This is a genomic window from Fusibacter sp. QWL-12 (assembly GCF_058683495.1).
The window spans coordinates 3,225,832-3,341,174 of sequence record NZ_CM178745.1; the positions used below are offsets into that span (position 1 = coordinate 3,225,832).

Genomic DNA, 115,343 nt, shown 5'->3' on the forward strand with positions numbered 1-115,343 from the left:
ACTGGCGTTTGCAGTATATTACTCTGCAAAGCTCCTCAGTGCTTTTATTGAATACCTGTTCAATCGCTATAGAGAAAAAAAGACGGTGGATTCAAGCCAAAACATGGCCATCGTATGGCTCATCAAAATGTCAAAGTTCGTCGTGTGGACCATTGCACTACTTCTTCTGATCAGTAACATCGTTCCAGATGTAAGTGCACTTATAGCGGGTCTTGGTGTTGGTGGTATCGCCATTGCATTTGCTTCGCAAGCAATTATTGAGGACATCTTCAGCTACTTTACAATCTTCTTTGATCGACCATATGAGCTTGGGGATTTCGTCATAGTTGGTGATTTCTTAGGCACAGTTGAGCATATTGGTATCAGAACGACGCGTTTGAGAAGCCTTGGCGGTGAGCAATTGGTCTTTTCCAACAAGGACCTAACCTCAGCGAGACTAAAGAACTTTAAAACCATGCAGGAGAGAAGAGTGGTCTTTTCATTAGGGGTTACGTATGACACGCCACTTGAGACGCTTAAACAGCTACCAGGTGTGATCAAGGCAACCATAGAAGCGAGAGAACAGACGCGATTTGACAGAGCACATTTTCAGTCATATGGCGATTCAAGCCTTAAGTTTGAAGTGGTTTACTATGTATTGACGGGTGAATATAATATTTTTATGGACATCCAACAAGCCATTAATTTCGATATTAGAGAAAAATTTGATGCGCTCGGCGTTGCATTTGCCTTCCCATCACGTACGCTCTACATCGAGAACAATACTCCTAAAACAACCGTAATCAACAAACCCGTACCAGCTCCATCGGGAGAGAATATTTAAAAAAATAAGAGAGACTGCAAATTGATATTTGCGATCTCTCTTTTCATTTATAACAAATTCAGTCATTTCACAATATCAAATCTAAATAGCACGTAATAATAACTATTGTAGGAGGCTCCACAACGCAGTTAGGTTGCATAGGCGAGCAGTAATCGAAGATTGCGACCAGCCGAGGACCGGTCCTCCGGAGAGAGTTATTATTACGTGCTATTTAGATGGTGTGCAATATTGATTAAACTTTATAAACAATATCGAAAATGAAAATTAAGTCTCTCAACAAACTGGTGTCCAGCGATCTCTGAAGTGGTTACGGACTGACATAGGTGCTTAAACTCCGCGTAATCTAGCCCAGTGTCGTCTGAAAACGCCACTGCATTTTCACCGTAGTCCTCAGATAAAAAGGTGCAGACCTCTGAAGCTGAACCAAACAGATGTAATGTTAGCTTTCTCCTAGGTTCATCGTCAAAAAAGCGATTAAGTGCATGTAAGTGAAGGACGAGCTTCGCTTTTAAGTCACTTTCGCTAATCGACGATGCATTTGAAAGCGTTTCTATCAGGTTATCAAGATAGCGATGGGCTGACTGATCTATCGGACTGATGCGTCTTACTTTAGGGAGCTCAAATGTCTTTCTGTACGGCGTTCGCATAGAGGCATAAACCTCTGATTTCAAAACCTCATAGGAAGACATTGGCATATAAAAACCGTCGCTTAAATCGTCAATCCAGTTGTAATAAAGGGTAGGGACGAGAACGTAACGCAAATAATCCGCTAATTCGTGAACAGAGGCGTGACTGCTCCAGCCAAGCTTTGCGAATCCCTTTTCATGGTCAAAGTAACCCAGATAAAGGAACATCGTCTGTTCGGTAACTGCTTTGCCCGTAATTCGCCCAAAAAGTAAATCGTCGATGTCATATTGCTCAATTCTTTGAGCCCAGAAGCTGTCAGGTCGAATACTCATAGACAGCCTTATAGCATCTTAGCATAGAACTCAACGACGAGATGGTCATCGATTTGGATCGGAATCTCGTCTCTAAGTGGTAATCGTGATAAGGTTGCAGAGAACGCTTCAGGATCATAGGTAATATAAGGTAAAGTATAACCCACTTTTTCTGTCAAGTTCTCTTTAAAAGTAATGACATCTCTTGATTTTTCTCTCAGGGTAATTTGATCGCCTTCCTTAACAGCGAAAGAGGGAATATCCACTTTTTTGCCGTTAACGAGGATATGACCGTGAACTACCATTTGACGGGCTTGTCTGATAGAACTTGCAAAATTCATGCGATAGACGAGATTGTCTAGACGGGTTTCAAGATCCTTTATGAGCTTTTCACCTGTGAGTTCTGAGCTCTTTTTAGCGGACTTTACATATCTTCTAAACTGTTTTTCCATCACTTCATAATAGCCGCGAAGTCTTTGTTTTTCCAGTAGCTGTATACCATAAGCAGATAGCTTCTTCGCATCTCTTGCTTGTCCATTCCCTTGTCGGTTCATCGCTTTCGGATGACCCGTTACGTTTAAATTTAGTCTTCTACATTTTTTGAATCTTGGCTCTCTCATTCTTGCCAAATGACCACCTCCTAAATGAAAATAATTATCAATTAACGAGAAATATTTTAGCACTTTAACCCAGTAACGTCAATAAGTGCGGCAATTTGTTCACAGTTTATTAGCAGATTGTTTTGGAATCCATTATATTTTGTTTGTTGCGTGAATTTGTGGTGTGCGGAAGCATTGGAATGACGGTGTTCTGGGCACATGGAAAATTTGAGAAAAATGAAGGATACATTTCAAAAAATATTACAACAGCAAGAAATATTTCAGAAAATTCAAAAAAGAGGTTGACTTTTATTTTCAAGGTGTGTAATATCATCTTTAATAACTGAAATGCGCCGACTGAGAGAAACGTATTCAAGTGTTCTTCAAAGAGAGTCACGAATGGTGGGAAGTGACAGGAGCCGAATACTTAATAATCACTCAAGAGCAGCGAAGTCGAAAGGAACCGAGTAGACTGAGCCGGGTTGATCTTCGTTAAACGATCGAGGTTACACGTGTAAACGTAAGACCTTAATGAGAATGAACCTTCTATAGGTTTATTGAACGCAGGGTGGTACCGCGAAAAGATGATTCGCCCCTCGACAAAGCATATACTTTGTCGAGGGGTTTTTTTATATAGTAAAAAGACTTTTTTCAAAAATTATTAAAGGAGGGTGCTATGGCGGAGCATATTGTAAAGGCGACAATTGATGTTGATCCAGAGGCAATGATGCGCGTAACTGCGTTACTAAAAAGAAAAGGATACCAAATGAGACGAATTCTGCTGGAGTCGGATTCAAGTCAAGAGTTTGCTAGCTTAGAGATGGTGCTTTGGTCAGAAGCACATAGTGTTGAAACCACACGCAATGTTTTAGGACGCATCTACAGCGTTCACAATGTGGAAATTATATAAAGACTAAAAGGAGAAGAGGTATTCATATGGCGAAGATGTATTATGAAAACGAATGCGAATTAGGGGTTTTTGAAGGTAAAAAAGTGGCAGTGTTAGGCTTTGGTAGTCAAGGTCATGCACATGCCCTCAACTTAAAGGAAAGTGGCGTTAAAGTCTGTGTCGGTTTATACGAGGGGTCGAAAAGCTGGCAGAGAGCGGAAGCGAAAGGCTTGGAAGTTTATACTGTCGCTGAAGCGGTTAAACAATCAGACCTTGTGATGATGTTACTTCCCGATGAAAAGCAAGCAAAGGTTTATAAAGAGGACGTTGCACCTAATTTGGTTGATGGTCAAGCACTTGCTTTTGCACATGGCTTTAACATCCACTTCAGTCAAATCGTTCCACCAAAGGGCGTCGATGTTTTTATGGTTGCACCGAAAGGTCCTGGCCATTTGGTAAGACGTGTCTATACGGAAGGTGGTGGTGTACCCGCATTATTCGCAGTGTACCAAGATGCAACTGGAAAAGCGCGTGACTTTGCTATGGGCTATGCTAAAGGGATCGGCGCTGCGAGAGCAGGTATCCTAGAAACTACTTTTAAGGAAGAGACAGAAACCGATCTTTTCGGCGAACAAGCTGTACTCTGTGGGGGTGCAACTGAGCTGGTTAAGGCGGGATTTGATACATTAGTTGCCGCTGGCTATCAAGAAGAAATTGCATATTTTGAATGCTTACATGAGCTTAAACTCATCGTGGATTTGCTATATGAGGGTGGTCTTGAGCGCATGCGCTACTCGGTAAGTGATACTGCTGAATATGGTGATTACAGTGTGGGTAAGCGTATCGTTAATGAAAATACACGTGCTGAGATGAAAAAGGTATTGAGCGAAATCCAAAGTGGTGAGTTTGCAAAGAACTGGATCTTAGAAAATCAAGCAGGTAGACCAGGCTTTAACGCTAAGCGTCGTCAGGAGATGGCACACCCTATGGTAAATGTGGGCAAACAGCTTAGAGGAATGATGACTTGGTTGCCAAATCAAGGTGGGTTAGATGAGTAAATTAATAAATGTTGAGTTTAAAAGCCAAAGATTAACTGAAGGTGTGGAGAGAGCGCCGCATCGTTCGCTCTTAAAGGCGTTGGGACTTACGGATAGAGAAATGTCTCAGCCCTTTATCGGGGTGGTCAGTGCTTTTAGTGAGCTCGTTCCTGGACATGCGCATCTTAGGCAGGTTGCTGATGCCGTCAAATCTGGCGTGCGTCTGGCGGGCGGGACTCCATTTGAGTTCCCAGTCATCGGCGTCTGTGATGGGCTTGCGATGAATCATGAGGGGATGCGCTATTCCCTCGCCAGCCGCGAGCTGATCGCAGATAGTATCGAGACCATGGCCATGGCACATGCACTGGATGGGTTGGTGCTTGTACCCAACTGCGATAAGATCGTGCCCGCCATGCTAATGGCGGCCGCACGCCTAGATTTACCAGCCATAGTCATCAGTGGTGGCCCAATGCTCGCTGGACGCGTCGGAGACAAGGTCGTAGACCTAAGTGCCGTCTTTGAAGCGGTTGGCAGTGTCAAAGCAGGTAAATTCTCAGAGGCTGAGCTCAAACAGTACGAAGAAGAGGCATGTCCAACCTGTGGCTCTTGCTCTGGGATGTACACAGCAAACTCCATGAACTGTATGACAGAGGCGCTTGGTATGGCGCTACCGGGTAATGGTACGGTACCAGCTGTGTATTCGAAAAGAATGCGTCTGGCTAAAGAGACAGGCTACAGAGCGGTCGAACTGGTTAGAGAAGGACTCAAACCGTCAGATATACTTACGCCTCAGGCATTTCACAATGCACTTTCTGCCGATATGGCACTTGGCTGCTCGACGAACACCGTACTACACCTCACGGCAATTGCACATGAAGCTGGGGTTGAACTCAATCTAGAAACAATAGATACAGTAAGTCGTAAGACACCGAATCTATGTCGCCTCAGTCCTGCAGGTGCTGCACACATCGAGGATCTCGATCGCGTGGGTGGCATGAGTGCACTGCTTAAAGAGCTAAGCTCAGGCGAATTACTAGAAACCTCCGCACTGACCGTATCGGGAAGAACTTTAGAAGAGCAGTTAGATGCTGTATGTGCGTTCAATAGCTGGTCAAGTGATCAAAACGTTCTAAGGACACTGGAGAATGCTTATGCATCAGAGGGGGGCATCAAGGTTTTAAGAGGCAATCTTGCAAAAGATGGCGCTGTTGTAAAGCAGTCTGCTGTCAGTCCTAAAATGATGCAGCACAGTGGCCCTGCTAGAGTCTTTGATAGCGAATCAGAAGCGGTACATGCGATCCTAAACGGTCAAATCGTACAAGGGGATGTGGTCGTAATAAGGTATGAAGGTCCAAAAGGGGGACCGGGTATGCCAGAGATGCTAACTCCTACCTCGGCGCTCTCTGGTATGGGGCTTGATGAATGCGTGGCACTCATTACAGATGGTCGTTTCTCAGGTGCAACCAGAGGGGCAGCGATTGGTCATGTTTCACCAGAGGCGTTAGAGGGTGGTGATATCGGCTTTTTATTAGAGGGTGATATGATTGATATCGATATAAAAGCGGGTCTCTTAAATCACAGACTGGATGACGTCACTTTAGCCAAGAGAAGAGAAACACTTCAGCTAGTGGAGAAGCCTGTGAAGGGCTATCTAAAAAAATACCTATGTAAGGTGTCATCTGCATCTGCTGGTGCGGTTATAAAATAAAAAAACAAAATTAATATTAAAGAATTCAATCATTTTAATGAATAATTGTTTTTTAAGATTTCAATAAATAGATAGAATAATCATTATTGAAGTACTTAATAAAGTTTACGTAATAACCATTATTTAAGAATAGACAGTTGTAAAAAATAGTATTAAAGCACACAAAAATACGGAAATTAAAGGAAGTGAGTGGGATGCGTATAACCGGAGCGGATATCGTTTTGGAAACGCTTATAGCGAATGGTGTTGAGGATTTATTCGGATTTCCGGGGGGCGCAGTCATCCCAATTTACGATGCGATCTATCAACGTAAAGATAAAGTAAAGCATTATAGAACCTGTCACGAACAAGGTGCGGTGCATGCCGCGGACGGCTATGCGAGAGCAACCGGTAAGGTTGGCGTCTGTATCGTTACTTCCGGGCCAGGAGCGACCAATACCATAACGGGAATCGCGACAGCATTTATGGATTCATCTCCTGTCCTAATCCTATCTGGTCAGGTAAGTAGCGCCTTAATTGGACGTGATTCGTTTCAAGAAGTGGACATTACATCGATGACCATCACCATCACGAAGCATTGTGAAATGGTAAAAAAGACAGAAGAGATAGCAGCTGCCATAGAAAGAGGCATCAAAATTGCGCTTGAAGGCAGACCGGGTCCTGTTTTGATCGATATTCCAAAGGATTTATTGACCGCACAAATCCCACTTGAGGATTTTGAAAATTATCTAAAGGCAAGCAAAGAAAACAGCAACGCTTTAACCGCTGAGTTTGATGACGAAAAATCGAACCGATCTGAAAACGAAACCATTTTGAATCAGCTAAAGGACTACTTTAGAACAGCCAAATCCCCGGTTTTACTCGTGGGGGGTGGCGTTATCCATGCAGGCGTCAGTGAAAAACTAACCGAATGGGCAATTGAAAAGCGGTTTCCTGTTGCGAATACATTGATGGGCAGTGGTGCTTTTCCGCAATCGCATCCACTTTCTTTAGGCCTAATCGGTATGCACGGTCATGCACATGCCAATCATAAGCTACAATCAGCAGATCTGGTAATCGCACTAGGAGTTCGTTTTAGCGATCGCGTCGTTGGTGCCGAGAAGCATTTCCTACAAAATGCAACCATTGTTCAAATCGATTTGGATGCCAATGAACTAGGAAAAAATAAAGAGGTTACTTTCCCATGGCAGGAAAAGCTAGAAACTGCCTTATCCATTTTAATAGAAGCTTCAAAAGAATTTAAAAGGACGCCTGAATTGTTTGAAATAGTATCAATGAAAAATCAAGCTTCTATAGTAGAGAATGCGCTTCAAAACAAACCGTCTAACGAGAAATCTAATGAATCACACACATCAAAACTGAAAGCAAAAAGTGATCAAGAGGATCAAATCATTGCTGAAAAAGCCTTGAAGTTGATTCACACTGAAAGTCCAAAGTACATAACCGTCGTTACTGAAGTAGGACAGCATCAAATGTGGACGGCGCAGTTCTTTGGCTTTGATCAGCCAAGACAGTTCATCACATCAGGTGGACTTGGAACGATGGGATTTGGACTAGGGGCAGCAATAGGTGCTTCAATTGCACTAAAAAAACGCGTGCTTCATATTGCCGGTGATGGTAGCTTTAAGATGAATTTAAACGAGCTTGAAACCGTTAGTAAATACAAATTACCGATAACCACCATTATCGTGAACAATCATGCACTCGGTATGGTGAGACAGTGGCAGCATCTCTTTTGCGATAGCAGATACAGCGAAACCGATGCTGAACAAACCGTAGACTTTGTTAAATTGGCTAAAGCTTACGGGATTGTTGGATTTAGAGTAGAACATTTAAAGGATCTTGAAATCATACTGAAAGGCATAAAAGAAACGGAAGGGCCAGTATTAATCGAATGTGACTTTAACATCGATGAAGGCGTTTATCCGATTATTCCACCAGGTAAAGGGGTTCAAGATATGATAGAGGAGGCACCATGTCTACAATAGAAAATGATTTGAGTCACTCAAATTGGCAGGTGTTTGGACATGACTTTAACCCTTCGGCAGCGACTTTCAAAGGTGCTGAACAAAGTTTGAGTCAGAAAGTTTCACTTGCAGCAGAAACGCTGAAGGGTGTGATTGCCAAAACGCCTCTGATCTATAGCAATCATTTAAGCGAACAACACGATTTAGATGTTTGGCTAAAGCCTGAGAACTTTCAAAGGACTGGCGCATTCAAATTAAGAGGCGCTTTTTATAAATTAAGTCAGCTTTCTGAAGCTGAAAAAAAAGCGGGCGTAATCACTGCATCGGCAGGTAATCACGCTCAGGGCGTAGCACTTGCAGCTAAGGAAATGGGTATTAATGCAACGGTGGTCATGCCAGTAGCAACCCCCCTTATAAAAGTGAACGCAACAAAATCATATGGCGCTGAAGTGGTACTTTATGGCGATGTGTTTGATGAGAGCAGCCAGTATGCGATGCAGCTTGCAGATCAAACGAAAAAGTGCTTTATTCATCCATTTGATGATTTAGATGTGATCGCAGGACAAGGAACGATTGGCATGGAGATTTTAGAGGAGCTCCCTGATGCGGACATCGTATTGGTTCCTGTGGGTGGTGGTGGCTTAATTAGTGGCATCGCAACTTATATCAAGCATCGAAAACCCAATTGTAGAGTCATCGGCGTTGAACCTGAAGGCGCAGCTTCTATGAAGCTTGCACTGAGTAAAGGAGACGAGGCAAGACTGGACATCGTACAAACTGTAGCGGACGGTGTCGCGGTAAAAAAGGTGGGTAAGAACTGTTATAATTTGGCGAGAGATTATGTGGATGACATTATTACCGTGAGCGATTACGATATCATGGAAGGCTTTTTAACCTTATTTGAAAAGCACAAAATGGTGGTTGAAACCTCTGGTGCATTAACGGTTGCAGCACTTCGAAAGCTTGGAATAAAACACAAGCGCGTCGTCAGTGTGTTATCTGGCGGTAACATCGACGTGGTAACAGTTGCAGCAATGATCAATAAAGGTTTAACGAGACGGGGTAGAATTTTCTGTTTCTCGGTGGATCTACCGGATACACCAGGTCAACTTTTGAATATCTCCCAAATCTTATCGGATTATAAAGCCAACGTTATTAAACTGGATCATAACCAGTTTATGAATTTTGATCGCTTTAGCCACGTTCAGCTTCAGGTAACCGTTGAGACCAACGGTCATGAACACATCAGAGAGATCGTATCTGCATTAAATCAAATAGGATACGTCGTCAAGCAAGTTTATTAGGTTATTCAGGTACAGTTAATTTCCCCATTAATTTTACCAATTGAATAGATAGAAAAAGTTGTAGTAAAAGTCAAAGTACAAGAAGAAGTTACCCAAACGAGTATAAGGACGAAAATGTCTATCCTTTTAAATCCTCCCAGTTTAAACGGATAGGCATTTGGCCTTATGATACATATGTCTAGAAAGGGAATGTAGCAATCATGAATATAAAAAAAGAATATCCAATATTGGAGTTTGATCCAAATCCAAATGCCAAAATCAATCCTTCCACTTTAATATCAGAGATTGATGTACCTGAGTATTGTGTGATTACTTTTTTTGGTCCGATGATAAAAGAGATGCTTGAAGCGGGAAAATTAACGCAAATCAGTACATTTTACTCAGCCTCTATCAATCTCCCTGTATATGAAACTGAATACAATGGCAAAAAAGTTGGGTTGGTACAAGGCTTTTTAGGCGCAGCAGGTTCAGGTGCTTTGCTTGAGGAGTTAATTGCCAAGGGTTTTAAAAAGTTTGTCGTTTGTGGCGGGGCTGGGGTTTTACAGAAGGGCATACAAGTCGGTCATTTGGTTTTACCGGAATCTGCTGTAAGAGATGAAGGGCTTTCTTATCACTATGTCGAACCATCAAGAGAAATTGCATGTAACCCACATGCGCTCAAAACCATTGAAGAGCTGTTAGATCGGGAAAAGATTCCATATATAAAAGCAAAGACGTGGACGACCGATGCGTTTTATAGAGAAACAGAGGATAAGGTTGCCTTACGCGTTTCAGAAGGTTGTGTTACTGTAGAAATGGAAGCAGCGGCTTTTTATGCAGTTGCCAAGTTTCGAAATGTCATACTTGGTCAAATCCTTTTTGGGGGAGATGACCTAAGTGGCGTCGAATGGGATTCAAGAAGATGGGTGAGTCGTGAAGATATTATGAGAGGCTTAGTTGAAGTATCTTTAAAAGCTTGTATTAACTTATAAGTGATTAAAAGCTTCAGCGCTGATAATAAAATATGAGATAATGAAATTAAAAATACCAATGAATTAAAACAACGGAAGTTGCTTTAATTCATTGGTATTACTTATTCTCAACAATAACATAATCCATCTTCTTACACCCAATTACATCAGCAATCCGATCGCACTTGGCTCTAAACAAGAAGAAGATATCTTTATCGGTTTGACGATAGAGCGTCTCAAAATTTGCCATGCCTTTACTGATGATGAGATCAGACGCATTAAAAGCCTCCCAAAAGGCATCAGAGCAATACGCTTTGATCACACCTTGTGAGTTATGACCCGTATCTATGATGCGATGGACCAGATGCTGTAGACCTGCTGCCTCAGCATCGAATAGCGTTGCATCGTTGACAATAGGGCCGCCCTTAACCACAAGAGTTAGCTTCTCCTTATCGATCTGCTCTAATAAAAAACGGTCGAAAAATACCTCGCCAGCATTATCTAGGATGTACATGATTTTCTTACTTTCAGAAATTTTCTTTAATAAAGCCTTAGTGCTTACGCCATGAAGCTCAGCGGCCATGCTCTTCTTAACTGAAGTCATCACTGTATCGTGGTTAACGTCGATTCCAGCAGAATAATCGATGATATTTCCTGCAATAGCAAGTCGGCACGCAGTATCAAAATCATCAGCTTCTCGTTCAAAAGAAGAAGACTTAATCCATCCCTCTGATTCAATCTGATCAACTATTTTACTTGAAATCTCATTTGAATAAATTTTAAGTTGCTCATAGGGATCTGAAATCCCAGTGATGCTCTTCGCTTCAGTCTGCATCAGATAACTGATGGCAGGTGAGCTGGTCTTATAATCTGCATCACTTAAAACACGAAGGCAAGCGCGTAGGATTTTTTCGTTTGTTTCATAGGGACCACCAAATTCTTCAGCAATTTTTACAGCTTGCTTTGCCATGCAAGCGACACAATCGAATGTTGTTTCCAAAAGTTGACCTCCATAATGCATGTCTTTTTCGGTTTAGGGTATGTATGGTTCATAAAAAGTGCAAAAAAAAATTGACCAAAACCATTTTATCATGATAAAATGATATGTCAACACTTGAAATTTCAACGTTTGTATTATTATCCAATTTTATTATATCATGCCGTTGAATTTAAGTCAATACCTTCAGACAGTTTTTAGGAGGCAACAATGAATAAGAACTCAGAAACTTATCAATTAGAAAATCAATATTTAACACGTGTCTTAGATGAAGTTGAGCGTCAATACGACGAGGCGATGAAGCTTAAAGAACGTTTTAAAGAGATTGATTTGGAAACCAGAAGAGAACTGTGGGACTCTGTCGGGTCAGTTTCTATTGAAAATGGGCTCGATCAAATCACCGAGTTTATGAGTCAGATTCAGACCCTTAATACCAATGCCAACCGACAAGCAGTGACACAAAGATGGCTCGATCAGCATGATGCGATGAAAGCTAGACCTTATTTTGCACGCTTTGATTTTAAAGAGAAAGGCTATTCTCTTGAAAAATGCTACATTGGTCTTTTCAATCTTATCGATGCGGATTCAGATTTCCTCATCTACGATTGGCGTGCACCCATAGCAAGCCTCTATTATGACTTCGAGCTTGGTGATGCACAGTATCTATGCCCTGATGGTTGGGTAAATGGTGAAATACAGCTTAAAAGACAGTATAAAATCGATTCAGGAAAGCTCAATTATTTTTTTGACAGCTCTATTAATATAGAAGATGATCTATTACAGGAAGCGCTCAGTCAAAACACCAACGACAAGATGAAGGTCATCGTTACCTCTATTCAAAGAGAGCAAAACAGGATTATTAGAGATGAGGTATACAGACACTTGATCGTTCAAGGCGCTGCAGGAAGCGGCAAGACTTCAGTAGCGCTGCACCGAATCGCGTATCTATTATATAAATACAGCGACCGCGTCAAGTCAGATCAGATCGTTATTTTCTCGCCTAACTCACAGTTTGGGGACTACATTTCTGCAGTATTACCTGAGCTTGGTGAAGACAATGTCAAGCAGATGACCTACGCCACACTGCTCGAGGACACCCTTAAGAGTGGCAAGGGGAAGGAAGCTTACAAGCACAGTCTAAAGGTGCTTTACGAGGGTTCTGTCGATCCACTTCGCAACCAAAGCTTGGCACTTAAGACATCAGATGAATTTCTGGCTGCACTGGAAAGCTATGTGAACCGAATTAGCACTGAGGCGATAAAATTCAAAACGATTAAATTCGCTGGACAAACCGTCATTACAGAAGCTGAGATGCGCGCGTTTTTTGATGAAAGACATTATGGCCAGCCGATACTCAAACGTTTAAAAGGGGTGAGAGGCAGAATTGATTTCCTTCTTGAGCCGTTTTTAGAAAAGCGATCACAACAGTTAAAACAGGAACTGAAGAAAAAATATCCCGATAAGCTTGCGCTCAGTAAAGCAGTCCGTCAGCAGCTTAATAATGAAAAGAGTAATTTTTATCAGTTCGTTAACCGTATGCTACACTTAAACAGTGAACAGGCGTATTTGACTTTTCTTAAGTCACTGACAACCGTTGAAAACTCAAATATGCTCTCATTGACCATCAATCATCACTTTTACTTTTATGAGGATCAAATAGCGCTTTTGTATTTCAAACTGTTGATGGGAGAGGTCGAGCCAGAGACGGAGATTAAATATCTGGTAGTGGATGAGGCGCAGGATTACAGCACACTACAGGTAAAGCTGTTGCACGTCCTTTACCCAAACGCAAAAATGACACTTTTAGGGGATGCCAATCAGTCCATCAATGCGCATCACGGCTACAGAAAGCTGGCGAGCTTTGGTCCAGTTTTAACCGGCGGGAGTCATACGGTGATGACGCTTGAGAAGACGTATCGTTCAACCAAGGAAATCACGGATTTTGCAAACGCTTACTTACCTGGTGCGCCACTAGATAACGCCATCGGTAGACGGGGAGAAGCACCGAAGGTTTATATAGAAGATTCTTTTGAGGCTATGGTAAGTACGTTGAAATCTAAAGTGACTGCGATTCGCGACAAGCACTATCATTCCATCGGCATATTGACCAAAACTGAAGCCGAGGCAGAGCAAATTCATGCATGCTTAAAGTCGGATATTAAAACGCATCATATCACAAGTGATAGCCTTCTCAATATCAATCAAATCAATGTCCTACCAACGTATCTCGCCAAGGGGCTTGAATTTGATGCAGTGTTCGTCGTGGATTATAACAATCAAATTTCGTCTGGTGAGAAGTCTCTTGTGTTATATACAGCCTTCACTCGTGCATTGCATCATCTAGAGGTATTTAGCTATAATAAAAATATTCAGGCTAAATAAAAAACACTGATGAAAGCAGGACTTTCACCAGTGAGTATGATTATTCGAGTGGACCAATTTTAATTTTTGAGCCATTTGGAAGGGCTTTAAGAACTTTATAATATTCGGGTATAATAGTACCGATAACATTGACGCGAGGGTCTGACGGAAAGTCTGCCCTCGTTATTTGTATTTCTCCTGAATATCGAAGGTAATGAACGTTATCTATAGTAATGCTGCCCTTAGTTCTTTCAACGCAGTTTCTAGGTTCTATCCTTTCACCCTGTGTGGCGTATTCGCGTGATTCTTGAAGGCGCATCAATGTTTTCGGTGAATCAGGTCGGATGGTATAGATTGGACTAAAGCGTTTCGCAGTGTGAGCAGTATGCTCATAATCAGAGGGGAGGTAATAATAACCTGACTCAATCGCCTGTCTAATCCAGTGAACCTGATGATCGCTTATAAAACCGTCGCCGACGATGATCCAATCCAAACCATAGATTTCTGAAAGCTCTGTATAAGCCACGTAAGGTGGTACAGTCCTATGATGCTCTAAGGTCGGTAAGCCTTCATGAATAGGGCCTCTTAATGATAAATCACCAGCGATAAATGCCATTACAGTTATTCCAGCTGCTTTAAGATTTGAATTGCGTTCGAAAAACTGCTCTGTATCAAGCCCAGTTTCAGGTCGCGGGTAATAGTTGTGAAGTGCATAAACCGTATGTGCATTTTGGGATAAAGCATCAATCCATTCTTGATCGACCGTAGAGGCATTGATACAGATGGGCATCTCATGTGCTGCCTTTACCACTGCTTCAAGTGAAAAACCATAATCGATTCTTAAGACATCGATCTCCAGTCCCTCTCGAAGTTCTAAAAGTGTATTATAACCAAACTGGCCTAACGTTCTTGGTGATACATCTGCTAGTATTTTGTAACCTATTGATTTACACGTTTTTAGCATGTCGACACAATTTGCCACATAATCCGAAGAAAATTCTTCTGCGATATGAAGCGAAGTAAAAATCATGCTGCCTTCAATAAATTCAGATTCTAGACGAGATTTATTTTCAAGCCAAGTTGATGGAAATACTGAATATCCAAAATGTTTCATAGAAACCTCCAAGATTGTCTCGTGTGTGTAACAGATAGAACTTAGTGTGATTAAGGTGATTTTTTTGCCAAATACGGAATAATATATTATTTAAAACACCGTTTTAATGTAATAAAATATGCTATAACTTTATTATATCGTCAGGTTGCAATTTTGTGAATAGTATATTTAAGATTTTAGGTTGATAGACTGTAATCATTTGATTACAGAGGAATGGTTTATAAAAATGAGCGTAAACAAAAATATACACATATAAGAATTATAATGTATCAAAATGGATACAGATGCATAAAAATAAGCCAGTTAGAGTTAATTAGTGTAATTAAATGTTTACAAATTAAAGAAATACTGGCGTTCAGATAATTTTGAAATATATATTTATAATCTTGTATTTATAGTTATACAGTTTTGAGTCGTCTAGATCAAATTCTTTCAAATTAGAGGAGGTTAATACTATTTTAGTCCATTTTGTAGGATTAAATTGGTTGTAAAAGTTTGTTGATTAGCTCAAATTAGTAATTTTAATTTGAAAAACACAACTGATAAATGATATGAAATCGATCTTTGGCATATAAATTGCTTTATGATTAGATGGGTTAGGGGTAACCATATGGTTGATTTCAGCAATGCTGATTTCATAAAGCAATCATATTTATTTTAGGAGGGAATTATGTTTAAAAAAGTAACGAGAGCTTGTGTCAAGCTCGTGCAGAATTATCTGCCAGATCCATTTCTCTTTGCAGTTATCTTAACACTAATTGTATTTGTAGCTGGTATGATAACAACTGCAGCAGGTCCACTCGAGATGGTAAAAAACTGGGCAGGTGGATTTTGGGGATTATTGTCTTTCTCTATGCAAATGGCATTGGTACTTGTAACAGGACATACATTAGCAAGTACGCCAATCGTTAAAAAGTTACTTGAAAAGTTAGCAAAACCTTGTAAAACCCCTTTACAAGCCATCGTAGCAGTTACATTTGTGTCAACGATTGCTTGTTGGATTAACTGGGGATTTGGCTTAGTTGTTGGTGCATTATATGCAAAGCAATTGGCTAAAACTGTAAAAGGTGTGGATTACAGACTACTAATAGCTTCTGCTTACTCTGGCTTCTTAGTATGGCATGCAGGTATCTCTGGATCAATTCCTTTACAAATGGCTTCAGGTGGAGAGGCTTTATCAAAAGCAACTTCAGGAGCGGTTGTTGATCCAATCAGTACTTCACAAACGATCTTCTCAAGTTGGAACTTAATTATCGTAGCTGTTATTTTATTTACTTTACCACTTGTGAATAGAGCGATGCATCCAAATAAAGAAGATGTTATCGTCGTAGATCCTAAATTACTTGAAGATGATGAAGTAAAAGGTGAAGCGATCAAACACGGCGATACATTTGCAGATAAAATGGAAAATAGCATGATTCTTTCTATGCTAATTGGTGTAATGGGCTTAGTTTATATCGTTTATTACTTCTACACAGCAGGGTTTGAACTCAACCTTAACATCGTAAACTTTATCTTCTTATTCTTAGGGATTATTTTACACAAAACGCCTAGAAAGTTCTTAGACGCTGTAACTGCAGCCGCTAAGGGAACTGCTGGTATTATACTTCAATTTCCATTCTATGCAGGTATCATGGGAATGATGACAGGTGTTAGTATGGCTTCAGGAAATTCACTTGCAGGTGTAATTTCTCAAGCGTTTGTAAATATTTCAAACCAAACGACTTTCCCATTATTTACATTCTTAAGTGCAGGGATCGTTAACTTCTTTGTTCCTTCAGGTGGTGGACAATGGGCGGTTCAAGGTCCTATCATGATGCCAGCAAGTGTCGAGCTTGGTGTTAGTACTGCTAAAACCGCAATGGCAATCGCTTGGGGCGATGCATGGACAAATATGATCCAACCATTCTGGGCGTTACCAGCGCTTGGTATTGCCAATCTTGGTGCAAGAGACATTATGGGCTTTTGTCTAATCGATTTAATTTATGCAGGAGTCGTAATTGCACTTGGTTTAATCATCTTCTAGTTTACTAGTTAACCCAATATATAGCTCCTTATCAGAAGCAAAGAGCCTGTGAAAACACAGGCTCTTTGCTTTTTGATACTAAAATAAGTTATCTTATCTTATATCATTTTATCTTAGTTCATTCATTAAGTTTTTAGTTTGATTGCGAAAAAGTTAATCGGTCAACGCCGTATTATTCAGTTCTAAGTGCGACGACAGGATCTTTATTTGCTGCCATTTTTGCTGGAATAAGACCAGCGATTAATGTGAGAATCATGCTTCCGATGATAAGAATAATGGCATGCTGTGGTAATAATGTCGCAATAGTATCGATGTCCACTAATCTAGAGATAATTCGATTGATTGGTAATGTCAGTAGGAACGAAAGCCCAACGCCTATAACGCCAGCAGTAAAACCGATAATAATGGTTTCTGCATTGAATACACGTGAGATATCCTTCTTCCTTGCACCTACTGCACGCAAGATACCAATTTCCTTGGTGCGTTCAATCACGGAAACATAAGTGATGATACTGATCATAATGGTTGAAACCACAAGTGAAATTGCTGCAAAACCAACAAGAACATAGGTTATGGTATCTAATAAAGTTCCCGTCATATCGGTTATGGTCTCTGCAAGATCGGAATAAAGAATCTGATCTTCAGTTGGTAGATTTGAGTTGTAGTCTTCGAGGTACGCCTTAATCAATTCTTTGCTATCATAATCTGTTGGATATATATTGATGCCATATGGGGTAGTATCTGCACCAAGAGCAAGTAGCATTAATTCTTTAGTTTGCTGTTCGTTGAACTCAGTACCTAAAAGGACATTATAATCTGATGATTCCTGTGCTTTTGCAATCTCGCTATTTTGTGAATCCAATAATAACAAGTTGGTTAGATCATGTGTGTAGGCAATTCCTGAAGATAAAAACCCAGTGTCATCTTTAGGACGTAGGATGCCAACAATCGTAAGTGAAATGGAACCCTCATCATCATAAAGCTGTTCATAATCAAGTGGTGTCGCACCAGTAAAGAGTCCATCTGATTCAGTGTAATAAAGGTCATTTGGAATTACTTTTAAAATGGACTGACCAATCAAAGAATCGAAGCTAAAAGAACTTTCATCGGGATTTAAACCCAACTGACTAAAGAAGCTACTATCGATGCGGTTATAGGCATCCACTACGAGCACCACTTCATTTTCGTTTTGAGGCAAGCGGCTACTATCACCTAGAAGGTCGTAAAGTGAAAGTACGAAATCTTCACTATCAGGTAGTTCCTGCCAAAATCCTGTATTACCATTTAAAGTTGCCATTGCTGATGTTTTTCCCGAAGTCTCAAATTTAACAACTGCTTCGTCAGCTTTTGCTAGTACATTGCTCGATATCGCATACGTGTAGTTGATCGCATTGACTGCTTCAGGAAGCTCAGTTTTGAGCCCTTCAACATAGGCAACGTATTCGCTCGTGATCCTATTTTCATGTAACGTCGTGTTCTTTTCTCGATCATAGACATAAACCTCGTTTGTATCTGGATACTCTGTATACTGGGCTTGATCAGAGGTGTCGTTATTAAATCCTGGTCTTTCTGTAAAATCAACGCGCTGCATTCCAGAGGTTACTGTTATTGGAAAACCTGATAAGGTATCGGACTGCATTGAGTCTATATAGGATGAAAGACCAGAGGAAAGCGCTAAAACAAGTGCAACCCCTATGATGCCAATGCTACCAGCAAACGATGTGATAATTGTTCTACCACGCTTGGTTAACAGATTTTTTAGTGAAAGAGATAAAGCAGTACCCAGTGACATAGACGTCTTCTTGAATGCACTTTTTTTATTTTCACTGATGATTTCGATGGGTGCTTCAGCAGAGGTTATCGGTTTAGAGTCATCTAATAATGCACCATCCAATAGTTTAACAACTCTATCAGAGTACGCATCAGCAAGTTCAGCATTATGCGTCACCATAATTACCAGTTTTTCTTTAGCGATTTCCTTTAGGATATCCATAATCTGAACGCTGGTATGGCTATCAAGTGCACCGGTTGGTTCATCTGCCAAAATGATATCTGGATTATTTACGAGTGCTCTTGCTATAGCAACCCTTTGCATTTGACCACCTGAGAGCTGATTCGGTTTTTTGTGTAGTTGATCACCCAAACCCACATCTTGAAGCGCTTTGGTAGCGCGTTTCTTTCTTTCTGATTTTGATACACCAGATAGCGTCATGGCGATCTCGACGTTTTGTAGAACACTTTGATGACCTATTAGATTGTAGCTTTGGAAAACAAATCCTATCGATCGATTTCTGTAAGCATCCCAGTCACTTTGCTTGAATAATTTGGTTGAGATGCCATTGATAATGAGGTCGCCTTGATCGTATTGATCTAATCCACCAATAAGGTTTAGTAATGTTGTTTTACCACATCCTGATGGTCCAAGGATTGCGACAAATTCTTGAGCTCTAAAGCCAATGGATAAGTCCTTTAAAGCCACAACGGTTTCACCGCTTTTATAAGTTTTTCTTATATGTTTGAGTTGAAGTTTAATCATGTAATCCTCCTTAAGTACTCTCAGTATATAAAAGAAACATCAACTCAAAATAAACTAATCCTTAAAATTTGTTGATATTCAGTTGATAATTAAGACTTAAAATAGTCATATCCACTTAAATGGACAAGCGTTATAATGTAATAAAGTGTTCCTTGAAACTGAAAGGAGTAAAAAGTGTTTAGAATATTGGTAGTTGAAGATGACAGTAACACGAGAAAATTAATAAGTGCGGTCTTAAAGCAAGAAGGTTTCGAAGTTGTCTCGGCAGAAGATGGCCTTGCGGCTTTAGATATAATGGCACATGCACATATAGACTTAGTTGTGACCGATGTTATGATGCCCAATCTTGATGGCTTAGAGTTAACGCGTGAACTCAGAGTGGGTTGGCCATTATTGCCCATCCTCATGTTGACCGCAAAGCAAGAGCCATTGGATAAAAGACTTGGGTTTTTAGTTGGGACAGACGATTATTTGACAAAGCCGTTTGATGAGCAAGAACTGATTTTAAGAATTCGGGCGCTTCTCAGAAGGGCACAGATCGTCAATGATCAAAAGCTATCGTTTGGAGAAGTGACACTTGATTATAATGCACTCAGTGTTAGAATCGGTGAGGAATTGATTCAATTGCCACAAAAGGAGTTTTATCTCCTATTTAAGTTATTGGCAAATCCCAATCAAATCTTCACAAGATTACAGCTTATGGATGAAATCTGGGGGCTTGAATCCGATACCGATGACCATACTTTAAATGTACACATCAATCGATTGAGAGATCGGTTTAGAGGCTGCGCGGATTTTGAAATCGTCACAGTAAGAGGACTAGGGTATAAGGCGGTGAGACACTTATGATCAAATATTTAAAGAAGAAAATGAGTTTAACTGTGTCGCTGGTGTTGTTCGTTTTTTTCGTCTTATTGGGAACATTTATGATTTTGATGTTTGTCGTGATCTTACTTCATAAATTGGGTTATATCTCATTATCAGATATCAGAAATAGCTCTTCAGATGCACCTCTTAACATACCAACACGGTTCTTACTATCAAACTTTATTTTTTGTACCTTTATTGGAACTGCAATTTCAGGTTTTTTCAGCAGAAAACTGTTAAGACCCATTAGAAAAGTAATTGCTGCAACGCATCAAGTCGCGTCTGGTGATTTTGATGTTAAAGTAGATATTGGTGGTATCGACGAGCTTGAGGAGCTCTCTAACTCGTTCAATAAAATGACCGAGGAGCTGAGCAGTACAGAAACCTTGAGAAGAGATTTCATCAATAATTTCTCCCATGAGTTTAAAACACCTATCGTTTCCATAAAGGGATTTGCTAAGATTTTAAAGTCAGGGGATCTCACAGACACCGAACGCGAAGAGTATCTCGATATTATTATTTCTGAATCAGAACGATTGACACAATTATCCACTCAAATATTGAATTTATCCAAGTATGAGCATATGGAAATCGTCGGTGAGAAAACGCAATATCGGATCGATGAACAAATACGTAAGACCATTTTGTTATTAGAACCAAAGTGGACTGCCAAATCCCTTGTGTTTTCTTTGAATCTACCAGATACTCTGATGGAAGGGAACGAGGATCTCGTACAACAAGTACTTTTAAACATCATTGAAAATGCGATCAAGTTTTCTTACAATGGTGGACAGATAGAGATTGACCTACATCGAAATGAAAAGAATGAAGTTATCATTAAAGTTAAAGATGAAGGCTGTGGTATGAGCGCGGAAGCGCAAAATCACATTTTTGAGAAGTTTTATCAGGTTGATCAAAGCCATCAAATTGCTGGCAATGGAATTGGACTCGCAATTGTAAAACGCTTGATTGGACTTATGAACGGTACCATTTCTGTTGAAAGTCAGGTTGAGGTTGGATCTGTATTTACCATCACGCTAGTTTAAATCTACTTTAAAATAGCCTTAGTGATACAGTTAATATTAGTGATACAGTTAATGTTAGTGATTAATAAATTATCTTAAATTAAACCCTAATTGAAGGCATGCTAAATGCGATTCAATTGGGGTTTTCTTTATACTTTGTTTGATGAACAATTAGGAGAAAATTATTTTCAGAAGTTTTGAAGAAATATTGAACAATTTAATAGAGCGTGATACTATAAGAAAAGATACTTACATAATGTTACTAAGTAAGGAGGTTATATTTTGATTCTTCATTTAAAGCCTATAGAAGCAAACGAAATTTTATTTCAAATGCTTGAAAAAAGAGGTGTTATCAGACGACTTAAGCCAACTAGAGATAGAATTAAGGTTAACAAAGGTGATTCAGCGTATAAAGAAATTTATCACTCTGATGAGAAGTTTGGTGCGCATAAACTGATTGCTGTCACTACGAATAATCACATACCGACAAAATTCGTTTATCATAACGACCGAGAGGAGTTTTTAATTATAGATCATCATGAATCAGAAGCACTCGTATTGATCGTAGCAAATGATGAAGCAGCAGTTATGAATCAAAAAATTGAGACTAAAAGTTTGTCAGAAGCTGATTTTACTGCGGTGATACTACCTAAAAACCATCCAGAATACAGCTTTTTTACGATGAATCCGAAGTTTGCACATACTGAGGTTTGTTTGATTGAAAGCGATAATCCACCGAGCTTCTATGTAACGGAAGCATTGAACATTGATGAAATCCCTTTAAATTTAATGACGTACAAACTGAGAATAGACGGATGAGGAATTTAGCAATTTATTTACATTATTAATTAGGTGTGAATATTGATTAGGTGTGAATATAAATTAGGTGTTGTTATAAAAAATATGATGGAATGAGTTATGTGATAAAAAAAGTTGTAGATTCTATTATAAAGGAGAAAATTATGAGAAGATCAGAGATTAATCAATCGATAAATTGGGCAAAAGAGTTGTTAGAAAGGCATCAAGTTAAGCTACCCCCATTTGGCTATTGGACGATGGACGATTGGCAAGAAAACAAGGCGAAAGCAGATACGATAAAGCAAGTCATGCTTGGATGGGATATTACAGACTATGGTAAAGACCAATTTGATCAGTTAGGTGCTGTACTTTTTACGCTTAGAAACGGTTCTCTAACCGATAGCACAATAGGAACGCCGTATGCTGAAAAGCTGATCATACTTAAAGAGGGACAAAGACTCCCGATTCATCACCATGCCAGTAAGACTGAAGATATCATCAATCGCGCAGGGGGTATGTTAGCCATAAAACTCTACAACACATTGTCTAATGGTGACGTTGACTATGATACGGATGTAACGGTAGATCTAGATGCTGTAAAAGTAACGCTAAAAGCAGGGGAAGAACTCTTAATTCCACCGGGATGTAGTATTACTTTGAGACCTTATATGTATCATCTATTTTGGGCGAAAGAAGGCTATGGGCCATTGATTTGTGGTGAGGTTTCATCGATTAACGATGATTTAACGGACAATTATAATGCAGAAGATGTCAGTCGATTTTCAACGGTTGAAGAGGATGTACCTGTGTTGCATCCACTCTGTAATGAATACGCTCGAATTCTATAGTAACTAGGAGGTAAAAGTATGTTTGATATTTGTGCTGTGGGAGAACTACTCATTGACTTTACACCTACATCTGAAGGAAACTTTAAACCGAATCCTGGTGGTGCACCCTGTAACTTTTTAACCAGCGCTCAAAAAATGGGGGCAAAAACTGCCTTTATCGGTAAAGTGGGAAAAGATGCATTTGGAACACGTTTAAAAACAGTATTAGAGGAACAGAGTATCGATACCAAATATCTTAAATTAGATGAAAAATATGGTACGACGCTTGCCTTTGTTCATTTGTATCCAAATGGTGACCGAGATTTCAGCTTTTATAGAAAAGGGTGTGCGGATGTAATGCTTGAGCAAAATGATATTGATTTAGAGCTTTTAAATCAAACAAAGGCTTTTCATTTTGGCTCACTGTCTTTTACAGATGAACCAAGTCGTTCAACGGTTTTGACACTTCTAAAAGAAGCAAAGCACAAAGCACTTTTAATTACCTATGATCCGAACTATCGTGCACCGCTTTGGGATTCTAAAACTGAAGCCATAGACTATATGAAAAAAGGTTTAGCGTATGCGGATATCGTCAAGGTTTCGGATGAAGAACTAGAATTATTAACCGGTGAAAAAGATTATAATTTAGGAGCAAATGAGCTTATGTCCTTTGGTCCAAAGATGATTTGTGTGACATTAGGAGATAAAGGCTGTTTTTATAAAACTGCAACTGGCTTAGAGGGAACTGTGAGTGGTGTAAAAGCGAATCAAGTTGATACAACTGGTGCTGGAGACACTTTCTTTGGCGCATTAATCAGTCAGATCGTAACATCCGGTCAATCACTTGAAGAAATTGATCAAGCAACACTTGAAGCCATGATTTTGACTGCAAATACAGCAGCTGCAATCTGTATCGAAGGCTACGGCGGCATCCCCTCTATTCCAACAAAAGAAGTCGTGTTAAATCGTTTAGCTCAGTCTTAGAGTCTATTTTGATATAAGAAATTGATTTTTAAGCAGATATAAAGACGAAACAGATATAGCAAATAAAAAAAGTAGAGCTTCTAAATGAGGTATAACTTATAAACATGACAGAAAAAAGAGAGTTAAAAAATTAAACTTGTGATTGAAGGAGTTTTATGAAAAACAAGTTAAGCTCAGCTAAACCTGAGTTACTCAAAAAAATGAATCAGGAACAGATCCTGAGGCAAATCGTTAAGTCAGGTGAAATTTCTCGTGCAGAACTGTCACGTGTAACTGGACTTGCGTTACCCAGTGTGATGCGACTTGTCGAGCCATTGATAGAAAAAGGTGTCATCAAAGAAGTCCGCGAAGGCGAGTCTACTGGTGGGAGAAAGCCAAATTTGATTGCATTAAATGCACAATACAAGTGGATCATCGGAGTGGAAATTACCAGTAAAATCATCATCACCTTAGCAGATTTTTCAGGAAAAGTAGCAGAAGCTTTTTCATTTGGAATGAACTACGAGGATACCCCAGAAATGGTTCTCGATCAGATAATCAAAGAAATACGCACCTTACTATCACGACATGACATTTTACCGAGTCAGGTAGCTGCAATAGGTGTGGGCACGCCTGGAAGTGATTTTAAGCATAAGGAAGAGAAAAAAGGATTTATTTCTAAGGGCTGGGAGATTATTGACGTTAAGTCTGTATTAGAGCATGCACTTGAGATTCGAACCATAGTTGAAAACGTTTGTCGTACTAGAACCTTAAGTGAAATCTGGTTCGGACATGGGCGAAATGAATCGGATTTTTTATATGCGTTCATCGACTGGGGCGTTGGTATCGGTATCGTCAAACAGGGTACACTAGAGATCGGCTACAATCAAGTTGCAGGTGAGTTTGGCCATACCTCTATCGATCGTAACGGTAGACCCTGTTATTGTGGAAAAAAAGGGTGTATTGAAATGTACGCTTCAGTAGGGGCATTAGTGATCGAAACTAGCCAATTTTATACTGCAGATGAAGACGAAGATGCCAAACATATGACCGAGTCTGAGTACTTTGAATGGCTTGTATTGCATAAAGAGAGACCAGAAATTATGAGTGAAATAGCTGAACTTTCAAATGCGCTTGCTTTTGCACTTGCAAATGTGATCAATCTCATGAATCCAAAGATGGTGGTTCTAGGAGGCGTCCTTCCTAGACTAATACCAGAAATTGTCGATAACATTAAAGCGATCATACCAGAATATATATTTCATAACTTGGCAATTACAACTCCCATTTTACAAAGTGATGTCAACAATGAGAACGAATGCTTAGGCAGCATCGCATTGGTCATCCAAAACGAACTAATTGAACGTGATTAACTTGATTTAGTAGGAGGCAGCAGTGAGAATTCAGCGTACCTTGACCTTGTTACAGAGTAAAATGAGATCCGAAATACTGGAGATTAATTGTATTTGGTGGCTTGATGGCGATTTCAATACCTATTCAAGTATGAAACGTGAGATAGAAATAAATGAGTTGAATTATGGATTAGAATATAAAAAGCTACCTTATTTTATAGGCAAAAGCAATGAACGCTATGCTTTTGGTACGAATATTCAGTTACCGAAATTAGATAGTTCATATGACTATTACATTGAGTTATCAACAGGAAGAGAAGGCACTTGGGATGCGGTCAATCCGCAAATGTTAGCCTATATCAACGGAGAAGTCGTCTGCGGTCTTGACACCAACCATAGAAGAATTTATCTCAATAATAAATATTCTAATACAGAGATTGAACTTGCGATTCATCTGTATACTGGGATGGCTCAAGGCGATATTGTACTTAGGATGAAACTCATACAAATCAATAAAGCCATTAAGTCTACCTACTTTGATTTAAAGGTACTTGCTGATTCCATTGTCGCATTACAAAACGCTAAGCTACCGTACGAAACGCTTCAAAATAAGGTTTTAACGTCTATCTATAGCCAAACCTTCGGTAGTGATCTCAAACAGTTTGAAGCGTCGGCAAAAGTGTTATCGCAAAAACTTCATGAGACTTGCTACGGTTATGTAGGCGATGTAGGCGTTTCACAAAAAACAGTTCATGCAGTGGGTCATACACATATAGATGTTGCTTGGCTGTGGGATTTGAAGCAAACACATGAAAAAGTCACTAGAAGTTATGCAACGGCTCTTGACCTTCAAGAGCGTTTCGATAGCTACCGATTCATGGCGAGTCAACCCATCCTCTATGAATTTTTAAATGAAGCACATCCAGAGCTTTTAGAAAAAATCAAAATGCAGACGGACCGTGAAAAATGGGAATCAGAAGGTGCAATGTACCTTGAAGCAGACTGTAACTTATCAAGTGGCGAGTCGTTAATCAGACAGATAGAACACGGTCAGCGGTACTTTGAGACAACTTTTGGTAGAGAAAGTCATGGGCTTTGGTTGCCTGATGTGTTCGGCTATAGTGCCGCTTTACCGCAGATTCTCAACTCGTTTGAACTGGAGTGGTTTGTTACCTCGAAAATCTCATGGAACGATACCAATAAGCTCCCATATGATAGCTTTATGTGGGAAGGCATCGATGGCAGTCAAATTCCAACCCAGTTTATTACGACCATCAGCGTTGAAACACTTAACAAGGGTGAATTCAAAAGTATATATGAGGGCAATATGACGCCATCTGAGGTACTGGGAAGCGTGCTTAGGCATCAGCAAAAAGACATCATGCCACATTGTATCATGCCATTTGGCTATGGTGATGGTGGTGGCGGTGCAACAGAAGAGATGCTTGAGACCTTTGAAAGACTGCAAATGGGAATAGAGGGCATGCCGAAAGTTGAGTCTTCATCTATGAAATCCTTTTTTTCAACTTTTTTCAGTGTGCCAATTGAGCGACTCCCAATTTGGAAGGGAGAACTCTATTTGGAATACCATAGAGGCACCTATACCACAAATGGTAAGATCAAACAGCTTCACAGAACACTTGAGGATCGATTGATAAACCTAGAAAAATTACACGTCATAGGCCAACTGAATGCCTATCTAAATCATCATGAACCAATGAATAGGATTGATCTTGATGCGGAATGGCGCGTGGTACTATTAAATGAATTTCATGATATATTACCAGGGACTTCAATAGAGAAGGTATATGAAGATGCCTTTAGACAGCTAGAAAGCGCTATTGAATCAATTAGTATTAAAACGCAAAGTATGATTGAAAAGCAAAATAATTTAGGTAATTCATTATTAGTGATTCAATCTTCAAATGAAAAAAATGCGATGGGGCCATTTATGAGCCGGATCCCTTCTAATATTGTTTTAGAAGCTGGTAGAAGCATTCACCTCATTGATAGCTTAAAGACAAATGAAATAATCATTCAAGCTTTAGGTCATGGTAATTGTATCTATGATATCCAAGTGAATCTCACAAATCAAACTGAAAAATTATCAAATGGTGTGGCTTTAAATGACATAATTTCATACAATTTAAAACCATTTGAAAGCCTGCAATTTGATTTGCCTAGTGAGATCAACCAAAATCAAATTTCTTTTTCAAACCTGAATAGATTAATAGATGCAACGATCAATGTTGGTAACTACAAAATTGAGTTTAATCAAGAAGGGGATATCGTCTCATTATTTGATTTAAAATTGCAAAGAGAGATGCTATCAAAGAATAGTGTTTTGGGGCTAAAACTGTTCGAGGACCATCCACTCAGATGGGATGCATGGGACATAGACATCGACTATAGAAAATTCCCACTGAAATGGTCTAAGAATCCCACATTTGATATAAGTGAGGGGCCAATTGCCACAACTGTAAAGGTGACGAAAACCTATTCAATGAGTCAGGTATCAACCACATATGTTTTTTATAAAAGTGCTATTTCATCCTTTGATATCCTGTTTAACGTAGATTGGCAAGACCACCATGTACTGCTGAGATTAGAAGGTGATTTTAACTTAAATCCATTAGAGGCAACATATGATATTCAATTTGGCGAAGTAAAGCGACCTAATGATTTTGATAATACCTATCACCAAGCTATGTTTGAGGTATGTGCTCAGCACTATGGTATCCTTCAAGATGATGCATATGGTGTTGCTTTCATCAGTAACGATAAATTTGGCTATAACAGTTATCAAAATCAATTAGGTATTACGTTACTAAAATCACCAACATGGCCAAATCCAAATTCAGATCAGGGTGAAGCTTCATTTAAAGTGAGTGTAAAAACTGGATCTGCTAATGAGTTTAGTTATGATTCTCTCATGTCGATTATTAAACAGCCTTTGATGGTGTTCATAGATTCAATATCAAAAGAATCAATTACCAAAAGTGATGAAGGCTTTGAATTTTCAACTTTGATAGAAATTCCGAAGCAGCTATCATTTGAGTCCACTCGAGTCATCGGTGCAAATGCAATAGAAATAAGACTATGTGATCGCAGTGGTCAGAATGGCATTATCGAAATCGATAGATTTGACAAAACCAATATTTTTGCAAGTATTGAAAAAGTGAATTTGAAAGGTAAGACCATTGAGGAATGTAAGCAGCAGATAAATTACAAAGCATTTGAAATCATTACACTCAAAGTAGTTATGATCTAATTATCTGAGAACAAGTCAAAGTAGAGATTAAATTACGGTATAAGCTAAATGCCCCTTAAATTTTGAGTACAATATTAGGTGGATCACCTGTATTGACACACAAAATTCAAGGGGCATTTATTTATATATCAGATTTTGGCATGATGTCTACCAATTGGAATTATCATTGGCGTCCCTGAAACGGGATCCTTTATAACCGTTGAGGTGAGATTAAAGACCGTATCTATAAGCTCAGGTGTAATAATGGCTTCAGGCGTACCTTCTGAAATCAACTTACCATCTTTGATTGCAAAAAGGTAATCTGCGTATCTTGCAGATAAATTTATGTCATGAAGCACCATAACGATGGTAGTCCCTTTTTTGCGATTTAAATCAGTCAAAAGATCTAAAATCTCGACTTGATAAGCAATATCTAAAAAGGTAGTTGGCTCATCTAAAAGTAAGATGTCAGTATCTTGAGCTAGCGCCATTGCAATCCAGACGCGTTGCCTTTGACCACCAGATAGCTCATCCACACAACGGTCGGCAAGATGCGTAATCCCCATAAGCGACAAAGCCTCCTCAACCGCTTCAAAATCGTGATGCCCCAAACCTTTTAAAAAGGATTGATAAGGATATCGCCCCCTAGAAACAAGGTCTGCGACTGTAATTCCCTCTGGTACAACCGGTGATTGTGGCAGTAACCCTAGCTGTCGTGCTAGTTCTTTAGGCTGGTATTGGTTCAAAGCTTTATTTCCCAAAGAGACATTGCCATCCATCGGCTTAATTAACCGCGAAAGCGTTTTTAATAGCGTTGATTTACCACAGGCGTTGGCACCGATAATCACACTGATTTTATGGTTGGGGATGTTAATTTCAACGTCATTTACAATCACTTTATTATCATATCCCGAGGTCAAGTTTTTTGCAGATAGACCCATATCAGTAGCAGGTTGATTTGCTAAAGTTTTATTTGAGATTATTTGATTAGAGGTTGTTTTTTTAGTCTTAACAGGTTGATCCATTATGCAGTGCCTCCTTTTTGATTCATTCTAATGAGTAAAAATAGTAAGTAGGGTGCACCAAGAATACCGGTTACGACGCCAACTGGATATTGAAAAGGCAATGCAAATTGTCCAATCAGATCCGCTGAAAGAACGAGTACACTACCAATTAAACCTGCTGCAATTGGTGCGGTTGCACCTATCTTTTTCGCGATTGGTCCCGATAAGAAGGATACAAAGGCAATTGGTCCTGTTATGGAAGTTGCAAAGGCTAATAAAACAACGGAGCAAAGTACCAAAGCAACTCTAACAAGATGTGTTCGTACGCCAAGTGTTATGGCGGATGGATCACCTAATTCTAACAGCTTAAGTTGATTGCTCAGCAAAGATAGAAGCAAACCAAATACGAGTACGATTGGTAGCAGCAAACTGACATTGGAGAGACGCATACCATTTAAGCTACCGCTTAGCCATCGCATAGCTGCAGGAATATCGTATTGTGATGCTCTAAGTAGTAGGAATGAGATAATTGAATTTAAGATTGCCTGAACGCCAATACCGATTAGGATCAAACGACCACCTGAAAATTGTCCTCCCTTGGAGAGTCCATAAATAATAAGGGCAACGATTAAACCCGATAGAACAGAGGCTAATGCAACTGTAGTACCGCTTGTTTTAAGGACGAGAATACAAAAGACAGCTGTGACACTAGAGCCAGCGGTTATACCGATGATATCGGGGCTTGCTAATGGATTCCGTAACATGGTTTGAAAGGTAGCACCCGCCATCCCGAATGATAATCCAACTAAAACTCCAATTAATAGTCTCGGCAATCTCAGTGTTTTAATTGCAAAGGTAGCACCTTTTATGGTTTCACCATTTAATACACGCATGACGGTTGCTATATCATAGTTTGTATTGCCGAGAGTTAAGGCTAAGACACTTAAAATACTAAGTAAAACCAACAGGCAGATGAAGATCAGACGGTTCTTTCGTCTGTGTTTTTGATAGAGTTTTTTAATCATAATGTTCGTACCTTAGCCTTCATAGCAATGAGTATCAATACGGGTGCGCCGATAAAGGCAGTTACAATCCCTGCTTCAAGCTCACCTGGTGACCCGATTAATCTGCCTATAACATCTGAGATGGTTAATAATACTGCACCACCAATCGCTGAAAAGGGGATGATGATTTTTAGATTTGGGCCACTGATAAGTCGAATCACATGTGGTACCATCAATCCAACGAATCCTATGGGTCCAGCAAATGCAGTCGTGGCACCACATAATATTACACCTGAAACCGTAGCAAACAATCGAATTAATCGTGTATTAACACCTAGTCCAGTCGCAACATCATCACCGAGTGAGAGTGCATCAAGTGCTGGCGTAACGATAAAACCTAAGACTAATGCAAAGCCAACAACCGGAGTGAGGATCGCCAGTTTAGACCAGTCACCACCGCTAATGCTCCCAACCTGCCAAAATCTGAAAGCGTTCATAACATCGACTCTTGGTAATATGATTGCGCTGACAAGTGATGAGAGTGCTGCACTGGTTGCTGCACCTGCAAGTGCAAGTTTGATAGGGGTAGCCCCACCGGACCCTAATGAACCGATCCCATAGACAAAAATCGTTGTTAAAGCAGCTCCGATGAGTGCAAACAAAATATAAGCACCTGAAGTGTTAACGTTAAAGAATGCTATTCCTAAAACGACCAGTAGAGAAGCGCCTGTGTTAACGCCTAGAATACTTGGATCTGCAATTGGATTTCGCGTGACCGACTGCATAAGAGCACCAGATACACCAAGAGCTGCACCAGCAAGTAAACCAAATAAAGTCCGCGGTATTCTTTCGTTAAGTACAAGCGCATTCATCGTATTACTCATCTCGTTATTCATTGAATCATTCATTAAGTTTCCCAAAATTTCTATGACTTCTTTAAAGGGTATGTTTCTTGCGCCAAAGGCAAGTGATATTAAAATAGTAAAGACCAGTAGCAGAATGCTACCGGTCACTAAAACAGTTAATTTTTTACGTATCATTTTACTAAATCAGCTGCCTCTCCAATTAATTTTAAATATTCATCAATTGTTGCTGGTATAGATAACGCACTAGGTGTGCCAGATGCTGCAAGTGGCGTGTTGTCTTCTATGATCGCAACAGATCCTCTTTGTACTGCCGGAATTGTGCTTAAAAGTGCATCTGATTGAAGTGCTTCTAAAAGTGTGTCAGAACCGTAAGTGATGATAATGTCGACATCTTGTAGCTGGTCCGCGTTTTCTGCACTTAATGAAATGGCAAAGCTTGCATCATCTTCAGCTAATGCTAAAACACTTTCAGGAAATGCCATACCCAAATCTGTTAGGTAGGCTGCTCTTGGATCTGCTGGTAGATAAACATAGAAGCTACCTAAGTCTGCGGGGTTAAAGTAGAAGAATGCTGCTTTCTTACCAGTAAGTTGCGGATATTCTGATGTTTTATTTGCAATTAATGTCTCTAGGTCTGTAACAAGTGCTTCACCTTCTGCTTCAAGTCCCATTCCTTTGGCATCCATTTTGATTTGATCTCTCCAGTAGGTTTGCCATGGTAATGTTGGGTAGGCAATGACAGGTGCAATCTCACTTAACAGATCGTATTCCTCTTGAGTTAAACCCGAATAGGCAGCAAGTATCACATCTGGCTCAGAGTCAGCAATAGCTTCAAAGTTAAGCCCAGCTAGATCATCGTATAATACAGGTGCATCTACACCTAATTCTTTAAATTTATCAGACGTCCATGGTAACATGCCACTACCATCTGTTACGCCGTAATTTGCCATAGAAATACCTACAGGAACGACGCCAAGTGCAAGAGGTGTATCCTGATTTCCCCATGAGATCGTTGCAATTCTTTCAGGTTTGCTTTCTAAAATAGTTTCACCGAAAGCATGTTCAATGACTAGGGGATAGATTACTTCTGAATCTTGAGAAACCTCGGATGTAACAGAAGTTGTTTCTGAGGTTGTCATTTCTGCTGTTGTCGTTTCAGTTACATTTTTTGAACCACATCCGGTTAGTAAAATTGTAGTTGCGAGTACGATGGCACTAATAGATTTTAAATGGTTGAATTTCATAAGTTTCCCTTTCTAACTTCATATTTTCTTTCTAGTAATTAAATAATTCCTCATTTTTGGAAACAGAATTACGTAAAAAGCTCTAAATGAATATTATTATCATTCTCAATTAGAGTCAAGTTTATTTTTGTTTTTTATGATTTTAATCTAAAATTTATAATGGATTTCATTATAAATTTACCATTTTATTATTCTAATCTCATTTATAGAAGTTTTGTAAACGCTATATATTAAAGGTTTAAATCTACATAGACTAATAATTTCAAAGAAAGAAAGGATTTTGATTTCATTTGTAGAATATACATCTTAGAAAAACTAGGAAAGCAAGTGAGGTGTCATATGAAACTATCAAAAGACAAAAGCATTATCATTAAGCAATTGAGAAAAGGTGAGTTTGTACCTTACAATGTAATTGGCGTTCTTGAAAATAGGGACTTTAATGTCTACTTTGACGATGAGAGTGGCACGGTTTGGGCTGAGAATGAGTATTTTAATTATGTATATGGTGACATCACTCTTATAAAAGAAAAGGTAGCAGGTTTAGAAACTGGTTTTTATGGCTTTTCTGCAGTCAGGGGAGATATCGCTGAGGCTATATATCGTGATTATCTGTTGCATTGGTACGAGCCAACTGACCGCTATTTGCATAAGGGACAAAACTTTGGTGAATTATCAATATGCCCATATGAACTGGTTAGCTTAAGCTTGGATGAGGCAGAAGGTATCGATAATCGTTATGAGTATCAACAAGAAGGGTCACTTGAGAAAATAAAGGATGCCATCATTAACCGACCTACCTCAGCGATCTATATTGATGGTGAGCTGGCAAGCTATGTTCTCGTACATGAAGATAATTCTATCGGTTATATGTTTACGCTTGAAAAATATAGAAAACATGGCTTAGGGTATTGGGTAACCCTTGATATTTTAAAGAAGATGCAGGATAAGGGATCACTTTCTTTTGTAGAAATCAATCAGAAAAACTACAAGTCTCAAGGCTTGGCTGCAAAGACTGGATTTGTAAAGGATGCATTTACGCCTTGGTTTGGCATCATTAAAGGTCGTCCAAACTGGTTTGACGAATGGCAACCTTTTGGTCAATCGCCTTTTTTGTTTACGACACTCGTCCATTTAAGACACGTCGATCAACTAACTGAAACTAACCTTCAAGGTATTTTTCACAAAATTGAGGGTGGTTATACCTTCGAAATCTGCGAAGAAAACAATAAGTGTGCAACTGGAACGATAATGGTTGATGCGAGTGATGAGGCTTTTGTGTTAAAGGTTGAGGAAACAACTTTGTCAACATATGAGATATTAAAAGTTTTAGTGACTTATTTTCCTGAAACGCAAGCGAGTATTGTTTTGCCATATGAGTCTGAACTGGTTGGTCAGATTGGCTGTATCGTTGGATTACAGGATTTGATAGAGAAAAAATAGTGAAAATATGGTATGCTAAATGCTATGAGAGGTTATGAAATGGAAAAAAGAGTAATTGGCATTTTAGCACATGTTGATTCTGGCAAAACGACTTTGTCAGAAGCTTTATTATATAAAAGTGGTAAAACAAGAAAACTAGGTCGCGTTGATAACCAAGACGCCTATCTGGATACGTATGATTTAGAAAAAGCACGAGGAATCACCATTTTTTCAAAGCAAGCGGTTTTTGAATATGATGGCATTACCTACAATTTGTTGGATACCCCGGGACATGTTGATTTTTCTGCAGAAATGGAGAGAACATTACAGGTTTTAGACTATGCCATATTAGTGGTGAGCGGTGCAGATGGTGTTCAAGGCCATACTAAAACAGTGTGGCGTTTGCTTGAGAGCTATAAAGTTCCGACCTTTATTTTTGTCAATAAGATGGATCAAGAGGGTGCCAGCAAAGAAATGGTTTTATCACAGATTAAACGTCAATTGAGCGATCATTGTATCGATTTTACGGATACTTTGACCGCTTCTTTTAGTGAGGAAATCGCTTTAACCAGTGAAGACTTGATGCATCAATATCTTAAAGAAGGCAATGTATCCCATGAAGCGATTATAGATAAAATAGCTGAGAGATGTATTTTTCCTGTTTTCTATGGATCGGCTCTAAAAATGCAAGGAATAGACGCATTTATTGAAGGGTTAAGCTATTTTACTCAAAATAAAAAGTATGTGAGTGCTTTTGGTGCTAGGATTTTTAAAATTGCTAGAGATGAGCAGGGAAACCGATTAACGTACATGAAGATTACCGGTGGTTCACTTTCCGTTAAGGATCAACTCATGACATCACAGTGGAGTGAAAAGGTTAACCAAATCAGAATTTACTCTGGCTCAAAATATGAGATTGTAACAAGTGTCGATGCAGGTACAGTGTGTGCCGTTACTGGATTATCCCAGTCAAAGGCTGGAGAAGGACTTGGTATAGAAGTAGACAAGGATGGTCATAAGCCTCTATTAGAGCCTGTTTTAAACTATCAACTTGTATTCCCAGAGTCCTCTGATGCGCGCATGATGCTACTTAAACTCAAGCAAATAGAAGATGAAGAACCAGAACTCAGTTTTGAATGGGACGAAGAAACCAGTAACATACAGGTCAACCTTTTTGGTGAGGTACAAACTGAAATTTTACAGAGTATCGTATTGGAGCGATTTGATGTCTTAATAAACTATGGGCATAGTCGAATTGTATATAAAGAGACGATTCTAGATACCGTAGAAGGCGTGGGGCACTTTGAACCACTTAGACATTATTCTGAGGTACACCTTCTTTTAGAGCCGTTACCTCGAGGGAGTGGTTTACAGTTTGAAACCAATTGTTCAGAGGATGAACTGGCTAAAAACTGGCAAAGGCTTGTTTTAACGCATCTGGGGGAAAAGGCACATCGAGGCATTTTGATTGGTGCTGAGCTAACCGATGTGAAGATTACTTTGGTTGCAGGGCGTGCACACAACAAACACACCGAAGGCGGCGACTTTAGAGAAGCAACGTTTAGAGCTGTGAGACAGGGACTTATGGAGGCTGAATCGCAGATTCTTGAGCCATATTATAGCTTTCAGCTTCATATTCCCGATGCTTATGTAGGTCGTGCCATGACCGATATCGATCAAAGATTTGGAAGCTGTGAGGTCACTTTACAGGAAGGTGGATGGACGCTATTAACCGGTACTGGTCCTGTGGCTACGCTTCGCAATTACTATAAAGAAGTGGTGGCATATACAAAGGGTGAAGGTCTTTTGTTCATGACTGTGGACGGCTATGACGTTTGCCATAACACGGAAGAGGTTTTTGAAGCGGCGAATTACGATCCAGAGCGCGATCTTAGAAATCCAAGCGCATCTGTGTTCTGTGCGCAGGGGACAGGTTTTATCGTCTCGTGGGATCAGGTAAAGGATTATATGCATGTGCCAAGTGTTTTAAAGCCTGAAAGACAGTTGTTTGATTTAAATGCACCAATAAAAGAGACGGTGAGCAGTGGCAATTTGAGTCTTGAAGAAATTGATTCGATCATCAATCAAACGGCTTTTGCCAACAGTGGACGCAAGTCTATGTGGCGAGATAAAAGGCGGAATAGTGAGCGTTTGGGATGGTCGTATGGTGGATATGAGACGGATAGAAATGGTAAATCAGGGCGTGAGACAGACTACAATACTCTAAAACTAAAAGAGTCCTATCTCTTGGTAGATGGTTATAATGTCGTGTTTGCATGGGACGAACTGAAGGTTTTGTCTGAGACCAGTTTAGATGCGGCTAGGGATAAGCTGTTAGAGCGATTATCTGATTATCAAGCGATAAAAAAATCAAATATCATCGTCGTCTTTGATGCTTATAAGGTGGCAGGAAGACGCGAATCGGTTGAGATGTATCATAATATAAAAGTGATTTTCACAGCTGAAGCACAAACTGCAGATCAATACATCGAGAAATTTGCACATGATCATAGCAGTGAATATCAGATAACCGTAGCCACTTCAGATGGCATGCAGCAGATGATTATCCGAGGTGCAGGGTGCTTACTGATGTCATCAAGAGAACTAAAAGAGGACATGGAGCGGGTATCAGAAGAGATAAGAGCACAGTATCTAAAAACCACAAGTGGTGTAAAAAGTTCAGTTGATCAGGGCTTAAGTGAAGCCGATCTGGAGAAACTTAGACGCGTAATTAAGGATTCAGAGTAAGTGTGTAAAAAATAGGCATATGAAAGACCACACATTTTTAAAGATTAAGCTTTAATTATGTGTGGTCTTTTTTACTTATATAAATTATGTGCCAATCGTACTTTCTTTTTTTGCCACTTGTCGCTTAAACAAACTATAAAATAGCCAAGTTGCAATTAAATAAAACACAATGGTAAGTGCGTAAGGTGAGTTATAGCCATACTTGGCCATCATTGCACCACCGACATAGATGCCAAGTGCTCTTGTGATGTTGTTCATCATAGCACGCATGGCGCTCATCAGTGGTCGATGTTGATCTTCGACAATATGCATGGAGATGTTTCTGATAAGGGGCTGTCCCATATTCATCAGTGAGCTTCTCAAGAAAAATGCAATTGCGACGACGACTAACCCCTGTGGTAAGCCTATGGCCACGAGCAGTGGAATGCTAAGCAGCTGTGTGATGATAATGGTTTTATAATTGCCAATCTTTTTATCGAGCATCGGTACCACGAGTCCGCCGATTACTGTGCCTAGTTGAGCAAAGCTTAAGATCAGACCAACGATACCTTCTGTGGTATCCAACATGTATTTTAAATAGACGCCAAAGAAGGGTACGATAAGGCCTGCGCCTAGTCCTATAATGCCTGTATAGGCTAAGAAGAGGACATTGAAGCTGGTAAAGAAACCTTTGATTTCTTTTAAGTTCAATCGTTTTTGTTCTGCCATTGGCTTGGATTTTAATTGACTCAGTGGAACGATGGCGATGATGCTCATGAGACTGACGAGAATCAGTGCATAACGAATGGGCAATATGCCGATGCCAAACTTAATTGTAAATAAATCCGTTAGATAACCAGTTGCCAATGAGCCTGTCATAAAAGCTGCATTTCGAGTTGCAAAGGTGAGGCTGAACGCATGAACACGTTCTTCACTTGAAGTTTGATCGTAAATAAAGGGTGATTCTACAGTGAGCATGGCTGCCTGTCCAAGTCCAAAGAATACAGATACCACTGACATCCAAAGGAGGTTATCGTAGCTGACAATGGCAATACTAGAGAGTCCAACAACAAAGAGTCCAAAAATAAGCGTTTTTTTGTAGCCAATCCTTGCGGCGATCCATGTGATTAAGAATGCAGTAATGCCCACTGAAAGCTGTCGCAAGGATAGAAGTGTACCCACTACAGACTCTGAATAGCCAAGCTCTTTTACATATATGCCAAAGAAACCATTGAATGAAGCCGAAGTTAGACCATATAAAAAGACGACCAATATGAATTTTTTAATTATCCGATTTAAATGTCGATATCCCATAGTTTTAGTATACTACAAGAATCATTAGTGTTGCAAATATTTCGGGTGTCTATATAAAATGATTCGATGTATTTGCTTATGTCCGATTTTGAGTGTTTTTTTATCCGCTATAATGCTAATATTAGATTATGGACTATATTATTATAAGGACTAGAAAAAGGGAGTCGACTATGCTGGATTATAAAAGCTGTTATGAAGCTGTGAAATCAAAAGATGCACGTTTTGACGGCAAGTTTTTTACCGCTGTGAAAACCACAAAAATATATTGTCGTCCCATCTGTAAAGTACCTGCACCGAAGGAAGAAAACTGTGATTTTTACGAGACCAGTGCTGAAGCTGAGGCAGCTGGATTTCGTCCCTGTATGCGTTGTCGTCCAGAGTTAGCACCTGAGTTTTCAGAGTTTAATCAGGAAACGGTTTTAATCGGTCAGTGCCTAAGATTTTTTGAAAAGAACGAATATGGTTCAAATCTAATCAAGCAAGCTGCAGAAGAGCTTGGCATTTCAGAAAGACACATACATCGACTGTTCGTATCAGAGCTAGGGGTAAGCCCTAAGCAATATATAATGACGAAACGTCTTTTAAATGCAAAGCAATTACTTCAAAGTACAAATCTTTCTGTGACAGAGATAGCTGGCAGGGTTGGCTTCGGAAGTCAAACGCGACTCACTGATACGATGAAACTAAGATATGGCATTACACCTAGAGATCTTAGAAAATCAGGTAAGAGTCTCAATGAAGTTAAAGTCAAGCTCGGCTATAGACCGCCCTATGATTGGGATCAAATGCTCATGTTCTTTAAAATGAGAGCCATCCCCGGTGTAGAATGGGTGACTTCAGATGGCCTCTACAGACGGATACTTAGAATGGATGATCATCATGTTGGCTGGATTGAATTAAAACCAAATCGTACATCGCATTATCTAGAACTTAAGGTAAGCGAATCACTTGAGCCTGTTTTATTACAGGTCATTGAAAAAGTAAAACGCGTTTTTGATCTCAGTCTCGATCCTTTGTCTTTACCTATGGGAATCGATCGTGGCACCAGATTACCTGGTAGCTTTGATGCATTTGAGATGTCTGTAAGAGCGGTTATTGGTCAACAGATCTCTGTGGTCGCTGCGACGACTTTAATGGGAAGGTTGGTAAAGCAAACGGGTACACCGATTCAAACTCCATGGGAACAGCTGTCGCACGTCTTTCCAAAACCCAAAGAGATATTGGTTATTGATGACATCGAGGGTACCTTTGGGAGCTTGGGAATCATTCGAACGCGGTCTCAAACGATTTATGCGTTGGCTGATGAAATTGAATCCAACAGACTGAATTTAGATCCAGTGGCTCAAGTTGATTTTAAACCTGAGCGGATCATCGATACGCTAATGCAAATTAAAGGTATAGGACGGTGGACGGCTGAATACATTACGATGCGGGCATTGTCTTGGCCGGATGTGTTTTTAAATACGGATATGGTTATCAAACAAAATTTGTTACCACGCTTAAAGGACGCCGCGGGGACTGGTTTACATGATTTAAAAGCGACGATGAAGCCATATGGCTTTGATAAGTTATATATGGGGGTCAGTGAGACTTTTGCAGAGGCCTATCGACCATGGCGAAGCTACCTAACTTTGGCGATATGGAGAGGAGGACTTACAGATGAAATCGAGTCATGTTAAACAATTGAATAAAAAAGAACAATCAATTAATAAAGATCAATCAACGGATAAAGTACTTTTAAAAAATGATGAACTTTCAAAGGAGAAAAATGTAATGAATCCCAGCTATATAAAGTTTGATTCACCATGGGGAGAGAGTCTTTTAAAAATTGATGCGACTGGTGCGATCAATGGCTTTTGGTTCTATGGACAAAAGTACTTTCCAAAGATCAATGCGGCGCTGATTATAGATGCTCCTGATTTTCTCATAGACTCAGATCAATCGACACTGCAAATGAAGGATAGTTTTGTCAGGTTCCAATCCGAAATTGAAGCCTATGCTAGAGGTGAAATAAGTGCATCTAATTCAGAGCTTGCTCCAGAAGGGACGGATTTTCAAAAGTTGGTATGGGCTTTGCTTCTAGAAGTGCCTTATGGTGAAACCTCGACCTATGGTGTACTTGCAAGTGCTGCAGCGCAAAAGCTGGGGAAGGCGTCAATGTCCGCTCAGGCAGTGGGTCAAGCGGTGGGGCATAATCCAATTTCTGTGGTAATCCCATGTCACAGAATATTGGGTAAATCAGGTGATCTTACAGGCTATGCTGGAGGATTGGATAAAAAAATTGCACTTCTTAAACGAGAGGGCATTATCGTTTAGTAAGAGTAAAATGGAAAAGCGTTTTGGTGAATTTTAACACAGCGGTATGATTGAGAACAATTATCAATGGGTATAAACTTTCTTGGAAATTGAAAGGGAGGTCCCGTTATGATAAAGTTCAAAACTAAAATTATAAGAGTTTCAGAGGCACCAGAAGGTGTGTGGACGTATGCACTTGAAATTCCTCAAGGCTTTGGGTGGGATGAAGGCACGCATATGCATGTTGCAAATTTAGGGTTTGATGAGGGTGATGCACCTAATCGTGACCAGATCAGACATATGTCAGTCATGTCGCTACCAACGGAAGGGTATTTGGGATTTACAACAAAAATCGACGCAGAGCCTTCAGAATTTAAGTCTGTCCTTAAGGATTTAAAGGAAGGCGATTCACTCGTTTTATTTAAATTTGGTTCGAGAATGGTACTAAGACGTGAAGAACGACCAATTTTATTGCTCTCTATGGGCGTTGGCATCGCAACGATGCGACCTCTCATCTTAAAATATAAAGAAGATCGTAGTGGTATTTCTGAGCTTTACAGTATCAACGTCAACGGAGACGGTGATTATGTCTATTACGATGAAATAGAGCCTTTGGTGGGTGATGGGTTTGACACGGTTTGGTGCCGACATAGAACGGAGTATTACGAAAGACTTGCTGATTTGGTTAAGGCGAAAAGTCCCATTTGCTATGTGGTTGGAAATGATGCCTTTATTAAGGAGCATATATTAAAGCTGAGAAGTTTAAAGGTTTCTGACAACGATATCATCGTCGATAAGAAACCAGAAATCAGAAGAGATTATTATCACCTTAGAGATTAGTCATGATAGCCTGCAAACGATCAAAATAAAAAAAGCGCTGGTTCATATTACATTATGAATCAGCGCTTTTTTATATTAATTTTCCGATTGACATTAATTGATTAAGAGATTATTATCAAAGTGATGTAAGGTTAACATTACAAGGAGCAAATATGAAAAATAAACTAAAAGAATTACGAGAAGAAAATGGATTAACACAGGAGCAATTAGGGGAAATGGTTGGTGTTTCAAGACAGGCGATTATCGCAATCGAGTCAGAGAAAAATGAACCATCAATTTGGTTGGCACACGATCTTGCATCTGTTTTCAAATTACCGATAGAAGAAGTTTTTTTATTTGATGAAAGTGAAAGAAAATCCAGAGCTGAGGTGAGCAGGAGGATAAAAATTGGCGCTTAGAAAGATTAAACAATTTGACGATGTATTTTTAAGTAAAGTAAGCAAACCGATCGAAGAAGTGGATGATCGCATCAGAGAAATCTTGGATGATATGGTGGAGACCATGTATCATGAGCCCAATGGTGGTGGACTGGCTGCTGTTCAAGTGGGTATACTCAAAAGACTGGTGGTTGCAGACATGGGTACGGGACTTTATAAGCTAGTTAATCCAGTAATAGTAGAAAAAATTGGAGAGCAGACGGTTGTTGAAGGCTGTTTAAGCTATCCAGGTGTTTGGGGTAGAGTCAAACGACCATTGAAGGTTGTTGTTGAAGCATTAGATGAGTATGGAAAACCACAGCGTATAGAAGCTGTTGGTGCTCTAGCAAAGTGCTTCTGTCATGAAATTGATCATCTGGATGGTATTGTTTTTAAAGAAAAGGTATTCGAATATATCGATTAATAAATGCGCCAGTTCTAGATAGATTTTAATCTAACACTATTCTATATCTTATAAAATTCGTGTATGCTAATAAAAATGAGGTGATTATAATGTTAGGAATAGTTGTATATAGGTCAAAAACTGGTTATACAAAACGATATGCTGAGTTGATTAGCGATCAGCTGTCATTTAAATGTAAGTCTATAACGGATCTTACAGAGTCTGAACTATCTCAATATGATATTATTCTATATGGCGGTAGTTTACATGCATCTGGTATAAATGGTTTAACAAAATTGAAACAGCTTTTAAAGTCTGATGACGAATCGAAGCTAAAACTCGTATTTGCAGTAGGGGCAACGCCATATACAGAAGGAGTTGAAACAGAGTTAAGTCAAGCAAATCAAGGGACATTTCCAGCTTCTGAACTCTCAAAAGGTCAAAGTAAAGGGATTCCCTTATTCTATTTAAGAGGTGGTTTTAATTTCAAGAAGTTAAACCTTGGTGATAAAATTTTAATGCAATTATTAAAAATGAAGATTAAAATTAAAAGTGAGGCAAATCGTACCGCTGACGAACGGGGGATGTTAGCCGCTTATAGTCGTGTAATTGATTTTGTAAGAGCAGACAAAACGTTACCGATTGTTCGTTATATTTCCGCGCTTCAAAATGAAAACAGTAATGAATAAGGGAGGCAATGATGGAACATAGAGAAATAGCTGTAAAATGCTTCAATTCTACATGGGATTTAATTGATAAGAAAGACAGAACAGACGAAGAGGTTCTTCAGATGATTCATATGGCACACGCTTCAAGATATCATTGGGGTGAGATTGGTACACCGGTTAATTTTACAAGAGGTGAATGGCAAATCTCAAGAGTTTACGCTCTTGCTGGTATGGGAGAAAGTGCACTTTATCATGCAAAGCATGCTTTGAAATTCTGTGTAGACCATAACATCGGTGACTTTGATTTAGCATTCGCTTACGAATCACTTGCGCGAGCTTACAGTGTTTTAAATCTACAGACTGAAAAAGAAGTTGAAATTGCACGCGCAAAAGATGCTGCTGAGCAAATTGCAAAGAAAGAGGACAAGGATTATTTCTTGTCTGAGCTTGCTTCAATTTAATAGACAGGTTAGGTTTGAAATAGTGTGAATTAGATATTTTTAAAGATAATAATAGCCTTCTAAAGATGATTGATTAATAGTTCATTTTTAGGAGGCTTTGTTTTATTTTCAAACTGTTCACAGATAATTAATCGGTTAAAATGATTACTTCTCTAGAAATTTGGTATACATAAAATAGTCAAACATGAAAGGAGTGTTAATAATGCCAAAAACTATTTTTAGGGACAGATGGCACCATCTAAAGGATGGAATTAAACACAAATGGGAAGATATTTCAGATGAAGAAATTGAAGAAATCAATGGAGAATTTGACAAACTGGTAGCTTATATTAAAGATAAGTATGGCGTTGAAGAAGAAGATGCTGTTAAACAAGTACTTGAGTTTCAAGATGCTTGGATTAATAGAACACATTTATAGTGTTTTTCACAGAAAATTAATATAAACATAAGGGAAATGGGTTTCGACCCATTTTTCTTATGCGAAAAATACTTTCAAAAAAATAAGTTTTATAGGACTTTAGACCTTGATAATTATTTAGAATGTCGATATAATTAAATGTAAAATGTTGGGTGATAATATTTTAACAGAATATACATATGAGGTATAAAATGAAAAGCATTCGCTCGAAGGTAATGGCTTGGTCTGTGAGTATTTTAATATTACTGATTTTAATTTTGTTTTTTGGTGCTTTTAATACATATAAAAATTCAATAGAGTCAACCGTCAAAGAAGCTATGGCAAGCACTGCCTCTGACTCAGCTTGGCATTTAAGCAACTTCCTTGACGGGTATCTTGCACCTCTTGAAAAGCTAGCAGAGGATGATGTCGTAAAATCCATGCATTTAGCAATCCAAAAAGAAGTCATCAGTCTGCAAATCAATCCCAATTATGAAAATGTAGCCGTCATTGATTTAACTGGACGTGCCTATTATTTGGATGGAAGTGAAATTGATCTTAGCGATCGTCCATACATACAAAAGGCACTACAAGGTGATAGAAGTCTTTCAGAAATGATTATTTCAAGAAAAACTGGGGATGCTGTAATTGTTGCAGCAGTTCCAATTTACGATGAAGATGAGGTTGTAGGTGCATTAATTGCTAGACTAGATATGAACCTCCTAAAACAATACCTTTCAACTCAGAGTGTGAACAAGACCTATGATACATTTATCATTAGCGACAAAGGTTCTATTGTAATGGTTTCAAACCCACTTGTTTTCCATAATTTAGAATGCTTAAATATTGACGAGCTTATTACTAAAGATAGCACGTTTAAAGGTTTTTCAGAGATTGTTAAATCTAGTGCCTCTATTATGGGTGGTGATAGCGAACTCAAATTAGATGATAAAGATTATTTTACACATTATGAATCCATTCCAAATACAAATTGGAAAATTTTCATAACAATGCCTAGATCCGAGATGACTAACAAGTTGAGCTCTGTTTTATTTATACTTATAGGAATTGCTTTTATTATTTCAGTTGGTGCAATCATATTTACATGGAATATTATAAAAAAATATACAGCGCCAATATTAGAATTAGATCGACTGATGGAAAAAGGTTCATCTGGGGATTTTAACGTATACTTTAATCCCACATCTGAGGATGAAATTTCACGTCTTGGCATAAGCTTCAATCGATTAATGGACAAAATAAAAACATTAACCTATTACGACCCAGTGACTCACGCTTTAAACCGAAACGTGTTTAAAAACCGTATCAGACATCTTTGTAAGGTGGATCAGAAAAACAAGTTCACATTGATTATGATTCTGATAGACGATATTAAAAAATTAAGTGAAACAAAAGGCTTTGAGTACACGGACAGTATATTAAAAATATTAGCAGAAAGAGTAAGAAACGAGCTTGGCGAGGAACAAAATCTATACCGGTTTGATTCTGACACTCTGATGATTACTAGTGAATGTTATGAGCATCAAAGCCAAGATGTTGAGCTGCTAGCACAGAGTATCTTAAATTTAATACAAGAGCCGATGTATCTAAAAGGTGGCTATGAGGTTAGTAGAGTTAAAGCAAGTATAGGTATCTATCACCGGTGTGAAGAGCGAGAATATGAAGACCCAGTCATGGCTGTGACTGTTGCAACTAAGTACGCCTATCAGACGCAATCAGAAGCGCCAATAGTTTACGATGCAAGCATACATTTATACGAAGAAGCGCATCAGAACTTAATCGTAGAAATTTATAATGGGATAAAGAACGATGAGTTTGTTTTATATTATCAACCCTTATTTAATCTTGAAAATCGAGGCTTTGCAAAGCAGGAGGCACTAATAAGGTGGCACCATCCTAAGCATGGCCTTCTGTTTCCTGATGCATTTATTGAAATTGCTGAAAAATATGATGCCATCGTTGAATTGGATTATTGGGTGATAGAAAATGCATGTAAAACCATTGAAAAATGGCAGCTTGAAAAGTTGATTTTAAAACCTGTATCAGTAAATGTTACCGCAAAAACGTTTGAAGACGCTCACTTTATCCATCGAGTAGAAACAATTCTAAGTATGTATAAGATCCCTGCTCATATTTTAGAATTTGAAATAACTGAACGAGTGGTTATTAAAGAAGTTGAAAAAAATGTTGCAACCTTGCATAAGCTAAAACGACTCGGTATTAAAACAACATTAGATGATTTTGGAATTGGATATTCATCGCTCAGTTACTTAATCAATTTACCGATCGATAGTGTAAAAATCGATCGTAGTTTTATTGAGCAAATGAGTAGTAGAAGTGAGGCGAAATCAATTGTTTCCGCAATTATTAACTTATGTCAATCTATTAATCTTCTAGTTGTAGCAGAAGGCATTGAAAACTATGAAGAGTTTGAATATCTTAAAAATTGTAATTGTGAAATTGGACAAGGCTATTACTTTTCAAAACCATTAACAATTGAAGCTTTAGAGCAACGGTACTTGTCAAATAATGAAATACGACGTCTACAAATTGAAACAGAATACTATTGACAATAGAAGTAAATTCAACTAGACTAGCATTGACCACTTTGGTCAATGCTTTTTTTGTGAGGTGAAAATGATAGATCGTTTAAGAAATACTTACAGCAAGTTTTTCGCATTATCGTATGAAAAACAAGTGGTTATCCTCAATGCGGCGATAAATGAATTTGTTAGAGGTGGATTCGACAAAGCCTCAGTAAATACAATTGTTGAAAATGCAAATATTTCAAAGGGTTCATTGTTTTTTTACTTTGAGTCTAAAAAAAATCTATACTTATTTTTATTTGAATACTGTGAGTATTTGATTATAGAGAACGCTAGAAAAAGTATGCATTTTGTCGAAGGTGATTTTATCGCTAGAATGCAATTAACCATGCATCAAAATCTAACTTTGCTAGAAACGCACCCAAGTATCTTTGCGTTTGTAAAATCGTGTAAAAGTGAAACGGATGCGACCATTAAACCTTATGTCAGTGAAATCGTAAAGGCGAGCGATGAAAAAATATTATCACATGTCTATCATAATATTGATCGGTCGCTGTTTCGAGATAAAGCTGAGATTGAACTGGCAATTACGACGATAAAAGCGACATTATTTCATGTAACACATACCTGTTTGGCGGATCAAACAATGACTCTAAAAGATGCAAAATCGGAAATTGATCGATTTATTGTATTTTTTAGAACACACTTTTACAAAGTAGAATAGGGAGGTAATGCGATGCATATGGGAGACGCACTTATTTCGCCTGTGGTAGGCGGCTCATTAATTGCTGCAACTGCAGGTGTAATGACGTATTCTGTAAAAAAACTAGATAAAGAAAGTTTGAAAGCAAAGGTTGCTTATATGGGCGTTGCAGGTGCATTTGTATTTGCAGCACAGATGATCAATTTTTCTATCCCTGGTACGGGATCTAGTGGACATATCGGTGGTGGTATGCTACTAGCGATTCTTTTGGGGCCATCAGCAGGCTTTTTAGCTATGGCGAGTATTCTGTTAGTACAAGCCTTGTTTTTCGCCGATGGCGGTTTATTGGCATATGGTGCAAACGTTATTAACATGGGGTTGTTCACTTGTTATTTAGCGTATCCATTCATCTATAACGCATTTGTTAAAATTAAAAGATTCGAAATGAAGACTAGGATTGCCTTAGGATCATTCTTTGGTGTTGTCATTGGGCTTCAATTCGGCGCTTTTGCAGTTGTTGTTGAAACGGTTATTTCGGGAAGAACAGAGCTACCATTTTTATCATTCTTACTATTTATGTTACCGATACATTTGGCTATTGGCGCAGTTGAAGGTGCAATTACAGCAGCAATAGCTTTGTTCTTATATCAGCAACAACCAGATCTTCTCTATCGAAAGCAATCAACTGTGAAGATTGGAGTTAAAAATAAAATTGTAATTGGTTTTATCCTTTTTACTATTTTTATTGGAGGAGTGGCATCTTTATATGCTTCTAGTAGTCCAGATGGTCTAGAGTGGTCAATTTCAAATGTTTCTGAAAACTTTTTTGAAAATTCAGATCGTTCATTCCTACAGGTCATTCAGGATAAACTGGCATTTTTACCTGATTATAGTTTTAAATCAAATCCAGAGGGGAATGCGGTAGGGACAAGTTTGTCTGGAATCGTTGGTAGCTTTGCGACACTGATTCTCGTCGTAACCGTTACATTCATCATTAGAAAGGTATCCGTTCAAAAGAGAGCATAGGTAACATAATGACGAAACTAGTAAATGTATTATTTAATTTAAGGGAAATTGAAGCGCTTTGTACGCATGAAAACTGGTTTTCAAAACAAAAACCTGTTTTCAAGCTGTTTTCAGTTCTAATATTTTTATTGATTGTATCTACAGTTCCAAAATATAATCTGAATAAAATGCTTTATTTTACAATCATACCACTAATGATATTGATTGTATCTGGTCTTCCAGTAAAACCTTTTATTCGTAAGATGGCCTTGCCTAGCTTTTTGGCTATAGGACTTGGGCTATTTAATCCATTTTTAGATCCAAATAAATTTAATCTTACAAGTCACTTTACAATTTCTGCAGGCTGGATTTCTTTTGTCACTTTATGGTTAAAGTCATTAATCTGTGTCGGTATGACACTCCTTTTGGTAGCGACAACAAAAATTGATGCAATTGGTGAAGCTTTATTGCAGATGAGAGTACCAAAAACATTTGTGTCCATATTTGTTATGACTTATAGGATGATCTTATTGCTTGTAGATGAGTTGGAACGTGGATTAACGGCATATTTGCTTAGAAGTAATGGTCGAACTTCACTACATTTCTCACATTGGGGCTCATTTGTTGGACAATGGTTTATTCGCACCGCAGACAGAGGTGAGCGGTTGCACAATGCCATGTTATTAAGGGGATACAATGATACTTTGATTTATGAAAATCAATCATTAGCAGCTAAAGAAGGTACTTTACTAGCATTATTTGTTTCGACATTATTATTTATCAGGATTACGTTGTAAAAGTGAAAGGATAATCATAAATGCAAGATATTCTTAAAGTTGAGAAATTTAGTTTTTCATATTCTTCAGATAATCTGGTACTTGAATCCGTTGAATTTATTTTAAAAGAAGGCGAAAAAGTTGCACTTCTAGGCGCAAATGGGACAGGAAAATCAACACTCATGAAGTTGATGATGGGGCTACTAAAACCAACTTCGGGAGAAATGTACCTAAAAGCATCAAGTATTCATGAACAGAGTAATGTGAATCGTTGGAAAAGCCTTGATGTTAAAGAAATAAGAAAACAACTTGGTTACGTTTTTCAAAATGCAGATGATCAGTTATTTTGTGCTTCAGTATATGACGATGTGGCATTTGGTGTGAGAAACCATATTGATCGTGTTACCGGTAAAAAACTTTCAAATAGTGAAGTGGAGCTAAGGGTACTAGATGTTTTATCTGATGTTGAAGCGTTGCATTTAAAAGATAGAGCACCCTATCAATTGTCCGGTGGTGAAAAAAGAGCAGTTGCAATAGCGACGATACTTTCAATGCAGCCAAGAGTTATATTAATGGATGAGCCTTCAACAGCCTTGGATTCTCATTCGAGAAGAAACTTAATCATGCTGCTAAAAAAAATAGAGCAAACTTTGTTTATTGCCACACATGATTTAGAGTTGGCATTGGAGGTTTGTGATAGAGTTCTTGTAATTAATCACGGCAAAATAGTAGCAGATGGACCACCGATGGTTGTCCTATCTAATTCAGAATTATTAAAAGAAAATCGGTTAGAGATGCCGTATTCTCTTAAAGTCAAATGATAATAGATTTAATAGATGGAAATCGCTTTACATGATGTAATGCGATTTTTTATTTGACATATGTCAATAACGGAGTATAATCAAGTTAATGACATATGTCAAATATGGAGGTAAAAGATGAAAATTGCAATTCCAGTAGAACAGAATCAAATTCAAACCATTATTAGCGCTTCATTTGGCAGAGCACCATTCTATTTAATTCATAATACAGAGAATAACCAAAATGAATTTATTGACAATAGTGCTTTACTGAGTCAAGGAGGAGCAGGTGTAAAGGCAGCTCAAATATTACTAGACCAAAATGTCGATGTACTTATAGCGCCTAGATGTGGTGAAAATGCAGCTTTATTACTGCGCGAAGGCGGTGTTTCGCTCTATAAAAATAATAGTGAGCAGCCTGAAAAATTAATCGAGTCATTTAAACAAAGTCAGCTGGAGCTTCTGATAGACATACATGCTGGCTACCATAATCACCAATGAAGATTGCAATTTTAAGCGGAAAGGGTGGCACTGGTAAGACGATGCTGTCTGTAAATTTATCGGTTGCTTCACATAAAGGTATTTATGTTGATTGTGATGTTGAAGAACCCAATGGTCATTTGTTTTTTGATTTGATAGATCAAAAAAACAATGCCTGTAGAAGTTGATTTACCAGTGGTGATTAATGATAAATGTACAGGTTGTAGAAAATGTATTGAATTTTGCAAGTTCAACGCTCTCGCATGGGTTGGAGGTAAAGTTAAGGTATTTGAGAATATTTGTCATTCTTGTGGTGGTTGCTCAATTGTTTGTCCAGAAATGGCAATCGTTGAAAAAAAGAAAATAATTGGTAACATTCTCACTGGTGAATATAAAGATTTATATGTATCAAGTGGTGTGATGAATATTGGCGAAGAATCAGGCGTACCAATTATCAAAGCTTTACTAAAGAATGTAGATGAAGAAAACAAATGCCTTTTAAGGGACAACATTATCATTGACTGTCCACCTGGAAGCTCTTGTTTGGTAAGCGAGAGTATTAAAGATGCAGATTACGTTATATTGGTTGCGGAACCAACTATTTTTGGTACACAAAACCTGGAAATGGTACATGAGTTAGTTAAGATGTCTGATAAGCCATATGGTTGTGTTTTAAATAAATGCGAGGATTATGATAACCCATCAGAAATTTACTGCCAAGAAAATGGTATTAAGATATTGGGTAAGATTGATAATGACTTGGAATTAGCGCGGTTAATTTCAAGTGGCAGAATACTGGTTAATGAGGACAGTAAGTATTTAGAGCTGTTTCGCTCCATCCTTAACAGAGTGACTTTAGAGGTGAACAAACAATGAAGCAACTTTTAGTTTTAAGTGGTAAAGGTGGCACTGGTAAAACGACAATTTCCTCGGCATTAATAAAACTTTCAAATGCAAAAGCCTTTGCTGATTGCGATGTGGAAGCACCTAATCTTCACCTAATCAATAGAGGTAATCCCCTAATTAAGTCTTTTGATTATTGGGGGATGGATAAGGCGGTTATTGAACCTTCTAAATGTCTAGGGTGTAATGCGTGTTTTTCCAGTTGTAGATATGAAGCAGTCATTAGATCCACATCAACGATCGACCTCAAAGAAAAATATAATATTGATCCGAATAAATGTGAGGGATGTGGTGTTTGTGAGGTAGTTTGTCCGGTGAATGCTATCTCACTTAGGCCTTTTAAGTCAGGTGAAATTCAGCTATATAAAGAGGATTATATCTTTTCTACCTCTAAGTTAAAAATGGGAAGTGGCACTAGTGGTATGCTTGTGACTCAAGTAAAGAAATTGTTACAAGGTTATGGAAAAAATATGGAATTAGCTATAATCGATGGACCACCAGGTGTTGGATGTCCTGTGATTGCATCGATAAGTGGTGTTGATTTGGTTTTACTAGTGGCTGAACCATCTAAATCTGGATTGAGCGATTTAAAAAGAGTTGTTAAAACGATTGAAATATTTAAGGTGCCAGTGGCTGTCTGTATCAATAAGTATGACGTTAACCTTGAGTATACAGAGCAAATTGAAAAATTTTGTATGGATTTAAACCTAACATTTATAGGGAAAATACCTTATGATCGTGAGGTAATAAAAGCAGTTAATCAAGGATTAACAATTGTAGATCAAGAATCAATAGCAAAGAATGCGGTAATAGAGGTGTACGATAATTTAATGAAAGTATTATAAGGAGGGTATTATGAAAATAGCTATCGCAAGTGAAGGCGGCGTTGTAGCAGGGCATTTTGGACATTGTGAAGGATTTCAAATTTATCATTTGGAAAATGGCGTTTTGACAAAGAGTGAACATATTGCTAATCCAGGACATAGACCTGGTTTCTTGCCAAATTATTTGAACGATTTAGGTATTAATGTCATTATTTCTGGAGGTATGGGACAAGGTGCTATTGATATATTTAATGAAAAACAAATTGAAGTTATAGTCGGTGCACAGGGATTATTAGATCAAATTGCCAGCAAATATTATGAAGGTCAACTTAAATCAACGGGTAGCGTCTGTCACCAACACCAGCATCATGGAAGCTGTGGTGAACATTAGAATTTGACATATGCCATATATCCGTTATAATTAGGATAGTTTTAATGAATGGAGAATCGTATGCCAAGACCTCGAAAAGGTAGACGTGTCTGTTGCTTGCCAAGTAACAAACAGTTTGGTCCTCAAAATACAACTTATGAAACAACAGAGATCATCATTATGTCGGTTGATGAATATGAAACGATTCGATTGATTGATCATGAAGGGTTTACTCAAGAAGAGAGTGCAAAGCTTATGAATGTTGCACGTACAACCGTTCAATGGATTTACGTTTCTGCGCGCAAAAAATTGTCTGATGCATTGGTAAACGGGAAAACCCTTAAAATCGAAGGCGGTAATTATGAGCTTTGTGATGGTAAAGAAAAAAGCTGTGCTTGTGGTGGGTGTAAAAAGCATCGAATCATCAATCAGATAGGACCTATGTAATGGGTGTTGCATGTCTTCAAACAAATTGCTATAATCAGTTGAAGTGAAAGTTTTGGAGGTTTTAATGATGGAATGTATTTGTAGTACGTGTGGTAATTTGAAAACTTATGTTGATGAGGACGCTATAGAAGGCGATGGTATATATGAAAGCTGTGAGTTCGGCTATCCTGAAGCAACTTGTGAAAACTGTAATGTAGATGGTTGTGATTTGACCTGTTCAAACTATGTTGCTGAGCTTCAGACTGAAGGTGTAAAATCAGTACCTTGTTCAATTTGTGGCAATCAAGTAGAAACGGCAACTCAAAATGATAATGCTGAAGTTTTTTGTGTATCATGCTATTTAAGTAAATAATCATATCAATATTAATTAATGAGTAAACCCCTGAAACTGATTTTATACAGTAGCAGGGGTTTTTGATTTGTTTTCAAATTATTATCACTAGATTAGTTATTCTTCAATCAAGCGATATAATCCCCCTTGATAGTCAATAATGAGCAGCTCATTATCAGGAGCAAGTCCAAAAGAAGCAATTTTAAGCTGAGTATCCACAAGTTCGTAATTACTTACAGTATGGTCTTCATTAATCCATAGTCCCCAAACCTTACCAGAAATAAAATCGCCATAAATGTAAAGACCATAAAGACTGGGCGTAAATGTACCTGTATAGGTGAAACCACCCGTTATGGATTCGCCATTTGGATGCGCGTATTCCCAAATGGGTGAAATAAATTTATCAATTGATAAATCGGTCTTTTTATAGTTGTGTGTTCCTTCATAGTAATGCCATCCGTAATTGCCGCCAGTTTGGATAAGATCAATTTCCTCGTAGGCATCCTGTCCAACATCAGCTGCTATGAGTAGATTTCTTAGTGCGTCGAAGCTAAAACGCCATGGGTTTCTTAATCCGTAAGCATAAATTTCAGGTTTAGCATTATCATTATTGATAAATGGGTTATCTGCCGGAATGTCATAAGTTGCTTCATTAATTTGATTGACATCGATTCTTAGAATCTTACCCAGTAAACTGTTTAAATTTTGAGCATTGTTATTTGGGTCGCCACTAGAACCACCATCTCCACTGGCGATGTAAAGATAGCCATCTGGTCCAAAAGCAAGATGTCCTCCATTGTGGTTGGAATAAGGCTGTTGATAGGTCAATAGGATTAATTCAGAAGTCAAATCACCCACGAATCGATCTTCATTAAGTGTTGAAAATCTTGAGATGATTGTACCGGTACGATCGGTATAATTTACGTAAAAATACCCATTCTCAACAAAGTTTGGATCAAGTACAAACCCCAACAGACCTTTTTCATTTGCATTATTACTGATGATTTGACCTAAATCGATGAAGATTTCAGGACTTGCCATTGATTCATCACTTTTAAACCAAAGAATCTTACCCCCTTTTTGGACGACAAAGATAACATCTTCAAAATAAGTTGTATAGAGTGGTAAGTTGAAAGTGTAGTTAGAGTAGACTTTTTCAACTTGATAGGATTTTGGTGAAAATTCTAAATCGTATATAGAAGGCTCTGTTACGACTTCAGTTGTTTCTTCAGTTGTTAGAACTGTTGTTGATTCACTTGTGATTTCTGCTGAAGTCATGGATTCACCATTAGCAGAAGGTGTATTAACGTCTTCAGTCGTCGTTCTATCAACTTGTGTCGAACAAGCAGATAGAATGATTGCAATAGCTATATAAAATATTAATATGAGATTTCTTTTCATTTTTTTCTCCTTTCTATTTTAACTCTTATACCCAATGAGAATAGATTTCAATATGACAGTGAGGTTAAATCAATCGAGTAATTTTACGATACAAACGGTATCTCTTTGTACTATTTCTTAAGGAACTGCAATAGATTAATTGCTTTCTAATCGTAGAGTGGTAAAATTAGTATTGGACTTATTGATAAAAAAATAACAGAGAGAAAAAGGGGGAAGTATAATGTTTTTATTTGAATCTATACCTTGGTATAGTGCCATTATGTGGTTTGTTGTTTTAGGTGGTTTAATTGGATTAAATGAACTTGCAAGATTGAACAAATGGATTTCATTAGGACTTTTTTTAGTTTTACCAATCATACTTACGATTTTTGTGTGGCCAAAGACAGCTGGTGAAGGTACAAGTGTTGGCACTTGGTTTCACTGGGCAAAAGTTTATTCTGCACTAGCAGGATGTTTGGGTTTCTTAGCAATTCGTCATATTAAAGGCGCAGCGAATAACAAATGGGTATTGTTTTTTCCAGCGTTTATTTTGGCAATCAACATTATGGAAGCAGTGGTCAGAGATTTTCAATGTTATAGCTTCAATGGTTTGATCGATGGTGTCGTCATTATTGGTGGACCTTGGAATATAATGAATGGGATTGCAGGTATCTTAAACATCATCACAATATCAGGATGGATTGGCATTACCATCGGCAGAGATAAAAAGAAAGATATGCTATGGGCAGATATGCTATGGTTCTGGATCATCGCATATGATTTATGGAATTTTGCATACGTCTATAACTGTGTTTCTGATCATGCCTTTTATGCAGGTGCAGCACTCTTGATATCGTGTACCATTCCAGCCTTCTTTATTAAAAGAGGTGCGTGGCTACAACATAGAGCGCAAACACTTGGCTTTTGGATGATGTTTGTTATGAGTTTTCCTACCTTTGTCGATACTTCAAAGTTTGCTATTAAATCTTCGCATAATGAGACCGCTCTATTTGTTATCAGTTTCTTAGCGCTAGCAAGCAATGTTGCGGTATTTATCTATCACTTTGCTAAGGTCATTAAATATAAGAGAAATCCAATTCATACAGAAGTTCATAGTGATTTAGCTGCATTTAAAGAAGTGAAAATGAGCTAAAAAGTAAAATGAGCTAAAAAAGTGAAAAAAGATTTTAAATCGACGTTAAAGACGTGCCATTAGGTACGTCTTTTTTATTTAGCCACAATCTTGCTTGTGGTAAAATCTGTGGACTCGATGTCCGAAGATTTTTATTTCGCTTAACTGGTTAAAGTTTATTTTATATAAATTAATTTTGATGTTCTAAGTGAATTGACAAGTGAAATTCAAATGCGTATAATCGTATACAATAATACGATAAATGAATTTTTCAAATTGTATACTTGCAAAAATGGAGGGACTTATTCGATGAACTTAACATTGAAATTATTGAGTAGTCATCTGCTCGAAGGTGAATTAAAAACAGGAAATGAAGTGAAATTAAGGGTCGATCAAACCCTGACACAGGATTCAACCGGCACGATGGTTTATTTGCAACTTTTAGCACTAGACCCTGTAAAAATCGCACCTGAAACTGCAGTTGCCTATATTGATCACAATCTTCTTCAAGCTGGTTTTGAGAATGCGGATGATCATGATTTTATTAGAACTGTTGCTTCAAAGTTCGGTATTAAGTATTCTAAAGCGGGTAATGGCATCTGTCATCAACTTCACCTTGAAAGATATGCTGTTCCAGGAAAACTTCTTATAGGATCTGATTCACATACACCAACCTGTGGCGCAATGGGCATGCTTGCCATAGGGGCTGGAGGTTTGGATGTCGCCGTAGGACTGGCGTATGGCTACTATACTTTAAAAGTACCAAAGGTGATCGGTGTTCACCTGACCGGCGCACTTAAGCCATGGGTAAATGGAAAGGATGTTATCTTGACGCTTCTTAAGCAGCTAACTGTAAAGGGAGGCGTTGGCTCAGTAATCGAATACTTTGGAGAGGGGGTTGCTTCATTGACGCTAACAGATCGTGCGACAATTACCAATATGGGTGCAGAACTTGGTGCGACAACTTCTTTATTTCCTTCAGATGAGCAAACCTATGATTACCTAAAACGACAAAGCAGGGAAAGTGGCTATATCGAGTTAAAATCAGATGTCGATTCAAGCTATGATCAAGTGATTCAGCTGGATCTAAATGCGATTGAACCTATGGTTGCATTACCACATAGTCCTGATAATGTCGTTACTGTAGATGAAGCGGGTGATGTCGTTATCGATCAGGTTGCCATAGGCAGTTGCACCAATTCCTCTTTTAAAGATCTAATGCGAGTGGCCAATATTTTAGACGGTAAGCAGCTACCGTCCCATGTGAGTTTAGTAATCTCACCAGGTTCAAGTACCATCTTAAATATGCTTGCAGAAAATGGTGCTTTAGGCAAAATGATAGCTTCTGGCGCGCGGATACTTGAAGCTGCCTGTGGCCCTTGCATCGGTATGGGTCAAGCGCCAAAATCTAATGCCATATCCCTTAGAACATTTAATAGAAATTTCAAAGGTCGATGTGGTACAGAATCTGCTAGCGTGTACTTAGTTAGTCCTGAAACTGCTGCAATATCAGCTCTTAAAGGGAAGTTGGTTTCACCGGCGACTTTAGAATCAAATGCGGCACTATTTGAAGTTACAGAGCCTGAAGCATACAAAACGATGACCCATTATATGATAGAGGACACTGCATCAAAGTCAGTGCAGATTGAAATGGGACCTAATATTAAACCATTTCCTATAAATGTGCCACTCCCTGACTTACTAAAAGGTAAGATCATACTCAAAACGGGTGACAATATTACCACAGATGATATCGTTCCCTCAAATGCATCTCTGTTACCACTTAGATCCAATGTACCTGAACTCAGTAAGCATTGTTTCAAAGGGGTTTCAAGTTCGTTTTATGAGGATGCAGTTGTTAAATATAAGGATCAAAATCTCATCATCGTTGGAGGCGAAAATTATGGGCAAGGCTCGAGTCGTGAGCATGCGGCGTTGGTACCATTATATCTTGGTGTAAGAGTGGTTCTGGCAAAATCATTTGCAAGAATTCATCGAGCGAACCTGATTAATTCAGGTATTTTGCCACTGATCATCGATGCGAAAAGCTATCGAAATCTTGCAGCATCAGATGAAATCCATATGAGTAATCTTGAGATGATTTCTGATATGGACTTTGTGGAAGGGTTTGATATCTTTAACGAAACCAAGCGCATATCGGTTCGAGTGAGATTAGATGGCTCACTTGAAGATGTTATGAAGATAAGAGCTGGCGGGCAAATCAATTTGTTAAAGTCAAAGAGTGGTAAATAAAACGTAAAATTAGATCATTTGACTAGAAATTATGAAAGAAAGCGATGAGGTAGAGGTATGGCAAATATAGAGATTACATTAATTGAGGGGGATGGCATAGGGCCTGAAGTGACGAAAAGTGCGAAAGAAGTACTTGATTTTCTAGTTGAAGATATCAGCTGGCAGCATGTCATTGCAGGCAGTAAAGCGTTGGAACAAACTGGCGAACTCGTTCCAATGCAAGTGTTTGATAGTGCAGAGAAGACAAAACTCATACTCAAGGGACCTATTGCGACGCCGATCGGAAAGGGCTTTAGAAGCGTCAATGTTTACTTGAGGAAGCATTTTGATCTTTATGCCAATGTACGTCCTGCCAAATCATTTGAAGGTGTTCCCTCTAGATATAAAGCGGTTGATTTGGTCATATTTAGAGAGAATACAGAAGGGCTTTATGCGGGGATAGAAGAACGTGTGGATGAGGATACAAGACATTCAATTAAGGTGATTACACGTCATGGCTCAGAAAGAATTATCCGTGCTGCCTTTGACTATGCCCGTGCACAAAATCGTAAAAAGGTAACTTTGGCGCATAAAGCCAACATCTTAAAGGAGACAGATGGACTGTTTTTAGAAATCGGTCGAAAGATCAGTCAGTCTTACCCAGACATCGAGTTTGAAGAGATGATCATAGACAATCTTTGCATGCAGCTGGTGATTAATCCCAATCAGTTTGACGTATTTGTAACGATGAATCTATATGGTGATATTCTGTCGGATTTGTGTGCAGGGTTAGTGGGTGGCCTTGGGTTAACGGCTAGTGCGAATATAGGAAATGGCTATGCCCTGTTTGAACCTGTACACGGCAGTGCCCCTGATATCGCTGGTAAAAATCTAGCCAATCCGACAGCGATGTTACTCTCTGCAGCGATGTTACTCAAGCACGTTGGTGAGACAGATAAAGGTGAAAAACTTGAAAAAGCGATAGAACTTTTGCTTAAGAATCCAGAAAATCATACCAAGGATTTAGGCGGACAAATTACTACCACTGAATTTACCAAACGCGTTATCGAAGTTCTGGCATCGGAGGTGAAGTGAGTTATGGTAGACATAAAAAATGAGGCTAAGAATTCGTTGATAAAGTCTCTTGCAGAAAAGGCTGAGAAAAACAATCGCATATCTGAAAGTCTTTATGAAAAATACGATGTGAGACGCGGCCTTCGAAATCCTAATGGGACGGGTGTGCTCGTCGGTTTAACTGAAGTGGGTAACGTTGAAGGCTACCGAATCATAGAGGGTTTGAAACAGCCTGATGAGGGTAGACTGTATTATAGAGGCTACAATATTTCGGATTTGGTCAAAGGCTTTCAAAGTGAAAAACGATTTGGGTTTGAAGAGGTCGCTTATTTGCTTTTAGTGGGGGAACTGCCAACGGCTATACAGTTACAAGAGTTTAAAACACTACTTGGAACTTATAGACAGTTACCAGCGGGATTCACTGAAAACATGATTTTAAAAATACCAAGTCGAGATATTATGAACAAACTACAACGCAGTGTCTTGGTGCTTTACTCAGATGATGAAAATCCCGATAGCATTGAAATAGAGAATCTGATGAGACAGTCGATTCAACTTATTGCAAGCTTTCCAACTATAATCAGCTATGGGTATCAAGCAAAGGCACATTATTTTGAAGGAAAGAGCTTATATATTCATCAACCTGATCCAAAGCTAAGTACGGCTGAAAATATATTGAGATTGTCTCGCCCTGATTGCCAATTTACAGCTGTTGAGGCGGAAACCTTAGATCTTTTAATGGCAATTCACGCAGAACATGGTGGTGGTAACAACTCAACTTTTGCGATTCATGTGGTCTCTTCAAGTGGCACTGATACGTATTCGGCGATTAGTTCTGCCATTGGTGCTTTAAAAGGACCTAAGCATGGCGGTGCAAATTCTAAGGTGACTGCCATGGTGGAAACGATCAAACAAGAGTGTGAGGATTGGCAGAATGAAGTTGCATTGAAAGCGTATTTAACAGGAATTCTAGATAAAAAATACTTTGACGGCACTGGTTTAATCTATGGTATGGGACATGCGGTCTACACTTTGTCAGACCCTAGAGCTACACTCCTTAAGGAAAAGGCATTGGAACTTGCTGAGGAAAAAGGCAGTGATGCCATTGCAACCTATAGCCTATATTTGAACATCGAAAAACTGACAAAAGAGCTGATTAAAGAAAGAAAGGGCAAAGAAGCTGTAATTTGCTCGAATGTAGATTTATACAGTGGATTTGTCTATGAGATGCTGAACATTCCAAGTGAATTATTTACGCCACTATTTGCCGCTTCTCGAATCGCTGGATGGTGTGCACATAGGATTGAACAGGTCGCAAGTGATACAAAAATCATGCGTCCGGCCTATCAATCTGATATAATTGACCGAGTTTATATTGACCTAACAAATAGGACATAAGTCTGAAATCTTTGTACCCAACGGAAATTGTGTTTTTTGTATGCAAATTCCAATTGTTCGTATAAAATAGTTTTATGATAAACGATATGTTGTGAAATTATAATTATATCTTTATCAAGGAAGTATTAGAATAGAACTTGGGGGCAACATGCAATTAAAAAAATCAAAGAAATTGAGTACGCATATTTATATTGCTATTTCACTGATCGTTTTGATATTAATGCTTATTTCAAGTATCACGATTGGTGTATTTGTTGGTAATTCTATGCGGAAAAAAGTGGAACAGTCCTTGTCTGAAACAGCTTTTCATATGGCAGACAAGATGGATCAGTTCATGTGGTCGAGATCGGGAGAGCTCTATACGATTTCAGAACTTGAACCGATGAAAACGTTGGATCATCCTGAGGAAGTGAGCGCGCTTTTAAATAGTTTAAAGCTTCAGTTCCCATCGTTCTCATGGATCGGTGTTACCGATGTAAACGGAAAAGTAATCGCAGCAACTGACGATATCTTATTAGGTGGAGATATCTCTCAAAGGCCTGTCTATCTAGAGGGGATTAAAGGAGAGTTTATTGGTGATGTTCATGAGGCTGTGTTATTAGCAAATTTGCTTCCTAATCCTACAGGAGAGGTTATGCAGTTCGTGGATATCAGTTTTCCGTTGACCGATCAGAGTGGTAATATTATCGGTGTTATAGCAGCACATTTGAGCTGGGAATGGGCAAGAGAAGTTGAAGCGACAGTACTTGAACCCATTGAGAACGACCAAATTGAAATCTTTGTCGTTAGCGCTGTGGACGGTAGTACACTTTTGGGCGATGCGTCGAAAGTTGGTCAAGTTTATGAAAGTGATAACTGGCATTATATTGAAGCCAGTTCTATTGCAGATGGCTACTTAAATTACAGTGGTCTCAATTGGACGATCTTCGTTAGACAGGATAAGTCAACCGCTCTAAGCAGTGTACGTAACCTACAGTGGGTGATATGGTCGATCGGCATTATTTTATTTGTCGTCTTTGTTTTATTTGGACGCTATTTTGGTAAAGCCATTACAAAACCATTAGAGGTTCTCATTAAAGCGCTTGATCAGGCGAGATTTGGTGAAAAGCCTTCACTTCCAACACATAAAGGTGTATTGGAAATCGAAAAATTATCTGAGACATTACATGAGCTATTTGAAGCCTTAAACATCAATATGGCGACGATTAATACGCTTGAAAATGTTGCCAATACAGATGGTTTAACAGGTATAGCAAATCGTGCAGGATTGAAAGCTTACTTTGATCAAACGACGAGACATTATAAGCAGTTATCTGTGTTATCAATTGATTTAGATGGATTTAAGCAGATCAACGATCAATATGGACACGAAGCTGGTGATTATGTACTCTGTGAGGTTGCTGAAAGATTGCAGATGACCATCAGAGATCGTGAGATCGTCGCAAGAATTGGTGGCGATGAGTTTGTAATTTTACTGATTCCAAATGAGACACCATTAGACTTAGGGTCACTTGTGGCAAGAAGAATCATAGACGTTATCAATAAGCCAATCGTGTATCATTCGTTTTCTTTACATGTAGGCTGCAGTATCGGCTGTGCAACATGGAATGAAGGCGACACGATGAAAGAAGCCATCCAAAGATCAGATGAAGCGCTCTATCGCGCAAAGTCATCAGGAAAAAATAAGTTTGAAAATTAAATAAGATCTATCGCAAACAATTTTATACTAAAACAATCAAAAACGTCCGCCGTACGCGGACGTTTTTATTTTGGAAACCTTGAACTTTTTCGAGACAAATGTTACATAAAATTAATTTATAAGACATACCAAATACTTTTGGTTATGTTTTTTTGTGTGTAATGGATTGTGAAAAAAATTGAAAGCAGACTTATAAATGTTGAAATTGAAGCGTTATAAATCAAATATTTATATAAAAATTAATTTTTATTTGAAATTATAAAAAAAGTGATTGATTATTCAGAAAATACAGATTACAATAAGTTTCATATTTGAAAGACAAATTAGTCCGCCGTAGAAAGACTCTGTTCGATAGGATACAAGGCGGAAATAAAAGAGAGGGGAATTTCTTATGAAGAAAAGATTAGCATTAATAATGGCTATGGTTATGATTCTAAGTTTGGCTTTGGCAGGTTGTTCAAAATCTGAAGCAGACAGTGTTATCAAGTTGGGGGTAATCGGACCTATGACAGGCGATTACAGTATGTACGGAACAGCAGTTGCTGAAGGTGCAAAATTAGCTGCAAAAGAAATCAATGCAGCTGGTGGGGTAAATGGTGCTACAATCGATATCATCGATTATGACAGTAAGGGTGACAAAACAGAGGCAGTAAATGCTTACAATCGTTTAAGAGATCAAGATGGTATTAAAGGTTTAATCGGTGGTACATTCAGTGGTGAAACTTTAGCGATTAAAGAAATCGCAGTTGGCGATAATATGCCAGTGTTATCACCTACAGCGACTCATAATGATGTAACTTTAAATGCAGCAAACGTATTTAGAGCATGCTACACAGATCCATATCAAGGTGCAACTGCAGCAAAATTTGCTACAGAGCAATTAGGCGCTAAAACTGCTGCTGTACTCTATAACATCGAAGATGCGTACTCTGATGGTTTGGCAAATGCATTTAATACTAAATTTGCAGAAATAGGAACCGTAACGGATTTCGAAGGTTACACAACTAAAGATGCGGACTTCAAAGCAGTATTAACTAAAATTGCAGATAAAGACCCTGACGTAATCTTTTTACCGGATTACACAGCAAAAGTCGGTGTTATTCTTTCTCAAATTAAAGAGCTCGGTATCGACGTTATCGCAATTGGTGGCGATGGCTGGGATGGTATTGAAGCAGATTATGCTGACGTAGCTGAAGGTCATTACTTTGCAAATCACTATGCAAAAACAGATAGTGCACAAATCGTTCAAGATTTTATAGCTGCATATGAAAAAGAGTATGGTAAAACACCTAGTGCACTTGCAGCTCTTGGTTATGACTCAACTTATATCATGGCTCAAGCTATGGAAAAAGCAAAAAGCACAGATGCTCAAAAGGTTATCGATGCACTTGCTAAAACGGATGGTGATTATGTAACTGGACACATCACATTCGATGCAAATGGGGACCCTGTTAAGAGTATCTCAATCATTCAAATCGTTGGTGGCGAACACAAATTAGCTGCTAAAGTATCAGGCGAGTAGTTTAAAGCATTATTACCGATCTTAGTAGAATATAAGCATTAAATGTAAATATGAAAGGAGCTGTTGGATATCGATATAAGATTTACAACAGCCCCTTTTCTTAAAGAAATTTTTGAAATACGTTTTAAATTTCAAAGGGAAGATAAAGAGTTATATAAAAATATGGCTAACAGAGATGCTGAGAAGCAAAGAAAACGGTAGAAATAGGGGGGAAGTCATTTGGTATTATTCCTACAACAAATGATTAATGGTTTATCTGTAGGTAGTATTTATGCATTGATAGCGCTTGGCTATACAATGGTCTACGGTATAATTCGATTAATCAACTTCGCACATGGCGAAATTATGATGGTTGGTGCGTATATTGCTTTCATACTTGCAGTCAACACAAGCTTACCATTTATTCCAATATTACTGATATCAATGGTTTTATCGGCTGTAATAGGCGTTATCGTCGAAAGAGTTGCATATAAGCCACTGAGAAAGGCACCGAGAATATCGGTATTAATAACTGCTATTGGGGTTAGTTTTTTTCTTCAGAATTTAGCATTGGTGATTTTTAAGGCGGATCCTAAGATTATGCCAGAGCTAATTGAGAAAAAACCAATCGCAATCGGTCCGCTTCAAGTGGGGACAGTAACTGTAACCACATTAGCGCTTTCGATCGTATTTATGATTGCACTTGATTTATTTATAAAGAGAACAAAGCCTGGAAAAGCGATGCGTGCTGTATCAGAGGATAAAGACGCAGCAGTTTTAATGGGCATTCATGTCAATAAAACCATTTCACTAACGTTTGCAATTGGTTCGGCATTAGGCGCACTTGGTGGTGTTTTATATGGTATTACCTATACTCAAGTGTTTCCTACTTTAGGGGTCTTACCAGGGCTAAAAGCATTTATTGCCGCTGTACTAGGGGGCATTGGTTTAATCCCAGGAGCTGTACTTGGTGGTTTCGTCATCGGTATGATAGAAACAATTACCAAAGCTTATCTGTCTTCTCAGTGGTCAGACGCCATCGTATTTGGCTTGCTGATTATCGTATTAATCGTTAAGCCAACTGGTATTCTTGGCAAGAACGAGAAAGAGAAGGTGTAAGATGACTAAAAAAATGATTAAAAATTATGCGATAAATTTTGCAGTTGTCGTCTTAATCTTCGCTGGATTAATGGGGATGATGGCAACTGGTATGCTGAGTAAGTATCATCAGGGGATTATCATTTTTATTTTAATAAATGTAATTCTAGCAAGTAGTTTAAATTTAGTAACTGGCTTTTTAGGACAACTCACTCTAGGACATGCCGGTTTTATGGCAGTGGGTGCATATGCTTCAGCATTATTTTCGATTGCTTTTAAAGGTCAGATGCCAAATTTACTGCTTTTAATAATTAGCTTAATAATCGGAGGAATCGCGGCTAGTATCGTTGGGATTATCATAGGTATTCCTGCACTTAGACTGAGAGGCGATTATTTGGCGATTATTACACTCGGGTTTGGTGAGGTTATCCGCGTCGTTATAAACAATATTAAAATTACTGGAGGCGCTCAGGGGTTAACAGGAATCCCGAGAATCGCAACCTTCCAAAGTGCGTTTTGGATAGCTGCATTGGTTATTTTAGTTCTTTATAGATTAACGCATTCTAAGCAAGGTAGAGCGATACTATCGATAAGAGAAGATGAAGTTGCAGCAGAGGCAGTAGGCGTAAGAACGACTTATTATAAGGTATTAGGCTTTGCTATAGCTGCTGGTTTTGCAGGTGTAGGTGGTGGGCTTTATGCACACTATATCGCTTTCCTCGATCCAAATACATTTGGTTTTATGAGATCAGTTGAAATATTGGTTATCGTCGTACTTGGTGGAATGGGGAGTTTAACAGGAACCATAGTTGCAGCTACTGTATTGACCATCTTGCCAGAGGCATTAAGAGGATTTTCAGATTTTAGAATGCTCTTATACTCATTCATGCTGATTGTTATGATGCTATTTAGGCCACAAGGGCTTTTTGGAACAGGTGAGTTTTCTTGGCAAACACTATATGATCGAACAAAGTTGGTTCACTCTGCATTAAGAAAAAGAGAGAAAAGGGGGGGAATCGATGGCGCTACTGGAGGCAAGTAATATAAGCATACAATTTGGTGGACTAAAAGCAGTCGATAATTTCAACCTTCAAATTAACGATAAAGAGCTTGTCGGCTTAATAGGACCAAACGGAGCAGGAAAAACGACTGTATTTAATATGTTGACCGGTGTTTATATGCCAACTGAGGGCGATATTGCTTTAGATGGCAAAAGCATCGTCGGTAAAAAACCATATGAAATTGTAAAGATGGGAGCATCAAGAACCTTTCAAAATATACGATTGTTTAAAGAACTCACAGTTCTTGAAAACATCAAAATTGCATATCATCACGATCTGCATTATTCAACCCTTTCAAGTATTTTTAGACTCCCATCTTTTTGGAAATACGAAAAACATGCCGAAGAGGCATGTCTTGAATTTTTAGATATCTTTGAAATGCGAGAGTATGCAGGTACTTTAGCTAAAAACCTCCCATATGGGAAACAAAGAAAGTTAGAAATCGCAAGAGCATTGGCGACAAAACCCAAAATTTTAATGCTCGATGAGCCAGCCGCAGGTATGAATCCACAGGAAACACATGAGCTCATGGAAACCATCAGCTTAATTAGAAAGAATTTTAATATCGCAATTTTACTCATTGAGCACGATATGAGTTTGGTAATGGGGATTTGTGAGAAAATTGTGGTTCTAGATTATGGTAAAGTCATCGCTCAAGGAACTGCGGAAGAAACAAAAAATAACAAAGACGTTATTCGCGTCTATTTAGGGGAGTAGGTGACAGCATGCTAAAAGTTAAAAACATCGATGTCTTCTATGACAAAATTCACGCGATTAAAGACGTAAGTTTTAATGTTAGCCCAGGTGAAGTCGTTACTTTAATTGGTGCAAATGGTGCTGGTAAAACGACTATCCTCAAAACAATTTCCAAATTACTTGAACCTACAAATGGTGTGGTATTATTTGAAGACGAACCTTTAAATAAGTTGTTACCACATCAACTGGTCTATTTAGGAATGGCACATGTTCCAGAGGGAAGACGTGTGTTTTCTAGAATGACAGTAAAAGAAAACTTGGAAATGGGCGCATTTATCAGAAAAGACAAATCAGGTTTAAAGGCGGATTACGATCAAGTTTTTTCCTATTTTCCAAGGCTCAAGGAAAGGATTAATCAACCTTCTGGAACATTGAGTGGTGGCGAACAACAGATGCTGGCTATAGGCCGTGCGATGATGTCAAAACCAAAATTACTTCTTCTAGACGAGCCTTCTATGGGGCTTGCACCATTACTCGTTAAAGAAATCTTCAATATTGTCGAAACCATAAAAAAACAAGGTACAACGATCCTACTTGTCGAGCAAAATGCAAATCAAGCACTACAAGTAGCCGATCGAGCATATGTACTGGAAACAGGGAAAATTATCAACTCAGGGGATGCGAAGGTGCTTCTTGAGGATGATAGTGTTAAACGCGCATATTTAGGAGGTTAGCCACTCTTTAAATAGTCGATCCTTTGAAATGTCAACAATCTAAAGAAGCAAGCCGATAGGCTTGCTTTTTTAGTGTGTGCAACATTTAATTTTGAAATAAGTCAAAAAAATCAAAATCACTTTTAATAATATGCCCCACAACGACATCTTGGATCAGATATTTTGCAACAGTGAGGACTGAAATTGAATGATTGTGAAGCCCTTTCTCTATGCTTTTTGCCTTAGTCACTAATTCTCTGTGAATTTGCTTGTGTTCTTCTAACTGCGAATAATGGTATTTTTCTAGAATTTCCTCTTCGTTATCAAAGTGCGTCACGATATGTGACATCAGCTTATCAAACTGTTTTAAGGTCTCTTCTTCGGTTTCAGGTCTAAAGCAGTTCACGATGATTTCATTTGAAAGACGAATTAATGCAAAGTGCTCATCGTCGATCTCAGGGTTACCACTTCTAAAAAAGGGTCCCCATTCTATGTTGATCGGTAAACCCGAAGCGTTGATGTATAACTCCTCATCTGTGACCACCTTGTTTCTGCCTGTTAACTTTGCTAAATAGAGTGAGTTATCGACGCGTTTGAATACTGATTCCTCAGTATCATCTTCACGCCACTGTGTTACACCAAAGCTTGAAGTCAGTTTAACGATACCGTCTACTCTCAACGACTCTATCTGTGTGCGTAGCTTTTCAGCGACAAAGGAAGCGGATTTCAGGTCTGTATCGAGGAGTAGAATACTAAATTCTTCGCCACCCCAACGGCATATTAAGTCACTTTCTCGAAGCTGAGATTTCAACAAATTAGCAACTGATTTTAATACTTCATCACCAGTTAGATGGCCATATTCATCATTAATCTGCTTGAAATAATCCAGATCGAGTAATATCAGTGAAAACGGACGGTTATTTCGGAGTGATTCATGTACTTTTTTATTAAAGCTCTCAATGTAAAAGGCGCGATTGTAAACACCAGTAAGTCCATCTCTAGTGGCGAGCTCGTAGAGCTTTTCAGTCTTTTTGAAGTTGTCTTGCGTAATTCTATAATGGGTTAAGCAAGTATGAATACGCAACATAAAGAGTTTAAAATCAAGGGGTTTTAAAATGAAATCATCAGCCCCAATTGCAAGACAATGTGAGATCGCTTTTCCTTCACCATAAGTAGTTACCAGTATGACAATGGCATTGTGATTGTATTCTCGGATGTTATATATGACATCCTCACCATCGTAATCAGGCATAACCAAGTCTACCAAATAAAGATCGTACATAAACTCTTGATCCATGAAATCGGTCGCTTTTTGGTAATAATCCACCTTTGTAATATTGTATTTTAAAAAGAAAGCTTTAATAATCTCAAGTGAAAACCGACTGTCGTCGATTACAGCAATATTAAGTTCAGAGAGCGTCTTTATGGTTTCAATTTCTTGACTAATAGTGTCAAGATATTTATTGAGTCGTCCATAGCTGAAACCCGTCTTACGCATTACTGTCATTATACCAAGATCATACAAATGGGTCTTTGCTAAAAAGTCGATTTGATCTGATATGATGATAATCGAGATAGGACTAATCGAGGAAGAGAGCATCTGTTTAATCATCAGTTCAATGTTAAGTATGTCCTCTGAGCAATCAAATATTATAAGCTGAGAATCATTGAGAGATGCAGTCATTAATGATGTATGATCTAGCCTTTTGTGTTCAAAGGCAATGCCCTTATTTTCAATAAATGATTGGAGATTTACCGAAAAATTATCATCGTTAGCAATATAAAGTACTTTCATATGAGCTCCTTTAAATACTTCATTTTTCACAGTATACCCAGAATAATTTTTTCAAATTTTAATTATATTTAAATAAAGAGTAAAGCTAACTTCATTTTAAACTTATTTGTAGATTTAACAAATAGGTCTTAAGGTACATATTTATCTTGAAATGATTTAAAATACACAAACGGGATAATAATTAGATAGATAAAGGAGGTTTATATGTTGCGTAAAAATATATGGGTCATGTTAATGGTTTTTGTGTTCATTCTTTCTGGTTGTTCCGGAAGTAATTCTGATGTCGATGAGACAACACAACAAGAGACAACGGTTGCAGAAGCAACTACGCAGGCTGAAGCTACAACAGAAATGACAGAAGCGGCAAGCGAGTCTAATGATCTGGAAGGTCTAGCGTTACTCGAAACGCTTAATTACTATCAGCCGGATCATATGGTGATTAAGTATAAGCTCACTTCAGCAGAAGGAACTATGACATCAACCTATTATTATTCAGGTGATAACCTTAGAATGGAAACGGAAATAATGGGGTTTGGCAATCAAATCTATATTCATAACGCAGATGATGGCGTTTCATATCAATATCTAGAAGGGGATACACAAGGCATAAAGTTTGCTGATATGAGTGAAGAAGAATCCGAGGCTTTAGCATCTGGTGGGGATATGGGTGTAAACACAGATTTGGAAGAAATTACAGATATGGGTGACGCGAACATCATTGCTAGAAAAGATATGCTTAATGGCGAAGAAGTCATCTATGTAGAAACACAAGAATCAGCTGAAGGTGCAGGCACGTACATGGTTAAGATGTGGTTTTCCGTGAAGTATGGCATCCCAATGAAATACACAGTAGAGCAAGGTGGTACGGTTCTAATGACCAACGAGGTGACGCATATATCAGAAGATTCAAATATGGATATGACGTTGTTTATGCCTCCAGAAGATGTTGAATTTATAGACTTTGATAGCAATTCGATGTTTAATATTCAACCATAATTGAAACGACATACCTTCCTTACTGATATCAGTAAGCGAATGTCTTGGGTCTAGAGTTGATATCTTAATTTCATATGAAAATTTCAGATTAAAATCAAATAAACACTTGTGGCACTAACTTTAACGAAGTAACGCTACAAGTGTTTTTTGTAACCTATGTTACTGAAAGTGATTCTCAATAAGAATAAGATTAAGACAAAAGAACACAAAGGAGATTTCAAATGATTTCTATAAGTTTAAAAAGCACAGTTTATGAATTATGTGAAAGCTATCCTGATATGAAAAATGTCTTATTTGAGCTTGGGTTTGTCGATATTGTAAAACCTGGTATGCTACAGACAGTTGGTAGAGTAATGACGCTTGAAAAAGGTTCTAGGCTTAAAAATATTGCATTAACTACGATTAATGATCAACTAAAACAACACGGATTTGAACTGAAGGAGGATGAACATGAGTGAATTTATCAACAACAGTGACCATAAAAAGGACGCATTAAAGGCAATCATAAAAAGGCTACATGAAGGCGAGTCCGTAGATGCAGTAAAAGCTGCATTTGAAGCACTTACAGTTAACGTATCTGCTACTGAAATCACAGAGATCGAACAGGCCTTAGTCGATGAAGGGCTAGCAGTATCTGAAATACAAAAATTATGTGACGTACATGCAAGTGTGTTTAAAGGCTCTATTGAAGACATTCATAGAGAAGATGGCTTTGACCCTCAGGATTTTGATCTAGGTCATCCACTTCATACCTTTAAGCTTGAAAATCGCAGATTAGAGCAGCTCATGGATCATGATCTTTTAGGTGCCCTTAGTGCATACTCAGAACACACCAGTACAGAGAGAAAACAAACATTGCTAAATATCATCCTGAAGTTAGAGACCATTGACAAACACTACAAACGCAAAGAAAATCTTATTTTCCCATACATGGAAAAATACAATATTACCGCGCCACCTCAGGTAATGTGGGGTGTAGATGATGAGATTCGCCTTAAAATCAAAGTCGTAAAATCACTTTTAAGCCAAGAAAAAGTGGATGTACTACAGCTCAATCAAATGGTGAATGACGTCGTCCATCAAATCAATGAAATGATTTTTAAAGAAGAGGAAATTATGTTTCCAATGATCCTTGAAAAGTTCTCACAAAGCGAATGGATTGAGATAGAAGCGGCAAGTGCTGATATTGGTTATACACTATTAAATTCAGTGAACAGATGGCGTCCAAAGCTCGTTGAAGAAATCGGTGAAGTTAATTCTGTGGGAGAACCTGCAAGACCTTCACAGATATTGAAACAGCCTGAAGTAACACATGAAGTTCCATCGTCTGTTTCTCTACAAGATATCATCGTTAACCGGATTCAAAAAGACGCACATACGTATGTGCCAATGGATGCCGGTGGTCTTTCAGCAAAAGAGATTAACGCCATTTTAAACACCGTACCATTTGATATGACCTTTGTGGATGCCAACAACCAAGTGAAGTACTTTACTCAAGGAAAAGAACGCATTTTTGATCGACCAGTGACGATTATTGGCCGTGAAGTGAAGCATTGTCATCCACCAAAAAGCGTCCATATCGTCGAACAAATCGTAGATGATTTGCGTAGTGGTAAAAAGGACAATGAAGATTTTTGGATCAAGCTTGGTGATCAGTTTGTCTATATCAGATACTTTGCAGTGAGAGACAAGGAAGGGCAGTTTTTAGGCACTTTAGAGATTACTCAAAACATTAAACCAATCACTGAACTCGAAGGTGAAAAAAGACTAATGTCATAAAATAAGATTTGATAACTAAAAAAAGTGTGGTAGAATTATCCTCGATATTGCGGAGGTAATTCATGACCACACTTTTTTCGAAATTTGCAACTAAAGCTTTACTATATGAGGTTGCTGTGACGCCGAAGCCAGGACTTGTCGATCGTCACAACTCAGGTGCACACAACGACATGGACTTTTTTACTTTTGTAGATTCGTGTATGGCACTAGAACCCTATTTTAGAGAGATAGAGGCGACCATAGATAAGTTATATGGTTTAATAAGTATAGAAAATGATGTCCACAGTCTAGAGAACTTAAGTGCAAAAGAAATCTTTAGTGCCATTCAACCCTTGGGCATTTTAGCGGAAAAGAGCATGTTAGAAGCGACAATTGGCGTTAATACACATAAAGGTGCTATCTATGCTCTAGGACTTAATTTAGCAGCGGTTTGTGAGTCGAAATATCAGTGTTTACAAAATAACTATGATGAAAAAATCGAATGGATTCGCAATCGAATTTCCCAATACGTATCGGATGCTGTTAATTATGAGCTTCAACATATAAAATCGACAGATAAAAAAACATATGGCATTGACCAATATTTAAAATACGGCCTTTTAGGCGCAAGAGGTGAAGCTGCAAGAGGCTATCCAGCGGTATTTGAAATTGGCTTACCCGAACTAAAGAAAGCGCTTGCCGAAAATCAGAGTTTAGAACACGCTGCGATACAAGTCTTGCTTAAAATTATTGTGGCATTAGATGACTCCAACGTTATCGGACGTAAGGGATTAGTATATTTGCAAGAGAGCCAATCCTTTGCAGAAAAAGTATTACAAAATGGTGCTATGCAAACTGAAAGAGGGCGTGATCTCATTGAAAAATACGATCAGTGGTGTATAGTAGAGCGTATTAGCCATGGTGGTGCAGCTGATCTTATGGCGGTTGTGCTGTTTTTTTACTTCATAAATCTATAAAAAAAATACTTGTTAAAAAAATAGTTGCATTTTGTTCACATATCAATTACAATGTGATTGTGTTCAAGCAGAATAGATGATGAGTCAATTTTGCGGAACTTTTTAACTAAGTGAATATTACGGATAATGCGGGGCAAAACCCCTAAGATCAGTATACAAATTATATTTGTGTACTGATTTTTTTTGTTTAAAAACACAAGCTACAAAAGGATTGAGGCATAAATGGTTTCAACAACTGAACTTAAAATTATAAAACCTAATACCAATGAGATGCGCAAAGTCATGGACTTGTTATCAGAACAAAACATAAGACTAGATGATTTTGGTGGTACGACTTTCGGATTTTATGACTCAGGAAAATTAGCTGGAACAGCAACTGTTACAGGGAATACACTTCGGAGTGTTGCCATTTCAAAGTCTCATCAAGGAACGAATGCATTAGCGCTAATGGTACAAGACATTCTTGAAGATTTAATCTATCAAAATGTCTATGTCTATACTTCTGAAAAAGCTGCATCTGCATTTGAGCACATTGGTTTTTACAAAATCGAAAGTGCCGAGTTTGAAGGCGAAACTGTGGTTTTACTTGAAAAAAAACCAGACGGTTTTAAGAGATATCTTAAAAGAATGGGCTTGTTTAAATTACAGACAGAAAATATAGGTTCAATCGTCATGAATTGTAATCCATTTACTTTGGGTCATCTCTACTTGATTGAGACTGCAGCATCAAAATGTGATCACCTTTATGTCTTTGTCGTATCTGAGGATGCTTCCACATTTTCCTATGACGTTCGCATGCGATTAATATTAGAAGGCACCACACATATTACTAACTTAACGGTTATAAAAGGTGGAGAATATATCATATCTCAGGCGACATTTCCCAGTTATTTTCTCAAAAAAGTAGATCGCGCAGTGGATTTACAAGCGCAGTTAGATTTAAAGATTTTTGGGGGACATATAGCACCAAGTATGGGGATTACAAAGCGTTTCTTTGGAGAAGAGCCTTATTGTGAAACGACTAAAAAATACAATGACTACATGAAGCTGATTTTACCAACCTATCAAATTGAAGCGATAGAAGTACCACGAAAGCAGCAAAGTGGCGAAGCAATTAGCGCATCCCGTGTAAGAAGATTGATTAAATCAAACGATTGGGAAGAAATTAAAAGAATAGTTCCTAAAACAACCTATGAATACTTGGTGTCTTATGAAGCCAAGAAAACCATCAAAAAAATAAAAGCAAATGATTCGAGACATTGAAATGGAGGCGCGTATGGAGTCAAAAAAGATTGGTGTCGCAGGTACATTAGAGTCATGTGATATCCAAATCCAAATTGAATCAAACGACACTAACGAAAACGAAATTTATTTAAGAAGCGTCGTTGAAGCACAATTTGGTGATCATATAAGAGCTTTGATTAGAAGCATTCTTAATGAACATCAGTTAAAGGGAGTCGTTATATCAGCAGTTGATCGAGGTGCATTAGATTGTACGATTATTGCAAGAACACAGACGGCTATTCTTCGCTACAGTGGTGAATCTGAAATGGATTGGAGTGTGATCTTACGTGACTAACCCAGAAAGATTAAGAAGAACAATGCTATATGTACCTGGATCAAACCCGGGAATGTTGGCAGATGCAATGATTTATGGCGCTGACTCGATTATGTTTGACTTAGAGGATTCAATTTCTCTAAAAGAAAAGGATTCAGCTAGACTATTAGTTTATCGAGCAGTTAAAACACTTGACTATAAAGGGACTGAACTCGTCTGTAGAGTCAATGCACTGGATTCCCCATTTGGAAAAAAAGATGTCGAAGCCATGGTCGCTGCAGGTATAGACGTTATAAGGATGCCAAAAACTGAAACAGCTGAAGAAGTGAGAGAAATGGTAGCACTGATTGAGCAGTTTGAAGAGAAATTTAAAACGGTTAAAAAAGTTAAAGTAATGGCTGCCATTGAAAGTGCTTTGGGAATTCTAAATGCATATGAAATAGCGACAGCATCAGATCGTTTAATTGGAATCGCAATCGGCGCTGAAGATTACGTGACTAACATGAAAACCACTCGTTCATCAACTGGCGTAGAATTACTTTATGCGAGATCTCAACTGTTAAATGCGGCTAGAGCTGCAGGGATAGCTGCTTTAGATACTGTTTTTTCAGATGTGGAGGACACAGAAGGTTTTTGTCGAGAGGTGAAATTAATTAAGCAATTAGGCTTTGATGGAAAGTCGGTTATTAACCCGAGACAAATTCCATTGGTTCACGCCATCTATCAACCTTCAGAGGCAGAAGTCAATCACGCACTTGCGGTTGTAGAGGCTATAAAGGAAGCAGAAGAAAAAGGACTTGGCGTCATCTCTCTAAAAGGAAAAATGGTAGACAAACCTATCGTAGAAAGAGCTGAGAGAATATTGATGTTAAGTCAGGCAGGAAGGTGATGGCATGTCAAAACTCGTAAGTAGTATCCGTGAAGCGGTTTTAAATTGTGGCATTAAAGATGGAATGACCATTTCCTTTCATCATCACTTTCGAGAAGGTGATTACGTTCTCAATCTGGTAATGGATGAAATTGCAAAATTAAATATCAAAAATTTAGTATTGTTCCCAAGTTCACTTGGTAAAGTCCACGAGCCTCTAATTGATCATATAAAAGCTGGCGTCGTTTCGGAAATTCACACCAGTGGTTTAAGAGGACAGCTTGCAGAATTTATCTCTGATGGACATCTCGCTCAACCGATCGTCATTAGGAGTCATGGTGGTAGAGCAAGAGTCATTAGCAATGGTGAAATGAAAATCGACATTGCATTTTTAGCGGTACCAAAATCAGATATTTACGGTAATGCATCAGGTAAAGGTGAAAAGACACAATGCGGCTCACTGGGATATGCCATGGTAGATGCAGAGTTTGCAGATAAGGTTGTTCTTATAACTGATGAAATCGCTGAATTCCCAAACATGCCTGCAAGTATTACTCAAGAAAACGTCAATTATGTGGTTAAAGTGGATGAGATCGGTGATCCAGCAGGAATCGCATCTGGAGCGACACGATATACGAAAAATCCTAAGGAGTTAAAGATTGCAGAGGCAACATCTAAAGTCATCACCAGTTTACCCTATTACAAAGATGGCTTTTCATTCCAAACGGGTTCAGGTGGCGCATCCCTTGCAGTTACCAGATACCTTAAGGATGCTATGAAAAAGGATTCAGTTAAAGCCGCTTTTGCTCTAGGTGGCATTACACAGCCAATGGTTGAACTACTAGAAGAAAATCAAATCGGAATGCTGTTCGACGTTCAGAGCTTTGATTTAGTAGCAGCAGAATCCATCGTAAAGAACGCTAAACACTTTGAAATATCAGCGTCTCAATATGCGAACCCTGAAATGAAAGGCTGCAGAGCGGAACAGCTTGATTATGTTATTTTAAGCGCACTCGAAATTGACAAGTCATTTAATGTCAATGTAATGACAGGATCGGATGGCGTTATTATGGGCGCTTCAGGTGGACATTGTGATACTGCTGCAAGCGCAAAAGTAACCATAGTCGTCGCGCCACTTTATAGAGGTAGACTGGCAACGGTTGTTGAACGCGTCACAACGATTATTACACCTGGACATACCGTAGATGTTTTTATAACTGAGAGGGGAATTGCAGTAAATCCGCTTAGACAAGATTTAATAGATCAGCTCTCTGAAAAGGGTTTCAGCTTAGTTTCTATGGAAGATTTATATAAAGAAGTAACGCAATTGTTAGGTACACCTGAACCGATCGCTTTCGAGGATCGAATCGTCGCTAAAATCGAGTACCGAGATGGTACGATTATCGATACTATACGTCAAAGGAAGAGGAAATAATATTGGATGCGCTTGTTCAACGTGAGGAGAAAGTTCTAAGACTCAAGCGACTTGAAGTAGAATTTCCCAATAAAGCCATTGTCTCCATCCGATTGAACGTTCCTGGACCAGAAAAGAAGACGGATTGGATTGAACGGTTGTTTAAAGCGACTTTGTCACAATTGATTGGTCTTCTAAATGAACATGAGATTCCATATCAAATTTGTGAAAGTGAGTTTGCTAAAAGTTATTATGAAAATCTATGTATTCTTGTTTGTGATATAGAACCATGTAAGTTAAAGTCTTTCACAGTTGGGTTTGAGGATTACAAGGATTTTGGTAGATTTGTAGATATTGATGTTTTGGGAACCTCAAGAGAACAGATGGGCTTTAGCGAAAGAAAATGTTACTTGTGTGATGCACCTGCATTTGTCTGCTCAAGAAGCAGAAAACACAATGTATCAGAATTACTTCAATTTATGATCTTAAAGACGCAAGGTCTATAAGATAGATGAAAATTAGTAGGAGGGGAATTATGAAATTCAGAAAAGCGATAACTTCTTTACTCGCACTTGCTGTAGTCGGAACTTTTGCATTAACTGGCTGTTCTGCTGGTGGTGGTTCAGAAGAAAATTATCCAAGTGGCGCGCTTGAATTTATTGCACCATCAGGCGCTGGTGGTGGTTGGGACTTAACGATCAGAACGGTTGCAAAAGTTCTTCAAGACACAGAGCTAGTAAAATCACCTATGCCTGTAACAAACAATGCTGGTAGTGGTGGCGGGGTTAACCTTGCTTACATGCAAACACAAAAAGGCTCAGAGAAATTAATCTCTGTTTATTCACCACCAATTCTTTTAATTAACTTAAATGGTACAAGCGAGTATGGTTACGAAGATACGACGCCACTTGCAAGATTAATTACTGATTATGGTGCATTCGTTGTGCCTAAAGACTCACCATATCAAACGATTACTGACGTAATGGATGCTCTAAAAAAAGACCCTAAGAGTGTAAAAATCGGTGGTAACTCTGCAGCGGGTTCAATGGACCATATCCAATTTTTAATCATGGCAAAAGCTGCTGGTGTTGAAAACTTAAAAGAAATCGACTACATCAGCTTCCAAGATGGTACAGCTACTGCACAAATTTTAGGTGGTCACGTTGATCTATTAACAACTGGATTAGGCGATGTTCAATCACTAATCGAAAGTGGCGATTTAAGAGCATTAGCACATACTGGTGCTGAAAGAGTTGGCGAAGGCGTTTTAGCAGAGATTCCAACTTGTAAAGAACAAGGTATCGACGCAGTATTTGAGAACTGGAGAGGGCTATTTGGTGCACCTGATATGCCTGATTATGCTGTGAAATTCTGGCAAGAAACACTTGCGAAAATGGTAGAAACAGATGAATGGAAAGCAGAAGCTGCGAAACACGGTTGGGCACCTGCTTATCTTGGACAAGAAGAGTTCAAAGCATTTTTAGCTGAAACAAATGAAAGCTACAAGAGCATTCTTGAAGAAATCGGTCTATTAGTAACCAACTAATTTAACCAGAACTAGTGATTTAAATGTAAGGTGAGGGCTTGTCCCTCACCACTTTCACAGTGGAGGAATTATGGAAAAGCCAAAAAAGGCAAGCTTTGACTTTCTGTCAGGTTTGATTTCAATTATATTCGGTATCATCTATGCATATTTTGCATATAATCTTAAACGCAGTCCAATGGGAGATCCAATGGCACCTTCTATTTTCCCATTAATTATTGCAACTGGATTGGTCATTTTTGGGTTAATGCTTTTATTAAAATCAAATGTAAGTGAACTAAAGGCTGCATTTGCTAAAATTAAAGCTGCAACAACTGAAAGTGATATTTTAAGTAGAAAAATGATCATATTAACCGTTTTAAGTTCTATTGTGTATGCTATCATCTTTGAACATTTAGGTTATGTGATTTCAACGTTCTTATTTATTACTTTTATTATGACTGTACTTGAGCGTAACAAATTAAAGCGAAACTTGATCGTCTCATTAATTTTCAGTATTGTTGTGTATTACATTTTCTTTTACCTGTTGGGAATCTCATTGCCGATGACCCCATTTCTTAATATTTAGGAGGAACAGATGGATATTTTGCAATATTTAATGGACGGTCTTGGGATCGCCCTACAGCCTTACCATCTTGTTTTGGTAACCTTTGGTGGTATATTAGGTACTATAGTAGGTATGCTTCCAGGACTTGGACCAGCAACAGGTGTCGCTGTATTATTACCACTGACATTTTCAATGTCTCCAACTGCTGCGTTGATTACAATGGCAGGCGTTTACTACGGTGCGATGTTCGGTGGTTCGAGAAGTTCAATCTTAATTAACACGCCAGGCGATGGTGCTGCATTGGCTGCTACCTTTGACGGTTATCCAATGGCGATGAAGGGTAAAGCTGAGTCAGCACTAGCAATCAGCGCAATTGCATCATTTATTGGTGGTATGATATCGGTTATTTTCTTAATCGCACTTGCAACACCGGTTGCTAAATTTGCGCTAAAATTTGGACCTGCCGAGTACTTCTTACTCATGATTGCCGCACTTGCCATGACATCATCTATGTCAAAAGGCAACATGATTAAAGGCTTTATTTCAACTCTTGTTGGTCTAGCAGTGGCAACAGTAGGTATTGATGCACAGTCGGGAATTTCTCGTTTTACATTTAAAATCCTTGAGCTACAATCCGGAATTGATTTCCTCGTTGTTATCATTGGACTTTATGCAATTGGTGAAGTTTTCAAAGCATACTCAGAGATCAACGGTGGTAAAAAAATACCACAAAAGAAATTTGGACGTATTTGGATCAGCAAATCAGAGTGGAAACGCTCTTGGCCAGCAATCTTAAGAAGTACGCCACTTGGTTTTATCGTTGGTGCATTACCAGGAGCTGGCGGTACAATGGCATCACTTATGGCTTATAACAATGAAAAACAAATATCTAAAAATCCTGAAGAGTTTGGTCAAGGTGAAATCATAGGTTTAGCTGCTCCAGAAGCTGCTAACAATGCGGCATCTGTCGGTGCATTTATTCCGATGCTAACCTTAGGTATCCCAGGGTCGGGAACAACAGCTATTATGATGGGTGCACTCTTAATGCTTGGCATTCAGCCTGGTCCATTGTTATTTACTCAGCATCCTGATGTAGCATGGGGATTAATCGCAAGTATGATTATCGGTAACTTTATCTTAGCAATCGTTAACATACCTATGGCTGGATTACTTGTAAGAGTTTTATCGATTCCATCGAAGATCTTATACCCATTGGTACTAGGATTAGCATTCGTAGGAACCTATGCCATTTCAAACTCTGTTGTAGACTTCTATATTATGGTGTTCTTTGGTGTTCTCGGTTACTTTATGGATATCGCAAAGATTCCAACAGCACCTATGATTTTAGCAGTTATCGTCGGTGGCACTATGGAGCAGTCATTTAGACAAGCGACAAAGATTTCAAATGGTTCATTAGAAATATTTGTTGGTTCACCACTTGCACTTTGTTTAATCGCAATTACGGTTATCTTTGTATTTATGCCAGCAATAAAAGGCTTAATTAACAAGATTAAAACACAAGGTAAAACACAAAGCAAAACTGCTTAAAAAGGCAGCCACCCTACGGTGGCTTTTTGCCGTTGATTCTACTTATAAAATTGCTTATAATGAACTATAAAATGCTAAGGAAATTGTATGCTTAAAAATATTTTTAGTAAGTGGCTCTTTAGAGCCAAATCAGCAGTCGTCATTGGCTTTGCGCTTGTGGTTACGATCATCATCGTCTATGCATCTAATCAAAACTATCAAAAAATTCAAAACAATGTCATTGAAATCGAACAGTTTCAGCTTTTGTCGCTTGCAGAGACCGTTGCCAAAAGTGTTGAGAATTTTTTTACCTATCAGATGCATAATTTGGAAATTTTATCGAAAAGCCGTTCGTTTATAAGAGATCTCAGCTCCTATGATCCAAATTTTGCACTGGAAGATTCTTTTCAGAATCTGGAGGACTACTATACCATTCAAAGTGACAATATTGAGTTAATACGTCTAGTAGGGCTGGATGGTAAGGAAATGTTTAGTTATCCTACAACAGACTATAGCGATCAGATATTCGAAGATTTAGATCAAATTGAGAATAGCTTAATAGTAGATTCTGGTGAAATTTATAAAGAAGGCGATCAACTTTATATTAATGTTCTGCAACCAGTAATGGATGGGAACACCTTAAAAGCAATTTTATATGTAAAAATCAAACTTCAAACCATCTATCAGATTTTTATTATGCCTGTAAAAGCAGGTGAGAAGGGGTATGCATCTGTTAAAGATTCAACAGGTGTTTTAATCATGCACCCAAATACGCAGGATATTGGTGAAAACGTCATGGAAGCAAGACGTACGACTTATCCTGACTTTGATTGGAGTGAACTAGAAGCTTTAGTAGAAAAACAAAAGAACAAAGAGTCTGGTGTAGGAATTTATCATTCCCTCTGGTTTACAGATAATGACCGACAAAGAGTTAAAAAGTTTAGTGCTTATGCACCGGCAAATATTGGAACAGATTTTTGGATCATCAATGTCTCAAAGGATTATGAAGAAGTTGTCTCCTTCTTAAAGGAAAGAAGCTACAGCATAATAATAATCAACTCAATCACCATACTGATATTTGTAACGATGATGCTTATTTTCTATAGATATAGTAAGGACAAGCTCGTTTTGCAAAAGGAACTCGCCTTGCTTGGAACCGTAAATGAGCTTAACTTTGAACTTGTGAAAAGTAAAGATAAGTTTGAGAAGATATTTGAATCGGGTTCTGACTGTATTTTTGTTATTGAGAATCAAATAGAGGGCAAAATCGTCGAAGTAAATAATAAGGTTGTTCGCTCATTGGGTCAGGATAAGCAATATTATTATGATCTGAATTACCTTCAGATTAGCCATGAACTAAATCGCGAATCATTCAGTAAAATTCTGGATGAAATCAATGAGGTCGGAGCAGTGACCTTTGAAGATCGATTTTTAGGGATTGATGGCGAATGGATTCCGGTTGAAATTAATGCGCGAATTATGGAAAACGATTCGAAGCAATCCATCGTTATGTTCTCACGTGATATCACTGTGAAAAGACTATTTGAGAAAGAAATGAATGAAAGCAAAAAGCGTGAAGCTTTAATGATCTATCAATCTCGACTTGCTGCTATGGGAGAGATGATCGGTAGTATCGCACACCAATGGCGTCAACCACTCAGTGGAATTTCTATGATCTTTACTAATCTAGAGGATGCCTATCAACATGGTGAGTTAGATGAAACTTATCTGACCACTCAAAGTAAACGTCATGATGCACTTGTAAAATATATGTCTCAAACAATAGACGATTTTAGATTTTTCTTTGATCCAAAGCTCGAAAATAAGAACTTTCTTATATCTTCGGTGATCGATCGTACCTTGGATTATTTAAGAGAGCCAATCAGACTCAATAATATAGAAGTCAACTATCAATTGGAAGCTGATCGTTTGATGTACGGTAGACCCAATCAGTTATCTCAAGTATTATTTAGTATTTTAAAGAATGCTATTGATGCACTTTTAGCAGTAAAAGTAGAGTCGAAAAACATATGGATCTCTGTTGAAATTTCTGAGTCTGAAACCCTGCTCAAGATAGAGGACTCTGCTGGAGGCGTACCTGATGAGAATCTTCAACGTTTGTTTGAAGCATATTTTACGACGAAAGATGAACTCAACGGCACAGGCTTAGGCCTTTATATTTCTAAAGTTATTATTGAGAAAAACTTCAATGGTAGTATTCATGCTTTAAATACGGAAAACGGATTAATGCTCACAATAAAAATTCCTAACTGAAGTGGAGTGTGTTCAGATGAACCAATTTACGGTTTTATATGTCGAAGATGATGAGATTCTTCGTGAGGAAGTTACTACATTTTTAAAGAGGAGAGTTAAGCACGTCATAGCAGCGGAAAATGGTAAAGATGGATTGGATAAATTTTCATTATATCCAGTCGATTTTATCATTACAGATCTAAAGATGCCAGTAATGGATGGCCTTGAAATGGCTGAGCAAATTAGACAATTGAACAAAACCATTCCGATCGTAATTACCACTGCGATGGGAGATGTTGAACTAATGCAGGCTTCAATAGAGACTGGTGTTGATCGCTATTTAATTAAACCAGTAGATTTTGAGGAGCTAACAAGAGCACTTGAGAAAATTTATTCTAAATTGGGCAATCAACAACCAGTGAATATCGTTCCGAAACAAAGTAAGGATTTAGAGCGCAATATCGAATCTGATTTTGCAAAGCTCATAAAAACCACATCTGGAAAAGGTCCAGAAAAGGTTCAAGCATTTGTTCACGCCAACATAGCGGAGGTGGTTGTTACGGGTTCTCGCACAACGCTTGAAAATACGCTTTTGTCAAGTGAATCCAATCAACGCATCGGTGATTATATTAGAGAAATTTACTATCAACATATCAAGATAGAAATGGAGAAAATAATTGGAAAGCATTGTGGCTACAAAGCGATCATTCAGATGACAAAATGTAATAGTGAAAGAGATGTAGATATCATTAAATTTATCGTTGAGTATTAAGAATTTAAATAAAACTATTTAAATTTTCTGTCAAATATCATAAAATAGACCCTAAGAAAAGAGAGAAAAGAGGGTAATGCTATGACAAGAGAAGCAGCATGGGCACTATTAACCGAATACAATACAGATCCATTTCATCTAGAACACGCACAAATCGTAGAAGAAACCATGCGTTACTTTGCGAATAAGCTCGGCTATGGCGATGAAGCTGATTTTTGGGCCAATGTAGGTCTGTTACACGATCTAGACTTTGGCCAGTTTCCAGAGGAACATTGTATTAAATCTCAAGAAATTATGCGCGAACGTGGATTGGATGAGCGTTTAATACGCGCAACTGCAAGTCATGGTTATGGTATCGTCGTAGATATTAAGCCAGAGCATCAGATGGAAAAGGTTCTATACGCAGTAGATGAATTAACTGGCTTGATTGGTGCAGCCGTCTTAATGCGTCCATCCAAAAGCGTACAGGATTTGGAGCTAAAATCAGTAATGAAGAAATACAAAAGCAAAAGCTTTGCAGCAGGTTGCTCAAGAGATGTCATTGAAAGTGGTGCCGAGATGCTAGGCTGGGAGCTTAATGATCTTGTAGATCAAACGCTTGAAGCACTTAAAACATTTAGACCTTAAAACATTTAGACCTAAAATACAAATAAATGCGCCTTTTACAGGCGCATTTTCCATGTTCTCAATTCGTTTACACTTTGTTCTTTAAATTATCTTGAATTAGTGAGATTAAAAAAGTATGATTCTTTATACAAAGCACTTAATAGGAGGATGACATGAAGATAGAAATATGGTCGGATTTTGCGTGTCCTTTTTGCTATATAGGCGAAAAAAGACTGATGAAGGCGTTAGAGGAATTAAACTTGGAAGATCAAGTTGATATTGAATTTAAGAGTTTCCAATTGGATGTAAATGCAAAAAGCCATCCAGATAAAGACATACATCAACTCATCGCAGAAAAATATAACATCAGTTATGCACAAGCAAAGAATTCAAATGCTGACATAGTTCAAATGGCTAAAGAAATTGGACTCGATTATGACTTTGATCATTTAAAACCTGGCAACACACGTTTGGCACATGAAGCGCATAAATTTGCATCAAAAAATGGAAAAGACTTAGAATATGCGCAGTGGGCATTTTCATCTTATTTTGAAAAAGGAAAAAGCTTAAGTGATTTGGATACCTTACAAAAGTTGATCAGTGTTATTGGCCTTGAACCTGAGGAATTCCTAAAATCTGTTGAAGCTGGACAATTTACAGCTGAAGTGGAAGGCGATCAGAGCAAAGCCCAAGAAATAGGGATCAACAGTGTGCCGACATTCATTATTGATGGCAAATACGCGATTACAGGTGCGCAAAATGTCAACTATTTCAAGATGGCAATCGAGCAAATTAAAAATGGCAACTAAATCAACATCAAAATAATCATCAAAAAAGATCAATCAGTATTGACCAACAAATAAAATCATGAAATTAGAAAAATTGAATAAACACAAATAACGGTTAGTTCCACTTAGCAATCTATTGAAAACAAGTTGCTAGTGGAACTTTTTCATTAAATAGTGATAAATTTAAAACATACCTTGACAATAAGAGTGATTTGAGTAAAACTGTTCTTATCATGTAAATATTTATTTACAAGAATGAATAAACTAGAGAGAGGTAGTCGATGAAGCATTTAAAAGTTTCTAAAAAATTGTGGGTACTGATCATTCCTTTAATCGCCCTTGTTGTTATCTTTCAATTATTTTTCGTATTTATCGTGAACAGCGTTCAAAATAATTTAGAGCATACACTCTATGATGAAATCTACATTAGCAGTTCAGCATTGCTAAACGCAGATAGAGATTTATATCAAGCGGCTGTTGCAGAGGAAAAATATAAAAATAATACTGCAAAGCTTTCTAAAGAGCAAAAAGATCAATTAATTGCTGAATATAAAGATAATATTACACAAGTTAAAGATAGGGTATCAGAAGCCGTTGACAACTTAAAAGACAATGATGTCCTTTATCATGAGTATAAGGATACTGAGACCGGGTTAAATTTAGCTGAATTATTTACTTCCTTTCAACAAGACATGAATAAATATGAAACTTCCTATAACCTTGTGAGTGCGGCTGGCGATTTGAGTGTTCATTCAAAAGCCTTCGAATCTACAAGAACTACCTTAGATAAAATGACCTTGGTTCTAGAAACTTATGCCAACGACAAAGTGGACTCTATACAAGCTGGCGTCAGATTGCTTCTAATTGTAGTAGCAGGTATTTCAATGGTATTAATTCTTGGCGTGATTTTCCTCGCTGCTAAGGTAGTATTGCATTTGGCAAGAACCATAAAGCAAGTAACTGAAGATATGGAAAAACTAGCGGATAATGATTTGAGCTTTGAGGTGAAAAGTAACAACCATCGGGATGAACTTGGTATTTTAACGCGTTCTGTTTTAAAGCTTCAAAATTCATTGAATCAGATGGCTGGTTTAATGCGTCATTCATCAACTGAATTAAATGGTGCTTCAACACTGATGAAAAATAGTACTGACGAAATTACAACTTCAATGAATGAAATCGCAAATGCGATCAGTGAAATTGCTGAAGGCTCTTCACGTCAAGCGGGCGACACGGAGAAAGTCGTCAATGAGTTTACACAATTGGGTCAGGTGATTGGTGACAGTATTAAGAGCACACAAGCGCTATTGGATGCAAGCACGTTAATTAACTCAGCTTCAGAAGAAGGCTTAAAGGAAATCCAAAGACTAACGAAGATTACTGATTTTAATCAAAAGGATCTCAATGAGATTTTTGATCTTATTGAACATACAAATGATAGTGCAGGTAAAATCGGTGCTGCCAGTCAGATGATCGCTAGTATTTCAGAGCAAACTAACCTATTGGCACTTAATGCTGCGATAGAAGCCGCTCGTGCTGGTGAAGCGGGCAGAGGATTCTCTGTTGTTGCAGATGAAATTAGAAAGCTCGCAGAACAGTCTTCAAGCTCTACAGAAGAAATTGATCGAATGTTAAATGCTTTAAAAACGGATATTGAAAAAGTTAACGATAAAAGTAGCTTAGTAAAAACCGCCATCGTCGACCAAGCCAAAAGTGTTTCAGCAACTAAAGAAAAATATGATACAATTACATCATCGATTGCATCTATTAACTCAGAAATTCATTCTTTGACAAAGGTTAGTGACGAGATGGAAAGAAGTAGAGGCGTCGTTGTGGATATCGTCACATCACTTGCGGCTATAGCAGAAGAAAATGCAGCAAGTACTGAAGAAACCTCAGCAACGACTGAAGAAGTTCTTGCAACCATGATGACACTTAACGAAATTGGATTACAGATAGATGCCTTATCGACGGATTTAAATCAGATTATCAGTCAGTTTAAGCTTAAAGCGTAGGAGTAGGTATGAATTTACAGAAACAACCCATTTTAATTAAAAACATGTCAGTTCACAATCGTATCGTGTTACCACCGATGGCGACATCCAAGTCTGAAGTTGGTGGACAGGTTTCAGAGGCTATTAAACACTATTATGATGAGAAAACAAAAAGTGGCCAATTAGGTCTTGTGATCATCGAACACAGCTACATTGATCCAAAAGGTAAAGCGAGTCCAAACCAAATGTCGATATCAAATGATGCTGATATTGAACCATTAAAAGCACTCTCAAAGTTAATACAAAACAATGGCTCTAAGGTAATCATGCAGATCAACCATGCTGGAAGTGCTACGACTCAGGAAATTACAGGCTATGAGGTACTTGGCCCGTCTGCAACGCCCAACCCTAGAAGAGGTAACGTTCCTGCGGCTATGCGTCTAGAGGATATCAACCATGTGAAGGATGCGTTTGTTAATGCCGCTGTCAGAGTTAAAACAGCTGGGTTTGATGGCGTTGAAATTCACAGTGCACACGGTTATTTGCTCAATCAATTTTACTCACCGCTCTCAAATAAAAGAGAGGATGCTTATGGTGGTGATTTGATGGGAAGAATCAAACTGCACCTAGAGATTATCAAGGAGACGAGAGAGGCCGTTGGCGAAGCTTTTCCAATTTTATTGCGCTTAGGCGCTTCGGACTACTTGCCAGAGGGTGCGACGATAGAGGATGCGGTTACGGCATGTAAAGCATTTGAAGCAGCGGGTGTTGATGCGATAGATATCTCAGGTGGTTTTTGTGGTTATATGGTACCAGGTAGAGATTTTCCGGGCTATTTTTCAGATGCAAGTGAAGCCATAAAGAATGCGGTTAGTATTCCCGTAATTTTGACTGGTGGCGTCGTTAAAAAGAGTGAGATTGAAGCCTTACTAGTAGAGGGGAAAGCGGATATGATTGGTGTTGGTAGAGCCATATTAAACAACTCTGATTGGTTTGAACAGGAATAATTGATTAGATAGAACAATTTAACAATTATCCAATAAAATTATCTTTAAAAATTATGAAGCTAAATTACTGATGAATTTGATTAGTAATTTAGCTTTTTTTATTAGCTAGCATTTTTCATAAAGTAGAGCATTAAAAGATAGATTACCATTTTTAATATAAAAAAATTTATTTGTAATATAGAAATATTTATTCGGAATAAAGAATTATTTTTGCGGAAGACATAAAATCACCACAAAAATCATAAAAGACTAAAATGAAATTGAACTATGTATTAAATTGCATAATTAATAAAAAAACACCGAGAAACCCGCTAAAGTTGTCAGAAAAATGAAGGATTAGAAACAAAATTATTTCAAAAAAGTCGCAATTTTCATTGACGACTCTTTATGACAGTAGTATAATTCATCAACATAAAGACAAAATAAAAGGGGGATTTACATGAGAAAACTATTATCTTTACTTCTCATCGTCATGTTAACAGTTGGATTATTTGCTGGCTGTGCAAAGACAGAAGAACAGACACCAGCGGATAGTACAAATGGTACTGAAGCAAATACGGCTGCACCAGCAGAAGGAAAAACACTCAGAATTGCAGTAGACGTTGATCTACCATCTATGGATCAAGATGTTGCAACAGATGGTCTCTCTTTTGAGGCAATTGCAGCGACAATCGAAGGTTTATATTCACTTGATGCAGCAGGTAATTTAATTCCTGCAATTGCAACCGATTATGAAGTCAGTGAAGATGGTTTAACTTACACATTCCATTTAAGAGATGCAAACTGGAGCAACGGTACACCAGTTACAGCAAACGACTTCGTTTTTAGTTGGAGAAGATTGGTGGATCCAGCTCAAGCAAGTGAGTACAGCTTTATCGCTGAAGTTGCTGGTCTTGCAAATGCAGCTGCTATCACTGCTGGCGAAAAGCCAACAACTGAGCTTGGCGTTCAAGCAACGGATGATAAAACATTAGTCGTTACGTTAGACAGAACCGTGCCTTACTTCTTATCATTAACTGCTTTCGCTACATTCTTCCCGCTCAATGAAGCATTCGTTACTGAGAAGGGTGCAGATTATGCATTATCACCTGAAGCGTTATTGGCAAATGGTCCTTTCAAAATGGTTGAATGGAACAAAGGCTATGGCTTCAAACTTGAAAAAAATGCAACTTACTATGATGCTGACGCAGTTAAAATCGCTGGTTTGGATTATAGAGTTATGAAGGATCCACAAACATCAGCACTACAATTTGATGCAAATGAGCTTGATGTGGTTAAGCTTACAGCTGAACTTGTAGACAACTACAAAGACAATGCTGCATTTACAAATATCGAAGCATCTTATGTTTGGTATATGTCACTCAACAATAACGATCCAATCTTCTCAAACGTTAATGCTAGAAAAGCTTTACAGCATGCAGTTAATAAAGACAATATCGTCGCAAACATCTTAAATGATGGTTCTACAGTGGCTAACTTTATTGTACCTACTGGACTTGCAACAGGTGCAGATGGAAAAGACTTTAGAGCGACTAGCAAAAATGACTATGCTTTATACGATGTAGCAGAAGCTCAAAAATATTGGGAAACAGCAAAACAAGAGTTAGGTATTACAGAAACAACCATCGAAATTTTGTTTGATGATGCTGAAACTGTAAAGAAAATGGCTGAGTTCATTCAAGCAGAGCTTGAAACCAATTTACCTGGTTTAACCGTTTCATTAAAAGCACAACCTAAGAAAAACAGACTTGAGCTTATGAGAGAGCATGATTTCCAAGTGGGTATTACAAGATGGGGACCTGACTATGCCGATCCATTAACTTACCTTGAACTGTTCTTAACAGGTAGCTCTAGCAATACACCTGATTATGCAAGTGCAACATACGATGAACTTGTAAAATCAAGCTCAACGACACTTGCAGCAGATGCTGAAGGCAGATGGGCTGCTATGAAAGAAGCAGAAGATCTCTTATTAGCAGATGATGCAGTTATCGCACCACTTTACCAAGCAGGTTACTCTTACTTGATTAATACTAAGGTTACAGGAATTGAACCTCATGCAATCGGCACACCATTTATCTACAAAAATGTGTCAATCGCCGAATAAGAATTGAATCTGAGGCAACATTGCCTCAGATTTTTTTTTAGCCACAATCTCGCTTGTGGTAAAATCTGAAGGCTCGACGCCTGAAGATTTTTATTAGCTATAAACAAGACACAACTTAGGAGTAAGCTATGATTAAATATATTGGCAGAAGACTACTAATTGCATTTGTAACATTGCTGACGATAATGACACTTTTATTTATCTTGTTAGAGTTCATGCCTGGATCACCCTTTAACGATGAAAAGTTATCAGAGAGCCAACGTGAGCTGCTCTATGAAAAATATGGATTAAACGACCCCATTCCAGTTAGATACAAAACCTTCATGGTCAATGTTTTGACGAAAGGCGATTTTGGCGTCTCCTATGCGATTGAAAAAAATGCTGAGGTATCCAAAATCATTGAAAAACGCTTGCCACTTTCTATAAGGTTTGGACTACAGGCACTTGCACTTGGATCGGTTGTCGGCATTGTACTCGCCGCCATAGCCGCACTGAACAAAAATACCATTTGGGATACCATGACGACTGGATTTTCGGTTCTGGGGATTTCGATACCATCCTATGTATTTGCACTGGGGCTGAGCTATTTCTTAGGTTATAAACTGACGAAGGCCACGGGTCATCAATACTTTCCCATGACATTTGATCTTTATCAACCGTGGAAATCAAGTATCCTACCGACGATTGCACTTTCTATGTTCGTTATCGCTACGGTAGCGAGGTTTATGAGAACGGAGCTGGTAGAGGTCATCGGCTCAGACTTCGTCTTACTGGCTGAGGCAAAGGGATTGAACTCAAGAAAAATCATCACGCGACATGCGATGCGTAATGCTTTAATACCAGTCGTAACCGTATTAGGGCCATTAACCGTAAGTTTAATGACAGGCTCACTCGTCATCGAAAGAGTATTTGGTATACCAGGCATCGGCGACTTACTGGTGACCGCCATCAGCGTTAACGATTTTAATATCATCATCGCAGTATCTTTCTACTATAGTATATTCTACATTATTATGCAGCTATTCATCGACATCCTCTACGGCATCATCGATCCTAGGATTCGAGTTGCGAAAGGGGGACAGTCATAATGGATAAACCAATCATCGGAAATGACAATCGCTTCGAGCGCGTTATGACGTCAGAAGCATTCCAAAGAGATGTCGTCTATGAAGGCATCAGTTTCTGGAAGGATGTGTTTTTAAGATTCAAAGCCAATCGTGGTGCGGTTATAGGTGTGATCCTTATCATATTCATCACATTTATGGCGTTCGTAGGTCCAATGATGAACGAACACACCTATAAAAGTAAAGTGGACAACCATATCAATCTGCCACCGCGTATCCCTGTCATCGAGAATCTAGGAATTTTCGATGGAGAGAGAGCAGGCAAAAATGTCTATTTGGACAAAGGCTTAGACGATGTGTACTACTGGTTCGGTACAGATAACCTCGGTAGAGACCTTTGGACACGGACTTGGGTAGGCACGCGCGTATCCATCTATATTGCATTACTCGCCGTGGTAATCGATATGTTTATCGGTATGGGCTATGGTCTAATCTCAGGTTACTTAGGCGGAGGCGTCGATACAGTGATGCAGCGCTTCATCGAAATCCTGAGCGGCATACCGAATCTGGTTATCGTCACCTTATTTGTAATCATTCTTAACCCTGGTATACTCTCGATTTCACTGGCACTGGTGATTACCGGTTGGATTGGAATGAGCCGTGTGGTTCGTTCTCAAGTGCTAAAGCTCAAGGAACTGGACTTTATCTTGGCATCAAAAACCATGGGCGCGCCGACCGCAACCCTACTCATACAGGATCTACTCCCAAACATCTTTGGTCAGGTAATCATTATGAGTATGTTTTCAGTACCAAATGCGATATTTTATGAGTCCTTCCTAGCATTTATCGGACTTGGATTACAACCGCCTCTCGCAAGCTTGGGCGTACTGATCAACGATGGCTATAAATCGATTTTGGTGTATCCGCATATCATATTGCCACCGGTTATCGTACTTGCATTACTCATGCTGTCCTTCAACCTTTTGGCAGACGGATTGAGAGATTCGTTTGATCCAAAAATGAAGCAACAATAGGAGGCACTTGATGGAAAACAAGTTAGATTATAATACTAAAAACGAACAGAATAAAAAGCTATTAGAAGTCAATGATTTAAGAGTTGATTTTAAAACCCATAATGGCGTAGTGAAAGCCATAAGAGGCGCAAGCTTTGAGCTTTATCAAGGAGAAACACTAGCCATCGTAGGCGAAAGTGGATCGGGTAAATCGGTTACAACTAAGGTGCTAATGGGCATCTTAGCCAAGAATGGAACGATTACCAACGGCGAAGTCCTCTACAAAGGTACTGATCTCTGCCAGATTACAAATAAACAGTTTATACAGTTTAGAGGCAAAGAGATTGCGATGATTTTTCAAGATCCTATGACTTCGTTAAATCCAACTATGACTGTGGGCAAGCAAATCAGAGAAGCGGTAATGGAGCATACAAAGCTGAATCGTAAGGCTGCAAAGCTAAGAGCGATAGAGCTGATAGAGCTCGTCGGTATCGTTAATCCAGCTGAAAGATACAAACAATACCCACATCAACTTAGCGGTGGCATGCGTCAGAGAATCGTCATTGCTATCGCACTTGCATGTGAGCCTAAGATTCTCATCGCAGATGAACCGACAACTGCACTTGATGTAACGATTCAAGCTCAAATACTAGAACTGATCAAGTCTTTGCAAAAGCAAATTGGCTTATCAATCATATTCATCACACACGACCTCGGTGTCGTTGCAAACATGGCCGATCGTGTCGCGGTTATGTATGCGGGAAAAATCGTGGAATACGGAACCGTTGAAGAGATCTTCAACGCACCTGCACATCCTTATACATGGGGACTTCTGTCATCGGTACCCGATATGGCAAACAAGGAAATCGATCTTTATTCTATTCCTGGATCACCGCCGAATATGTTGTATCCACCAGTAGGTGATGCCTTTGCACTTAGAAGTGAATACGCACTCAATATCGATTTTGAAGAAGAACCTCCAATGTTTAAAATCTCAGAGACACACTATGCGGCAACATGGCTATTAGATCCTAGAGCGCCAAAAGTTGAACTGCCTTTATTTTTAAGACAAAGATTACAGAAAGAGGGTGCGGTTCATGGAAACGAATGAAGTCTTATTGGAAGTTAAAAACTTGAAACAACACTTTAGAATGAATCGACACTTCACCGTAAAAGCGGTGGATGACGTTTCCTTTAAGGTGTATAAAGGTGAAACCTTCGGTATCGTTGGTGAAAGTGGATCTGGTAAATCGACCACTGGGAGAAGCATCATAAAGCTGTATGAGCCGACTTCTGGTAGCGTTCAGTTTGAAGGACATGAGCTAACAGGAAAAATGAGTAAGGAAACCTCAAAGGTATTGCGTACAAAGCTTCAAATGATCTTTCAAGATCCTATGGCATCACTCAATCCGAGAAAGACAGTTATGAATCTGATCGCTCAGGGATTGGACATTCATAAGCTATACAAGACTAAGGAAGAGCGAGAAGAGATGGTCTATGAAATGCTTGAAATCGTCGGTTTAAGTCGAGAGCATGCCCATCGCTACCCACATGAGTTTTCAGGTGGGCAAAGACAGAGGATTGGGATCGCTAGAGCACTGATTATGTCACCATCCTTTGTCATCTGTGATGAAGCCATCAGTGCGCTGGATGTTTCCATACAAGCGCAAATCGTCAATCTTCTCAAAAAACTACAAAAGGAACGTGGACTGACCTATATTTTTATAGCGCATGATTTATCTATGGTGAGATACATTAGCAATCGCATTGCAGTTATGCATCGTGGTAAGATCGTAGAAATCGGCCTTTCAGATGATATATACAGCCATCCAGTGCATCCTTATACCCGTGCTCTTCTATCAGCAGTACCACATCCTAATCCAGCAGAGGAGAAGACAAGAAAAAGACAGTTTTATGATGGTAACGATGTGGATTATAATCTTGGTAAGTACCATCAGTTATCTGAAAATCACAGTGTATTAGCGACTGATGAGGAACTCAAAAAGTGGCAAAGTGAAATATAGCCTAAATGTTACGATTTATTAAAAAAACTCCTTTCATTTTTGTGAAATCCCATTATAATGTTTATAAGACATTATGGAGGTAGGGGGCAGAGATGAAAAGATTTAGAGAGAAAGTCTGCGTCGTTACTGGCGCAACAAACGGCATTGGCTATCAAATTGCACTTGATTTCGCAAAAGAAGGCGCTACGGTTTACAACCTAGACATAGTTGCACCTTCACATATAGAAACTGGATTTTTAGATGCATTATTAACTGATATTTATCATCATGAAGTAGAAATTCCAAACAAATCACTAAAAATTAGATATATTTCATGTGATTTGAGAAATGAAGCAGAGATTGATCGTGCCATTCGTCAAATTATCGATGAAGCTGGCGAAGTAGATTACCTCATAAACAATGCATGCTATAGCAACAAAGGTTTAATCAGTGGTTGTGATTTTGAGAAATTCAACGATGTCCTAAAAGTTGGTGTAACTGCGCCTTATCTATTAACCAAGGGATTCATGCCTTTTTTTAAAGCGGGGGCATCGATTGTCAACATCGCATCTACAAGAGGCTATATGTCACAACGAGATACAGAGAGCTACAGTGCTGCGAAAGGTGGCATCTTATCTTTGACACATGCGATGAGCATCAGCTTAGCAGGTAAGGTAAGAGTGAATGCCATCAGTCCTGGTTGGATCGATACGACGAAAGGACAGTTCTCAGCAGAAGATCATCATCAGCATCCGGCGGGTAGAATCGGTAAACCGAAAGATATCAGTCGTCTGGTTAGATTCCTTTGTTCACGTGAGGCTGGGTTCATCACGGGTGAAAACATCACTGTAGATGGCGGTATGACGAAACAGATGATCTATCACGGTGATGAAGGTTGGAGCTATTCTGAAGACTAGTATCAAAAGTTTGTTAAAATTTATCAAATCTAAATTTAATTCTAATTCTAAATCCTGTTATCTTAGGGCATTTAACCCCTTGGAAAACAGGATTTTCATTTTGTTCACAAAAAATTATCACTAACTTTAACTAATTGGATTGACAGATTACTTTGAGAAAGCTATTATAAATCTATAATATCACTAACTAGTATTAAATGTGTTTGTTAACCATTTTTCAGTATTGTTCATACATAATAAAATTATCAAATCTGTTGTCATGACTTTATTTGAATTTAATTGAAAGGAAAATATATGAAACATATAAAGCACGAGAATATGGGAAAGAGTGATTTGGGGTGGTTGAAAAGTTTATTTCATTTCTCGTTCGCCGAGTACTATAACCCCAAAAATATGCAGTTTGGAATGCTTCGAGTTGTAAACGACGATCTTGTAGCGCCTAACAAGGGGTTTGAATTGCATCCGCATAGAGACATGGAGATCATCTCATATGTCGTAGAAGGCGAGTTGACACATGCAGACAGTATGGGCAATCAAAGAACCCTTAAACGTGGTGAAGTACAATACATGAGTGCAGGGAAAGGTGTCTTACACAGTGAACATAATCGCGGCAATGAGACGTTGAGATTTCTTCAGATCTGGATCTTACCGGATCAAAAGGGTCACCAGCCTCAATATGGCGATCGTCAATTGGAGTGGTCACAAAGAGTAAATCACTGGCTAAAGCTAGCTGAGGGTAAGTCTTCAAGTGAAGAAAGTCAAATCGAAAATGCAATCATTAACAGAGATATCATAGCGCTTAATCAAGACGCAAACCTATATGTTACTGAGCTACATGCGCCGAATCAACACACTTTGAACATACAAAAGGGTAGAATGGCATATCTGATCTTAATTGAGGGTGAGGCAGAGTTGAATGATATAGATTTAAAAACCAGAGATGCAGTTGAGCTAACTGAAGAAACCATCGTAATTAAAACAAGTTCAAAAGCACATATCCTATTAATCGAATTGGCGAAAAACTAATTTGTTCGATTAGAGGTTATTATAATTTAAAATTCAAAATAATGATTAAGCGTCAGAATGGCGTGGAAGGAAAGGAATTAAGAGTATGAGTCAGTTTATGGAAATCGTAAAAAGTAGAAGATCAGCAAATAAGTTTTTAGAGGGCATTCAAATCCCTAGAGAGGATTTTGAATCCATTTTTAAAGAGTTGTCCTTAGCACCATCGGCATTCAATTTACAACATGCAAACTATTATGTGGTAGAAGATAGAACTAAAATGGATGAAGTCTTTGAGGACGCTTTTAAGCAATATAAAATCAAGACGGCATCTGCGGTGATCATCGTCACCGGTGACAAACTGGCGTATCAATCCGCTGATAAAATCTATGAAGGCTCAAGAATGCTCGGTATTTTAGATAAAATGGAATACAACATGATGATTGATATGATCAATAACCTTTATGAAGGCTGGGGAGATACCTTTAGACATGATGAAGCTATAAGAAATGCTTCACTTTCAGCGATGCTTTTTATGCTGCTAGCTAAGGAAAAGGGATGGGATACTTGCCCAATGATCTACTTTGATAAAGATAAAATCAGTAAAACGCTTAATTTACCTGAAAACGAAGTGCCATCTTTAATGATCACAATTGGAAAAATGGATCAAAAAAGTGATCGTATTAGAGGCTATAGAAAACCAATGGCTGAGTATGTGAAGTTTGTTTAGATTTGTATAAAGAATGATTATAATAGAAAGGACCAAGTTACTAATAATAAGTAACTTGGTCCTTTTAGTTTTTATATAAGTTTAAATATGAATTTGAATCTTAATTTGATTCTTGATTTGAATCTTGATTTGAATCGGTTATATATCATTATCTATACTTGTATTTACCTTAGTTTACTTCTTAATTGTAATTGGATCTTCAGGTGTAAAGCCATTTCTTTCAATAGTAATACTTTTAATTACTACAGGCTCTAGCGGTTTATCGTTTTTATCTTTTGGTACTGTTGCGATCGAATCTACAACATCAAGTCCATCAATGACAAAGCCAAAAGCAGCATAATCACCATCAAGTGTCGCAACATCTGCATGCATGATGAAGAATTGTGAGCCAGCAGAATCCATCTCTCTGGTTCTAGCCATTGAGATAACTCCTTTTGTGTGATTAAGTCCATTGGCAAATCCATTGTTATTAAACTCGCCTTTGATTGCGTAGCCAGGACCACCTAAACCATTGCCATCTGGGTCACCGCCTTGAATCATAAAGTTCTCTATAACACGGTGGAAGGTAAGCCCATCATAAAACCCACTTTCAGCAAGACTGATAAAGTTATTAACTGTATTGGGTGCAATTTCTGGTAGTAAGCAAACAGTCATAGTTTCACCACTGTCCATTGTAATAATGGCTTGTGGGTGTGTCGTGACATCGACCATTGTGATATCAAATGGTTCTGTTTCAACCGAACTAGAACAGCCTGTGAAAAGCGTCGCAAGTATTCCTATCAAAACAAGTGTTTTAAGTCTTTTAAGCTTCATATATGCCTCCTATTGATTACGTCTTATATTATATCAGATACTAATCAAAAATTAATTTTATTAAATAAAATTTATGATATAATAATTCAAATTCATTTGGAGGCTTAGAGATGTCTTGTAAGAAAGTATTCTGGGAAAATCCATATTTAACAGAGTTAAATACAACAGTGACTTCAGTTATGGGCGATACCATTACGGTTGCTGAGACTATTTTCTACGCTTTTTCAGGTGGACAACAGTCGGACAGTGGCAAAATCAATGGCTATGAAGTGTTAGAGGCAACTAAAGTCGGAAAAGAAATCTATTATAAATTATCTCCAGAGCATAACCTATGCTCTGGAGACTTGGTACATATGACCATCGATTGGCAAAAGCGTTATCGACTCATGCGACTTCACTTTGCTGCAGAGTTGGTTTTAGAGTGGGTGTATCAAAACTATGGACATCCAGAAAAAGTAGGCGCAAATATTAACGAAGATAAAGCGAGAGTGGATTTTAAATGGGAAGGGAATATCAGTTCCATTTTTACAGCTCTAGAAAATGCATTAACGCGATTGATTCATGAAAACCATGAAATCACGAGTGCTTATAGTGATCTTGAGAACGAACAAAGATATTGGAAAATTCTAGGTTTTGGCAAAGTGCCTTGCGGTGGAACACATATAAAAACAACCGGTGAGATTGGCGCTTTTAAGCTAAGCAGGCGTAACATCGGTGGTGGAAAAGAACGCATTGAAATAACGTTAAAATAGGAGGAAATATGAAACTGGTCATCTTAATAGGCAATGCAGCAGTAGGCAAAATGACGGTGGGACAAGAGCTCATGAAAATAACCGATCTTAGACTGTTTCATAATCACATGACGATAGAACCGATCATTGAAATTTTTGGTTATTTTAACGGAAGAGCGATTAGTCGATTGAGAAGAGTGATTTTCGAAGAATTTGCGGAGTCAAACCTATATGGGATGATTTTTACTTACATGTGGGCATTTGATCAGCCCTCTGATTGGGAGGCGATTAAACGCATAACAGATTTGTTCGAATCAAAGGGTGGTGAAGTCTATTATGTTGAGCTTGTGGCAAGCAAAGATGAAAGGCTTAAAAGAAACGTTACAGAGAATAGACTCAATAATAAAGCGTCTAAACGCGATCTTAAAAGCTCAGAATACCGTCTACAAAGAGATGATGAGAGCTACCGTTTAGAAAGCTATGAAGGTGAGATGACTTTTGAACATTATATAAAGATAGATAATACAAACATGGCGCCTGAGGCAGTTGCTGAAATCATTAAAAACCAGTTTAATTTATAGGAGATATGAAGATGGAATTTAGATTAGCAATTGAACAAGATATCAGTCAACTTTGCCACCTTAGATGGCAGCAAAAAGTTGTCGAAGAGCTTGAGACACCACTTCATGATGAAGAAACGTATCATGAGGTTTTCTATCATTATTTAGTAGAAAATTTAAATCAGACCGTTTTTGTATGGGTTGGGACAGATGTAGGTAGGATTGTTGCAACAGCCTATATAACTAAAGTTAGAAAACTACCGAAGCCTGGAAAATACATTTCCTTTTTAGGGTATGTTTCAAGTGTTTATACAGATGAAAAGCTGAGAAATCAGAAAATAGGTAGTCAACTCATTGAATGTGTAACTGAGTGGTCTAAAAGTAATGAGATAGAGTTACTATTTTTATGGCCAAGTGAGAAATCAGGTCACTTTTATGAGAGACTTGGATTTAAGGCTGAAAATGAAATTATAGAACGAGAGCTTTAAGATAGATATTTTTTGAAATAGATTAATAGGGTGGATGAATGTGAAATATCAAATGAGTGATTTAACTGGGTTTAAAAGACATGTTCCCAATCTGATTACACTGCTTAGAATTGGGTTGTGTATCGGACTTATATGGACGAAACCATTATCATCTTCATTTATTATAATCTATGCCGTCGCAATTCTATCTGATGTGATCGATGGGACTATCGCGAGGCATTATAATCTTATAAGTGAAATAGGGGCAAAGCTAGACAGTCTAGCAGACTTGATTCTGTTTTTGGTTATTAGTTTTAAGCTAATCCCGTTAATTGAATGGCAGACTTGGATAGTAGTGGGTGTTGTTACTGTCATCATCTTAAGAAGTATTGCAGTGTTGATAGGTTATATCAAATATCATGAGATTGCTATTTTACACACCTACGCTAATAAGCTTACTGGATTTTTATGTATTGGAATTCCTTTTTCACTTCAAATGAATTGGCTCTCTCTGTACGCAGGTGTTTTAATCCTCATAGGGATTGGTTCTGCAGTAGAAGAGACGATGATTCACCTAACTTCTAAACAGTTGGATTTAAATGCAAAATTTATCAAATGGAGGCAATGAATATGGAAATTACTATTATAGATAAAATTATTCAAACAACAGATGCAAAGCTTATCGCTATGTTAAATAAAGATGTTCAAACGCTCCATCATGAAATAGAGCCTGAATTGTTTAAGCCTTTTAATGAATTAGAAATGAGTCATTACTTTGAAGAGATGCTCAGTTTAATAGGTGTTTCGGGTTATGTAATATTTCATGGTGATGCGCCTGCAGGGTATATGCTCACCAGTAGAAAAACCTCTGATGAAACGCCATTTAAGTTTAGAACAGATACGCTTCATATCGATCAAATCTGTGTCGAGAGTCGTTTTAAAGGATTGGGACTCGGTAAAAAACTGGTGGACCATGCGAAGCAAATAGCCAGAGACAATAACATTCCCAGGGTGGAGATGAATTTTTGGACTCAAAATGCCAACTCTGGTGAATTCTTCTCACACGAAGGCTTTGAAGTGTTTAACGAACGTATGGTATTTAAGTTATAAAAATCGCAATTAATTTAAAATGAATCGACCCCAAAAAGTTAGATTTCTAGCTCTCTGGGGTCGTTTTTAATGAATATGAGTTTGGTCGTTATTCATGAGAAGGTCGATCGTAAATGTGAATCGAGGTATCTTCGACGTTAAGTCCTTTTTTTAGAAACTGTTCTTCAAAATCAGTAGGTGAAAGCGGCTTGCTATAGTAGTACCCTTGAATTCGATCGCAACCTAGCTCACATAAAACGTCAGCTTGTGCCTTGTTTTCCACACCTTCTGCTATGGTTTTAATGTTAAGCCCTTTTGCCATGAGGATAATGGTTTTTACGATTAATCTTTGTTGTTCACTTTCTACCAATTGATCGATGAGCTCTTTCGCAATCTTAAGCTGATCGATGTTAAAGCGTTTGATATAGAAGAGGGAAGAATAACCGGTTCCAAAATCATCGATAGAGATTTGAACGCCATAATCGCTGAGTCTTTTAAATATTTCTTCCATTGAAGGCCCTGTATTTAAAGTGCTGGTCTCTGTAATTTCTAGATCAATCCACGAAGAATGAACGTCATAAAGCCTTATAATGTCAGATAGATAACTCATAAAATCAACTGTATCAAACTGAAGTGCTGAGATATTGATCCCCATACGAAGTGCAGTGTGATAGCTTTTATTCCAGATTCCTATCTGCTTCACTGCATTTTCTATTACCCATTTACCAATTTGAACGATATGATTTTTCTCCTCGGCAATTTTTATAAACTCTAAAGGTGGTACAAATCCTAGCTCAGCACTATGCCATCTCAAAAGAGCTTCAACACCAACAACAGCACCGGTAAACGCATCAACCTGAGGCTGGAAAACCAATTTGAACTCTTCATCATAATCGATTTGATCGAGTAACAGTTCGATTCTTGCTTTTCTAGCAAGCTGTTCCATATCTCTAGCCGTATAAAAAACATAATTAGAGTTACCAATTGTCTTTTTAGCTTGAATCATCGCTAAGTCTGCGAGCTTAATTAATTGACTTGGGATTGTTGCATCGCTAGGATACTGAGAGATACCAATACTGATGCCGATGTCAAACATATAATCCCCAATATAAAGTTTGTCATCTGTAAGTGCAAGCAGTGATTCAGCTGTTTGTTTCATCGACTCAAAGGTTTGATCTGGGTTGGCATCAATTAGAGCGAACTCATCACCACCAAGCCTTGCAATCTCTTGATGCTCATTCTTAAGTCCAAAGAGGCGATCAGAAAAAATGCCAAGTATTTTATCACCCATCTCGTGACCGTGTAAGTCATTAATACTTTTAAAGTTATTTAAATCCATATAGAAAAGTGTGATAGGCTGTTCTAGTTCATTGATTTTAAAGTTTAAGTTATCCATAAAATGACGACGATTAGGTAAAGAAACCAGAGTATCCATGATAGAGAGCTCTGTAAGTCTTAAATTTGCACGTTTAAGCTGTGAGGTTCTAATTTCTATCTGCTTTTCAAGTTCGACATTGTATTCGTGTTCTTTTTTTAGCATGGCTTCGTTTTTAACGAAAAGTCGTATCTGAACGGAAACATATTGATAGAGTAGGAGTACAAAAACTAAGAAAAAGAATAAGATCCAGTCGATAAAACCAGTTAATGCAAATGCAAATGGAAATATTAAAAAGTAAAATAGCTTAATCGGTCTACCCTTAGAGGAAATTTCTTCATCTAATTCAGGGACTATAATTGGACTGTTACCGTAATTATCATAATAGGAAGCAAATCCAAACATAAGAAGCGATATCAAGTAAATCGTATCAATGAAGGTATTCGAGTCATAGGCTTTGATCCAGTATGCATACACGTAGATGAAGTCAATCGTTATATAGGTTACAACACCGGCGATGACCCATCTCATTGTGGAAGAGATCATATCCCTTCTTGCAGAAAGTAATAAGGTGATCAATATAGAAAGGGTGATAACATTGGTCAAAATATAGAGAATATTGACGATGTTTTCATGAATTGACCAGTCACTTAATGTCACTGATTTAAGTAGAATTGTCCAAACCAAAATTGTGATGAACATTACGGCTGAAGAAACATCAACTACGAGCTGAAACTGATTCCATCTTTTTTGATTTTCAACAAAATAGAGGATGGCTGCTGCCATGATAAAGATATTTGGTAATAAATACGTATAAAGCAGTAGGATGGAATCTTCAGGATTAATATTAAAAACTGATTCATAAAGCATCCAAATCAAATCGGATGCGCTCCATGATAATACACCAAACATTAAAAGATAAAAATTCTTCTTAAATAGTTTTTTTTCTTTAAGCGTGAGTCCAATCATACCAGCTGATAACAAGGTAATGACTGGCGAAGTAACGTTGCTTAAAAATTCGTCAGTCAATCTCGATTCAAATATATAAACACCAACCAATATCAGTGCAATAAATCCCATAATTAAAACAATTCGTTTTCTCATTCTGTCACCATATATTAAATAATATTAATAGTTTACATCGTATAAGTAATTAATTCAACTATAAAAAAAGAGATGTATAAGCATACATCTCAAGGCCTAAATTACATCATCCGCTCAACCTCAGCGGCGTAGTCGTCTACCCAATTGGACGTATCATAGGTAGAGAGTTGGATTAGAAAGCTGGGTTTACCTTTGTCTGTAACTGCGATGACTTCCGCACCACTGTTTCTTTCAAGCATTAGACTTCTGAATGTAGCTGGGTTCCCGCTAGCTAGGTCGATACATTCCATCAAAGCTTCGAAACTGACAGTTCTTAAACCGGTCATAGCGACGCCTCCTTAATATTTAGTTGTGTCATACTTAGTATATGCCTCTTTTGATAATATTTAAACAGGTTTGGCCATTATTTTTTCAACTAGCAGTTGTTAAAGACTTACCATTTCTTTAATCGTTTTTTAAGAACTAACCTATATAATGGAAAAGACATCAAAACAACATATAACTAGGAGGCAATATGTGGTTACATAAGTTAAACAAGCTCAAACCGATTTTGGCAATCATCATCATGGGGTATCTTTTGTTTCTTACCTTAAATGGGTGCAAAGCACAGCCAAATCCTATTTTTATCGACGGATCAGAGGCGATACTGGACTTAGACGGTAAGACGATTACCTATGAAGGCAGTGAATATCAGTACCAAACTGATGCCACATCAGTGAAGATAACGTATCCCAATGGCATCGACTATGAGAGAGTCTATCAAGGTTCGGGCTATACAGAAGCATTAAGTGATGGTACAGATCTGATAAATGATAGCTATTTTGCTAAGAATGGCTTCTTAACCCCTTATGTCATTATCAATCAAGTACTGGCATACACGCCAAATGCATCCGGTGTCAACACCGATAGCGGCATGCTCCCAATCATAGGCTTTATCGCTTTAATTATTGGGATAGGCACAACCGCATCACCTAAAACCGCGTGGTATTTGAGATACGGTTGGCGTTTTAAAGACGCTGAACCTAGTGAAGCCTCATTGATGTTAAACCGAATCGGTGGAATTGTCGCTATCGTCGTGAGTGGCGTGATTCTATTTTCGACCTTATAAACTGAGTCGAAATCAAAATAATCTAAGTCAAGTTATAGTTAAATTAGTCGAGTTATAGTTAAATTAATCGAGTTCAAAATAAGATAGGTTCAATAGTTTGACTTTCTTTTGATCAATGAATTCTAAAACTTCATCCTTAACCAATTGTGAGAGCTTTCGGCTGATGGTTTCTCTAGTAACACCGACAAAGTTTGCCATATCCTCACGGGTTAAGGTCAAAGATAAAACATCACCATGGTTGCCAGACTGCTTATAGAGCTGCTGAATTAAAAACTTAAGTCGTATGTCGGCATCGTTTGAGGCGATTGCACCGACGAGCTTTTCAAGAGAGGAGATTCTCTCATAAGCAGTGGTTAGGATCGCAAACATCAGGTCAGGATTTTCTTTTAAAAACGCATCAAAACGCGACTTGGGAATCGTGCAGAGATAGGTTTCCGATGCAGCAACGAGGTCATAAAGGGCAGGTTCACTTTTTAAAAGTGCCAGTTCGCCTATACTATCACCGTCGCTAAGGAGATGCAGGATTTGTTCCTTGCCATCTTCTTGGGTACTAATCGCTTTAATCAGTCCTTTATTTACTATATATAATCGATCAAACCAATCGCCCGTTCTTAAGATGATTTCTCCTTTTTTATAGCGACGGCGTTCTATCAATGTGATGATCTCACGGATATGGGCATCATCCAGACCAGCAAAAAGCGTTACCTTTTTTGCACAAAGCGTATGACCGCAGGTAGCGCAACCGTTGATTTGAAATGCTTCAGTAGCAGTGGGGGACATAGGTGCCTCCTTATATAATAAAAGTATCAAATTTCACTATCATTCTACCATCATTATAACACAGAGGAGGCTAACACATGAAACTTGTCAAATCCTATAAGCCACTACTTGCATGGTTCCTCACCCTCGTATTGGGGTTGACCGCAGTAGCTGGTATCAGCTCTAGGCTTGAGGTCGATCCTAAAATCGCATCACTTTTGATCACCAACACTGTAAGCGTCCTGCTCGTTGGATTGATGCTCATCATCTATCGGACGCAGCGCATCTACTACATCAACTACGTGACCTATAAAGAAGCAGCTGCTCTAAGTGAAGAGAAACGCAAGCAATTCGCCTATCAACATCTGATGGCGTTTGTGTCAAGTGCAATCTTGTTTGGCATCTACACTGCAATTTCTATCTTCTTCAATGTACCTATGATGCTGGATGTGATGGTGTTTGCAGTGCTTCTCGTCGTTACAGCGATTCGCACGGTTCCTTTTAGCATAAAGGACAAATAAAATAATATAGAAATAAAAAAAAGAACGCAAAGTGTGAGGCAAATCACATGATGCGTTTTTGTTTTGTCTTAAAATAAGGATGAAATCAAAATTAACCCTAGGAGGTATTCATATGACAAGCACTTATAATGATCTTTCCCAAAAAACTATTGGGCAGGTTGTAACCGAGCATCCAGAATTAGTAAAGGTATTTATGGCATACGAGGTGGACTTCTGCTGTGGCGGCGATCGTTCACTAGAAGAAGCCGTCATCAGAGACACCGATGATGTAGAAGCTTTAAAAGCAGCGGTTTCGGAAACACTTGCTACCGCTTTTCAGGTACAGGAAGGTGGCAAAAGCAGATTGCTCTCCACCCTCAGTGACGCTGAACTCATCGACAGAATCATCACCACACACCACGCTTACCTTAAAGAGACATTACCGGAACTATCAAAGCTAATCTTTAAACTGCTTGGTGTCCATGGTGAGTCACATCCAGAACTTTATGACGTTCACCGCGTGTTTGGTGCACTGAAAAACGAACTAGAGAGTCACTTAGTGAAAGAGGAAGTAAAGCTGTTCCCAGCGATGCTCAGAAGGGACGACGACCTTGTCGAATTAATTTTAACACTTGAAGCTGAGCACGACGGTGCTGGAGATGCTTTGCACGAACTGACAGAGATTACAGATCACTTTAAAGTGCCGAGCGATGGCTGTAAGACATATGCATTGACTTATGAAATGCTAAAAGAACTGGTATCGGATATGTATCTTCATGTGCATACAGAGAATAATATCCTATTTAAGAGAGGAGTCTATTATGTTTAAAATTAATGAGAGAATTTCATGGGTAGGTAAAATTGACTGGGAGCTTAAAAAATTTCACGGAGAAGAGTATTCGACACATCGTGGCTCTTCATATAACTCATATCTGATTCGAGATGAAAAGGTTGCGTTAATCGACACTGTTTGGCAACCCTTTGACGCTGAGTTTGTCAAACGTTTAAAGGAAGTCATCGACCTAAATGAGATCGACTACATCATCGCCAACCATGCAGAGATCGACCACAGCGGTGGATTGCCAGAGCTGATGAAGGAGATTCCAAACACGCCGATTTATTGTACTGCAAATGGTGTGAAGTCATTAAAAGGGCATTATCATCAGGATTGGAACTTCAATGTCGTTAAAACAGGCGACACATTGGATTTAGGGGAAGGAAAGCTCGTCTTTATCGAAGCGCCGATGCTACACTGGCCAGATAGCATGTTTGAATATTATACCAAGGATGCGATTTTGTTCTCCAATGATGCTTTTGGACAGCACTATGCATCAGAGCTGATGTACAACGACCTTGTGGATCAAGCAGAGCTCTATCAAGAGGCGATTAAGTATTATGCCAACATACTGACACCATTTAGTGCGTTGGTTGGTAAGAAAATAGAAGAGGTACTTGGCTTTAATCTACCAGTCAACATGATCTGTCCTTCACATGGTGTGATTTGGAGAGACAATCCAGTCCAAATCGTACAGCAATACGTCACATGGGCAAACAGCTATCAAGAGCATCAAGTGACCCTGATCTATGATACCATGTGGGATGCGACCAAGCATATGGCTGAGGCCATAGCAGAGGGGATTAAGTCGGTTGATCCAACTCTGAACATTAAGCTGTTTAACGTTTCAAAAATAGATAAAAACGACGTCATCTCAGAGGTGTTTAAAGCGAAGCTCGTTGTGGCAGGGTCATCGACCATCAATAAAGGGATTCTTTCAGGCATGGCTTCTATCCTAGAAATTATGAAGGGGCTGAGATTCAAAGGTAAAAAAGCTGCTGGATTTGGGAGCTATGGCTGGAGTGGGGAATCGCCTAAGCTGATGACGGAAGCATTAAAGGAATGTGGTTTTGAAGTGGTCGTAGATGGACTTGGCGTTTTATGGCAGCCTGATGATGCTGCACTTAAAACTTGCTTTGATTACGGTGTTGAATTAGCTAAAACACTTTAATAATAAAGATAGAAAAAACGTAAGTCTTAGAGAACAATTTATTTTATGAGAAAAACTAAAGGTCCTAAATTGACACTGAAATAGGTGTCTGTTATCCTACTAAAAAGGAGCAGACACCTATGATTTTGAAGATAACTGAGCCTAGTGGCTTTGAAACGATATTACCGGAAATTTTAGCTGAGATCGAACTGTATGTGGCTGATAATCGGTCAACCGATCAACTGAAAAATCAATCGATACGCATCGCCATCGACGGCAACTGTGGCAGTGGTAAGACGACTCTTGCTGGGCTGCTAGCGGAAAGGCTAGATGCAAACCTTTTTCACATGGATGATTTTTATATCTCTTGGAAGGACAAGACACCGGAGCGACTTGCAGAGCCTGGTGGCAATGTGGATTATGAACGTTTTTATGATGAAGTGTTACTGCCTTTAATAAGTGGCAAGCCCTTTTTATATCGAAAGTTTAATCCCATAGAACAAGCGCTAGACGTACCAGAGTCAGTTGTACCAAAGCCGTTTACGATAGTAGAAGGCGCATATGCGCTTCATCCTAAATTAAAATCGGGCTATGACTTTAAGATTTTACTTAAAATCACGCCCGACTTACAGGAACGTCGCATCTTAAAGCGAAATGGCGAAGAGGGGCTCACTCGATTTAAGAATATGTGGATTCCACTTGAAAATACTTATTTTGATGCCTTTAATCTCGAGGCAGAAGTGAATTTGATTATAGAGGTGAATTCAAATCAGTATCAATAACCTTAAAGACGCCAATCAGTTCAGATAATAGAGCTGCTTGGTGTTTTGTTTTCTCTGATAGATTAGCAAGCTCTTCCATAGAGCTAAGCTGTTGTTGTGCTGAAGCTGAGATTTCCTCTGTACTTGCAGAATGATTACCAGATAATGCGTTTATGTGTTGAACAGAGTTGATAATCTCATCTTTACTAGTCGCTATCAACATAACAAAGTGCTTAATCTCATTGATAAGTTCCACCATGTGCTTAATATCCTCAGCAGTTGAATTGAAGGTGTTATTGGATTCAGTGATCGAATGATTTTGTTGCTCAGCAATAGTGAGAACATCGGTTACGAGGGCGACCGCATGATTGGATTTATCTTGTATACCATGAATGAGGTCGTAGATATTTTGGGTTGCTTTCATAGTATCCTCAGCGAGTTTTCGAATCTCGGTTGCAACTACTGCAAAGCCACGTCCAGATTCGCCTGCACGAGCAGCTTCGATACTAGCATTTAAAGCCAATAAATTCGTTTGGCTTGAGATGTTCTCAATAATTGAGATGATGTCATATGCATTTTGAGCGTATTCATTCACTTCTCTAATTGCTGCGTCAACATCATTTGATTTGAGGTTATTTTCTAAAGTCGTCTTATTTAATAATGTCATAACCTCTTGTCCGTAATGACTCAGTGCGCTAGCATGCTCCGAGTACTGGATGGATTCTTCGATGATGCGATGTGTATCTTCCACAATACTTGTAAGCTGATGTGAAGCTTGAAGAATTTGATGGCTTGATTCGACTTGTTCATTGATACTTACTGCGATTTCATCGATTGCTCGGGTAACTTCTTCAGAAGTAATTTTAGTTTCATCCGATACTGAAAAAGCGTTCTCAGATGAGCTTTTAACCGTTTCTGATATCGAAGAGAGCTTTAAGATCAGTTCACTTAAGTCTTTTGCCATAGCACTAACGGCAAGTGCGAGTTTTCCTGCCTCATCCTTTTTCTGTGTCAATTGACCTGGTATGTCTACTGCAAAATTTCCAGTTGCGATAATTTGAATCAGTTCAAGGATTTTTCGAAGTGGACGAGTTATGCTTGTAATTGTAAATGTTGATACGGTTACAGACAAAATCAGTAGCAGTATAAAACCGATGACCAGGACGTTTTTTGTCATCGACATCATACTTTCAGATGCGGTTGTACGAGTTTCTAAGCGATCGTTTTCTGTTTGAGAAAAAGCATCGAGTAGCGTTCGAATGTCAGCCATTAAGGTTTCACCTTTACCTGACATTTCAACCTTTACAAGATCATCCATAGAGAAAAAGCCCGTCTTGACCATTTTTTTGTTTTCTATTTGATCCCCTGCATATTTCAACCATTCGTCTACTTTGCGTTCAATGGCATCGATCATTTCCTTTTGATCTGAATCACCCTCTGTTAGTTTTCTAGCTTCAGCTAAACTCGAATACGCCAAGTCTTTTCCACTTTGATAGGGCTTTAGAGAAACTTCATCACCAGTTAGTATAAAGCCTCTTTGTCCAGATTCCATATTGATCATAGAAACTAAGATATTGTCGGTTTGGTTGAGTACCTTATAGGAATGAACGTTTAGAGCGTTAGTGGTTTCAAATTGAACGATATTCATATATGAAATTCCGATAATAATTGAAAATAATAGAATAATAGTGCCAAAGCCTAAAACTAGCTTTTTCTTGGTGTTCATTTCATTTCCTCCAGTGCATTTAATTATCTGATGTCACAAAAAAAGAGGGTGGTTTTACCACTCTCCTTTTTTGGGGATTAAGGTGAGATTTATCAAAGGGTAACCAATTGATGATTTAATTCATGATTCTTGCATTTTCATATATTCCGATGTTTTGGATCGTTACATCTGTCAATGTAGAATCGCCGTTGATAGTACCGAGTTCAAACACCAACTTGCCATTTGCATATGTTGCCTCAGACATGTTGAAGCTAAAAGCGTAGGTCTTAATCTGAGGTTGAATAACATAAGTTTGTGTTGGTGCGTAGCCGGTCCACCAAGGATCTGCGTCTAAAGCTTTGCCTACATTAACGTTTATCGTTTTTGGTAAAACACTTTCTGCGTCAAACATAACGAGATAATCTGAGCTGTTGTTAAATGGGATGCCATCCTGATAAACTTGAGGCGAGTAGGGAAGTCCAACGCCAGTAACTGTTATTAGCAGCTTGTTGCCATCTACGGAAAGTGTTCCAGCTCCTGAACCTGACCATTGATCATTTTCCCATATGTTCCAGTTATCTGTTCCGATAATAGAATCGAGCTTGACGACGTTAATCTCTTTAATAGAGACTTGTGTAAGCGTAGAATCACCATTGATTGTACCCATTTCGAATACTATCTTGCCGTTATCATAAGTTGCTTCATTCATATTAAAAATGAAATTATAAGTGGTTTCTTCATTTGTTAAAACAATGGTTTGAGTAGGTGCATAAGCTGTCCACCATGGATCTGCATCTAAAGCTCTACCGATATTAACGTTGATGGTTTTTGTCTCTAAAGCACTAGCTGTAAAAGAAACCAAATATTTATTGCCATTTTCAAAGAGAAGTCCATCTTGAAATACCTGTGGTGAATAAGCAACACCAACGCCTGTAACATCTGCTACAAATGACTTGCCATCCACTGTCAATGTTCCAGCACCAGGACCTGACCACTGATCACCTTCCCAAATAGAAAATGCATTATCTTTGATGAGGTTGTTATCGAAGTCATATCTATAGCCGCTATCTGAAGTGTTATCAACTGAGCCATTTTCTATAAATGTAACGTTATCGATGACAACATCATAAGGTGACGCAATTTGATCCCCGTGTTCACCTAATAAAAATTTAAGTGTTATATCTTCATTGATACCTGCAATCTCATATTCAAAGTGCTTAAACTCTGTCTCTAATTGCTCTTGCTTAGAAAATGGTCGAGAATAATACGAAGTATCCAAAATAGTAATTAAGCTCCGTGGAATTGTTGATTTCGCGTCAAATGAAAGTTTATAAGTCTTTGTGCCATCTAGCTTGAATGCACCTTGTTCTAATAGAACTGAATAGTCTTCTGCACCATCATTTGAAATGTTTAGAACCGCTTCTCCGTTAAGGACGTTAAAGGAACCAGCAGCATCATAGTGGAAATAAGCATTCCAGTGGTCGGTACCGCTTGTGAAATCGCCGTTTGAAAAGGCTTCAACGCCTGGTGTAACCAAAGTCTTTTCGTAATCACAATCAATCACTTCCTCACCATCTATAGAAGCAGGATTTGTATCTTTATAAACTCTTACATAATCCACTTCTAGTTGAGCAGGGAAGAGGGTGCTTTCATTTGGTGATCCCGGCCAAGCACCGCCTACAGCAAAGTTTAATAGGAGGAAATGATCGTGATCATATACCCATTCTTCAGGACCGTTTTCTATTGCCACTTCGTCCTTATTAACGATATGGTATAAGATATCATCTACATAAAACTCAACTTCATCGGCATCCCACTCAATTGAGTAAGTGTGAAAGTCTTGTGATAAATCAATACCAGTATCTATTTTGTTATTGATACCAGGACCACCAGAGATTGGTCCATGAACGGTGCCATTTGCTTCAGTTGCTTTACTACCAATATATTCAAGGATGTCTATTTCACCACATGCAGGCCATGGTACTTCATTTATATTTTGTCCGAGCATCCAAAATGCTGGCCAGAAGCCTTGACCTGAAGGCAATTTCATTCTTGCTTCAATCTTGCCATATGCGGTCGAATATTTACCATCTGTAATCAGTCTTGCTGATGTATAATCTGTCGTATAAGACTGACCGTTGACTGTGAAATTCTTTTGCTCTTTTAAAGCTCTAATAATAAGTTTTCCATCTTGTACGATGATGTTTTGAGGCGAATCTGTATAGTACTGAAGTTCACCATTTCCCCAACCTGGTATGCCTTTATCAGCGCCGTTTCCAATTTCAGCTGTCCATTTGCTGGTATCTAAGACATTACCATCAAACTCGTCTGACCAAACTAGCTCCCATGTTTCTACTGCGTCTTCATCAACTTCTGTTTTTGTTCTTTTTAAAAGATCGTCCATAGTAATCACTGGCTCAGCCTCACCAACCTTAGCCATACTAACTCGTTTGATATCCACAGGACTTTGATCGTCAGCAAAGAATATTTCAAATCTCGCAGAAGGATCTGCATCACCATAGAGTGTAAATTCAAATTCGTAATCCTTGAATTTCGTTGTGAGTGCAATCTCTTTCATAGTGTAAGCTTTCCAGCCTTTATCACCAGTAGCGCCAATCTTTATCGTAATGATTCTTGGTGCATCAGCTTTAGCGTTTATCGTAACCTTGTATATACCTAAACTATCGAGTGAAATAGGGGACTGTATCAATTGAATCCCATAGTTAGGTTTACCCAAGACATCAATAGGTGTAATATGCGCACCAAAAGGATACTTTTCGTATGTACCTTCAGCACCTGAATTCGTGAAAAATATCCAGTTGTTTTCAGTATTTACTATACCTTGATCATCAGGTATAGCTTGTGATAGCTCTGTTTTAAACTTTTCGTTGGACAACATGTTTTTCTCTGATGGATCCAAAGGCTTGCTTTGAACAGAGAATCCAACTAAGCTCGTCAAGACAAGTGCGATGATAAGTAGTTGACTCAATTTCATCTTCATAAAAACCCTCCTAAAATGATATACGAAACCGGTTGCGTATTTTTGCAAAAAAAAGAGTTTTCTTGTACGTTGACCAAAAACTCAATTTAAAGCGACACAAGTACGCAAAATACACCCCAAATCTACTTGTGTTTTCATTATTTTACACTGACTCTATGTATGAATGCAAGTACAAGTTTACAATTTATTAAAATTTATTATTATTTTATTTGAAATCTCACTTGTCGAAATCCGATAAAACGCAATCGGTTTCGAATATTGTATACAAATTTAAAATCGGGTGATGACTTTAAATTTTTCTTAAAATCACGCCCGATGGGTAAGAACGATGCATCTTAAAGCGATATGGCGAAGAAGATCATTTTCACTTCAAGACGATGGTAGTTTAATGTTTGATCGTATTTTGCTTAGTTTAATTTAGTTTGGACTAGGATTAGTTTGTAAGTTCTTCTATCGCTGATTTCACCTCAGAGAAAGAAAGTCCGTTTTGTACGCAATAGTCCTTAACGAGCTGATTGGTCGGTGGCATATTTGCCCCTAAAATCGCCTCAATTTGGTTTTTTTCTATGCCTGCATCAAGAAGCTGTTGGAAGGTGGTGGTTCCTTTGATCAGCGGTTCCTCGTGTTCTGTGGTTGCTTCTGCAGTTACTTCGGTTTTTGGTTCTGTCTTTGGAGCAGTGGTTGCTTCTTGAGCGGTACTGGTCGTCGTGCTTGCCGAATGGTTGGTTGTGTTACTTGTTTCCGTACTGTCTGCTTCAGTTTCTTTTGATTCATTTGTAGCCAGAGCTGAGTCCTTCTCACTTTCAGCATCTTCTGAAATCGTTACGATGACGCTGTGTGTGTTAAGATAATCTATGGTCTCTTGTGGCCATGCTCTATCTAAAGACAAAAGCAGTTCAACGGCTTTTGTCGGTAGGTACGTGTCTGTCAGCACCATAGGTAAGTCATTATAGAGTGCAACGAAGACCTGAACCGATTCATTTCCAACCTCTATATCTTCAGCTTCAATGCTGTAGAGCGATTCTAAATCTTTGGTTTTAAAGGTGTCCGGATCGGTGTCTAGTGGTAGATTAAAGGCCTTAATTAACACCTCTGTAGGAATATCGAAAAGCGTTGAAACCTCACCTAAAGTATATGACCCTCGTATGTCCTCAGGGTTGTATTCTCCTTCGGCTGAGCCTGTTGTATAACGTGCAGGCGTCTTGGTATTTTCTGTCGTCCATGCACCTACGATCATGGTTAAAAAGATACCACCGAAAATAATGCCAAGTATGAGCAATGCCAATGTTTTCTGTTTCATAGAAAGCCTCCTGATTATTGGTTTAAGTTAGCGCTCACTGGCTTTTTAATGTTCAGTGGCTCTAGAGTTAAAGTGACAGTTTCAGGAACAGGACAGCTTTCTTCTGATGTACACGCCATGCAGCTGATACATTGTAGATCCGTTACAGTGGTTTTGTTAGCCACATCGATGTTCATCGGACAAACTGAGGTACATTTGTTACAAGATACACAAGTCGCTTCGACGCGTTTGATTTTAAAGATTCTAACTTTATTGGATAGGCCTAAAAGAGCGCCATATGGACACGCATATTTACACCAAGGTCTTTCAACGAAAAGTGAAAGGATGGCTGTAATTCCGAGTACAATCAATGCTTTTACCGAAACCTCATCCGACCAGAAGGAGAAAAGTGCGTTATATGGGTCGATATCGGCAAACATCAAGTAGCCCGATTTTGCAGTAACATATACCACGAGGATTAAAACCACATATCTTAAATACTTAAGCACATTGTGTACTTTCTGAGGGATAAAATGATTGTATCTTTTCTTAAAGAGTTTCTTGCCGATTTTTCCTAGGAACTCTTGAAAGGAGCCTAATGGACAGACGAAGCTACAGAAAACTGGACCAACTAAGATCGCTAGGATAAAGATCAAGATCATTAGAATGGATGATGACATATGAATCTTTTGGATAAAAGTACCTAGAGTTGCTAGGTTATACAGTGTTACGACTCCACCAAATGGACAGAGTGCGTGAAGTGAAGCATCACTCAAAAAAGGTATCCCAGCACCTGTTTCCACAAGTGTGTGGTTAACGGCTATTAGTCCGATGAGTGCAAAGAAGAAGAACTGCACATAATGACGGATGGATAGTTTCTTTTGAATTGTTTTTGGTTGGTTTTTAAATAGTTTGCTCATACGCGTAACCCCTTTTTGTTCTCTAAGCGTTATCCAGAAAGGTTCGCCTGCCTTAAGGATTAAGAGAACTTAAATTTGTCCTTATCATAAATGAGAAATGTGATGAATTTGTGATAGAATAATCATAAAGAGATGAAAAGTTTGGGAGGCGACTATGAATATAGAGAAATTGGAACAGCTTGAAGCTAAATTTTTATCACAATATCCAATGGGATTTGACGATCCAGACCTGATGGTCATCGCAAAAAAGCATAAAGTCGATGCAATGAAGGCGTTTGTTCATACGCATTTTGCAAAGGAGAAGTTTGATAATCCAGATGCGATCTCAGATGCCTTCACCAAACTCATCGCCAAGTCCTCTCTGGTGTCTGTCTTTGAAAAGGCAAAATACAAGGATGTAGCAAAGCTGTTTAGAGAAGATGAAATCGAAACGCTTTCAAGTGCACTTTATAACATCCTATATGGGGATCAAAAGAAAGGTTTTAACCAGTTGATCCTTCTACTTGCAACCTTTGGATTGGCTAAGTGGCCGATACTTACGGTTCTTGGACTGTACTATAACGGTGACTACGAGGTGCTCGTAAAACCGACCACTGTAAAAGCTGTCCTCAGTTATCTGGAAGTCACTGAGTTCAAGTATACGACGAAACCCAATTATGAGTTTTATGCAAAATACCGGGATCTGATCAATGATCTTAAGAAGCGTACAGGGAAGTCACTTGCGACGGACAATGGGGCTTATTGTGGGTTTTTGATGATGACGATAGAGTAGGGATTTAAAGCTAGGGAAGTTTATAGGTAAAAGTAAAAATCAAAAGTGAATTCAAAAGAATAAAGAAAAAAGTAAATTCAAAAGTGAAGATATTTGTTGTATATGAAATTTAAAAGCCTAATTATATTAGAACTCCGATTCCGGTTAGTGAACTAAAGGAATCTCCGTCCTAATATAATTAGGCTTTTTTTAAGCTAGATTTACCAACGATTAAAACCTCTTGAACTGGTTCTACTTGAATTGCCTCTTGATACTTCGTTTGTTGAAAATCTGCTGTTATTTCCTATAGAGCTACCTTGGTTAAAATTACCTTCGCTTCTATCGACTTGTTTTTCAAATGAAGCGAGGTGGTTTTCTGATGCATTTCTTAGATAGGTGAAAACGGATACAACATCAGCAGGTAAGTCTTGTGATAGAAATGCGTTGTACATTGCGATGTTATTGATCTCGGCAGTAACGCCTATTGGGTAAGTTTCATTTAATGTAGCTGGTAAAACAACATGATCTGCTGCATCGTTTACTGGAACATCTATATCATAAGCTTCGAATAATGGTAATAAGAGGTTAATGTGTGTGTCTTCTGATTTGATGATGTT

General features: G+C 38.4%; 106 protein-coding genes (2 of these 106 only partly in view). 85 read left to right on the forward strand and 21 right to left on the reverse strand.

Features of this window, described 5'->3' with window-relative positions:
- A protein-coding gene (locus tag AC4PID_RS15525; RefSeq protein WP_492132897.1) for a mechanosensitive ion channel family protein crosses the window boundary here: on the forward strand, positions 1-823 show its 3' portion. 185 nt of this gene lie to the left of the window's left edge; the window shows 823 of its 1,008 coding nt (coding positions 186-1,008); its start codon lies beyond the left edge, outside the window; it ends in the stop codon at positions 821-823.
- Positions 824-1,062: 239 nt separating this feature from the next.
- Here AC4PID_RS15525 and AC4PID_RS15530 read toward each other — a convergent pair whose 3' ends face one another.
- Complete coding sequence (locus AC4PID_RS15530; RefSeq protein ID WP_492132898.1) at positions 1,063-1,782, reverse strand: hypothetical protein; 720 nt, start codon at positions 1,780-1,782, stop codon at positions 1,063-1,065.
- An 8-nt stretch (positions 1,783-1,790) separates the two neighbouring features.
- Positions 1,791-2,390: a 30S ribosomal protein S4 gene (gene rpsD, locus AC4PID_RS15535; RefSeq protein ID WP_492132899.1), complete on the reverse strand. Its 600-nt coding sequence runs from the start codon at positions 2,388-2,390 to the stop codon at positions 1,791-1,793.
- A 646-nt stretch (positions 2,391-3,036) separates the two neighbouring features.
- Here rpsD and AC4PID_RS15540 point away from each other — a divergent pair.
- The 6 genes from AC4PID_RS15540 (at position 3,037) to AC4PID_RS15565 (ending at position 10,236) form a co-directional block, all read left to right on the forward strand.
- Positions 3,037-3,270, forward strand: coding sequence for a hypothetical protein (locus AC4PID_RS15540; protein ID WP_492132900.1), 234 nt, complete (start codon positions 3,037-3,039; stop codon positions 3,268-3,270).
- Between the two features lie 26 nt (positions 3,271-3,296).
- The gene (ilvC, locus tag AC4PID_RS15545; protein ID WP_492132901.1) at positions 3,297-4,307 is read left to right on the forward strand and encodes a ketol-acid reductoisomerase; all 1,011 of its coding nucleotides are present in this window, start codon (positions 3,297-3,299) and stop codon (positions 4,305-4,307) included.
- Positions 4,300-5,994 (forward strand): dihydroxy-acid dehydratase, encoded by a 1,695-nt coding sequence (gene ilvD, locus AC4PID_RS15550; RefSeq protein WP_492132902.1) that lies wholly within the window; start codon positions 4,300-4,302, stop codon positions 5,992-5,994. Before ilvC ends, ilvD begins: the two co-directional genes overlap by 8 nt.
- Positions 5,995-6,188: 194 nt before the next feature.
- Positions 6,189-7,982 (forward strand): biosynthetic-type acetolactate synthase large subunit, encoded by a 1,794-nt coding sequence (ilvB, locus tag AC4PID_RS15555; RefSeq protein WP_492132903.1) that lies wholly within the window; start codon positions 6,189-6,191, stop codon positions 7,980-7,982.
- On the forward strand, positions 7,970-9,265 hold the full coding sequence (ilvA, locus tag AC4PID_RS15560; RefSeq protein ID WP_492132904.1) for a threonine ammonia-lyase: 1,296 nt from the start codon (positions 7,970-7,972) through the stop codon (positions 9,263-9,265). Before ilvB ends, ilvA begins: the two co-directional genes overlap by 13 nt.
- A 200-nt stretch (positions 9,266-9,465) precedes the next feature.
- Positions 9,466-10,236 carry a nucleoside phosphorylase gene (locus tag AC4PID_RS15565; protein ID WP_492132905.1) on the forward strand — a complete coding sequence of 257 codons (771 nt, stop codon included), beginning with the start codon at positions 9,466-9,468 and terminating at the stop codon, positions 10,234-10,236.
- Between the two features lie 97 nt (positions 10,237-10,333).
- Here the strand turns inward: AC4PID_RS15565 and AC4PID_RS15570 are convergent, their stop codons facing one another.
- Positions 10,334-11,215: a damage-control phosphatase ARMT1 family protein gene (locus AC4PID_RS15570; RefSeq protein ID WP_492132906.1), complete on the reverse strand. Its 882-nt coding sequence runs from the start codon at positions 11,213-11,215 to the stop codon at positions 10,334-10,336.
- A gap of 207 nt (positions 11,216-11,422) precedes the next feature.
- On the opposite strand from AC4PID_RS15570, the gene AC4PID_RS15575 reads away from it, so the two are divergent.
- Positions 11,423-13,594, forward strand: coding sequence for a HelD family protein (locus tag AC4PID_RS15575; RefSeq protein ID WP_492132907.1), 2,172 nt, complete (start codon positions 11,423-11,425; stop codon positions 13,592-13,594).
- A gap of 40 nt (positions 13,595-13,634) precedes the next feature.
- On the opposite strand, the gene AC4PID_RS15580 is transcribed toward AC4PID_RS15575, so the two are convergent.
- A complete protein-coding gene (locus AC4PID_RS15580) occupies positions 13,635-14,687 on the reverse strand; it encodes a MupG family TIM beta-alpha barrel fold protein (protein WP_492132908.1) in 1,053 nt (350 codons plus the stop codon).
- Between the two features lie 670 nt (positions 14,688-15,357).
- Here AC4PID_RS15580 and AC4PID_RS15585 point away from each other — a divergent pair.
- Entirely contained in the window at positions 15,358-16,713 is a 1,356-nt protein-coding gene (locus tag AC4PID_RS15585) for a TIGR00366 family protein (RefSeq protein ID WP_492132909.1), read from the forward strand.
- Positions 16,714-16,885: 172 nt separating this feature from the next.
- On the opposite strand, the gene AC4PID_RS15590 is transcribed toward AC4PID_RS15585, so the two are convergent.
- Positions 16,886-19,249, reverse strand: a complete 2,364-nt coding sequence (locus AC4PID_RS15590) for an ABC transporter ATP-binding protein/permease (RefSeq protein WP_492132910.1) — start codon at positions 19,247-19,249, stop codon at positions 16,886-16,888.
- Between the two features lie 174 nt (positions 19,250-19,423).
- Here AC4PID_RS15590 and AC4PID_RS15595 point away from each other — a divergent pair, with 174 nt between their 5' ends.
- The 7 genes from AC4PID_RS15595 to AC4PID_RS15625 all read left to right on the forward strand — a co-directional run bounded on the left by AC4PID_RS15595 (position 19,424) and on the right by AC4PID_RS15625 (position 28,352).
- Positions 19,424-20,098, forward strand: a complete 675-nt coding sequence (locus AC4PID_RS15595) for a response regulator transcription factor (protein ID WP_492132911.1) — start codon at positions 19,424-19,426, stop codon at positions 20,096-20,098.
- On the forward strand, positions 20,095-21,162 hold the full coding sequence (locus tag AC4PID_RS15600; protein ID WP_492132912.1) for a sensor histidine kinase: 1,068 nt from the start codon (positions 20,095-20,097) through the stop codon (positions 21,160-21,162). The genes AC4PID_RS15595 and AC4PID_RS15600 overlap by 4 nt, the downstream gene beginning before the upstream one ends.
- A gap of 261 nt (positions 21,163-21,423) precedes the next feature.
- The gene (locus AC4PID_RS15605) at positions 21,424-21,960 is read left to right on the forward strand and encodes a hypothetical protein (protein ID WP_492132913.1); all 537 of its coding nucleotides are present in this window, start codon (positions 21,424-21,426) and stop codon (positions 21,958-21,960) included.
- Positions 21,961-22,103: 143 nt separating this feature from the next.
- Entirely contained in the window at positions 22,104-22,787 is a 684-nt protein-coding gene (locus AC4PID_RS15610) for a D-lyxose/D-mannose family sugar isomerase (RefSeq protein WP_492132914.1), read from the forward strand.
- Between the two features lie 18 nt (positions 22,788-22,805).
- Entirely contained in the window at positions 22,806-23,750 is a 945-nt protein-coding gene (locus tag AC4PID_RS15615; RefSeq protein WP_492132915.1) for a carbohydrate kinase family protein, read from the forward strand.
- Between the two features lie 155 nt (positions 23,751-23,905).
- Entirely contained in the window at positions 23,906-25,102 is a 1,197-nt protein-coding gene (locus AC4PID_RS15620) for an ROK family transcriptional regulator (protein WP_492132916.1), read from the forward strand.
- Positions 25,103-25,124: 22 nt separating this feature from the next.
- The gene (locus AC4PID_RS15625; RefSeq protein WP_492132917.1) at positions 25,125-28,352 is read left to right on the forward strand and encodes an alpha-mannosidase; all 3,228 of its coding nucleotides are present in this window, start codon (positions 25,125-25,127) and stop codon (positions 28,350-28,352) included.
- Between the two features lie 128 nt (positions 28,353-28,480).
- Here the strand turns inward: AC4PID_RS15625 and AC4PID_RS15630 are convergent, their stop codons facing one another.
- From AC4PID_RS15630 to AC4PID_RS15645, 4 genes are all read right to left on the reverse strand, one after another.
- On the reverse strand, positions 28,481-29,272 hold the full coding sequence (locus tag AC4PID_RS15630; protein ID WP_492135390.1) for an ABC transporter ATP-binding protein: 792 nt from the start codon (positions 29,270-29,272) through the stop codon (positions 28,481-28,483).
- Between the two features lie 83 nt (positions 29,273-29,355).
- A complete protein-coding gene (locus AC4PID_RS15635; RefSeq protein ID WP_492132918.1) occupies positions 29,356-30,360 on the reverse strand; it encodes a FecCD family ABC transporter permease in 1,005 nt (334 codons plus the stop codon).
- Positions 30,357-31,379 carry a FecCD family ABC transporter permease gene (locus AC4PID_RS15640; RefSeq protein WP_492132919.1) on the reverse strand — a complete coding sequence of 341 codons (1,023 nt, stop codon included), beginning with the start codon at positions 31,377-31,379 and terminating at the stop codon, positions 30,357-30,359. The genes AC4PID_RS15635 and AC4PID_RS15640 overlap by 4 nt, the downstream gene beginning before the upstream one ends.
- Complete coding sequence (locus AC4PID_RS15645; protein ID WP_492132920.1) at positions 31,376-32,449, reverse strand: iron-siderophore ABC transporter substrate-binding protein; 1,074 nt, start codon at positions 32,447-32,449, stop codon at positions 31,376-31,378. The genes AC4PID_RS15640 and AC4PID_RS15645 overlap by 4 nt, the downstream gene beginning before the upstream one ends.
- A gap of 339 nt (positions 32,450-32,788) precedes the next feature.
- On the opposite strand from AC4PID_RS15645, the gene AC4PID_RS15650 reads away from it, so the two are divergent.
- Complete coding sequence (locus AC4PID_RS15650) at positions 32,789-33,889, forward strand: GNAT family N-acetyltransferase (protein ID WP_492132921.1); 1,101 nt, start codon at positions 32,789-32,791, stop codon at positions 33,887-33,889.
- Positions 33,890-33,928: 39 nt separating this feature from the next.
- Positions 33,929-36,616 carry an NYN domain-containing protein gene (locus tag AC4PID_RS15655; RefSeq protein WP_492132922.1) on the forward strand — a complete coding sequence of 896 codons (2,688 nt, stop codon included), beginning with the start codon at positions 33,929-33,931 and terminating at the stop codon, positions 36,614-36,616.
- Positions 36,617-36,700: 84 nt separating this feature from the next.
- Here the strand turns inward: AC4PID_RS15655 and AC4PID_RS15660 are convergent, their stop codons facing one another.
- Positions 36,701-37,909 carry an MFS transporter gene (locus AC4PID_RS15660; RefSeq protein WP_492132923.1) on the reverse strand — a complete coding sequence of 403 codons (1,209 nt, stop codon included), beginning with the start codon at positions 37,907-37,909 and terminating at the stop codon, positions 36,701-36,703.
- 170 nt (positions 37,910-38,079) lie between these two features.
- Between AC4PID_RS15660 and AC4PID_RS15665 the strand changes: the two genes are divergently transcribed.
- The 20 genes from AC4PID_RS15665 to AC4PID_RS15760 all read left to right on the forward strand — a co-directional run bounded on the left by AC4PID_RS15665 (position 38,080) and on the right by AC4PID_RS15760 (position 52,616).
- A complete protein-coding gene (locus AC4PID_RS15665; RefSeq protein ID WP_492132924.1) occupies positions 38,080-39,588 on the forward strand; it encodes a DNA-3-methyladenine glycosylase 2 family protein in 1,509 nt (502 codons plus the stop codon).
- Positions 39,569-40,225, forward strand: a complete 657-nt coding sequence (locus AC4PID_RS15670; protein ID WP_492132925.1) for a methylated-DNA--[protein]-cysteine S-methyltransferase — start codon at positions 39,569-39,571, stop codon at positions 40,223-40,225. Before AC4PID_RS15665 ends, AC4PID_RS15670 begins: the two co-directional genes overlap by 20 nt.
- 108 nt (positions 40,226-40,333) lie before the next feature.
- Positions 40,334-41,044: a hypothetical protein gene (locus AC4PID_RS15675; RefSeq protein WP_492132926.1), complete on the forward strand. Its 711-nt coding sequence runs from the start codon at positions 40,334-40,336 to the stop codon at positions 41,042-41,044.
- Positions 41,045-41,196: 152 nt separating this feature from the next.
- Complete coding sequence (locus AC4PID_RS15680) at positions 41,197-41,442, forward strand: helix-turn-helix transcriptional regulator (RefSeq protein ID WP_492132927.1); 246 nt, start codon at positions 41,197-41,199, stop codon at positions 41,440-41,442.
- Positions 41,432-41,884: a peptide deformylase gene (gene def / locus AC4PID_RS15685; protein ID WP_492132928.1), complete on the forward strand. Its 453-nt coding sequence runs from the start codon at positions 41,432-41,434 to the stop codon at positions 41,882-41,884. The genes AC4PID_RS15680 and def overlap by 11 nt, the downstream gene beginning before the upstream one ends.
- Positions 41,885-41,973: 89 nt before the next feature.
- Positions 41,974-42,552: a flavodoxin domain-containing protein gene (locus AC4PID_RS15690; RefSeq protein WP_492132929.1), complete on the forward strand. Its 579-nt coding sequence runs from the start codon at positions 41,974-41,976 to the stop codon at positions 42,550-42,552.
- 11 nt (positions 42,553-42,563) lie between these two features.
- A complete protein-coding gene (locus AC4PID_RS15695; protein ID WP_492132930.1) occupies positions 42,564-42,992 on the forward strand; it encodes a hypothetical protein in 429 nt (142 codons plus the stop codon).
- A 202-nt stretch (positions 42,993-43,194) separates the two neighbouring features.
- Positions 43,195-43,410 carry a hypothetical protein gene (locus AC4PID_RS15700; protein WP_492132931.1) on the forward strand — a complete coding sequence of 72 codons (216 nt, stop codon included), beginning with the start codon at positions 43,195-43,197 and terminating at the stop codon, positions 43,408-43,410.
- Positions 43,411-43,601: 191 nt separating this feature from the next.
- Positions 43,602-45,980, forward strand: coding sequence for a bifunctional diguanylate cyclase/phosphodiesterase (locus AC4PID_RS15705; protein WP_492132932.1), 2,379 nt, complete (start codon positions 43,602-43,604; stop codon positions 45,978-45,980).
- A gap of 67 nt (positions 45,981-46,047) precedes the next feature.
- Positions 46,048-46,680, forward strand: a complete 633-nt coding sequence (locus tag AC4PID_RS15710) for a TetR/AcrR family transcriptional regulator (RefSeq protein ID WP_492132933.1) — start codon at positions 46,048-46,050, stop codon at positions 46,678-46,680.
- A 12-nt stretch (positions 46,681-46,692) separates the two neighbouring features.
- Positions 46,693-47,685 (forward strand): energy-coupling factor ABC transporter permease, encoded by a 993-nt coding sequence (locus AC4PID_RS15715; RefSeq protein WP_492132934.1) that lies wholly within the window; start codon positions 46,693-46,695, stop codon positions 47,683-47,685.
- Between the two features lie 8 nt (positions 47,686-47,693).
- Positions 47,694-48,461: a cobalt ECF transporter T component CbiQ gene (gene cbiQ / locus AC4PID_RS15720; RefSeq protein ID WP_492132935.1), complete on the forward strand. Its 768-nt coding sequence runs from the start codon at positions 47,694-47,696 to the stop codon at positions 48,459-48,461.
- Positions 48,462-48,481: 20 nt separating this feature from the next.
- The gene (locus AC4PID_RS15725) at positions 48,482-49,261 is read left to right on the forward strand and encodes an energy-coupling factor ABC transporter ATP-binding protein (protein ID WP_492132936.1); all 780 of its coding nucleotides are present in this window, start codon (positions 48,482-48,484) and stop codon (positions 49,259-49,261) included.
- Positions 49,262-49,378: 117 nt separating this feature from the next.
- Positions 49,379-49,741 carry a NifB/NifX family molybdenum-iron cluster-binding protein gene (locus AC4PID_RS15730; RefSeq protein WP_492132937.1) on the forward strand — a complete coding sequence of 121 codons (363 nt, stop codon included), beginning with the start codon at positions 49,379-49,381 and terminating at the stop codon, positions 49,739-49,741.
- On the forward strand, positions 49,738-49,908 hold the full coding sequence (locus AC4PID_RS15735) for a nucleotide-binding protein (RefSeq protein WP_492132938.1): 171 nt from the start codon (positions 49,738-49,740) through the stop codon (positions 49,906-49,908). The genes AC4PID_RS15730 and AC4PID_RS15735 overlap by 4 nt, the downstream gene beginning before the upstream one ends.
- Positions 49,892-50,596: a 4Fe-4S binding protein gene (locus tag AC4PID_RS15740; RefSeq protein ID WP_492132939.1), complete on the forward strand. Its 705-nt coding sequence runs from the start codon at positions 49,892-49,894 to the stop codon at positions 50,594-50,596. Before AC4PID_RS15735 ends, AC4PID_RS15740 begins: the two co-directional genes overlap by 17 nt.
- Complete coding sequence (locus AC4PID_RS15745; RefSeq protein WP_492132940.1) at positions 50,593-51,468, forward strand: ATP-binding protein; 876 nt, start codon at positions 50,593-50,595, stop codon at positions 51,466-51,468. Before AC4PID_RS15740 ends, AC4PID_RS15745 begins: the two co-directional genes overlap by 4 nt.
- A 7-nt stretch (positions 51,469-51,475) precedes the next feature.
- A complete protein-coding gene (locus AC4PID_RS15750; protein WP_492135391.1) occupies positions 51,476-51,838 on the forward strand; it encodes a NifB/NifX family molybdenum-iron cluster-binding protein in 363 nt (120 codons plus the stop codon).
- A 60-nt stretch (positions 51,839-51,898) separates the two neighbouring features.
- Positions 51,899-52,264, forward strand: coding sequence for a DUF134 domain-containing protein (locus AC4PID_RS15755; protein WP_492132941.1), 366 nt, complete (start codon positions 51,899-51,901; stop codon positions 52,262-52,264).
- A 64-nt stretch (positions 52,265-52,328) separates the two neighbouring features.
- Complete coding sequence (locus AC4PID_RS15760; protein ID WP_492132942.1) at positions 52,329-52,616, forward strand: hypothetical protein; 288 nt, start codon at positions 52,329-52,331, stop codon at positions 52,614-52,616.
- A 96-nt stretch (positions 52,617-52,712) separates the two neighbouring features.
- Here AC4PID_RS15760 and AC4PID_RS15765 read toward each other — a convergent pair whose 3' ends face one another.
- A complete protein-coding gene (locus tag AC4PID_RS15765; protein ID WP_492132943.1) occupies positions 52,713-53,996 on the reverse strand; it encodes a PQQ-dependent sugar dehydrogenase in 1,284 nt (427 codons plus the stop codon).
- Positions 53,997-54,216: 220 nt separating this feature from the next.
- Between AC4PID_RS15765 and AC4PID_RS15770 the strand changes: the two genes are divergently transcribed.
- From AC4PID_RS15770 to AC4PID_RS15815, 10 genes are all read left to right on the forward strand, one after another.
- A complete protein-coding gene (locus AC4PID_RS15770; protein ID WP_492132944.1) occupies positions 54,217-55,128 on the forward strand; it encodes a DUF5692 family protein in 912 nt (303 codons plus the stop codon).
- Positions 55,129-55,416: 288 nt separating this feature from the next.
- Positions 55,417-57,360, forward strand: coding sequence for an aconitate hydratase (locus tag AC4PID_RS15775; RefSeq protein WP_492132945.1), 1,944 nt, complete (start codon positions 55,417-55,419; stop codon positions 57,358-57,360).
- 57 nt (positions 57,361-57,417) lie between these two features.
- Positions 57,418-58,434: an isocitrate/isopropylmalate dehydrogenase family protein gene (locus AC4PID_RS15780; protein ID WP_492132946.1), complete on the forward strand. Its 1,017-nt coding sequence runs from the start codon at positions 57,418-57,420 to the stop codon at positions 58,432-58,434.
- 3 nt (positions 58,435-58,437) lie between these two features.
- Positions 58,438-59,811: a citrate/2-methylcitrate synthase gene (locus AC4PID_RS15785; RefSeq protein WP_492132947.1), complete on the forward strand. Its 1,374-nt coding sequence runs from the start codon at positions 58,438-58,440 to the stop codon at positions 59,809-59,811.
- A gap of 148 nt (positions 59,812-59,959) precedes the next feature.
- Positions 59,960-61,510, forward strand: a complete 1,551-nt coding sequence (locus tag AC4PID_RS15790) for a diguanylate cyclase domain-containing protein (protein WP_492132948.1) — start codon at positions 59,960-59,962, stop codon at positions 61,508-61,510.
- A 391-nt stretch (positions 61,511-61,901) separates the two neighbouring features.
- Positions 61,902-63,032, forward strand: coding sequence for an ABC transporter substrate-binding protein (locus tag AC4PID_RS15795; RefSeq protein ID WP_492132949.1), 1,131 nt, complete (start codon positions 61,902-61,904; stop codon positions 63,030-63,032).
- Positions 63,033-63,272: 240 nt separating this feature from the next.
- On the forward strand, positions 63,273-64,130 hold the full coding sequence (locus AC4PID_RS15800; protein WP_492132950.1) for a branched-chain amino acid ABC transporter permease: 858 nt from the start codon (positions 63,273-63,275) through the stop codon (positions 64,128-64,130).
- A gap of 1 nt (position 64,131) precedes the next feature.
- Positions 64,132-65,151: a branched-chain amino acid ABC transporter permease gene (locus tag AC4PID_RS15805; RefSeq protein ID WP_492132951.1), complete on the forward strand. Its 1,020-nt coding sequence runs from the start codon at positions 64,132-64,134 to the stop codon at positions 65,149-65,151.
- Positions 65,129-65,887 (forward strand): ABC transporter ATP-binding protein, encoded by a 759-nt coding sequence (locus tag AC4PID_RS15810; RefSeq protein WP_492132952.1) that lies wholly within the window; start codon positions 65,129-65,131, stop codon positions 65,885-65,887. The genes AC4PID_RS15805 and AC4PID_RS15810 overlap by 23 nt, the downstream gene beginning before the upstream one ends.
- A gap of 8 nt (positions 65,888-65,895) precedes the next feature.
- Complete coding sequence (locus AC4PID_RS15815) at positions 65,896-66,600, forward strand: ABC transporter ATP-binding protein (protein ID WP_492132953.1); 705 nt, start codon at positions 65,896-65,898, stop codon at positions 66,598-66,600.
- Between the two features lie 85 nt (positions 66,601-66,685).
- Here the strand turns inward: AC4PID_RS15815 and AC4PID_RS15820 are convergent, their stop codons facing one another.
- On the reverse strand, positions 66,686-68,374 hold the full coding sequence (locus AC4PID_RS15820; RefSeq protein WP_492132954.1) for a diguanylate cyclase: 1,689 nt from the start codon (positions 68,372-68,374) through the stop codon (positions 66,686-66,688).
- 204 nt (positions 68,375-68,578) lie between these two features.
- Between AC4PID_RS15820 and AC4PID_RS15825 the strand changes: the two genes are divergently transcribed.
- The 26 genes from AC4PID_RS15825 (at position 68,579) to AC4PID_RS15950 (ending at position 95,818) form a co-directional block, all read left to right on the forward strand.
- Positions 68,579-69,370 carry a hypothetical protein gene (locus tag AC4PID_RS15825; RefSeq protein WP_492132955.1) on the forward strand — a complete coding sequence of 264 codons (792 nt, stop codon included), beginning with the start codon at positions 68,579-68,581 and terminating at the stop codon, positions 69,368-69,370.
- A 221-nt stretch (positions 69,371-69,591) separates the two neighbouring features.
- A complete protein-coding gene (locus AC4PID_RS15830; RefSeq protein ID WP_492132956.1) occupies positions 69,592-69,828 on the forward strand; it encodes a DUF1858 domain-containing protein in 237 nt (78 codons plus the stop codon).
- Positions 69,821-71,149 (forward strand): DUF438 domain-containing protein, encoded by a 1,329-nt coding sequence (locus tag AC4PID_RS15835; protein WP_492132957.1) that lies wholly within the window; start codon positions 69,821-69,823, stop codon positions 71,147-71,149. Before AC4PID_RS15830 ends, AC4PID_RS15835 begins: the two co-directional genes overlap by 8 nt.
- Positions 71,150-71,211: 62 nt before the next feature.
- On the forward strand, positions 71,212-72,105 hold the full coding sequence (locus tag AC4PID_RS15840) for a triphosphoribosyl-dephospho-CoA synthase (protein WP_492132958.1): 894 nt from the start codon (positions 71,212-71,214) through the stop codon (positions 72,103-72,105).
- A 222-nt stretch (positions 72,106-72,327) separates the two neighbouring features.
- Entirely contained in the window at positions 72,328-73,368 is a 1,041-nt protein-coding gene (gene citC, locus AC4PID_RS15845) for a [citrate (pro-3S)-lyase] ligase (RefSeq protein WP_492132959.1), read from the forward strand.
- Positions 73,369-73,381: 13 nt separating this feature from the next.
- Entirely contained in the window at positions 73,382-73,684 is a 303-nt protein-coding gene (citD, locus tag AC4PID_RS15850) for a citrate lyase acyl carrier protein (RefSeq protein WP_492132960.1), read from the forward strand.
- A gap of 22 nt (positions 73,685-73,706) precedes the next feature.
- Positions 73,707-74,552 (forward strand): aldolase/citrate lyase family protein, encoded by an 846-nt coding sequence (locus AC4PID_RS15855; protein WP_492135392.1) that lies wholly within the window; start codon positions 73,707-73,709, stop codon positions 74,550-74,552.
- Between the two features lie 4 nt (positions 74,553-74,556).
- Positions 74,557-75,966 (forward strand): citrate lyase subunit alpha, encoded by a 1,410-nt coding sequence (gene citF, locus AC4PID_RS15860; protein WP_492132961.1) that lies wholly within the window; start codon positions 74,557-74,559, stop codon positions 75,964-75,966.
- Positions 75,967-75,968: 2 nt separating this feature from the next.
- Positions 75,969-76,451 carry a citrate lyase holo-[acyl-carrier protein] synthase gene (citX, locus tag AC4PID_RS15865; protein WP_492132962.1) on the forward strand — a complete coding sequence of 161 codons (483 nt, stop codon included), beginning with the start codon at positions 75,969-75,971 and terminating at the stop codon, positions 76,449-76,451.
- A gap of 29 nt (positions 76,452-76,480) precedes the next feature.
- Positions 76,481-77,491, forward strand: coding sequence for a Bug family tripartite tricarboxylate transporter substrate binding protein (locus AC4PID_RS15870; RefSeq protein WP_492132963.1), 1,011 nt, complete (start codon positions 76,481-76,483; stop codon positions 77,489-77,491).
- Positions 77,492-77,561: 70 nt separating this feature from the next.
- Positions 77,562-78,056 carry a tripartite tricarboxylate transporter TctB family protein gene (locus tag AC4PID_RS15875; protein ID WP_492132964.1) on the forward strand — a complete coding sequence of 165 codons (495 nt, stop codon included), beginning with the start codon at positions 77,562-77,564 and terminating at the stop codon, positions 78,054-78,056.
- A gap of 9 nt (positions 78,057-78,065) precedes the next feature.
- The gene (locus AC4PID_RS15880) at positions 78,066-79,583 is read left to right on the forward strand and encodes a tripartite tricarboxylate transporter permease (RefSeq protein ID WP_492132965.1); all 1,518 of its coding nucleotides are present in this window, start codon (positions 78,066-78,068) and stop codon (positions 79,581-79,583) included.
- An 87-nt stretch (positions 79,584-79,670) separates the two neighbouring features.
- Positions 79,671-81,836, forward strand: a complete 2,166-nt coding sequence (locus AC4PID_RS15885) for an ATP-binding protein (RefSeq protein WP_492132966.1) — start codon at positions 79,671-79,673, stop codon at positions 81,834-81,836.
- A 16-nt stretch (positions 81,837-81,852) separates the two neighbouring features.
- The gene (locus AC4PID_RS15890; RefSeq protein ID WP_492132967.1) at positions 81,853-82,587 is read left to right on the forward strand and encodes a Na-translocating system protein MpsC family protein; all 735 of its coding nucleotides are present in this window, start codon (positions 81,853-81,855) and stop codon (positions 82,585-82,587) included.
- 81 nt (positions 82,588-82,668) lie between these two features.
- The gene (locus AC4PID_RS15895; protein WP_492132968.1) at positions 82,669-83,214 is read left to right on the forward strand and encodes a hydrolase; all 546 of its coding nucleotides are present in this window, start codon (positions 82,669-82,671) and stop codon (positions 83,212-83,214) included.
- Positions 83,215-83,366: 152 nt separating this feature from the next.
- On the forward strand, positions 83,367-84,002 hold the full coding sequence (locus AC4PID_RS15900) for a DsbA family oxidoreductase (RefSeq protein ID WP_492132969.1): 636 nt from the start codon (positions 83,367-83,369) through the stop codon (positions 84,000-84,002).
- A 260-nt stretch (positions 84,003-84,262) separates the two neighbouring features.
- Positions 84,263-85,996, forward strand: coding sequence for a methyl-accepting chemotaxis protein (locus tag AC4PID_RS15905; protein WP_492132970.1), 1,734 nt, complete (start codon positions 84,263-84,265; stop codon positions 85,994-85,996).
- An 8-nt stretch (positions 85,997-86,004) separates the two neighbouring features.
- Positions 86,005-86,982: an NADH:flavin oxidoreductase gene (locus tag AC4PID_RS15910; protein WP_492132971.1), complete on the forward strand. Its 978-nt coding sequence runs from the start codon at positions 86,005-86,007 to the stop codon at positions 86,980-86,982.
- 439 nt (positions 86,983-87,421) lie between these two features.
- Positions 87,422-89,089, forward strand: coding sequence for a peptide ABC transporter substrate-binding protein (locus AC4PID_RS15915; protein WP_492132972.1), 1,668 nt, complete (start codon positions 87,422-87,424; stop codon positions 89,087-89,089).
- Positions 89,090-89,217: 128 nt separating this feature from the next.
- On the forward strand, positions 89,218-90,177 hold the full coding sequence (locus tag AC4PID_RS15920; RefSeq protein ID WP_492132973.1) for an ABC transporter permease: 960 nt from the start codon (positions 89,218-89,220) through the stop codon (positions 90,175-90,177).
- Complete coding sequence (opp3C, locus tag AC4PID_RS15925; RefSeq protein ID WP_492132974.1) at positions 90,177-91,187, forward strand: oligopeptide ABC transporter permease; 1,011 nt, start codon at positions 90,177-90,179, stop codon at positions 91,185-91,187. Before AC4PID_RS15920 ends, opp3C begins: the two co-directional genes overlap by 1 nt.
- A 10-nt stretch (positions 91,188-91,197) precedes the next feature.
- Positions 91,198-92,277 (forward strand): ABC transporter ATP-binding protein, encoded by a 1,080-nt coding sequence (locus tag AC4PID_RS15930; RefSeq protein WP_492132975.1) that lies wholly within the window; start codon positions 91,198-91,200, stop codon positions 92,275-92,277.
- Complete coding sequence (locus AC4PID_RS15935; protein WP_492132976.1) at positions 92,264-93,190, forward strand: ABC transporter ATP-binding protein; 927 nt, start codon at positions 92,264-92,266, stop codon at positions 93,188-93,190. Before AC4PID_RS15930 ends, AC4PID_RS15935 begins: the two co-directional genes overlap by 14 nt.
- Positions 93,191-93,282: 92 nt before the next feature.
- On the forward strand, positions 93,283-94,086 hold the full coding sequence (locus AC4PID_RS15940) for an SDR family NAD(P)-dependent oxidoreductase (protein ID WP_492132977.1): 804 nt from the start codon (positions 93,283-93,285) through the stop codon (positions 94,084-94,086).
- Between the two features lie 294 nt (positions 94,087-94,380).
- Positions 94,381-95,112 (forward strand): pirin family protein, encoded by a 732-nt coding sequence (locus AC4PID_RS15945; RefSeq protein ID WP_492132978.1) that lies wholly within the window; start codon positions 94,381-94,383, stop codon positions 95,110-95,112.
- A gap of 85 nt (positions 95,113-95,197) precedes the next feature.
- Complete coding sequence (locus AC4PID_RS15950; protein ID WP_492132979.1) at positions 95,198-95,818, forward strand: nitroreductase family protein; 621 nt, start codon at positions 95,198-95,200, stop codon at positions 95,816-95,818.
- A gap of 174 nt (positions 95,819-95,992) precedes the next feature.
- Here AC4PID_RS15950 and AC4PID_RS15955 read toward each other — a convergent pair whose 3' ends face one another.
- The gene (locus AC4PID_RS15955; protein ID WP_492132980.1) at positions 95,993-96,631 is read right to left on the reverse strand and encodes a peptidylprolyl isomerase; all 639 of its coding nucleotides are present in this window, start codon (positions 96,629-96,631) and stop codon (positions 95,993-95,995) included.
- Between the two features lie 110 nt (positions 96,632-96,741).
- Here AC4PID_RS15955 and AC4PID_RS15960 point away from each other — a divergent pair, with 110 nt between their 5' ends.
- The 5 genes from AC4PID_RS15960 to AC4PID_RS15980 are packed head-to-tail and all read left to right on the forward strand — an operon-like array spanning position 96,742 to position 99,499.
- Positions 96,742-97,383 (forward strand): alanyl-tRNA editing protein, encoded by a 642-nt coding sequence (locus AC4PID_RS15960; protein WP_492132981.1) that lies wholly within the window; start codon positions 96,742-96,744, stop codon positions 97,381-97,383.
- Between the two features lie 8 nt (positions 97,384-97,391).
- Entirely contained in the window at positions 97,392-97,943 is a 552-nt protein-coding gene (locus AC4PID_RS15965; protein ID WP_492132982.1) for a DEAD/DEAH box helicase family protein, read from the forward strand.
- 11 nt (positions 97,944-97,954) lie between these two features.
- Positions 97,955-98,410: a GNAT family N-acetyltransferase gene (locus tag AC4PID_RS15970; RefSeq protein ID WP_492132983.1), complete on the forward strand. Its 456-nt coding sequence runs from the start codon at positions 97,955-97,957 to the stop codon at positions 98,408-98,410.
- A 40-nt stretch (positions 98,411-98,450) separates the two neighbouring features.
- The gene (locus tag AC4PID_RS15975; RefSeq protein ID WP_492132984.1) at positions 98,451-99,017 is read left to right on the forward strand and encodes a CDP-alcohol phosphatidyltransferase family protein; all 567 of its coding nucleotides are present in this window, start codon (positions 98,451-98,453) and stop codon (positions 99,015-99,017) included.
- 2 nt (positions 99,018-99,019) lie between these two features.
- Entirely contained in the window at positions 99,020-99,499 is a 480-nt protein-coding gene (locus tag AC4PID_RS15980) for a GNAT family N-acetyltransferase (RefSeq protein WP_492132985.1), read from the forward strand.
- 88 nt (positions 99,500-99,587) lie between these two features.
- On the opposite strand, the gene AC4PID_RS15985 is transcribed toward AC4PID_RS15980, so the two are convergent.
- Both AC4PID_RS15985 and AC4PID_RS15990 read right to left on the reverse strand, forming a co-directional pair.
- Positions 99,588-101,957 (reverse strand): putative bifunctional diguanylate cyclase/phosphodiesterase, encoded by a 2,370-nt coding sequence (locus AC4PID_RS15985; protein ID WP_492132986.1) that lies wholly within the window; start codon positions 101,955-101,957, stop codon positions 99,588-99,590.
- 101 nt (positions 101,958-102,058) lie between these two features.
- Positions 102,059-102,283 (reverse strand): hypothetical protein, encoded by a 225-nt coding sequence (locus tag AC4PID_RS15990; protein WP_492132987.1) that lies wholly within the window; start codon positions 102,281-102,283, stop codon positions 102,059-102,061.
- Positions 102,284-102,471: 188 nt separating this feature from the next.
- Here AC4PID_RS15990 and AC4PID_RS15995 point away from each other — a divergent pair, with 188 nt between their 5' ends.
- The gene (locus tag AC4PID_RS15995) at positions 102,472-103,065 is read left to right on the forward strand and encodes a DUF6199 family natural product biosynthesis protein (RefSeq protein WP_492132988.1); all 594 of its coding nucleotides are present in this window, start codon (positions 102,472-102,474) and stop codon (positions 103,063-103,065) included.
- Positions 103,066-103,128: 63 nt separating this feature from the next.
- Here the strand turns inward: AC4PID_RS15995 and AC4PID_RS16000 are convergent, their stop codons facing one another.
- Positions 103,129-103,845, reverse strand: a complete 717-nt coding sequence (locus AC4PID_RS16000; RefSeq protein ID WP_492132989.1) for a Crp/Fnr family transcriptional regulator — start codon at positions 103,843-103,845, stop codon at positions 103,129-103,131.
- Between the two features lie 77 nt (positions 103,846-103,922).
- Here AC4PID_RS16000 and AC4PID_RS16005 point away from each other — a divergent pair, with 77 nt between their 5' ends.
- The 4 genes from AC4PID_RS16005 to AC4PID_RS16020 all read left to right on the forward strand — a co-directional run bounded on the left by AC4PID_RS16005 (position 103,923) and on the right by AC4PID_RS16020 (position 107,091).
- Positions 103,923-104,345: a hypothetical protein gene (locus tag AC4PID_RS16005; protein ID WP_492132990.1), complete on the forward strand. Its 423-nt coding sequence runs from the start codon at positions 103,923-103,925 to the stop codon at positions 104,343-104,345.
- 112 nt (positions 104,346-104,457) lie between these two features.
- Positions 104,458-105,153, forward strand: coding sequence for an iron-sulfur cluster repair di-iron protein (gene ric / locus AC4PID_RS16010; protein ID WP_492132991.1), 696 nt, complete (start codon positions 104,458-104,460; stop codon positions 105,151-105,153).
- The gene (locus tag AC4PID_RS16015; protein ID WP_492135393.1) at positions 105,143-106,330 is read left to right on the forward strand and encodes an anaerobic nitric oxide reductase flavorubredoxin; all 1,188 of its coding nucleotides are present in this window, start codon (positions 105,143-105,145) and stop codon (positions 106,328-106,330) included. The genes ric and AC4PID_RS16015 overlap by 11 nt, the downstream gene beginning before the upstream one ends.
- Before the next feature lie 119 nt (positions 106,331-106,449).
- Entirely contained in the window at positions 106,450-107,091 is a 642-nt protein-coding gene (locus tag AC4PID_RS16020; protein ID WP_492132992.1) for a uridine kinase family protein, read from the forward strand.
- Here AC4PID_RS16020 and AC4PID_RS16025 read toward each other — a convergent pair.
- From AC4PID_RS16025 to AC4PID_RS16040, 4 genes are all read right to left on the reverse strand, one after another.
- Entirely contained in the window at positions 107,060-108,796 is a 1,737-nt protein-coding gene (locus tag AC4PID_RS16025; RefSeq protein WP_492132993.1) for a methyl-accepting chemotaxis protein, read from the reverse strand. The genes AC4PID_RS16020 and AC4PID_RS16025 overlap by 32 nt on opposite strands.
- Before the next feature lie 115 nt (positions 108,797-108,911).
- On the reverse strand, positions 108,912-111,776 hold the full coding sequence (locus tag AC4PID_RS16030; RefSeq protein WP_492132994.1) for a carbohydrate binding domain-containing protein: 2,865 nt from the start codon (positions 111,774-111,776) through the stop codon (positions 108,912-108,914).
- A gap of 433 nt (positions 111,777-112,209) precedes the next feature.
- Complete coding sequence (locus AC4PID_RS16035; protein ID WP_492132995.1) at positions 112,210-113,076, reverse strand: hypothetical protein; 867 nt, start codon at positions 113,074-113,076, stop codon at positions 112,210-112,212.
- Between the two features lie 14 nt (positions 113,077-113,090).
- Complete coding sequence (locus tag AC4PID_RS16040; RefSeq protein ID WP_492132996.1) at positions 113,091-113,975, reverse strand: 4Fe-4S binding protein; 885 nt, start codon at positions 113,973-113,975, stop codon at positions 113,091-113,093.
- Between the two features lie 154 nt (positions 113,976-114,129).
- Between AC4PID_RS16040 and AC4PID_RS16045 the strand changes: the two genes are divergently transcribed.
- Positions 114,130-114,747: a hypothetical protein gene (locus AC4PID_RS16045; RefSeq protein ID WP_492132997.1), complete on the forward strand. Its 618-nt coding sequence runs from the start codon at positions 114,130-114,132 to the stop codon at positions 114,745-114,747.
- Between the two features lie 200 nt (positions 114,748-114,947).
- Here AC4PID_RS16045 and AC4PID_RS16050 read toward each other — a convergent pair whose 3' ends face one another.
- A protein-coding gene (locus AC4PID_RS16050) for a DUF2202 domain-containing protein (protein ID WP_492132998.1) crosses the window boundary here: on the reverse strand, positions 114,948-115,343 show its 3' portion. It continues 318 nt past the right edge of the window; the window shows 396 of its 714 coding nt (coding positions 319-714); its start codon lies off the right edge, out of view; the stop codon is at positions 114,948-114,950.

Coding starts and splice junctions, on each gene's coding strand:
- AC4PID_RS15725 (WP_492132936.1), top strand. CDS start 48,482: ATGCAAGATATTCTTAAAGTTGAGAAATTTAGTTTTTCATATTCTTCA.
- AC4PID_RS15780 (WP_492132946.1), top strand. CDS start 57,418: ATGGCAAATATAGAGATTACATTAATTGAGGGGGATGGCATAGGGCCT.
- citD (WP_492132960.1), top strand. CDS start 73,382: ATGGAGTCAAAAAAGATTGGTGTCGCAGGTACATTAGAGTCATGTGAT.
- AC4PID_RS15690 (WP_492132929.1), top strand. CDS start 41,974: ATGTTAGGAATAGTTGTATATAGGTCAAAAACTGGTTATACAAAACGA.
- AC4PID_RS15875 (WP_492132964.1), top strand. CDS start 77,562: ATGGAAAAGCCAAAAAAGGCAAGCTTTGACTTTCTGTCAGGTTTGATT.
- AC4PID_RS15970 (WP_492132983.1), top strand. CDS start 97,955: ATGGAATTTAGATTAGCAATTGAACAAGATATCAGTCAACTTTGCCAC.
- AC4PID_RS15660 (WP_492132923.1), bottom strand. CDS start 37,909: ATGGGATATCGACATTTAAATCGGATAATTAAAAAATTCATATTGGTC.
- citC (WP_492132959.1), top strand. CDS start 72,328: ATGGTTTCAACAACTGAACTTAAAATTATAAAACCTAATACCAATGAG.
- AC4PID_RS15745 (WP_492132940.1), top strand. CDS start 50,593: ATGAAGCAACTTTTAGTTTTAAGTGGTAAAGGTGGCACTGGTAAAACG.
- AC4PID_RS15770 (WP_492132944.1), top strand. CDS start 54,217: ATGTTTTTATTTGAATCTATACCTTGGTATAGTGCCATTATGTGGTTT.
- AC4PID_RS15835 (WP_492132957.1), top strand. CDS start 69,821: ATGAGTGAATTTATCAACAACAGTGACCATAAAAAGGACGCATTAAAG.
- AC4PID_RS15815 (WP_492132953.1), top strand. CDS start 65,896: ATGCTAAAAGTTAAAAACATCGATGTCTTCTATGACAAAATTCACGCG.
- AC4PID_RS15680 (WP_492132927.1), top strand. CDS start 41,197: ATGAAAAATAAACTAAAAGAATTACGAGAAGAAAATGGATTAACACAG.
- AC4PID_RS15630 (WP_492135390.1), bottom strand. CDS start 29,272: ATGGGTCTATCTGCAAAAAACTTGACCTCGGGATATGATAATAAAGTG.
- cbiQ (WP_492132935.1), top strand. CDS start 47,694: ATGACGAAACTAGTAAATGTATTATTTAATTTAAGGGAAATTGAAGCG.
- AC4PID_RS16020 (WP_492132992.1), top strand. CDS start 106,450: ATGATTTTGAAGATAACTGAGCCTAGTGGCTTTGAAACGATATTACCG.
- AC4PID_RS15565 (WP_492132905.1), top strand. CDS start 9,466: ATGAATATAAAAAAAGAATATCCAATATTGGAGTTTGATCCAAATCCA.
- AC4PID_RS15880 (WP_492132965.1), top strand. CDS start 78,066: ATGGATATTTTGCAATATTTAATGGACGGTCTTGGGATCGCCCTACAG.
- AC4PID_RS15965 (WP_492132982.1), top strand. CDS start 97,392: ATGAAACTGGTCATCTTAATAGGCAATGCAGCAGTAGGCAAAATGACG.
- AC4PID_RS15920 (WP_492132973.1), top strand. CDS start 89,218: ATGATTAAATATATTGGCAGAAGACTACTAATTGCATTTGTAACATTG.
- AC4PID_RS15855 (WP_492135392.1), top strand. CDS start 73,707: ATGCTATATGTACCTGGATCAAACCCGGGAATGTTGGCAGATGCAATG.
- ilvD (WP_492132902.1), top strand. CDS start 4,300: ATGAGTAAATTAATAAATGTTGAGTTTAAAAGCCAAAGATTAACTGAA.
- AC4PID_RS15825 (WP_492132955.1), top strand. CDS start 68,579: ATGTTGCGTAAAAATATATGGGTCATGTTAATGGTTTTTGTGTTCATT.
- AC4PID_RS15620 (WP_492132916.1), top strand. CDS start 23,906: ATGAAAAACAAGTTAAGCTCAGCTAAACCTGAGTTACTCAAAAAAATG.
- AC4PID_RS15785 (WP_492132947.1), top strand. CDS start 58,438: ATGGTAGACATAAAAAATGAGGCTAAGAATTCGTTGATAAAGTCTCTT.
- AC4PID_RS15740 (WP_492132939.1), top strand. CDS start 49,892: ATGCCTGTAGAAGTTGATTTACCAGTGGTGATTAATGATAAATGTACA.
- AC4PID_RS15960 (WP_492132981.1), top strand. CDS start 96,742: ATGTCTTGTAAGAAAGTATTCTGGGAAAATCCATATTTAACAGAGTTA.
- AC4PID_RS15575 (WP_492132907.1), top strand. CDS start 11,423: ATGAATAAGAACTCAGAAACTTATCAATTAGAAAATCAATATTTAACA.
- AC4PID_RS15640 (WP_492132919.1), bottom strand. CDS start 31,379: ATGATACGTAAAAAATTAACTGTTTTAGTGACCGGTAGCATTCTGCTA.
- AC4PID_RS15910 (WP_492132971.1), top strand. CDS start 86,005: ATGAATTTACAGAAACAACCCATTTTAATTAAAAACATGTCAGTTCAC.
- AC4PID_RS15530 (WP_492132898.1), bottom strand. CDS start 1,782: ATGAGTATTCGACCTGACAGCTTCTGGGCTCAAAGAATTGAGCAATAT.
- AC4PID_RS15615 (WP_492132915.1), top strand. CDS start 22,806: ATGTTTGATATTTGTGCTGTGGGAGAACTACTCATTGACTTTACACCT.
- AC4PID_RS15700 (WP_492132931.1), top strand. CDS start 43,195: ATGCCAAAAACTATTTTTAGGGACAGATGGCACCATCTAAAGGATGGA.
- AC4PID_RS16035 (WP_492132995.1), bottom strand. CDS start 113,076: ATGAAACAGAAAACATTGGCATTGCTCATACTTGGCATTATTTTCGGT.
- AC4PID_RS15775 (WP_492132945.1), top strand. CDS start 55,417: ATGAACTTAACATTGAAATTATTGAGTAGTCATCTGCTCGAAGGTGAA.
- AC4PID_RS15665 (WP_492132924.1), top strand. CDS start 38,080: ATGCTGGATTATAAAAGCTGTTATGAAGCTGTGAAATCAAAAGATGCA.
- AC4PID_RS15840 (WP_492132958.1), top strand. CDS start 71,212: ATGACCACACTTTTTTCGAAATTTGCAACTAAAGCTTTACTATATGAG.
- AC4PID_RS15900 (WP_492132969.1), top strand. CDS start 83,367: ATGAAGATAGAAATATGGTCGGATTTTGCGTGTCCTTTTTGCTATATA.
- AC4PID_RS15885 (WP_492132966.1), top strand. CDS start 79,671: ATGCTTAAAAATATTTTTAGTAAGTGGCTCTTTAGAGCCAAATCAGCA.
- AC4PID_RS15540 (WP_492132900.1), top strand. CDS start 3,037: ATGGCGGAGCATATTGTAAAGGCGACAATTGATGTTGATCCAGAGGCA.
- AC4PID_RS15600 (WP_492132912.1), top strand. CDS start 20,095: ATGATCAAATATTTAAAGAAGAAAATGAGTTTAACTGTGTCGCTGGTG.
- AC4PID_RS15590 (WP_492132910.1), bottom strand. CDS start 19,249: ATGATTAAACTTCAACTCAAACATATAAGAAAAACTTATAAAAGCGGT.
- AC4PID_RS15650 (WP_492132921.1), top strand. CDS start 32,789: ATGAAACTATCAAAAGACAAAAGCATTATCATTAAGCAATTGAGAAAA.
- AC4PID_RS16030 (WP_492132994.1), bottom strand. CDS start 111,776: ATGAAGATGAAATTGAGTCAACTACTTATCATCGCACTTGTCTTGACG.
- AC4PID_RS16045 (WP_492132997.1), top strand. CDS start 114,130: ATGAATATAGAGAAATTGGAACAGCTTGAAGCTAAATTTTTATCACAA.
- AC4PID_RS15820 (WP_492132954.1), bottom strand. CDS start 68,374: ATGAAAGTACTTTATATTGCTAACGATGATAATTTTTCGGTAAATCTC.
- AC4PID_RS15735 (WP_492132938.1), top strand. CDS start 49,738: ATGAAGATTGCAATTTTAAGCGGAAAGGGTGGCACTGGTAAGACGATG.
- AC4PID_RS15755 (WP_492132941.1), top strand. CDS start 51,899: ATGCCAAGACCTCGAAAAGGTAGACGTGTCTGTTGCTTGCCAAGTAAC.
- AC4PID_RS16000 (WP_492132989.1), bottom strand. CDS start 103,845: ATGTCCCCCACTGCTACTGAAGCATTTCAAATCAACGGTTGCGCTACC.
- AC4PID_RS15635 (WP_492132918.1), bottom strand. CDS start 30,360: ATGATTAAAAAACTCTATCAAAAACACAGACGAAAGAACCGTCTGATC.
- ilvC (WP_492132901.1), top strand. CDS start 3,297: ATGGCGAAGATGTATTATGAAAACGAATGCGAATTAGGGGTTTTTGAA.
- AC4PID_RS15730 (WP_492132937.1), top strand. CDS start 49,379: ATGAAAATTGCAATTCCAGTAGAACAGAATCAAATTCAAACCATTATT.
- AC4PID_RS15985 (WP_492132986.1), bottom strand. CDS start 101,957: ATGAGAAAACGAATTGTTTTAATTATGGGATTTATTGCACTGATATTG.
- AC4PID_RS15930 (WP_492132975.1), top strand. CDS start 91,198: ATGGAAAACAAGTTAGATTATAATACTAAAAACGAACAGAATAAAAAG.
- AC4PID_RS15585 (WP_492132909.1), top strand. CDS start 15,358: ATGTTTAAAAAAGTAACGAGAGCTTGTGTCAAGCTCGTGCAGAATTAT.
- AC4PID_RS15890 (WP_492132967.1), top strand. CDS start 81,853: ATGAACCAATTTACGGTTTTATATGTCGAAGATGATGAGATTCTTCGT.
- AC4PID_RS15715 (WP_492132934.1), top strand. CDS start 46,693: ATGCATATGGGAGACGCACTTATTTCGCCTGTGGTAGGCGGCTCATTA.
- citF (WP_492132961.1), top strand. CDS start 74,557: ATGTCAAAACTCGTAAGTAGTATCCGTGAAGCGGTTTTAAATTGTGGC.
- AC4PID_RS15955 (WP_492132980.1), bottom strand. CDS start 96,631: ATGAAGCTTAAAAGACTTAAAACACTTGTTTTGATAGGAATACTTGCG.
- AC4PID_RS15695 (WP_492132930.1), top strand. CDS start 42,564: ATGGAACATAGAGAAATAGCTGTAAAATGCTTCAATTCTACATGGGAT.
- AC4PID_RS16005 (WP_492132990.1), top strand. CDS start 103,923: ATGAAACTTGTCAAATCCTATAAGCCACTACTTGCATGGTTCCTCACC.
- ilvB (WP_492132903.1), top strand. CDS start 6,189: ATGCGTATAACCGGAGCGGATATCGTTTTGGAAACGCTTATAGCGAAT.
- AC4PID_RS15705 (WP_492132932.1), top strand. CDS start 43,602: ATGAAAAGCATTCGCTCGAAGGTAATGGCTTGGTCTGTGAGTATTTTA.
- AC4PID_RS16040 (WP_492132996.1), bottom strand. CDS start 113,975: ATGAGCAAACTATTTAAAAACCAACCAAAAACAATTCAAAAGAAACTA.
- AC4PID_RS15950 (WP_492132979.1), top strand. CDS start 95,198: ATGAGTCAGTTTATGGAAATCGTAAAAAGTAGAAGATCAGCAAATAAG.
- AC4PID_RS15765 (WP_492132943.1), bottom strand. CDS start 53,996: ATGAAAAGAAATCTCATATTAATATTTTATATAGCTATTGCAATCATT.
- AC4PID_RS15895 (WP_492132968.1), top strand. CDS start 82,669: ATGACAAGAGAAGCAGCATGGGCACTATTAACCGAATACAATACAGAT.
- AC4PID_RS15870 (WP_492132963.1), top strand. CDS start 76,481: ATGAAATTCAGAAAAGCGATAACTTCTTTACTCGCACTTGCTGTAGTC.
- AC4PID_RS15805 (WP_492132951.1), top strand. CDS start 64,132: ATGACTAAAAAAATGATTAAAAATTATGCGATAAATTTTGCAGTTGTC.
- ric (WP_492132991.1), top strand. CDS start 104,458: ATGACAAGCACTTATAATGATCTTTCCCAAAAAACTATTGGGCAGGTT.
- AC4PID_RS15580 (WP_492132908.1), bottom strand. CDS start 14,687: ATGAAACATTTTGGATATTCAGTATTTCCATCAACTTGGCTTGAAAAT.
- AC4PID_RS15800 (WP_492132950.1), top strand. CDS start 63,273: ATGATTAATGGTTTATCTGTAGGTAGTATTTATGCATTGATAGCGCTT.
- AC4PID_RS15610 (WP_492132914.1), top strand. CDS start 22,104: ATGAGAAGATCAGAGATTAATCAATCGATAAATTGGGCAAAAGAGTTG.
- AC4PID_RS15830 (WP_492132956.1), top strand. CDS start 69,592: ATGATTTCTATAAGTTTAAAAAGCACAGTTTATGAATTATGTGAAAGC.
- AC4PID_RS15995 (WP_492132988.1), top strand. CDS start 102,472: ATGTGGTTACATAAGTTAAACAAGCTCAAACCGATTTTGGCAATCATC.
- AC4PID_RS15645 (WP_492132920.1), bottom strand. CDS start 32,449: ATGAAATTCAACCATTTAAAATCTATTAGTGCCATCGTACTCGCAACT.
- AC4PID_RS15990 (WP_492132987.1), bottom strand. CDS start 102,283: ATGACCGGTTTAAGAACTGTCAGTTTCGAAGCTTTGATGGAATGTATC.
- AC4PID_RS15935 (WP_492132976.1), top strand. CDS start 92,264: ATGGAAACGAATGAAGTCTTATTGGAAGTTAAAAACTTGAAACAACAC.
- AC4PID_RS15795 (WP_492132949.1), top strand. CDS start 61,902: ATGAAGAAAAGATTAGCATTAATAATGGCTATGGTTATGATTCTAAGT.
- AC4PID_RS15670 (WP_492132925.1), top strand. CDS start 39,569: ATGAAATCGAGTCATGTTAAACAATTGAATAAAAAAGAACAATCAATT.
- AC4PID_RS15760 (WP_492132942.1), top strand. CDS start 52,329: ATGATGGAATGTATTTGTAGTACGTGTGGTAATTTGAAAACTTATGTT.
- AC4PID_RS15790 (WP_492132948.1), top strand. CDS start 59,960: ATGCAATTAAAAAAATCAAAGAAATTGAGTACGCATATTTATATTGCT.
- AC4PID_RS15905 (WP_492132970.1), top strand. CDS start 84,263: ATGAAGCATTTAAAAGTTTCTAAAAAATTGTGGGTACTGATCATTCCT.
- AC4PID_RS15915 (WP_492132972.1), top strand. CDS start 87,422: ATGAGAAAACTATTATCTTTACTTCTCATCGTCATGTTAACAGTTGGA.
- AC4PID_RS15940 (WP_492132977.1), top strand. CDS start 93,283: ATGAAAAGATTTAGAGAGAAAGTCTGCGTCGTTACTGGCGCAACAAAC.
- AC4PID_RS15655 (WP_492132922.1), top strand. CDS start 33,929: ATGGAAAAAAGAGTAATTGGCATTTTAGCACATGTTGATTCTGGCAAA.
- AC4PID_RS15980 (WP_492132985.1), top strand. CDS start 99,020: ATGGAAATTACTATTATAGATAAAATTATTCAAACAACAGATGCAAAG.
- AC4PID_RS16025 (WP_492132993.1), bottom strand. CDS start 108,796: ATGAACACCAAGAAAAAGCTAGTTTTAGGCTTTGGCACTATTATTCTA.
- AC4PID_RS15675 (WP_492132926.1), top strand. CDS start 40,334: ATGATAAAGTTCAAAACTAAAATTATAAGAGTTTCAGAGGCACCAGAA.
- ilvA (WP_492132904.1), top strand. CDS start 7,970: ATGTCTACAATAGAAAATGATTTGAGTCACTCAAATTGGCAGGTGTTT.
- opp3C (WP_492132974.1), top strand. CDS start 90,177: ATGGATAAACCAATCATCGGAAATGACAATCGCTTCGAGCGCGTTATG.
- AC4PID_RS15710 (WP_492132933.1), top strand. CDS start 46,048: ATGATAGATCGTTTAAGAAATACTTACAGCAAGTTTTTCGCATTATCG.
- AC4PID_RS15810 (WP_492132952.1), top strand. CDS start 65,129: ATGGCGCTACTGGAGGCAAGTAATATAAGCATACAATTTGGTGGACTA.
- AC4PID_RS15945 (WP_492132978.1), top strand. CDS start 94,381: ATGAAACATATAAAGCACGAGAATATGGGAAAGAGTGATTTGGGGTGG.